General features: G+C 64.4%; 99 protein-coding genes and 5 tRNA genes (2 of these 104 only partly in view). 55 read left to right on the plus strand and 49 right to left on the minus strand.

Features of this window, described 5'->3' with window-relative positions; genetic code table 11:
• Positions 1-428 carry the start of a helix-turn-helix domain-containing protein gene (locus tag LR961_RS07625; protein ID WP_232147796.1) on the minus strand. Its footprint begins 631 nt before the window's first position, so 428 of the gene's 1,059 nt are visible here — the first part of the coding sequence; its start codon is at positions 426-428; its stop codon lies off the left edge, out of view.
• On the opposite strand from LR961_RS07625, the gene LR961_RS07630 reads away from it, so the two are divergent.
• Positions 382-1,218: an MBL fold metallo-hydrolase gene (locus LR961_RS07630; RefSeq protein ID WP_232147798.1), complete on the plus strand. Its 837-nt coding sequence runs from the start codon at positions 382-384 to the stop codon at positions 1,216-1,218. The two genes, LR961_RS07625 and LR961_RS07630, sit on opposite strands and share 47 nt — an antisense overlap.
• A 13-nt stretch (positions 1,219-1,231) precedes the next feature.
• Here LR961_RS07630 and LR961_RS07635 read toward each other — a convergent pair whose 3' ends face one another.
• Positions 1,232-2,125: a LysR substrate-binding domain-containing protein gene (locus tag LR961_RS07635; protein WP_232147800.1), complete on the minus strand. Its 894-nt coding sequence runs from the start codon at positions 2,123-2,125 to the stop codon at positions 1,232-1,234.
• A 71-nt stretch (positions 2,126-2,196) separates the two neighbouring features.
• Here LR961_RS07635 and LR961_RS07640 point away from each other — a divergent pair, with 71 nt between their 5' ends.
• On the plus strand, positions 2,197-2,616 hold the full coding sequence (locus LR961_RS07640; RefSeq protein WP_232147802.1) for a CidA/LrgA family protein: 420 nt from the start codon (positions 2,197-2,199) through the stop codon (positions 2,614-2,616).
• On the plus strand, positions 2,606-3,319 hold the full coding sequence (locus LR961_RS07645; protein WP_232147804.1) for an LrgB family protein: 714 nt from the start codon (positions 2,606-2,608) through the stop codon (positions 3,317-3,319). Before LR961_RS07640 ends, LR961_RS07645 begins: the two co-directional genes overlap by 11 nt.
• Positions 3,320-3,322: 3 nt before the next feature.
• On the opposite strand, the gene LR961_RS07650 is transcribed toward LR961_RS07645, so the two are convergent.
• The 6 genes from LR961_RS07650 to LR961_RS07675 form a co-directional block, all read right to left on the minus strand.
• Positions 3,323-4,252, minus strand: coding sequence for a DMT family transporter (locus LR961_RS07650; protein WP_232147806.1), 930 nt, complete (start codon positions 4,250-4,252; stop codon positions 3,323-3,325).
• Positions 4,246-5,292 carry a UDP-N-acetylmuramate dehydrogenase gene (gene murB, locus LR961_RS07655; protein WP_232147814.1) on the minus strand — a complete coding sequence of 349 codons (1,047 nt, stop codon included), beginning with the start codon at positions 5,290-5,292 and terminating at the stop codon, positions 4,246-4,248. The genes LR961_RS07650 and murB overlap by 7 nt, the downstream gene beginning before the upstream one ends.
• Positions 5,289-6,344: a quinone-dependent dihydroorotate dehydrogenase gene (locus tag LR961_RS07660; RefSeq protein WP_232147816.1), complete on the minus strand. Its 1,056-nt coding sequence runs from the start codon at positions 6,342-6,344 to the stop codon at positions 5,289-5,291. The genes murB and LR961_RS07660 overlap by 4 nt, the downstream gene beginning before the upstream one ends.
• A 4-nt stretch (positions 6,345-6,348) precedes the next feature.
• Positions 6,349-7,119 carry a class I SAM-dependent methyltransferase gene (locus LR961_RS07665; RefSeq protein ID WP_232147817.1) on the minus strand — a complete coding sequence of 257 codons (771 nt, stop codon included), beginning with the start codon at positions 7,117-7,119 and terminating at the stop codon, positions 6,349-6,351.
• A gap of 7 nt (positions 7,120-7,126) precedes the next feature.
• Complete coding sequence (locus tag LR961_RS07670) at positions 7,127-7,423, minus strand: DUF4190 domain-containing protein (RefSeq protein WP_232147819.1); 297 nt, start codon at positions 7,421-7,423, stop codon at positions 7,127-7,129.
• Positions 7,424-7,518: 95 nt separating this feature from the next.
• Complete coding sequence (locus tag LR961_RS07675; protein ID WP_232147821.1) at positions 7,519-9,051, minus strand: aldehyde dehydrogenase family protein; 1,533 nt, start codon at positions 9,049-9,051, stop codon at positions 7,519-7,521.
• 391 nt (positions 9,052-9,442) lie between these two features.
• Here LR961_RS07675 and LR961_RS07680 point away from each other — a divergent pair, with 391 nt between their 5' ends.
• The 9 genes from LR961_RS07680 (at position 9,443) to LR961_RS07720 (ending at position 19,512) form a co-directional block, all read left to right on the plus strand.
• The gene (locus LR961_RS07680; protein WP_232147823.1) at positions 9,443-9,592 is read left to right on the plus strand and encodes a hypothetical protein; all 150 of its coding nucleotides are present in this window, start codon (positions 9,443-9,445) and stop codon (positions 9,590-9,592) included.
• A 356-nt stretch (positions 9,593-9,948) separates the two neighbouring features.
• On the plus strand, positions 9,949-11,400 hold the full coding sequence (locus LR961_RS07685) for an undecaprenyl-phosphate glucose phosphotransferase (RefSeq protein WP_232147825.1): 1,452 nt from the start codon (positions 9,949-9,951) through the stop codon (positions 11,398-11,400).
• A gap of 228 nt (positions 11,401-11,628) precedes the next feature.
• Complete coding sequence (locus tag LR961_RS07690; protein ID WP_232149272.1) at positions 11,629-12,000, plus strand: low molecular weight phosphotyrosine protein phosphatase; 372 nt, start codon at positions 11,629-11,631, stop codon at positions 11,998-12,000.
• A 112-nt stretch (positions 12,001-12,112) separates the two neighbouring features.
• A complete protein-coding gene (locus LR961_RS07695) occupies positions 12,113-14,311 on the plus strand; it encodes a polysaccharide biosynthesis tyrosine autokinase (protein WP_232147834.1) in 2,199 nt (732 codons plus the stop codon).
• Positions 14,312-14,396: 85 nt separating this feature from the next.
• Positions 14,397-14,879 carry an adenylyltransferase/cytidyltransferase family protein gene (locus tag LR961_RS07700; RefSeq protein WP_332311020.1) on the plus strand — a complete coding sequence of 161 codons (483 nt, stop codon included), beginning with the start codon at positions 14,397-14,399 and terminating at the stop codon, positions 14,877-14,879.
• Between the two features lie 119 nt (positions 14,880-14,998).
• Positions 14,999-16,096, plus strand: a complete 1,098-nt coding sequence (locus tag LR961_RS07705; protein WP_232147837.1) for a hypothetical protein — start codon at positions 14,999-15,001, stop codon at positions 16,094-16,096.
• 1 nt (position 16,097) lies between these two features.
• Complete coding sequence (locus LR961_RS07710; protein ID WP_232147838.1) at positions 16,098-17,321, plus strand: CDP-glycerol glycerophosphotransferase family protein; 1,224 nt, start codon at positions 16,098-16,100, stop codon at positions 17,319-17,321.
• Positions 17,321-18,439, plus strand: coding sequence for a glycosyltransferase (locus LR961_RS07715; protein ID WP_232147840.1), 1,119 nt, complete (start codon positions 17,321-17,323; stop codon positions 18,437-18,439). Before LR961_RS07710 ends, LR961_RS07715 begins: the two co-directional genes overlap by 1 nt.
• Positions 18,436-19,512 carry a hypothetical protein gene (locus tag LR961_RS07720; protein ID WP_232147842.1) on the plus strand — a complete coding sequence of 359 codons (1,077 nt, stop codon included), beginning with the start codon at positions 18,436-18,438 and terminating at the stop codon, positions 19,510-19,512. The genes LR961_RS07715 and LR961_RS07720 overlap by 4 nt, the downstream gene beginning before the upstream one ends.
• Positions 19,513-19,575: 63 nt before the next feature.
• Here the strand turns inward: LR961_RS07720 and LR961_RS07725 are convergent, their stop codons facing one another.
• The 5 genes from LR961_RS07725 to LR961_RS07745 form a co-directional block, all read right to left on the minus strand.
• The gene (locus LR961_RS07725; protein ID WP_232147844.1) at positions 19,576-21,693 is read right to left on the minus strand and encodes a YjbH domain-containing protein; all 2,118 of its coding nucleotides are present in this window, start codon (positions 21,691-21,693) and stop codon (positions 19,576-19,578) included.
• Between the two features lie 20 nt (positions 21,694-21,713).
• A complete protein-coding gene (locus LR961_RS07730; protein ID WP_232147846.1) occupies positions 21,714-22,463 on the minus strand; it encodes a capsule biosynthesis GfcC family protein in 750 nt (249 codons plus the stop codon).
• A 23-nt stretch (positions 22,464-22,486) separates the two neighbouring features.
• Entirely contained in the window at positions 22,487-23,080 is a 594-nt protein-coding gene (locus LR961_RS07735) for a YjbF family lipoprotein (protein WP_232147847.1), read from the minus strand.
• Positions 23,081-23,187: 107 nt separating this feature from the next.
• Positions 23,188-24,222 carry a polysaccharide biosynthesis/export family protein gene (locus tag LR961_RS07740; protein WP_232147849.1) on the minus strand — a complete coding sequence of 345 codons (1,035 nt, stop codon included), beginning with the start codon at positions 24,220-24,222 and terminating at the stop codon, positions 23,188-23,190.
• 166 nt (positions 24,223-24,388) lie between these two features.
• On the minus strand, positions 24,389-24,895 hold the full coding sequence (locus LR961_RS07745) for a hypothetical protein (RefSeq protein WP_232147851.1): 507 nt from the start codon (positions 24,893-24,895) through the stop codon (positions 24,389-24,391).
• Between the two features lie 260 nt (positions 24,896-25,155).
• Between LR961_RS07745 and LR961_RS07750 the strand changes: the two genes are divergently transcribed.
• The 7 genes from LR961_RS07750 to thrC all read left to right on the plus strand — a co-directional run bounded on the left by LR961_RS07750 (position 25,156) and on the right by thrC (position 32,505).
• Positions 25,156-25,232: transfer RNA gene (locus LR961_RS07750), tRNA-Arg, on the plus strand.
• Between the two features lie 141 nt (positions 25,233-25,373).
• Complete coding sequence (locus LR961_RS07755; protein WP_232147853.1) at positions 25,374-26,105, plus strand: AraC family transcriptional regulator; 732 nt, start codon at positions 25,374-25,376, stop codon at positions 26,103-26,105.
• A 32-nt stretch (positions 26,106-26,137) separates the two neighbouring features.
• Positions 26,138-27,082: a DMT family transporter gene (locus LR961_RS07760; RefSeq protein WP_232147854.1), complete on the plus strand. Its 945-nt coding sequence runs from the start codon at positions 26,138-26,140 to the stop codon at positions 27,080-27,082.
• Between the two features lie 249 nt (positions 27,083-27,331).
• On the plus strand, positions 27,332-27,472 hold the full coding sequence (locus LR961_RS07765) for a hypothetical protein (RefSeq protein ID WP_232147856.1): 141 nt from the start codon (positions 27,332-27,334) through the stop codon (positions 27,470-27,472).
• Positions 27,473-27,561: 89 nt separating this feature from the next.
• Positions 27,562-30,066, plus strand: a complete 2,505-nt coding sequence (gene thrA / locus LR961_RS07770; RefSeq protein ID WP_232147858.1) for a bifunctional aspartate kinase/homoserine dehydrogenase I — start codon at positions 27,562-27,564, stop codon at positions 30,064-30,066.
• Positions 30,066-31,016: a homoserine kinase gene (locus LR961_RS07775; RefSeq protein WP_232147860.1), complete on the plus strand. Its 951-nt coding sequence runs from the start codon at positions 30,066-30,068 to the stop codon at positions 31,014-31,016. The genes thrA and LR961_RS07775 overlap by 1 nt, the downstream gene beginning before the upstream one ends.
• 187 nt (positions 31,017-31,203) lie before the next feature.
• The gene (gene thrC / locus LR961_RS07780; protein WP_232147862.1) at positions 31,204-32,505 is read left to right on the plus strand and encodes a threonine synthase; all 1,302 of its coding nucleotides are present in this window, start codon (positions 31,204-31,206) and stop codon (positions 32,503-32,505) included.
• A gap of 354 nt (positions 32,506-32,859) precedes the next feature.
• Here the strand turns inward: thrC and LR961_RS07785 are convergent, their stop codons facing one another.
• Positions 32,860-33,618, minus strand: coding sequence for a helix-turn-helix domain-containing protein (locus tag LR961_RS07785; RefSeq protein WP_232147863.1), 759 nt, complete (start codon positions 33,616-33,618; stop codon positions 32,860-32,862).
• A gap of 111 nt (positions 33,619-33,729) precedes the next feature.
• Here LR961_RS07785 and hisS point away from each other — a divergent pair, with 111 nt between their 5' ends.
• The 12 genes from hisS to LR961_RS07845 all read left to right on the plus strand — a co-directional run bounded on the left by hisS (position 33,730) and on the right by LR961_RS07845 (position 45,455).
• Positions 33,730-35,136, plus strand: coding sequence for a histidine--tRNA ligase (hisS, locus tag LR961_RS07790; protein ID WP_232147865.1), 1,407 nt, complete (start codon positions 33,730-33,732; stop codon positions 35,134-35,136).
• A gap of 276 nt (positions 35,137-35,412) precedes the next feature.
• Entirely contained in the window at positions 35,413-35,739 is a 327-nt protein-coding gene (locus tag LR961_RS07795; protein ID WP_232147867.1) for a YerC/YecD family TrpR-related protein, read from the plus strand.
• A gap of 9 nt (positions 35,740-35,748) precedes the next feature.
• Positions 35,749-36,663, plus strand: a complete 915-nt coding sequence (gene hisG / locus LR961_RS07800; protein WP_232147876.1) for an ATP phosphoribosyltransferase — start codon at positions 35,749-35,751, stop codon at positions 36,661-36,663.
• Complete coding sequence (hisD, locus tag LR961_RS07805; protein ID WP_232147879.1) at positions 36,660-37,955, plus strand: histidinol dehydrogenase; 1,296 nt, start codon at positions 36,660-36,662, stop codon at positions 37,953-37,955. Before hisG ends, hisD begins: the two co-directional genes overlap by 4 nt.
• On the plus strand, positions 37,952-39,034 hold the full coding sequence (gene hisC, locus LR961_RS07810) for a histidinol-phosphate transaminase (protein WP_232147881.1): 1,083 nt from the start codon (positions 37,952-37,954) through the stop codon (positions 39,032-39,034). Before hisD ends, hisC begins: the two co-directional genes overlap by 4 nt.
• Positions 39,031-40,104 carry a bifunctional histidinol-phosphatase/imidazoleglycerol-phosphate dehydratase HisB gene (gene hisB, locus LR961_RS07815; protein ID WP_232147883.1) on the plus strand — a complete coding sequence of 358 codons (1,074 nt, stop codon included), beginning with the start codon at positions 39,031-39,033 and terminating at the stop codon, positions 40,102-40,104. Before hisC ends, hisB begins: the two co-directional genes overlap by 4 nt.
• Positions 40,101-40,703 (plus strand): imidazole glycerol phosphate synthase subunit HisH, encoded by a 603-nt coding sequence (gene hisH, locus LR961_RS07820; protein ID WP_232147885.1) that lies wholly within the window; start codon positions 40,101-40,103, stop codon positions 40,701-40,703. Before hisB ends, hisH begins: the two co-directional genes overlap by 4 nt.
• Positions 40,700-41,434, plus strand: coding sequence for a 1-(5-phosphoribosyl)-5-[(5-phosphoribosylamino)methylideneamino]imidazole-4-carboxamide isomerase (gene hisA / locus LR961_RS07825; protein ID WP_232147887.1), 735 nt, complete (start codon positions 40,700-40,702; stop codon positions 41,432-41,434). Before hisH ends, hisA begins: the two co-directional genes overlap by 4 nt.
• Complete coding sequence (hisF, locus tag LR961_RS07830) at positions 41,428-42,204, plus strand: imidazole glycerol phosphate synthase subunit HisF (protein WP_232147889.1); 777 nt, start codon at positions 41,428-41,430, stop codon at positions 42,202-42,204. The genes hisA and hisF overlap by 7 nt, the downstream gene beginning before the upstream one ends.
• Positions 42,194-42,832: a bifunctional phosphoribosyl-AMP cyclohydrolase/phosphoribosyl-ATP diphosphatase HisIE gene (gene hisIE, locus LR961_RS07835; protein WP_232147891.1), complete on the plus strand. Its 639-nt coding sequence runs from the start codon at positions 42,194-42,196 to the stop codon at positions 42,830-42,832. Before hisF ends, hisIE begins: the two co-directional genes overlap by 11 nt.
• Before the next feature lie 329 nt (positions 42,833-43,161).
• A complete protein-coding gene (locus LR961_RS07840; protein WP_232147893.1) occupies positions 43,162-44,688 on the plus strand; it encodes a calcineurin-like phosphoesterase C-terminal domain-containing protein in 1,527 nt (508 codons plus the stop codon).
• A 113-nt stretch (positions 44,689-44,801) separates the two neighbouring features.
• Complete coding sequence (locus LR961_RS07845) at positions 44,802-45,455, plus strand: hypothetical protein (protein WP_232147895.1); 654 nt, start codon at positions 44,802-44,804, stop codon at positions 45,453-45,455.
• Between the two features lie 160 nt (positions 45,456-45,615).
• Here the strand turns inward: LR961_RS07845 and LR961_RS07850 are convergent, their stop codons facing one another.
• Positions 45,616-46,608, minus strand: coding sequence for a C13 family peptidase (locus tag LR961_RS07850; RefSeq protein ID WP_232147896.1), 993 nt, complete (start codon positions 46,606-46,608; stop codon positions 45,616-45,618).
• A 707-nt stretch (positions 46,609-47,315) separates the two neighbouring features.
• Here LR961_RS07850 and LR961_RS07855 point away from each other — a divergent pair.
• The 4 genes from LR961_RS07855 (at position 47,316) to LR961_RS07870 (ending at position 47,858) form a co-directional block, all read left to right on the plus strand.
• A tRNA-Ala gene (locus tag LR961_RS07855) sits at positions 47,316-47,391 on the plus strand.
• 54 nt (positions 47,392-47,445) lie between these two features.
• A tRNA-Glu gene (locus tag LR961_RS07860) sits at positions 47,446-47,521 on the plus strand.
• Positions 47,522-47,652: 131 nt separating this feature from the next.
• A tRNA-Ala gene (locus LR961_RS07865) sits at positions 47,653-47,728 on the plus strand.
• Positions 47,729-47,782: 54 nt separating this feature from the next.
• Positions 47,783-47,858: transfer RNA gene (locus LR961_RS07870), tRNA-Glu, on the plus strand.
• A gap of 418 nt (positions 47,859-48,276) precedes the next feature.
• Here the strand turns inward: LR961_RS07870 and smpB are convergent.
• Positions 48,277-48,780 carry an SsrA-binding protein SmpB gene (gene smpB / locus LR961_RS07875; RefSeq protein ID WP_232147899.1) on the minus strand — a complete coding sequence of 168 codons (504 nt, stop codon included), beginning with the start codon at positions 48,778-48,780 and terminating at the stop codon, positions 48,277-48,279.
• A gap of 51 nt (positions 48,781-48,831) precedes the next feature.
• Here smpB and LR961_RS07880 point away from each other — a divergent pair, with 51 nt between their 5' ends.
• Together LR961_RS07880 and LR961_RS07885 are read left to right on the plus strand one after the other, a co-directional pair.
• Complete coding sequence (locus LR961_RS07880) at positions 48,832-49,260, plus strand: type II toxin-antitoxin system RatA family toxin (RefSeq protein ID WP_232147900.1); 429 nt, start codon at positions 48,832-48,834, stop codon at positions 49,258-49,260.
• Positions 49,261-49,263: 3 nt separating this feature from the next.
• Positions 49,264-49,521, plus strand: a complete 258-nt coding sequence (locus tag LR961_RS07885) for an RnfH family protein (RefSeq protein ID WP_232147910.1) — start codon at positions 49,264-49,266, stop codon at positions 49,519-49,521.
• 19 nt (positions 49,522-49,540) lie between these two features.
• On the opposite strand, the gene bamE is transcribed toward LR961_RS07885, so the two are convergent.
• Positions 49,541-49,936, minus strand: a complete 396-nt coding sequence (bamE, locus tag LR961_RS07890; RefSeq protein ID WP_232147912.1) for an outer membrane protein assembly factor BamE — start codon at positions 49,934-49,936, stop codon at positions 49,541-49,543.
• 104 nt (positions 49,937-50,040) lie between these two features.
• Here bamE and fur point away from each other — a divergent pair, with 104 nt between their 5' ends.
• Positions 50,041-50,448, plus strand: a complete 408-nt coding sequence (fur, locus tag LR961_RS07895; protein ID WP_232149276.1) for a ferric iron uptake transcriptional regulator — start codon at positions 50,041-50,043, stop codon at positions 50,446-50,448.
• 287 nt (positions 50,449-50,735) lie between these two features.
• Here fur and recN read toward each other — a convergent pair whose 3' ends face one another.
• Positions 50,736-52,403: a DNA repair protein RecN gene (recN, locus tag LR961_RS07900; RefSeq protein ID WP_232147914.1), complete on the minus strand. Its 1,668-nt coding sequence runs from the start codon at positions 52,401-52,403 to the stop codon at positions 50,736-50,738.
• Positions 52,404-52,586: 183 nt separating this feature from the next.
• Between recN and grpE the strand changes: the two genes are divergently transcribed.
• The 5 genes from grpE (at position 52,587) to LR961_RS07925 (ending at position 58,664) form a co-directional block, all read left to right on the plus strand.
• Positions 52,587-53,102 (plus strand): nucleotide exchange factor GrpE, encoded by a 516-nt coding sequence (grpE, locus tag LR961_RS07905; protein ID WP_232147916.1) that lies wholly within the window; start codon positions 52,587-52,589, stop codon positions 53,100-53,102.
• Between the two features lie 141 nt (positions 53,103-53,243).
• Positions 53,244-55,160 carry a molecular chaperone DnaK gene (gene dnaK, locus LR961_RS07910; RefSeq protein ID WP_232147917.1) on the plus strand — a complete coding sequence of 639 codons (1,917 nt, stop codon included), beginning with the start codon at positions 53,244-53,246 and terminating at the stop codon, positions 55,158-55,160.
• A 128-nt stretch (positions 55,161-55,288) separates the two neighbouring features.
• On the plus strand, positions 55,289-56,413 hold the full coding sequence (gene dnaJ / locus LR961_RS07915) for a molecular chaperone DnaJ (RefSeq protein WP_232147919.1): 1,125 nt from the start codon (positions 55,289-55,291) through the stop codon (positions 56,411-56,413).
• A 230-nt stretch (positions 56,414-56,643) separates the two neighbouring features.
• Positions 56,644-57,552, plus strand: a complete 909-nt coding sequence (gene pdxY / locus LR961_RS07920) for a pyridoxal kinase (protein ID WP_232147921.1) — start codon at positions 56,644-56,646, stop codon at positions 57,550-57,552.
• Complete coding sequence (locus tag LR961_RS07925) at positions 57,549-58,664, plus strand: prephenate dehydrogenase (protein ID WP_232147923.1); 1,116 nt, start codon at positions 57,549-57,551, stop codon at positions 58,662-58,664. The genes pdxY and LR961_RS07925 overlap by 4 nt, the downstream gene beginning before the upstream one ends.
• Positions 58,665-59,063: 399 nt before the next feature.
• Here LR961_RS07925 and LR961_RS07930 read toward each other — a convergent pair whose 3' ends face one another.
• The 5 genes from LR961_RS07930 to LR961_RS07950 all read right to left on the minus strand — a co-directional run bounded on the left by LR961_RS07930 (position 59,064) and on the right by LR961_RS07950 (position 63,313).
• A complete protein-coding gene (locus tag LR961_RS07930) occupies positions 59,064-59,264 on the minus strand; it encodes a hypothetical protein (RefSeq protein ID WP_232147932.1) in 201 nt (66 codons plus the stop codon).
• A gap of 89 nt (positions 59,265-59,353) precedes the next feature.
• Entirely contained in the window at positions 59,354-61,129 is a 1,776-nt protein-coding gene (locus LR961_RS07935; RefSeq protein ID WP_232147934.1) for an ABC transporter transmembrane domain-containing protein, read from the minus strand.
• The gene (locus LR961_RS07940) at positions 61,122-61,718 is read right to left on the minus strand and encodes a YigZ family protein (RefSeq protein WP_232147937.1); all 597 of its coding nucleotides are present in this window, start codon (positions 61,716-61,718) and stop codon (positions 61,122-61,124) included. Before LR961_RS07940 ends, LR961_RS07935 begins: the two co-directional genes overlap by 8 nt.
• Positions 61,719-61,763: 45 nt before the next feature.
• Complete coding sequence (locus LR961_RS07945) at positions 61,764-62,759, minus strand: hypothetical protein (RefSeq protein WP_232147939.1); 996 nt, start codon at positions 62,757-62,759, stop codon at positions 61,764-61,766.
• Positions 62,756-63,313, minus strand: a complete 558-nt coding sequence (locus LR961_RS07950; RefSeq protein WP_232147941.1) for an RNA polymerase sigma factor — start codon at positions 63,311-63,313, stop codon at positions 62,756-62,758. Before LR961_RS07950 ends, LR961_RS07945 begins: the two co-directional genes overlap by 4 nt.
• A gap of 183 nt (positions 63,314-63,496) precedes the next feature.
• On the opposite strand from LR961_RS07950, the gene LR961_RS07955 reads away from it, so the two are divergent.
• On the plus strand, positions 63,497-66,400 hold the full coding sequence (locus LR961_RS07955; protein WP_232147943.1) for an EAL domain-containing protein: 2,904 nt from the start codon (positions 63,497-63,499) through the stop codon (positions 66,398-66,400).
• A gap of 534 nt (positions 66,401-66,934) precedes the next feature.
• Here LR961_RS07955 and LR961_RS07960 read toward each other — a convergent pair.
• The 7 genes from LR961_RS07960 to purB form a co-directional block, all read right to left on the minus strand.
• Positions 66,935-67,528 carry a TIGR00730 family Rossman fold protein gene (locus LR961_RS07960; protein WP_232147945.1) on the minus strand — a complete coding sequence of 198 codons (594 nt, stop codon included), beginning with the start codon at positions 67,526-67,528 and terminating at the stop codon, positions 66,935-66,937.
• 123 nt (positions 67,529-67,651) lie between these two features.
• Positions 67,652-69,085 (minus strand): dihydrolipoyl dehydrogenase, encoded by a 1,434-nt coding sequence (gene lpdA, locus LR961_RS07965; RefSeq protein ID WP_232147947.1) that lies wholly within the window; start codon positions 69,083-69,085, stop codon positions 67,652-67,654.
• A gap of 127 nt (positions 69,086-69,212) precedes the next feature.
• Positions 69,213-70,418 (minus strand): dihydrolipoyllysine-residue succinyltransferase, encoded by a 1,206-nt coding sequence (gene sucB, locus LR961_RS07970; protein WP_232147949.1) that lies wholly within the window; start codon positions 70,416-70,418, stop codon positions 69,213-69,215.
• Positions 70,419-70,460: 42 nt separating this feature from the next.
• Positions 70,461-73,286 carry a 2-oxoglutarate dehydrogenase E1 component gene (locus LR961_RS07975; protein WP_232147951.1) on the minus strand — a complete coding sequence of 942 codons (2,826 nt, stop codon included), beginning with the start codon at positions 73,284-73,286 and terminating at the stop codon, positions 70,461-70,463.
• Positions 73,287-73,466: 180 nt separating this feature from the next.
• Positions 73,467-74,372, minus strand: coding sequence for a GNAT family N-acetyltransferase (locus tag LR961_RS07980; RefSeq protein WP_232147953.1), 906 nt, complete (start codon positions 74,370-74,372; stop codon positions 73,467-73,469).
• Positions 74,369-75,826, minus strand: a complete 1,458-nt coding sequence (locus tag LR961_RS07985) for a cupin domain-containing protein (protein ID WP_232147955.1) — start codon at positions 75,824-75,826, stop codon at positions 74,369-74,371. Before LR961_RS07985 ends, LR961_RS07980 begins: the two co-directional genes overlap by 4 nt.
• Before the next feature lie 482 nt (positions 75,827-76,308).
• Positions 76,309-77,691, minus strand: coding sequence for an adenylosuccinate lyase (purB, locus tag LR961_RS07990; protein WP_232147957.1), 1,383 nt, complete (start codon positions 77,689-77,691; stop codon positions 76,309-76,311).
• A gap of 205 nt (positions 77,692-77,896) precedes the next feature.
• Between purB and LR961_RS07995 the strand changes: the two genes are divergently transcribed.
• Entirely contained in the window at positions 77,897-79,309 is a 1,413-nt protein-coding gene (locus LR961_RS07995) for a class II fumarate hydratase (protein WP_232147959.1), read from the plus strand.
• A 317-nt stretch (positions 79,310-79,626) separates the two neighbouring features.
• Here LR961_RS07995 and LR961_RS08000 read toward each other — a convergent pair whose 3' ends face one another.
• From LR961_RS08000 to LR961_RS08035, 8 genes are all read right to left on the minus strand, one after another.
• The gene (locus LR961_RS08000) at positions 79,627-80,067 is read right to left on the minus strand and encodes a hypothetical protein (protein ID WP_232147961.1); all 441 of its coding nucleotides are present in this window, start codon (positions 80,065-80,067) and stop codon (positions 79,627-79,629) included.
• Between the two features lie 71 nt (positions 80,068-80,138).
• On the minus strand, positions 80,139-80,726 hold the full coding sequence (locus LR961_RS08005; RefSeq protein WP_232147963.1) for a DUF2884 family protein: 588 nt from the start codon (positions 80,724-80,726) through the stop codon (positions 80,139-80,141).
• A 29-nt stretch (positions 80,727-80,755) separates the two neighbouring features.
• On the minus strand, positions 80,756-81,412 hold the full coding sequence (locus LR961_RS08010; protein ID WP_232147965.1) for a hypothetical protein: 657 nt from the start codon (positions 81,410-81,412) through the stop codon (positions 80,756-80,758).
• A 36-nt stretch (positions 81,413-81,448) separates the two neighbouring features.
• A complete protein-coding gene (locus LR961_RS08015) occupies positions 81,449-82,279 on the minus strand; it encodes a DUF4097 family beta strand repeat-containing protein (RefSeq protein WP_232147967.1) in 831 nt (276 codons plus the stop codon).
• A gap of 29 nt (positions 82,280-82,308) precedes the next feature.
• Complete coding sequence (locus LR961_RS08020) at positions 82,309-83,316, minus strand: hypothetical protein (RefSeq protein WP_232147969.1); 1,008 nt, start codon at positions 83,314-83,316, stop codon at positions 82,309-82,311.
• Entirely contained in the window at positions 83,313-84,185 is an 873-nt protein-coding gene (locus tag LR961_RS08025) for an ABC transporter ATP-binding protein (protein WP_232147985.1), read from the minus strand. The genes LR961_RS08020 and LR961_RS08025 overlap by 4 nt, the downstream gene beginning before the upstream one ends.
• A complete protein-coding gene (locus tag LR961_RS08030; RefSeq protein WP_232147995.1) occupies positions 84,182-84,544 on the minus strand; it encodes a GntR family transcriptional regulator in 363 nt (120 codons plus the stop codon). The genes LR961_RS08025 and LR961_RS08030 overlap by 4 nt, the downstream gene beginning before the upstream one ends.
• Positions 84,545-84,549: 5 nt before the next feature.
• The gene (locus tag LR961_RS08035; protein WP_232147997.1) at positions 84,550-84,795 is read right to left on the minus strand and encodes a hypothetical protein; all 246 of its coding nucleotides are present in this window, start codon (positions 84,793-84,795) and stop codon (positions 84,550-84,552) included.
• A gap of 131 nt (positions 84,796-84,926) precedes the next feature.
• Here LR961_RS08035 and LR961_RS08040 point away from each other — a divergent pair, with 131 nt between their 5' ends.
• The 5 genes from LR961_RS08040 (at position 84,927) to LR961_RS08060 (ending at position 88,926) form a co-directional block, all read left to right on the plus strand.
• Positions 84,927-85,493, plus strand: a complete 567-nt coding sequence (locus tag LR961_RS08040; protein WP_232149278.1) for a glutathione peroxidase — start codon at positions 84,927-84,929, stop codon at positions 85,491-85,493.
• 171 nt (positions 85,494-85,664) lie between these two features.
• Positions 85,665-86,645, plus strand: a complete 981-nt coding sequence (locus tag LR961_RS08045; protein ID WP_232147999.1) for an FKBP-type peptidyl-prolyl cis-trans isomerase — start codon at positions 85,665-85,667, stop codon at positions 86,643-86,645.
• Positions 86,646-86,661: 16 nt separating this feature from the next.
• The gene (locus LR961_RS08050) at positions 86,662-88,011 is read left to right on the plus strand and encodes a UDP-glucose/GDP-mannose dehydrogenase family protein (protein WP_232148001.1); all 1,350 of its coding nucleotides are present in this window, start codon (positions 86,662-86,664) and stop codon (positions 88,009-88,011) included.
• Positions 88,004-88,243: a SlyX family protein gene (locus tag LR961_RS08055; RefSeq protein ID WP_232148002.1), complete on the plus strand. Its 240-nt coding sequence runs from the start codon at positions 88,004-88,006 to the stop codon at positions 88,241-88,243. Before LR961_RS08050 ends, LR961_RS08055 begins: the two co-directional genes overlap by 8 nt.
• Before the next feature lie 17 nt (positions 88,244-88,260).
• Positions 88,261-88,926 carry a DUF2058 family protein gene (locus tag LR961_RS08060; protein WP_232148004.1) on the plus strand — a complete coding sequence of 222 codons (666 nt, stop codon included), beginning with the start codon at positions 88,261-88,263 and terminating at the stop codon, positions 88,924-88,926.
• A 74-nt stretch (positions 88,927-89,000) separates the two neighbouring features.
• Here the strand turns inward: LR961_RS08060 and LR961_RS08065 are convergent, their stop codons facing one another.
• From LR961_RS08065 to LR961_RS08095, 7 genes are all read right to left on the minus strand, one after another.
• A complete protein-coding gene (locus LR961_RS08065; RefSeq protein WP_232148006.1) occupies positions 89,001-89,537 on the minus strand; it encodes a hypothetical protein in 537 nt (178 codons plus the stop codon).
• Between the two features lie 64 nt (positions 89,538-89,601).
• Positions 89,602-90,786, minus strand: a complete 1,185-nt coding sequence (locus LR961_RS08070) for an MFS transporter (RefSeq protein ID WP_232148009.1) — start codon at positions 90,784-90,786, stop codon at positions 89,602-89,604.
• A 4-nt stretch (positions 90,787-90,790) separates the two neighbouring features.
• On the minus strand, positions 90,791-91,474 hold the full coding sequence (locus LR961_RS08075) for a hypothetical protein (protein ID WP_232148011.1): 684 nt from the start codon (positions 91,472-91,474) through the stop codon (positions 90,791-90,793).
• A gap of 6 nt (positions 91,475-91,480) precedes the next feature.
• Positions 91,481-94,279 carry a methionine synthase gene (metH, locus tag LR961_RS08080; protein ID WP_232148013.1) on the minus strand — a complete coding sequence of 933 codons (2,799 nt, stop codon included), beginning with the start codon at positions 94,277-94,279 and terminating at the stop codon, positions 91,481-91,483.
• A complete protein-coding gene (locus LR961_RS08085) occupies positions 94,279-94,884 on the minus strand; it encodes a short chain dehydrogenase (RefSeq protein ID WP_232148015.1) in 606 nt (201 codons plus the stop codon). The genes metH and LR961_RS08085 overlap by 1 nt, the downstream gene beginning before the upstream one ends.
• A gap of 9 nt (positions 94,885-94,893) precedes the next feature.
• Positions 94,894-95,970: a homocysteine S-methyltransferase family protein gene (locus LR961_RS08090; protein WP_232148017.1), complete on the minus strand. Its 1,077-nt coding sequence runs from the start codon at positions 95,968-95,970 to the stop codon at positions 94,894-94,896.
• A 22-nt stretch (positions 95,971-95,992) separates the two neighbouring features.
• Positions 95,993-96,922, minus strand: coding sequence for an ArsR family transcriptional regulator (locus LR961_RS08095; RefSeq protein WP_232148019.1), 930 nt, complete (start codon positions 96,920-96,922; stop codon positions 95,993-95,995).
• A 126-nt stretch (positions 96,923-97,048) separates the two neighbouring features.
• Between LR961_RS08095 and LR961_RS08100 the strand changes: the two genes are divergently transcribed.
• Positions 97,049-98,197: an acyl-CoA dehydrogenase family protein gene (locus tag LR961_RS08100; protein WP_232148021.1), complete on the plus strand. Its 1,149-nt coding sequence runs from the start codon at positions 97,049-97,051 to the stop codon at positions 98,195-98,197.
• 247 nt (positions 98,198-98,444) lie between these two features.
• Here LR961_RS08100 and LR961_RS08105 read toward each other — a convergent pair whose 3' ends face one another.
• From LR961_RS08105 to LR961_RS08115, 3 genes are read right to left on the minus strand one after another with little or no spacing between them, the layout of a single operon-like run.
• Positions 98,445-101,609 (minus strand): efflux RND transporter permease subunit, encoded by a 3,165-nt coding sequence (locus tag LR961_RS08105; RefSeq protein WP_232148023.1) that lies wholly within the window; start codon positions 101,607-101,609, stop codon positions 98,445-98,447.
• 12 nt (positions 101,610-101,621) lie between these two features.
• A complete protein-coding gene (locus LR961_RS08110) occupies positions 101,622-102,800 on the minus strand; it encodes an efflux RND transporter periplasmic adaptor subunit (protein WP_232148025.1) in 1,179 nt (392 codons plus the stop codon).
• Positions 102,801-102,833: 33 nt separating this feature from the next.
• Positions 102,834-103,421 (minus strand): TetR/AcrR family transcriptional regulator C-terminal domain-containing protein, encoded by a 588-nt coding sequence (locus tag LR961_RS08115; protein ID WP_332311021.1) that lies wholly within the window; start codon positions 103,419-103,421, stop codon positions 102,834-102,836.
• Positions 103,422-103,708: 287 nt separating this feature from the next.
• On the opposite strand from LR961_RS08115, the gene LR961_RS08120 reads away from it, so the two are divergent.
• The 4 genes from LR961_RS08120 (at position 103,709) to LR961_RS08135 (ending at position 113,081) form a co-directional block, all read left to right on the plus strand.
• Entirely contained in the window at positions 103,709-108,691 is a 4,983-nt protein-coding gene (locus LR961_RS08120; protein ID WP_232148034.1) for an NAD-glutamate dehydrogenase domain-containing protein, read from the plus strand.
• Between the two features lie 501 nt (positions 108,692-109,192).
• Positions 109,193-109,957 carry an NAD kinase gene (locus LR961_RS08125; protein WP_232148036.1) on the plus strand — a complete coding sequence of 255 codons (765 nt, stop codon included), beginning with the start codon at positions 109,193-109,195 and terminating at the stop codon, positions 109,955-109,957.
• Between the two features lie 162 nt (positions 109,958-110,119).
• On the plus strand, positions 110,120-111,064 hold the full coding sequence (locus LR961_RS08130) for a 5'-nucleotidase (RefSeq protein ID WP_232148038.1): 945 nt from the start codon (positions 110,120-110,122) through the stop codon (positions 111,062-111,064).
• A gap of 625 nt (positions 111,065-111,689) precedes the next feature.
• The gene (locus LR961_RS08135; protein WP_232148040.1) at positions 111,690-113,081 is read left to right on the plus strand and encodes an NAD(P)/FAD-dependent oxidoreductase; all 1,392 of its coding nucleotides are present in this window, start codon (positions 111,690-111,692) and stop codon (positions 113,079-113,081) included.
• Between the two features lie 315 nt (positions 113,082-113,396).
• Here LR961_RS08135 and LR961_RS08140 read toward each other — a convergent pair whose 3' ends face one another.
• Positions 113,397-113,398, minus strand: partial view of a DUF2939 domain-containing protein gene (locus LR961_RS08140; RefSeq protein WP_232148049.1) — a 2-nt sliver only. It continues 550 nt past the right edge of the window; a 2-nt sliver of its 552-nt coding sequence is all that appears in the window; its start codon lies off the right edge, out of view — the gene reads right to left on this strand; its stop codon straddles the right edge of the window (only 2 of its three bases are visible, at positions 113,397-113,398).

Here is a 113,398-nt window from a genome sequence, read left to right on the forward strand (position 1 = left end):
CAGTAACTCCAGATGCGGCAACGTGCCGGCAGCCGGGAGAGCGCGGCAACAAGCGTCGCGTTGGATTGCAGGGTGGTTTCCACGTCGTGTGTCGACTCCGCCCAGAAACCCGGAACCAGGATGGCGTCGAGCGCGAGCGCATTGACGGCGTGGCTGGCCTGCATCACAAGGCCCTGGTTGCACGTGACCGCTCCGGCCTGCACGCCGACGAAGTGGGTCTGGAACAGCGTTTTGCCGGTGCGCCGGTTGGCGGCATGCAGCAGGTCGGCGAAACCCAGAAGGCCGGCGGGCATGCAGTCGGGGAAGAGCAGCAGGCCGATCTGGAGGGGGCGGGGCATGGCGTGAATTGAATGGTTTGTGTCGGTTGTCGCCATTATGGCAATGGCCGCGCATGGCCACCATGGAGCGCATCTTCCCGAGGGCTTCATGATGAAAATCCAGCAGATCCGCAACGCCACGCTCATTGTTGAATTGGCCGGCTATCGCATCCTGGTCGACCCGATGCTGGCGGCAAAGGGCGCGCTACCGCCGCTGCGGGTGCTGTCGGGGCTGCGTCGCAATCCGCTGGTCGCGTTGCCTGACGACGTCGAGCAGGCGCTGCAAACCGTTACCCATTGCCTGATCACCCATTGCCAGAAGGGCCATTTCGATCATCTGGACCGGGCCGGCAAGCGCTGGCTGCGGGAGCGGCGTATCCCGGTGATCTGCACACCGCACGACGCCGCGTATCTGCACGCGCGCGGTTTGAACGTGCATTCGCTGCCCGAATCGCATGGCACGCCCAGTCCGTTCCTGGGTGGCAGCATTCGCACCGTGCCGTGCGTGCATGGGCAAGGCGTGGTTGGGCGCTTCATGGAGCACGGCGTCGGTTACCTGATCGAGGTACCGGGCGAACCTAGCCTGTATCTGGCGGGCGATACCGTGCTGACGGATGTCGTCCGCAATTTCGTCAGTACCCATCAACCCGACGTCTGCGTGATTCCGGCCGGGGGCGCGCGCTTCGATATCGGTGGCGAAATCATCATGGGGCTTGAAGAAGCAGTGGCCTTTACCCGGATCAGCAGCGGAATCGTGATTGCCAATCATCTGGAGGCGCTGAGCCATTGCCCGGTGCGCCGCAGCGGTTTGGCGGCAGCGGCGGTGCACGCAGGTGTTGCGGGCAGATTGCGGATTCCCGCAGATGGCGAGGTGCTGGAGTTTGCCGCGTTGTCGCGCTGAATTGCGCCGGGTTTCAGCTGCCCGCGTTATCCGCCTGCTGCTCGGCCACCAGTCGCAGCCAGGCTTGTGCGGCGCTGGACAGGTAGCCGCCACGGCGCCAGGCCAGCACCATTTTCCAGTCCAGTTCCGGCTCGTGCAGCGGCACGATGGCTACGTCCGTGCGTTGCCGCGCGTGGGCGATCATGTGCGGCAGCAGCGCCACGCCGATGCCGGCCGCGACCAAGGCGACGATGAAATCCGGTTGCGCGCTGCGCGCTACTTCGCGTGGGCTGAAGCCGCGTGTCAGGCAGGCCTGCACGATGCGGCGGTTGAGCATGAAGCCTTTCTCGAACAGCACGAACGGCACGTCGGCCAGGTCGTCCAGTTGCAGCCCGGCGCGCTCGGCCAACCGATGATTGCGGGGGAGCAGGGCGACCAGCGGTTCAATCCGCACCGGCTGCCATTGCAGGTCATCGGCCACCGGCAGCAGGCTGGCGGCCAGTTCGATCTCGCCTGCGCGCAGGCTTTCCTCCAACGCCTCGCTGCCGCGTTCGAGGACATGCAGTTCGATCTGCGGGTGCAGTTGGCGGAAGTGCGCGAATACCGGCGCGAACAGGACGTCGCTGCCCAGCGAGGCCAGCCCCAGGTGCAGTTCGCCACGTTGCAGTCCACGCAGTTCCTGCAGCTCGCGGAGCATGTCCTCACCTTCGCCCAGAAGCGCCAGGGCGCGGCGATGGACGATCTGCCCGGCGGGCGTCAGCCGCACGCCGTGGCGGGAGCGTTCCAGCAGGACCTCGCCCAACTCGTCCTCCAACTGGCGGATGGCCTTGCTGACGGTCGGCTGGCTGGCGAACACGGCTTCGGCAGCGGCGGAGAAGCCGTTGTGGCGGACTACTTCCACCAGCAGCTTGAGTTGCCTGATATCCATTCCAGAATGGAATTCATTGGATGCAATGAATTCATTTTATTTATGGAATGGTCGGGCGTACACAGGAAGCCATGAACACATTCATGCTTTCCCTGCGCCGGCTTCGGCTTGGCCTGCGACGTGCTTTCAGGCGCAGCAGCGGTGTGCAGATCGCCGCGCTGATTGGCGTGTGGCTGGCGGCCGAGTGGCTGACGCGGCAGTTCGGCCTGCCGGTGCCGGCCGGCATCATCGGCCTGTTCGCATTGCTGCTGCTGTTCGGGCTGCGCTGGTTGTCGCCGCATTCCTTCGCGCGCGGTGCGCGCTGGCTGCTGGCCGAGATGCTGTTGTTCTTCGTCCCGGCGGCGATGATCCTGCTCGACAACCGCCAGATGTTCGGTTGGCTGGGCATCAAGCTGCTGCTGGTGGTGATCGGCGGCACCTTGCTGGTGATGACCAGCACCGCAGTGACGGTGGAGCTGCTGTACCGCAGGAGCCTGCGCCATGAACGTTGATGCCTTGATCCACCATCCGGCGCAGTTGTTGTGGCCACTGTTCTGGGCGGTGGTGACGGTGACGGCGTATGTGCTGGCGAAGGCGTTCTACCAGCGGGTGCGCAGCCCATGGGCGACGCCATTGATCACCGCGCCGTTGACGTTGCTGGGCCTGGCCTTGCTGCTGCACGCGAACTACCACGACTACCTGCGCGGCACCCATTGGTTGATGGCGATGCTGGGGCCGGCAACGGTGGCCTTCGCGGTGCCGATCCATCAACAGCGCCAACTGATCGCGCGGCACTGGAAGGTGCTGGGCGCCGGGGTGCTGGTGGGCAGTGGTACGGCCATCATCGCGGCCTGGCTGATGGCCACTGCGTTGCACCTTTCGCCGGAGTTGCGCTTGAGCCTGGCACCGCGTTCGTTGACGACACCGTTCGCGATGGATGTGTCCGGTCGCATCGGTGGTGTTCCGGGGCTGACGGCGGTGTTCGTCATCATCACCGGCATCTGCGGTTCGCTGTTCGGGCAGATCCTGCTGAAGCTGCTGCCAGTGCGCAGTGCGATGGCTCGCGGTGCATTGTTCGGCATGGGCGCGCACGGCATGGGCGTGGCCAAGGCGCGCGAGCTGGGCGAAAGCGAAGGTGCGATCGCCGGCCTGGTGATGGTGATGGCGGGGCTGTTGAACGTGGCAGCAGCGCCGTTGCTGGCGCTGCTGCTGTAACGCCTACTCGGTGGGCTTGGCGGTTGCGCTGGGTGAAAGCGTGGCGGCCTTGCGCGCCAGCACCGCTTCGCGATGGGCGATGTAGGCGTTGGAACCGAGGATGATCAGTGCGCCGAGCACCGTCCAGCCGTCCAGCACTTCGCCAAACAGCAACCAGCCCAGGGTCACCACCAGCGGCAACTGGGTGAAGCTGATCGGGGTCAGTGCCGAGACTTCGCCCAGCTTCAGGGCGCGGGTCCAGAACAACTGGCCGATGGTGCCCAGCACGCCGGTGGCCACCAGCCACAGCCAGCCGATGGGCGAAGGCCACACCCACACGAACAGTGCCGGAACCAGCGACAGCGGCACCCAGAACACGTAGGTGTAAAACACCACCGTGTCCGGGCCGTCGACGCGGGTGAGCTGTTTGATCTGGATGGCGACCAGGGCGCTGAGCAGTGCTGCTGCCACCGCGATCAGGCTGCCGGCCTGGAAGCCTTCCACGCCCGGGCGCACGATCACCAGCACGCCGATGAAACCGGCAATCACTGCCGCCCAGCGACGGATGCGTACCTTCTCGCCCAGCCACAACACCGCCGCGATGGTCACGAACAGCGGCGTGGAATACGACAGCGAGATGGCCTGCGACAACGGCAGATGGCCGATGGCCCAGAAGCCGCACAACATCGAGGCCAGGCCGATCGCACTGCGCAGGAAGTAACGCGGCAACTGCTGCGTGCGCAGTGAGCCGTGGCCGGGGCGCAGCAGGAACGGCAGCAGCGCCAGCAGGCCGAACGCATTGCGGAAGAACGCCACTTCCTGGGTTGGCACATGGCCGGTGGCGTAGCGGATGGCGATGGCCATCAGGCCGAACGCCATCGCACTGGCGAACATCAGCAGCGCGGCGCGCAACGACGCCGGCGTGCGGGTGGTTGCGAGGGCGGTGTTCACCATTGCGCGCCGATCAGCCGTGGCTCCGGCTCGATGGGCACGCCGAAGGTTTCCAGCACCGAGGCCGAGACACGACGTGCAAACGCCAGCAGTTCAGCGCCGCTGGCCGAGCCGTGATTGACCAGCACCAGCGCGTGGTTGGGAGAAATGCCGGCGTCGCCGTCACGTTGCCCCTTCCAGCCGCAGGCTTCGATCATCCAAGCTGCGGAGATCTTGCGGTTGCTCTCGTCGTTGCCGGGGAACACCGGCAGCGCCGGATAGTGCTGCAACAGCACGTCCACCTGTTCGACCGGCAGCACCGGGTTCTTGAAGAAGCTGCCGGCGTTGCCCAGCACATCCGGGTCGGGCAGCTTGCGACGGCGGATGGCGATGACCGCGTTGGCGACGTCGGTGGCGACGGGCAGTTCGATGCCCATGGCCTTGAGTTCATCGCTGATGCCGGCGTAACCCAGGCGCAATTCGTGCAGCAGCGGCAGGCGGAACTCGACGGCGGTGATCAGGTAACGATCGGGCTCCTGCTTGAACACACTGTCGCGGTAAGCAAACTGGCAGGCCTCCTGGTCCAGCCGGACCCAGAGCTGCTCGCGGGTGTCCCAGGCTTCGACGGCCTGGATGAAATCGCCGACCTGCGCGCCATAGGCGCCGATGTTCTGGATCGGCGCCGCACCGACCGTGCCGGGAATCAGCGCCAGGTTCTCCAGCCCGGACAAGCCTTCGGCCAGTGACCACATCACCAGCCCATGCCAGTTCGCACCGGCACCGGCGCGGACGATGGCGTGGTCGGCGCGGTGCTCGAGGATGCGGACATCGTTGTTGTCGAAGGTCAGTACGGTGCCTTCCGGGTCACCGGCGAGCAGCACATTGCTGCCGCTGCCGAGCACCAGCAGCGGGCCACTGCCGACGATGGTGGCCAGCACTTCGGGCAGCGCGGCTACGTCGGTTACGCGCAGCAGGCGCGCGGCGTTGGCGGCGACATGGAAGGTGTTGAGCGAATGCAGCGAAGCGTGTTCGACCAGCGACCACGGAGCAATTACGTCGGTCATAGTGGTGCGACGGCGCCTCCCGAGGGAGATTCGCGACGGCGGCGGATGGCATCGACGCATTCGCCGATCAGCGCCGGGCCACGGAAGATCAGGCCGCTGTAGCACTGCACCAGCGAAGCACCCGCAGCCATCTTGGCGACCGCATCAGCACCGGAGCTGATGCCGCCTACGCCGATCAGCGGGACCGACTCCGGCAGGCGCGCGCGCAAGCGGCGCAGCACCAGCGTGGACTGACCCAGCAGCGGTGCGCCGGACAGACCACCAGCTTCCTTGGCCAGTGGATCACCTTCCACCGCCGGACGACCGATGGTGGTGTTGGTGGCGATGACGCCATCCACGCCCAGCTCGCCCAGCACGCGTGCGGCGGCATCGATGTCACGGTCGTTCAAGTCGGGAGCGACCTTGACCAGCATCGGCACGCGGCGGCCGTGCTGCGTGGCCAACCGTTCCTGCGCATCGCGCAGCCCGGTCACCAGGCGTCGCAGCGCCTGTTCTTCCTGCAGCTCACGCAGGCCGGCGGTGTTGGGCGAGGAGATGTTGACGGTGATGTAGTCGGCCAGCGGATAGACCTTTTCCATGCAGATCAGGTAATCGGACAGCGCCTCTTCGTTGGGCGTGTCCTTGTTCTTGCCGATGTTGATGCCCAGCGGACCGGGCCGGTTGCGCACGCGTTCGACGTTGTTCACCAGCACATCCACGCCGAGGTTGTTGAAGCCCATGCGGTTGATGATGGCGCCGTGCTGCGGCAGGCGGAACAGGCGCGGCTTGGGATTGCCGGCCTGCGGTTTCGGAGTGATGGTGCCGATTTCAACGAAACCGAAGCCCAGTGCGAACAGGGCTTCGATGTGCTCGCCATTCTTGTCCAGGCCGGCAGCGAGCCCGACCGGGTTGGGGAAATTCAGGCCGAACGCGCTGGTTGGCAGCGGTTTGGCACGGCTGGCAACCAGCGGGCTGGTGCCGGTGCGCCATGCAAGGTCCAGCGCGGACAGCGCAAGACCGTGGGCGCGCTCGGCATCGAGGGTGAACAGGAACGGGCGGGTGATCGAATACATAAGCTCAATTCAACGTGCCGACAAAGGCGCGGGTCTGGTACTCAAAAGCGACGTGACCGTCGACGGCGTGGGTTGCAAACAGGTGTTCCAGCGCCTGCAGCATGGCTGCGTGGCGGGGGTGGCCAGCCTGCGGCGCATAGGAAGAGGACAGCAGCCGGCCGCGCAGGCCGTCGTAATCCAGGTGCTGCACATTGGGGAAACCGGCGATGCCGCGCAGGCCGGTGCCGAACCACTCGCGCATCTGCTCGTCGGTCTGGTAGCGCTCGGCCACCTGCGTGTAATCGGTGCCGAACTCCAGCAGCAATTGCTCGTAGCCGGTCAGGAACGGCGAGGTGTCGAGCAGGCGCGAGTTCCAGAACACCAGCGCAAGGCCGCCGGGCTGCAGGATGCGTTTCCATTCGTGGCGCACCGCTTCGGTATCAAACCAATGGAAGGCCTGCGCCGCAGCAACTACGCCGACACTCCCATCGGCCAGCGTGGTGGCCTCGGCCGTGCCATCGACAACCTGCAGTTGCGGGTAGTCCGGGGCCAGCCATTGCTCGGCCGCCTGGCGCATGGCGGCATTGGGTTCGACCGCGATCACCGGGTGACCGGCGGCCAGGAACAACCGGGTGGAAATGCCCGTGCCGGCACCGATATCGGCGATGCGCGTTTGCGCTGCGACACCGATGTCGGCATGCAGCCAGTCCAGCAGCGCCGGCGGGTAGCCCGGGCGATAGCGCACGTAGTCGGCTACGCGGCTGCTGAAACGTTCGGTTGCGTCGCTGCGGCTCATGGGCACCTCACGAATGCAGGGCGGAGAACCAGGCCAGTCCACCGAAGAACAGGATGAAAACCAGTATCGCGATGACGGACAGGATGGCCAGCGCCACGCTGATCCAGCCCAGTATTAATCCGGCTACGGCCAGTCCATCGCCGTCCAGCTGACCATCGCTGCGGCGGATTTCAGCACGGGCCAGGTGGCCGAAGATGATCGCGCCGATGCTGCCGAGGAACGGCAGCAGGGTCCAACCGAGAATGCCTGCAATCAGACTGATGACCGCGTAGGTGCTGGTCTGTCGGGGTGCGGGGATGTTCATGGGCAGAACCTCCGTTTCGGGTGGCAAGCCCCTCTCCCATTCGTGGGAGAGGGGTTGGGATGAGGGCAGCTCCCGCCATGAGCGGGAGCTGATGCTCACAGGTCGAACTTGATGCCTTGGGCCAGCGGCAGCGAATCGGAGTAGTTGATGGTGTTGGTCTGGCGGCGCATGTAGACCTTCCATGCATCCGAACCGGACTCACGGCCACCGCCGGTGTCCTTCTCGCCACCGAACGCGCCACCGATCTCGGCGCCGGAGGTGCCGATGTTGATGTTGGCGATACCGCAGTCGCTGCCGGCAGCGGACAGGAACTTCTCGGCGGTCTTCAGGTTGGTGGTGAAGATGGACGAGGACAGGCCTTGCGGCACGCCGTTCTGCATGTCGATGGCTTCGTCCAGGGTGCTGTACTTCATCACGTACAGAATCGGGGCGAAGGTCTCGTGCTGGACGATTTCGTCGCTGTTCTTCAGGCCGGTAACAATCGCCGGCAGCACGAAGTTGCCCGCGCGGTCGATCGCGGTGCCGCCGGTTTCAACAGTGCCGCCGGCAGCCTTGGCCTTCTCGATCGAGGCCAGGAACTGCTGCACGGCTTCCGGGCTGTTCAGCGGGCCCATCAGGTTGGCGGCGTCGGTCGGGTCGCCGATCTTGCCTTCGACCTGCTTGTACGCCTTGACCAGCGTGGCCAGCACGTTGTCGTAGATGGATTCATGCACGATCAGGCGGCGCGTGGTGGTGCAGCGCTGGCCGGCAGTGCCGACGGCGCCGAACACGATGCCCGGCACGGCCAGCTTCTGGTCGGCGGTCTCGTCCATGATGATGGCGTTGTTGCCGCCCAGTTCCAGCAGGCAGCGGCCCAGGCGCTGGGCGACCTTCTGGTTGACGGTGCGGCCGACCTGGGTGGAGCCGGTGAAGGAGATCAGCGGCACGCGACGGTCGTCGACCATCTTTTCCGACAGCGCGGTGCCGGCGTCGTTGATCAGGAAGAAGATGTCCGGGAAGCCGCCGGCCTTGAGCGCGTCATTGCAGATCTTCATCGTGGCAATGGCGGTCAGCGGAGTCTTGTTGGACGGCTTCCAGATGCACACGTCGCCGCAGATGGCAGCCAGGAACGCGTTCCAGCTCCACACCGCGACCGGGAAGTTGAAGGCCGAGATGATGCCGACCAGGCCCAGCGGGTGGTACTGCTCGTACATGCGGTGGCCGGGGCGCTCGGAGTGCATGGTGTAGCCGTACAGCATGCGGCTCTGGCCCAATGCGAAGTCGGCGATGTCGATCATCTCCTGCACTTCGCCGTCGCCTTCCGGCTTGGACTTGCCCATTTCCAGCGCGACCAGTGAACCCAGCGCGTCCTTGTGGGCGCGCAGCGCCTCACCGCACAGGCGCACAGCCTCGCCACGGCGCGGGGCCGGGGTGGTGCGCCACACCTTGTAGGACTCCTGGGCACGGGCGATCACGGTTTCGTAATCGGCCTCGGTGGTGGCCTGGACTTCTGCGATCACCTCACCGGTGGTCGGATTCTGCGGCTTGAGAACGCCTGCGCCGGTGGCGCTGGACCACTCCCCGTTACCCAGATAGGTGCCAGCGTTGGTGGCATCCAGTGCCAAGGCCTTGAGCAGCTTGGAAGACATGCAAACTCCTGTTTCGTTACGAATTTTGGCCCGCCGCGGGCGTGGGGGGAGCAGGGGCGGAGCCGTAAATGGTAACAGAGGGCAGGGTGCGGCCTTGGCCCAGGGAATGGGGGTTGGTCCAAGCCGGTCTGTCGGCGCCCTGATTGGCGGCCCGGGCCGCCAATCAGGGCGCCGAGGCCTGTTCAGCGTCCCGGGAGGCCGGACTACTCCGCCGCCGACCAATCCGGCTGGTTCCGATGCCAATCCCATGCGCTTTGAATGATCGGCGCAAGTTCAGTCCAGCGCGGTTGCCAACCGGTTCGCAGGCCAGCGGCCGACACGGAAATGCGTCGTGGCATCGAACTTTCGTCCACGGACATGTTTTCGACGAACCGGGGACCGGTGGTTGGACATGGATGAACCACTCCAGCGCGGCCTGGTGATGTCCGGTGAGCGGACTGTCCAGTACCTGCAGGCGATGACCAGGTTCGGCACGCCATTGCACCAGATGGATGCCGATGCAGTCGCCAGCAGCGGAAGGGACGTTTCTGCGAAGTGCTGAAGGTACGCGTGAGTGCCGCTGATGCGGGTTGGAAAGCGCCGAAAAAAGGGCTGGCGCGGAACCGAATACTGGCGGCGATGGCCACGTTCGTTCGTGTATTTAGGACGTGACCTATGCGGATGCATCGGCCCTGCCTGAAATTGGTGCCCGAATACTGGTATGCACTGAAAGTAGTTGTTTGAATGCTGCCCGGTTGCGCAGCGGAACTTCTTTCTGCGCTTTGATTTTCCCTGCTCGCGCTGTCAATGGATGTGCCCAGGATTGATGCGCGATGGCGTCAGCACGGTTGGACATGGCTCCGGTCGGGAAGTGGCGGTTTCTGTGGCATCGCCGCAGTTCTGAAGGAGAGGTTGCAAATGCTGCAGGATGCGATGGGCAACGTTCCCGTCAGGCGGAAAGATACGCGCGTTCGCATTGAAAGGCGTGTCGCGCTGGACCTCTGGCTTCGTATCGCCGATTCGGTCGCCGTGCCTTTGGTTGCGGTCGCAGTGCATCTTTTCCTGAATGGAGTACAGCTGCCCAGTCCGCTGGTGCGGATGGCTTTCGGTGCCCTGTTGTTGAGCGTGGTCGTATGTTTCACCGTCGTTCCCGTGTATCGGTGCTGGTGGCTTCGTGGCGCCATTGCCGATCTTGGCTGTCTGCTGCTGGCGTGGACCGCCGCCTTCGGTGCCTTTGCGATGTTTCTGCTGCTGGCGCACATGCGCGACTCCCTGGCGGGCGCGTGGTTGCTCGGTTGGTATGTGATGGGTCTGCTGGTGATGCTCGCTGTCAGGCTGCTCGTTCGGATACAGCTGCATCGGCTGCGATCACGAGGTTTGTACTGCGAACGAGTGCTGTTGATCGGCCTGCGTGCACCAGCCTTGAAACTGCATCGCCTGCTGGGCGGAAGGCCGGAGATCGGCAAGCGCGTGGTGGGCTACTTCGCCGCTGGAGAAGACATCGTCGTGCGTGAAGGTGCCGCTCCGATCCGACTCGGCACGTTGCTTGATCTGTCGTCATATCTGCAGGAGCACCAAGGCGAGTTCGACCAGGTGTGGGTGTCCCTGCCGTTGGGTGAAGGTGTCGCGATCAAGGATGTGCTGAAGGACATCGAGGGCTTCCCGGTACCGGTGCGGGTGATTCCCGACACCAGTGGCCTGGGCATGCTCAACCCCGGGGTGTACCTGACAGGCAATGTGCCGATGATAGGTATACGACAGGGGCTGGCCCAGCCGGACTATCGGCTGATAAAGCGCGCGCTGGACCTGCTGGTCGCGAGCATCGCGCTGTTGGGCCTGGCTCCGGTTCTGGTCATGCTGGCGTTGGGAGTGAAACTCAGTTCGCCTGGACCGGTCCTGTTCCGGCAGCGCCGACATGGGCTGGGTGGACGGGAATTCTGGATGCTCAAGTTCCGCTCCATGCGTGTGCACCAAGAGGCATTGGGCACGTTGACGCAGGCCAGCCTGCACGATCCACGCATCACCCGTTTCGGCGCTTTCATGCGACGGACCAGCCTGGATGAACTACCGCAGTTTCTGAACGTTCTCGTCGGCAACATGTCCGTGGTCGGCCCCAGGCCCCACGCGGTTCAGCACAACAATCATTTTCAGCGGTTGATACAACGCTATATGCATCGTCACTACGTGAAACCCGGCATCACCGGCTGGGCACAGGTCCATGGATTGAGGGGGGAGACCCCGGATCTCCGTTCAATGCGTAAGCGGGTGCAGTACGACATCGATTACATCCGCAGGTGGAGCCCGATCCTCGATCTTCGGATCATCGCTTTGACTGCAGTAAAAGTGCTGGGTCAGAGGATGGCGTACTGATGCGCGGCTACAGAATCGCCGAGGAGAGGGACTCCTTTGTCCAGACGAAAATTGCGTGGCGCGTTGCCGTTGAGAGGGGCGCAGGTGCAAGCCGATGCTGGGTTGGTGCCTGGTTGAAGCACAGCACATGCCCAGCAGCATGAAATCTGCGGCGCGGAGATGACCTTGTTCCGGAACGTGCTGGTTGTCTGTGCCGGAAACATCTGTCGCAGTCCTGCTGCCGCAGCGATGTTTCGTCATGCACTGCATGGGAAGCACGTGCAGGTTGCCTCAGCCGGCCTTGCGGCAGTCGTGGGGCGAAGCATGGACACGAATGCCCAGTCGCTGTTGTCCAAATCCGGGCTTGACGGCAGCGATCATCGAGCACGTCAGCTCGACGCGAGGATGCTGCACGGTGCAGAACTGGTGCTGGTGATGGAGCGAGTCCACCTGCATCACCTGGCTCGGGTTGCGCCGCAGGCGTCTGGCAAGGCGTTCCTGCTGGGGAAGTGGCAAGGCGATAGAGAAATCCCTGACCCGCATCGGCAGCCCCCGCATGTATTTGAAGACGTGCATCGAATGATGTGTGAAGGGGTGCAGGGGTGGTTGAGTCATTTGTAAATCCCACGGCGTCACCGGTGCTCTTGGTGGGCGCTACAACACGCCTCGGATCGGATGCGCCCACGGATGTTCGAGGCGCCGTTCCCCAACAGACACCCGGCAATTCAAGCTCATGACAACGACAGCGTCTGCGACGATCAACGGGAACAAGGACGGAATCGGTCTGCGCGAGCTCCTGGGCGCGATCATCGACGATAGATGGCGGGTCCTGATCATCACGCTGGCCTTTGTGGGCGCATCCCTGCTTTACGTGGCGTTGGCTACGCCCGTGTATCGGGCGGAGGCGGTCGTCCAGGTGGAAACAAAAGTGCCCGCATTGCCAGGCTTGGCCGAGGTCAGCGGTGCGTTGGGCTTGGGGCCGCGTTCGACCGAAGCCACAACCGAGATTGCATTGATCACCTCGCGAAAAGTAGTGGGAAGTGCGGTGGATGCGCTGCGGCTGGACATCGAGGTGGTGCCTGACTACCTGCCGGTGGCGGGGCGGTTCATCGCCCGGCGAGCCGAATTGCCCGGTTCGGCTGGACTGGGGCGCGTCCGCTTCGGCCTGGCACGTTTCGGTTGGGGCGGGGAATGGCTCCGCGTGCGCACGCTCGAGGTTCCAGAGCGATTGCTTGGCAAGCGACTGGTGCTGGTCGCGCGTGGACATGGCCGCTACGCGTTGCACGATGATTCCGGAAGCGTACTGCTTGAAGGCGTTGCCGGGCAGGTCGCACGCAGGGACGACTTCGTGCTGGATGTGACAAATCTGCGGGCGCATTCCGGCATGCGTTTCGGCCTGCGACTGCAGCCGCGACTGAGTGTGGTGAACGAGGTGAGAGGGGCGGTCGGGGTGTCGGAGGCTGGTAAGGGTTCTGGCATTCTCAAGCTGTCTTACCAGGATCCGGATCCGGCGCGGGCCGCGCAGGTACTGCAGCAGCTGATGAACGCCTACGTGGAGCAGAACGTGGAGCGTAGCGCAGCTGAGGCATCGACACGGCTGCATTTCGTGAGAGCACAGATGCCCTCTATCCGTGATCAGCTGGATAGGGCGCAGCGGGCGCTGAGCGACTATCAGACGCGCGTGGACTCGGTGGATATGGTTCTTCAGACCAAGGGTCTACTCGAACAACAGGTCGCTGTGGAGACCGGAATCCAGCAGCTGCGGCTGCAGCAGGCGGAGATTGATCGCAGATTCACCCGTGACCACCCGGCCTACCAAGCGTTGATGCGGCAGTTGGGGGAGCTGGAAACGCGCAAGAACGCTTTCCAGGGCAGGGTGCGGCAACTCCCGGAGTCGCAGCAGGAGTTGCTGCGACTGACGCGTGACCTGCAGGTCAGCAATGAGATGTACACGGCCATGCTCCACCAGGCACAACAACTGGATGTGGCCAGGGCAGGAACGATTGGCAACGTTCGGATCGTGGATGCCGCAGAGGTGGACGGCCTTGATCCGGTAGCCCCGCGGAGGGCATTGCTGGTTCTGGCTGGACTGGCGTGCGGGCTGTTCAGCTCGGTCGGTTGGATACTGCTGAGCAAGCTCTTCAATCGCGGCGTCGAGGACCCGTCCCAGCTTGAGGAGATGGGGCTCCCGGTGTATGCCGCAGTACCCACAGACAGTCCCCCCGGCAGGCGGCTGCTTCAGGTCAGGCGTCGCGCTGGCGACGAGGGTCTGCTGGCGGTGCTCGATCCGGCTGCTCTGGCGGTTGAGGCGTTGCGCAGCCTGCGCACCAGCCTTCATTTCGCGAAGCTTGAGGCCAGGAACAACATCGTTCTGATCTCGGGGGCGAGCCCTGGCGCGGGCAAGACCTTCGTCACGACCAATCTGGCTGCGGTACTTGCACAGGCGGGGCAGCGGGTATTGCTCATCGATGCGGACATGCGCAAGGGCACGGTGCACAAGGTGCTGGGCGTGTCGCAGGCTCCCGGGTTGTCGGATGTGCTGGCTGGACACTGTGGCGTCGCGGACGCGATCACCCAGTATCCGGCATTGAATGGTCTCCACTTCATTGCTCGTGGCACCGCTCCGCCGAATCCATCGGAACTGCTGCTGCGTGAGGCATTGGAACAGCTTCTTGATGCTGTACAGGGCATGTTCGATGTCGTGCTGATCGATACACCACCGATTCTTGCGGTGACTGACGCGTCGGTGATCGCACGGCATGCCGGTACCAGTCTGCTGGTTGCCCGCTTTGGAAAGAACCAGCCACGCGAGCTGGAGGTTGCGAGACGTCGCTTCGAGCAGAACGGCGTCAAGTTGCGGGGAGTCATCCTCAATGCCGTGGAGCAGCGGGTTATGGGCTTCTCCAGTTACGGGTACTACGAATACAGGTGATGGGCCGAGTACGCATGTGGGAGGTGCGGTAGGTACCTCCTTTCGTTTCTACCGGCGTTGTTGAAGGTTGACGGAAGATGTTGAAGTGATTGCTTTGGTCCAATGTAAAACGCGTACCGTGATTACCTACGGGACGTTTGATCTGTTCCATGTTGGCCATCTGAATCTCCTGCGCCGGATGCGCGCACTGGGAGATCGGCTGGTCGTGGGTGTGTCAACGGACGAATTCAACGCCAAGAAGGGAAAGCGCACGGTTGTTCCGTTCAAGGATCGGGTCGCTATTGTCCAGGCCGTCCGCTATGTCGACCAGGTGATCGCTGAGCATGATTGGTCGCAGAAGATCGGGGACATCGAAACCCTGGGAGTCGACGTGCTGGGCATGGGCGATGACTGGGAAGGACAGTTCGACCACCTGAATGATGCGTGCGAAGTGGTGTATCTGCCCCGTACCAAGAACATCTCCAGTACCGAGATCAAGCGTGCCCTTAGTGCTCTGGATGCAGCGCAGATAGCTGAGCTGAAGGTTGCCTTGGACCTGGCATCGACCATCGTGCGGCGTTTCGAATGAAGGGGGCAAGCCTCCGATTGGGATTAGGCAGGCGCTCGCCGATCCTTGCAATTGGCGATCAGTTGGCAGTTGTCCTCGGCAACGCACTGCTTGGCGTCATGGTCGCCAGGAGTTCCAGCATGGAGGAGTTCGCCCGATTCGCACTGTTCCAATCGCTGCTTGTTCTTCTGGGGTTTCTCCACGTGCCGTTGATGAATGACCCGCTTGTTCTGGGCAGGGGCGGAAGGGGGACGGCGTTGATGGACTCATTGGTGTTCACCGTGCGCGTCTTTGCGCCGTTGTCGGTCAGTGGCTCTCTTGTGCTGTCGATGATGGGTGTTGCTGGCCCCGTGGAGTCGATCCTGCTGCTGGCTCCCAGCGTCATGCTCGCGTGCCTGTGCTGGTCGGCCAGAAGTGCATTGCACGGGGATGGGAATCACCGCGCGGCCTGCCTGGTCAGCACGACGGGTATGTTGACGTCGTTGCTGGTGTTCGCAGGACTACTGTTTGCTGGCATCCAGCCTGTTCGTGCCGCGTTCATGGCCATCGCCGGCTCCAGTCTGCTGGCGTTGCTCGTAGCCACGCGTTTCGATATCGAAAATTCGATCAGGCGAGGTTCCGTTGATGAGGGCGCCGACGCAGCCTTGCCGGGGCTGGCCGCCGCCGGTCTGGTTTGGGTTTCGGGGAACGTGACTGTCCTGTTCCTTGCATGGTTGGGACGGCTTGAGGATATCGCGGGGCTTCGCGCTGTGTTGACGCTGTTACTTCCGCTGAATCAGTTGCTGATTGGTCTTTCTGCGTTCCTGATGCCGCGCTTTGCCTATCTCCATGGTTCGGGACAATTCTCCTTGATACAGCGGTTTCTGCTTCGGCTGTCCTTGGGTTGTTCGGGGATGGCGCTGTTGTTTGTTCTCTGTGTGTATCCGCTGGCTGGTCAGCTGCTCGGCCGTATCTATGGGACTGGCTATGTGGCCTACGAAGGGCCGATGCGTCTGGGGGCGACAGTACTGCCGCTGTGTTGGGGTCTTATCACGCTTCGCAGGACGCTGCTGCGCAGCAGTGGACGGCTGCCTGACCTGCTGCGGATCAATGCTGCTGGTCTGCTGGTTGGAATTCCGCTCTCACTGGTGGTTCTGTTGTCTTCGAATGAGAACGCAGTCATGGGGTCGTTTGTCGTGGTCCAGATTGCGATGCTTTGCGCGTACCTGCTGCTTGGGCGCGAGCGAAAGGTGATTTGACGTGGCGGGCGACAATTTCTCATTTTTGCGCGACAGCCTGCTGAAGGCATTCAAACTGCCATGGTTCGCCGTTCTCTCGATTCTGGCCAGGTTTGCTGTGCGCGACAGAAATCTCTGGTTGTTCAGTCGTCGCAGCGGTGTCGGCGATGGGCCGCTTGCGATGGCCCTGCATTTTCGAGAGATCAACCCCGCTTTGCGGCTGGTATGGCTGACCCGTGACGATGCCGACGATCGGTTGGCCGAGTTCCATCAGCTTGAGTTCCACAGGCGCGATTCTTTGCACGGACTGCTGCTTTGCCTGAAGGCGGGTGGTGGGTTCATGACCAATGGCTTCAGCGATCTGCGTGGCCCGGCAATCTGGGGCGCGCAGGTCATCCAGTTGTGGCACGGTGCCCCCTTGAAGCGGATCGGTAGGGATCGTCGCGATCACTCTGGCAGGCAGAACGTCCTGCTACGGCGTCTGATAGACCGGCTCGAGGCATATTGGAATAGTCATTGCACCTACGTGATCTCCGCTTCGCCGTTGGCAGCCGAACGTCTGTGTTCGGCGATGGCGCTGCCCGCGAGCAGAGTTGTGGTGACCGGTGATCCGCGCATGGACCTGGTCGGGCGCGATAACGGAGCGGCGCGCAGGACGCTGGAGGCGCTGGCGGTTACGCATGGGCTTGGCGGGAGGCGGTTGTTTGCCATCGTCGCGCCTACCTGGCGCGAGGATGGCGCGGTGGTCGATGGCTTGGATGCCCATGCGTGTTCGATTGTCGCTGCGCGAAGTGATCTTGTGGTGTTCGTCAGGGCACATCCACACTCGGCGGAAATCGATGCCTTTGACGGTGTGCCCAATGTGATCGCCCTGTCCCCATTGGACTACCGGGACGTCACCGCGCTGCTGGCTGGATTCGACGTCCTGCTCACCGACTATTCCAGTATCGCGATGGACTTCTCCGTGCTGTCCAGGCCTATCGTGCTGGTTGCGCCTGACTTGCTCGGATATGCAGCCGCGCCCGGCCTGTACGAGGACTACTGCCGGTTCAGCGAGGGGCGGAGTTACGGCTCCTGGTCCGACGGCATCGTTGAGTTGGTGTCGCTGTGCGAAGGGGATCACGCGCTGGCTCAGAGCTATAGCGATCGGAGTCGCGCCATGGCGGCGCGCTACCACCCTTTCGGTACGGAAGGGAATGCAGAGCGCGTGGCGTCGCTGCTGGCTTCCGGAAAGGAGTGCCGTTGATGCGGATCATGCATGTGACCCAGTGTCTGGGAGGCGTTGAGACATACCTGCGTTCGTTTCACGCGCACGGCGCGTTCGACGGCTTTGAGTGTCGTGTACTCGTTGTCCCCTCAGAATGCCTGTTGGCTGAGGAATGGCGGGCGGCAGGCGGCGTGGTTGAGGTTGTCGAAATGCGACGCGACGTCGGGGTCTTCTCCGATATCCAGTCGCTCGGCCGGATCCTGCGTCTGATGCGACTGCATCGGCCGGATGTCGTGCACCTGCACAGCTCCAAAGCGGGGGCGCTCGGTCGGATCGCCGCGCTTGCCAGCAGGTTGTCCGGGCATCGTGCTGCAGTGGTCTATACGCCGCATGCCTACTATTACCTTGCCCAGTCCGGTTGGAGGCGGCGTGTTTTCCAATGGATAGAGCGCCTGCTTTCGTGTTCCACGGATCTGCTCATGGCGACGTCGGCCAGCGAGCGGGAGCGAAGCCTGGTCGAAGTCGGTTATCGCACACGCAAGATATGCACCATCTCCAATGGGGTGTCGCTGTGCGATCCCCGTGCCCGGGGGCCTGACAACGGCGGCGTGATCGACGTGATCTTTGTTGGACGGATCTGCCACCAGAAGAACATCGAGTTGCTTGCCAGGGTCATTGCACGCTTCAGCGCGGGTGAGGGTGTGCGCTTCAGGATCGTTGGTGCCGGACATTACAGGCAGGATCGCTTTCTGCTTGATGCGCTGTTGCACGACGCAGGCGTGGATCAGGGGTTGGTGGAGATTGTTCCCTGGCTCACGCATGCGGAGGTGCAAGCGTTGTTTGCTGTTTCCGACATCAGCGTGGTGACATCGCGATATGAGAGTTTTGGCTATGTGGCCGCTGAGGCGGGTGCGGCAGGGCTGCCGGTGGTGGCTGCGAACGTGGACGGGCTGAAGGATGTCGTCGAGGCTGGTGTCAGCGGATTTCTTGTGGAACCGGAAGATTGCGAGGGCTTCGTCGCGCGGATCCGCCAACTTTCCGGGGACGCGGGCCTGAGGACACGCATGGGGGATGCAGGGCGCTGCCGGGTAGCTCTGCATTTCAACGTTGGCAGGAACGCAGTGGCGATGCGCGATGTTTACGCGGAGCTGCGATGAGCAGGGCGAATGCCGGTATCGGCTGGTACTTCGTGGCCATGTTTTCCGTCGCCGGCGTATTCCTGGTCCACGAGATGCCGCAACTCTGGCATTCGAAGTTCTATCTCGATGGGCAGACGCTGCTTGCCGCCACGCCGGCAATGGAGCTGTTTGCAGGGTCGTACAGGGCGAGCGCGTGGTTGTTCTGGCCGGTGTTTCAGCTTGCCGGATACTTGGGGCTGGACCTGAGCCTGTATTCAAGTCGCTTTGATCGGGCATGGTTCGTGATGAACCTGCTGTGGGCGCTCCCGTTTCTGGCCATGATCTGGGAGGTGGTGAGGCGGATGGGTGCGCGTGCTGCTCCGAGCGACATCTTCGTTCTCTTCTGTGCGCTGGTGTTGTACGCCCCGTTCTACGGCAGCATCAACAAGGACATCGTCCCAGCGTTGATGATGTTTGCCGTGACCGCCGCTTTGGCGGCTGGCCGGCTCGGCACGGCGCTGACCGTCTTTGTGGTGCTGGTGCTGGCCTATGGACTTGTGGTGCGTGTCTATTTCCTGCTCTTCGGCACTGTATTCGTGCTTGCTTACTTCCTGGTCGATAGCCGCACGAAGATGATGGTCGCGCTGTTTGCTGGAACGATGGTTGTTGTCCTTTCCTTTCCGTACATTCCGCGGGCGCTTATCGACATCGGGCGCGCTGAGTACCTCGAGGATGTGGCGAGCACACGGATCAACTATTCCTTCGACGACTACACGGCGGGCGGCTTTGCGCTCAATCGCATCGTTGCGGTGGTCAGGGTGGCGTTTCCTGTCGAGCTGCTGCTGAAATCACCCGTGTATGCGCCATTCGTTCTCTTCCGTTGCTACGTCACGCTGCTGATGCTGAAAGCGATTGATCAGGTGGGGGGCATGCGGATGGCAGCGTGCGTCATTCTGGCATTCACCGTCACGCAGGCGGTGTTCGAGCCGGATTTTGGCTCGGCGTTCCGCCACTTCATGATGGCAATTCCACTGGTGATCTATCTGCAATCAGCATTTGGTCGCCCGGCTGGCCATCGCTGGGGTGCCCTCGCCAGGCCGCGATCCTGCTGATTGGCCAGTGTGTTCCGACCTTTCAACGCGGAGCGGAGCCGGCGGGGTGGGGTACCGATAGTGTCACGGGTTGAGCCAGCCCGGCTGCGTTTGCCACCGCAGGAGATCACGCTCGTCAGTCTCTTGGTACAGGCCCCGCGGCCGCGCCAAACGCGCACCACCATCGCGGTACAGCGGGTTCCATGCCAGGTTGGCGTGGGCACGGGTGGAGCGGGGCAGCATCAGATCGAACGGCATTCTTATGAAGATGCCCTTGTCAAAGCTCCCTTCGCCGAAATCCTCGGACGAGACATCGGTCTTGGTGGCATATGCGCCCATGCTGACGCCGTTGTTGAACGCACGTGCCATTGAAAGCGTGGCGCCCCAGTCGCCCGCAAGGTAGCGGCCGGCATGGAGGCTGCTGGCTATCCTGCGCTGGCTTCCCCACAGGTAATGGAAGCCGATATGGCCAGTGCCGGTGCTGTAGCCGCGGAAATGGAACTTCTGCCCGAAGTCGCGCTGTCTGACCCAGTTCAGGTCGGCGCCAACCGCCCAGCGTTCGCCCAAGGGGCGATACAGCACTTCGCCGCCAACACCGCCGTACATGGATTCGAGCATGCCGGCGTAGGCCATTGCGTACAGCGTATTGCCGAGCTTTCCGGTGGCGGTGAACTGCAGGTTGGGAACCGTGAAGTCGGAAGTAGTCAGGTACTGTCTGACGTGGGTACGCACGCGCGGCAGGTTGCTTGGGGCGTCGTAGTGGAACTTGTCGTAGTTGTTGTAAGCGTTGTAGCTGATAGTTCCGCTGAGCTGGAGATTGGGTGTGAGCTGCAGTGCGCCCTGGTACGCGCCTGACAGCTGGAACAGGATGAAGCCATCCGGCCCGCCAACGGTCTGTTGGTAGCCTAGCTTGAAGGCGCTGTCGAACTGGCGCGTCGACGGCGCATACAAGGTGGTTGCAGGCCTTGCTGTTGGCGCGGTGACATGCAATTGCGTGGCGAGCTGGGCAGGGGAAATGCGGTTGTCCAGGTAGTTGTGGAGCACGCTCAGTTCGATGCCTGTTTCCAGCAAGGGCATGCCCATGCGGGTGTTCCGTACGGTCAGCCAGTTGACGTCTGCCGGTGCATCGCTGGCAAGAATGCGAGCGCTGCGCTCGAAGCCACGTGCGGGTTGTATGTAGCGGCGTTGCTCGCCGCTGACGATGATCTCCGTTCCGCGCCGGGAGATGCGTTGCACGCGCAGGCCGGCGTTGCTCTCCAGCTGCGCGGCGATCGCGGCCCAGTCGGTTTGCGTTTCGGGCCCGACCGGTTGCGCCAAGGTGGCGGCGTTGTAGGGAACTGGCGGTGGGTCCAGTGGTTTGGCGCTCGAACTGGCCAGGGCAGGATTGGAGCGCAGGGTCAGTCCAAGCATGGCGGTGGTGCCGCGCTCCCACCCCAGATGCAACTGCACGTTGCGGTTGGGCATGTAGACCGCGCCAATGTTGAACGGTGTGCGCTGGCGCTGATGATTGTGCTGTGGCTCGTTGCGATAGTCGTTGCCGTCGTACTCCAGCTCGAGCTGCAGGGGCTTCCAGGCTGTCTGATAGGCCAGTCCGCCAAATACGCCTACTGGGCCACGGAACATCGCGCTGGTGCCCAGCTGCCCGGCTGCATGGTTGGTGGTGTTGCTGTCGGGGCGGTGCGCATAGCGGTCATCGATGTGTCGCAATGGGTTGCCGAAGTCGCCACGGTTTCCGATGTATCCCGTTGCCACGCCGATGCTGGCATCCAGCGGTCCGATCCGCTTGTTGGCAACCAGGTACTCGCTGGAGAAAAGCCCGGTGCCGCCGACGTCGCGTATGCCGAACGCCACTTCTGGTGTCCACCTGCGCTCACGAAGCAGGCGCAGCTTCAGGTCGATGGATTTGTCCTTGTAGCTCTGGTCGCCGCTGAGTGCGTGACTGCCATAGCGGCGGTTGGCAACGGAGACGTAGCGGAAGCTTCCTTCCAGCCACGGCATGGGCTGCATGACGACCGTATAGCGGCTGTAGGGGGATGTGTGGCTGGCGGTGAGGCTCAGACTGCCTTCCCCATCCATGCGGCTGCTGGGCGTCTGCAGCAGGCCTGTGCCGCCCCAGTCGCTGGCGTTAGGCGTGGGGCCTTGCTGCGCGTGCAATGCGCTGCAGACGCCCAAACCCAGCAGCGCCAGGCTTCCACGGGACAAGCTCCGCTTGCGTTGCCGCCTCACGGTTGCACTCCGGAGGCGCCCAGCACCTGTGTGGCCAGGAACTTCGCCGCCGCGTCATTGACGTTGGGGGCGACTGTCGGCGACAGGGAATCATCCAGTGGCACATAGATCAGTGCGCCGGGTGCGAGAGTGGAGCGCGGACTGCGGTTCCACAATGCGATTCCCAGGCGTTCAATGCTGCCGTCCGGCTGTATGACGTGCAGGTAGTCTCTGCTTGCCGCGCGCAGCAATGGGCATTGTTGTCGATATGCCGCTGGCGTCTGGAGCGGGACGTGCGGCAGCTTGCAGGCATTGCGGACGGCGCCGGTCACGGTGACGGTCGTCGGCCGTGACGGATAGAACAGGTGATCACCCGTCGACGCCGGGTAATCCTGCGTGCGGTTGGCTTCCAGCGTGCGGGGTTCGAGCAACTGCATGACGCGTCCGGTTACGGGCATGGGAGAAAGGATCTCAATCAGCTGGTCGGCGGCTTCGGCAAGGGCAGGCATGTCGCTGCCTCCTGTGGACAACAGTCCCAGGTCAAACATCAGGCCCGCCTTGTGGCGTGCCTGTTCTGGCAGCTCACGGTGGCGCAGCAATGCAGCACCCAGGTGGTAGGCATCAGTGGTAGGTCGGGCGGTATCGGCTGCAGCGCTGAGGCGCGCCCGTGCCGGCAGGACGTGGAGGCCGGGGGCGTGCACGCTGCCGGAAGCCTCGATGGTGATATGGGTTTGTGCCTGTACCTGCGCGCACGTCAGCAACCACATTGCAATTGCAGTCACGCATCTGATCATTGCCGTCGCAGGTCCACGGCATAGGGCTTGAGCTGGATGATCTGCAGCTGGGTATCCGGTGCGATGGCCTGCACGCTTTTCCAGATGAAGCCGTTATCGGGATCAATCCAGTAGTGGTTACTGCTGCGCCAGTGGTCGCTTTGCAGTTGTTCGCGTATGTGAAGCAGCGATCGGGTATGCCCCAGTATCGTTACTTCTTCCTGGCCCACCGGCTGTAGCGTTCCCTGTACCTGCATGCCATAGCGATAGCCCGGCATCACGTCATAACGTCGCCGAACGCGGGTGCCGGGCTCGACCATGTGCAATGCGCCGAACGGGTTGTTTCCCTCTATCACCATGTCCCGCAGTTCGGGAGTGCCACCGTGCGTGGCCACCACCAGCCCGCGTTCCATGAAGACGATGCTGCGCTCGCTGCTGTACCAGGCCTGGCGGCCGTGCCTGACATGGCCAAGGACGAGAATCGCTCCGCCGGCCGGTCCGTTTACCTTCATCTGCGGAAATCGATTGGCGGCGACGGCTACGGGATCGGGCCGTATGTCGGGCTTGCCCTGAAGAGCCAGCTGTACGGTCTGCAGGGTGGTGCGTCCCATGCTGCCGCACCCGGCAAGTGCCAGGGCCAGCAGTGCGAACGTGCAGCTACGGGTGAAGCGCGTTGTTGGTGTGGCAGCCAAAGGCTTGAGACATGTCATTGCTGCGATCAGTTGCTGTCCAGATCGTTGCGTGTACTGGCAGCGTTGCTGACGATGGTCGTGAACGGCAGCAACTGGTTCACGAAGCGGCTCCAGCGTGTGACCCCCGCCGCGCCGACAAACACCACGTCACCGGGCTTCAGTTCGAACTGGCTGGCCAGCGCGAATGCGGCCGGCGACCTGGCTTCAAGTTGAAACACCTGCGAAGGGGCCTGTTGCAGGTCGCGGGAGCCGCGGATGACGTAGACCGAATTTGCATTGACGGTGGATTGCAGCAGTCCGCGAGCGCGACCCAATGCCTGGCTCAACGAGATGCCACCGGTCCGGAAGCTCAGTGCGCCAGGTTGATTCACCTCGCCGACGACAAAGACTTCCTTCTGGTCCAGATACGGGACGTGGACGTGATCGCCGGCCTTCAGGAACAGGTGGCCTTCGCCGCTTCCGTCCCCGCTCATGCGGCCAAGGTCAAGCACGTGGGTGACTCCGTCGCGGGTAAGGCGAATGCCAGACAGATCTGCCTGGGTCGGATCCAGCCCGGATTGGCTGATGGCTTCAGCCAACGTCAATGGCGTGACCGTCAGCACGAGGATAGCCGCTTGGCGCGAGGCACCGGTTACCCATACTCGCTGGCTGGCGTAGGTGAGTACCGAGACATCCACCTGCGGCGCTTCCACGTATCGGGCAAGCCGCATGGTGATCTCCTGTCGCAGTTCCGTCGGCGTCTTGCCAGAGGCGATGACAGTGCCGATGTAGGGATAGAACAACGTGCCGTCGGATTGCACCAAGCGCCCAGCGGCATTGAGCTGTTGCTGAGGTCCTGCCGGGACGGTCAGTTCAGGGTGATCCCAGACGGTGATGTAGAGAACATCACCGGGGCCAAGCACGTAGGGACCGGGGCGATAGTTGGTGAGGGAAGCCGCGAGTGAAGGGGCTTTCCGCGCGGCTTCGTCCATCGCGATCAGCTTTGCGGTGATGGGGACCAGTTCGACCTGATCCGGAGCAATGGGTCTGTCACTGGCTGCCGCCAAGCCGCTGCTGCGCATGTGTTGGCCAGGGGCCCAGAGGCACGCGGACAGGAGCAGGGCCAAAGCGGCGGCAATGGCTGGGCGTTTGCTGTCCATCTTGGTGTGTATTCCTGGCCGGCGAGGGCAGACAAAAAGCCCCTCCGGTGATTTTCCGGAGGGGCGGTAGGTCGAGCTTGAGGATGGTTTATCGGGTGCCCGTGGGGCCGCGTGATCCGGAGGAGTCGTCATCACCACCGGAGATGGCGCCATAGAGCACGGCCGAGGCGGCAACGCCGATACCGACGAGTGCACCGGTGCTCAATGCGCCAGTGGCGGCGGCGGAAGCCTGTTGAGCGCCGGCGACTTCGTAACTGCCAATGCCGTCGGCCGTGGCGCCTTCGGCGACGGCTTCCTGGGTCAACAGGTTGCTCTGGTCGGCCACTTCTGCGAGGTCGCCTGCCGAGGCCTGTTGAGCGAGATTGTCAGCAGAGGGCGCCTCCGGGACGTTGGCCTCCTGATGCGCGGCCGGATCCTGGGCGGGGTCGCTGGACGGCTCGGATTCGGGCTGCTGTGGAACTTCCTGCGCAACGGCCTGGGTCGTCGGCACCTGCTCGGTCCAATTGCCTGAAGCAGCGGCAGCCGTGGCCGTAGCCGGGATTGTTTGTGCAAGCGCGCAGAACGGAAACCCCAGCAGCGTCAGGGTGGCGAGCATTTTTTTCATTTGGGGGTTCCTATTCCGTCAGATGGAAAACGCCGGTCATATTTCTTTTGCTCACCAAATGTGTCAATCAGTCTCGTCCTAGCTTGGCGAGGCTGTGCTGCTTCAAGGGCGCCGCGCCAGGCACAAAGGTGGGGTTGCAGTTGGGAGCTGCGTGTTGGCAGGGACATCGTGTTGGTTGTGTTGAGGCCTGGTGCCGGGGTGTTTTGCTGGCCGGAGCCGGCGCTTGCCTGTACTCTTGTCGCCCTCAAATTGGCCCCGTAGCTCAGCTGGATAGAGCGGTCCCCTCCTAAGGGACAGGTCGCACGTTCGAATCGTGTCGGGGCCACCAATTCAGCATCCTGTCCTGCCGCGTCGAGGCGGTTTATGGCGGCCCGGCGGTGCAGCCGGTGCAATGCGATCTCCGGCTTGTGGTCATTTCCCATTTATCGAAGCGTTGCGGCCATGTCCACAGCGCGGGCAGACTGCCGCCATGCCGTCCACCTTCCGCCACCTGCGTCGCTACCCGGCCCCGACCGGCCTGGAGCGCCATGACTACGCCCAGTGGGTGCTGCCGGTGCGGGGTGATCTTCAGTTCGAAGTCGGCGGTCGTGGCGGGCGCCTGGATCTGCTGCAGGGGGCCTTTGTCGCGCCAGGTGAAAGCCATGACCTGGAAGGCCAGGGCGAGAACTGCTGCCTGATCATCGACTGCCATCCGGGCGCACTGGATGACGACACGCTCGAACACCTGCGTCAGCAGCGCTGGTTGGCGTTGCCGAAGCACATCCGGCAGCAGTTGCAGCACATCCATGCGCAGGACGCCGAGGCTGATCCGCTGCCGCAACTGCTGCGTTACTTCGCCCCCGCAGGCAGCGGTGCGCGTTTGCAGGCGTTGTGTGCGGCGATCAGGCAATGTCCCGGCGCGGATTGGTCGGTGGCGCGGATGGCGGCCCAAGTGGGTGTCAGTGGCAGTCGCCTGCATGCCTTGTTTGCCCATGAATTCGACGTATCGCCGCAGGCCTGGTTGGGTGCGGCACGGCTGCGCTGGGCCAAGCAGGAACTATTGCGTGGCGACGCCAGCATCAGCGATATCGCGTTGCGGGCAGGCTATTCCGAGCACAGCGCACTGACCCGTGCGCTGCGTCGGGAAAGCGGTCTGAGCCCGAGCCAATGGCGCCGGCAGGGCAGTAGCCTCGGTCAAGACACATCGGTGACCCCGGCCTAAACTGCGCGGCCCGATCTGATGTGTGGCAGGCAATGAATCGTTCAATGGGCGTGGGTATCGCCAATGGCGTGGCTTCCGGCGCGCTGTGGGGCCTGGTGTTCCTGGCCCCGGCGGTGCTGTCGGGTTTCTCGCCGCTGCAACTGGCTGCCGCCCGTTATCTTGTCTACGGTCTGGTCGCGGTGATCCTGCTGGTGCCGCGCTGGCCCTCACTGCGCGCAACCATTGGCAAGGTCGAATGGACCGGGCTGACGTGGTTGAGCCTGCTGGGCAACATCATCTACTTCGTGCTGCTGTCGATCTGCGTGCAATGGAGTGGCGGCGCATCGGCCGCCTTGATCGTCGGCATGGTTCCGGTGCTGGTGGCGCTGGTGGGGGCGCGCGAACCTGGCGCGGTGCCGTTGTCGCGCCTGGCACCGGCCTTGGTGCTGTGCGTGGCCGGCGTGGTGTTGATGGGGTACGAGGCGATGGGTTCGGCGCATGTGCAGACCAGCGCCACACAACGATTGATCGGGCTGTTGTGTGGCGTCGGCGCGCTGGTGTCGTGGACGGCCTATTCGGTGGCCAATACGCGCTGGCTGGCGCGGGTGCCGAATGTATCCGGCCATGACTGGTCGCTGCTGACCGGCGTGGCCACTGGTGGCTTGGCCTTGTTGCTGGCACCGGTGGCGTTTCTGGGCGACAGCAAGGTGCATTCGGGCAGCGAATGGGCTGGATTCTGGGCGATGGCGGCGGCAGTGGCGGTGTTTGCGTCGATCCTGGGCAACGCCTGTTGGAACCGGGCCAGCCGGGCGCTGCCGCTGACCTTGGGCGGGCAGATGATCGTATTTGAAACCCTGTTCGGGTTGGTCTACGGCTTCCTCTGGCAGCAGCGCTGGCCGGTGGCGGCCGAAGTGCTGGCGGCGGTGTGCCTGGTCGCCGGCGTGGTCTGGAGCGCGGCAGCGCATCGGCCGGCACCGGCGGCGGCTGAATCGGCCTGAGCTTTCCGCGCGGTGGGCAGCGAAAGCACCGCTGAAAGGTTGCTTTCGTTTGCAACCAGCCACGCGTGGAGAGAAATCTATATTCAGTGACTCGGCAGCCTGTTTCAGGCTGCTTCAACGTAGATGGCCGACGTTCGCCGTTGGTGGCATTTGCAACTTTTAACAGCGGCTTCGCCGACGTTGCCTGCAATCGACGTTTTGCGGTGCAGCACTTGACAGTCCGTCGCCGGCTGTAGTCCTCTTGTCCGCATGAGCGCCATCCAGTCCCTCGCCACGCAGCAGTCGCCGATGACCGGCGGTCGTGCCCGTGCGTGGGCGCAGGGCAGCTCCATTACCACCGCCACTATTACCGTCACCATTAACCCGGTGCGGCCCGTCGTCTTCGCGTAATTTCCGAAAACCACGGCCCCGCAACCGGATCAGGATGCGGGGGAACTCCATCCAGATGCGTGTCGGGGCCTCCAGCCGAGGTTCATCCGATGTCGTCAGTTGCCGTTTCACTCGTCGATCCCGCTGCGGCCGTCGCCGCCCGCACCGTCGTCCATAAATTTGGTGGCACTTCCGTCGCCGACGCCGATCGCTATCGGCATGTGGCGCAACTGCTGCTGGCGCGTGACGAGACCACCCAGGTGACGGTGGTGTCGGCGATGAAAGGGGTGACCGATGCGCTGATCGAGCTGGCGCGTTTGTCGGCAGCCGGCGATGGCCTGTGGGATGACCGCTGGCACGAACTGCGTGCGCGGCACCGTGCCGCCGCGGTATCGCTTCTGGGCGAACACGCCGGGCTGACCATCGAATGGTTGGACGCCCGCTTCGAGCGATTGCATGAAGTGTTGGCTGCGCTGGCCGTGATCGGCGAGCTGCCGCAGGAAGTGCTGGACCGTGTGCAGGGCCTGGGCGAAGTGTTCTCCGCGCATCTGCTGGGTCATCACCTGCAGGCACTGGGCCAGCAGTGCGAGGTGCTCGATGCGCGGGACGTTCTGGTGGTCAACCATGGCGAACTGGGTGTGGACGTGGACTGGAAGTCCAGCGCCGCCAAGCTCGACCAGTGGCGACAATCGCATCCGGCGCAGCGGTTGGTGGTGACCGGCTTCGTGGCACGTGACCGCAAGGGCAACATCACCACGCTCGGTCGCAATGGCAGTGATTTCTCCGGTGCGATCTTTGCCGCACTGTTTGATGCGGACGAACTGCATATCTGGACCGACGTGGATGGCGTGCTGTCGGCCGACCCGCGCGTGGTGCCGGAGGCGGTGCAGTTGGAGGCGCTCAGCTATGACGAAGCCTGCGAGCTGGCCTATTTCGGTGCGAAAGTGGTGCATCCGCAGACCATGTCGCCGGCCATTGAACGTGGCCTGCCGATCATCATCCGCAACACGTTCCAACCCGATCATCCGGGCACCCGCATCACCGGCAGCAGTTCCAGCAATGGCCCGATCAAGGGGCTGACGCTGAGCCCGGATCTGGCGGTGCTCAACCTGGAAGGAACCGGGCTGATCGGGGTGCCGGGCACCGCCGAGCGCGTGTTCGCAGCGTTGCGCAATGCGCATGTATCGGTGGTGATGATCTCGCAGGGTTCCTCCGAGCATTCGATCTGCTGCGTGGTGAAACAGGCCGAAGCCGAGCGCGCGCGCGATGCGTTGTTGCATGGGTTCTCGCATGAGCTGGCGGCTGGGCAGGTGCAGCGGGTGCAGCTGACCGAAGGCGTGAGCGTGTTGGCAGCGGTGGGCGATGGCATGGCCGGGCAGCCGGGTGTTGCCGCGCGTCTGTTCGAATCACTGGGGCGCGCGCAGGTCAATATCCTGGCCATCGCGCAGGGCTCCTCGGAGCGCAACATCTCCGTGGCCATCGATGCACAGGACGCGACCAAGGCATTGCGCGCGGCGCATGCGGGGTTCTGGCTGTCGCCGCAGACGTTCTCGGTTGGCGTGATCGGCCCCGGCAATGTCGGCGCCGCGCTGCTGGACCAGCTCAATGCCGCCCAGCCGCAGTTGCTGGCCAAGGCCAAGCTCGACCTGCGCCTGCGTGCGATCACCTCGCGCAGCCACATGCTGCTGGATCAGCGTGGCCTGCATGGCGACTGGCAGCGGGCATTTGCCGCTTCCTCGCAGGCGGCCGACCTGGACCAGTTCACCGAACATCTGCTGTCGGCAAGGTTGCCGCATACGTTGATCGTCGATTGCAGCGGCAGCCCGGATGTGGCCGAGCGTTACGCCGGCTGGCTGGCCGCGGGCATCCACGTGGTGACGCCGAACAAGCAGGCCGGTGCCGGCCCGCTGCCGCGTTACCACGCCATCCGCGCCGCGGCCGAAGCCAGCGGCGCGCGCTTCCGTTACGAGGCCACGGTGGGTGCGGGTTTGCCGGTGATCACCACCTTGCGCGACCTGGTCGATACCGGCGACGAAGTCACCGCCATTGCCGGCATCTTCTCCGGCACGCTGGCCTGGCTGTTCAACAAGTACGACGGCAGCGTGCCGTTCTCCGAACTGGTCACGCAGGCGCGTGGCATGGGCTATACCGAGCCGGACCCGCGCGATGACCTGTCCGGCATGGACGTGGCGCGCAAGCTGGTGATCCTGGCACGCGAAGCAGGCTACGACCTGAGCCTGGAAGATGTGGCGGTGGAAAGCCTGGTGCCGGCGAGCCTGCAGGGCGCGAGCGTGGATGACTTCATGGCGCGGCTGTCGGAGGTGGATGCGGTGTTCGCACAGCGTCTGTCCGATGCCAAGGGCAAGGGCAACGTGTTGCGTTACGTGGCGCAGTTCAAACCCGGCCAGCCGCCGAGCGTGGGCCTGGTTGAGCTGCCGGCCGACCATGCATTCGCCAACCTGCGCCTCACCGACAACGTTGTCCAGTTCACCACGGGCCGCTACTGCGACAACCCGCTGGTGGTGCAGGGCCCGGGCGCCGGGCCGGAGGTCACCGCTGCCGGCGTGTTTGCCGACGTGCTGCGGGTCGCCGCAGGCGAGGGGGCGCGGCTGTGATGGAAGGTGCGAGCGCCGCAGCGGGCAAGGATCTGCGCGAGGTGCGCGCATTCGCACCGGCCTCGGTGGCGAATGTGGCGGTGGGTTTTGACCTGCTCGGTTATGCGGTGCAGGGCGTCGGCGACACGGTCACCGTGCGTCGCATCGACGCACCACAGGTGCGCATCGTCGCCATTCGCGGAGCGGCGGTGGACCTGCCGATGGATGCGGCCAGCAATACCGCCGGTGCGGCGTTGATCGCATTGCGGCAGGCACTGGCGTTGCCGTTCGGTTTCGAGATCGAAATCGACAAGGGCATTCCCCTGAGTTCGGGCATGGGTGGCTCCGCAGCTTCGTGCGTGGCAGCGCTGGTCGCGGCCAATGCACTGCTGGACGTTCCGCTGAGCCGGGAGCAGTTGTACCTGTACTCGCTGGAAGGCGAGGCGGTGGCCAGCGGCAGTCGCCATGGCGACAACCTGGGGCCAATGTTCCTCGGTGGGCTGGTGCTGTCCACGCTCGATCGGCTGGTGCCGGTGCCGGTGCCGGCCGCTTGGCACAGCCTGTTGGTGCATCCGGACGCCCAGCTGGAAACGCGCCGTGCGCGGGCCGCATTGCAGGGCGCTTATGAGCTCAGGGAATTCGTCGCGCAAAGCACCAATCTGGCGCTGGTGCTGGCCGGCTGTCATGCCGGTGACGCCGGCATGGTGCGGGCGGGGCTGGCCGATGTGCTGGTCGAGCCGCGTCGCGCGCCATTGATTGGAGGGTTTGATGCTGCCAAGCAGGCGGCACTGGGGGCGGGCGCGATGGGCGCGAGTATTTCAGGTGCCGGCCCCAGTGTCTTTGCCTGGTACGAAAACCGTGATGCTGCGCTGGCCGCTGCGCCCAAAGTGCAGGTGGCGTTCGCGGCGGCAGGTTTCGAGAGCCAGAGCTGGGTAACGCCATTGAACAGCCCGGGGGCATCGCTGCTCTAGCCTTCCACGACTCCCTTTCATCGGCGGCTGCAACCTGCCTGAAGCCTCTCCCGCAAGCGGGTGCACGTGTCTCAAAAGCCAACTCACGCAAGCGGATGCATGCGTTTTGAAGCACCTCTCCCGCAAGCGGGAGAGGGGTTGGGGTGAGGGCAGCACCGCTCAGTCGAACAACTTTCCGGAAACCGCAATGAACTTCATTTCCACCCGTAACGCTTCCCCGGCCGTCTCCCTAAGCCAGGCCATCGCAGCAGGCCTGGCACCCGATGGCGGTTTGTACGTTCCACAGCAGATGCCGGCCGCGCGCACGTTGGCAGCCGGAGCCTCGCTGGCAGCGACGGCGACCACATTGCTGCAACCGTTCTTTGCCGGCGACGCCCTGGAGCCCGAGCTGGCGGGCATCTGCGAGCAGGCATTTGATTTCCCGGCGCCACTACAGTCGCTGGCCACACGCAATGATCATGTGCTCGAGCTTTTCCACGGCCCCACCGCAGCGTTCAAGGACTTCGGTGCGCGTTTCCTGGCTGCCAGCCTGTCGCGTCTGCGTGCGGGGCAGGAGCGCCCGCTGACCATCATCGTGGCCACCTCGGGCGACACCGGCGCCGCGGTGGCTGCCGCATTTCACAACCAGCCCAATCTGGAAGTGGTGGTGTTGTACCCGGATGGGCGCGTGTCGCCGCGTCAGGCGCATCAGTTGGGCTGCCTGGGCGGCAACATCCGCGCGCTGCGCGTGGCCGGTTCGTTCGACGATTGCCAGGCCATGGCCAAGCAGGCGCTCAATGATGCTGATCTGCAGGCGCAGGTGCCGTTGAGTTCGGCCAACAGCATCAGCCTCGGGCGCCTGCTGCCGCAGATGAGTTACTACGCCCATGCCGCGCTGGAGCATCGTGCCAGGCACGAGGCGCCGCTGAACGTCGTCATTCCCACCGGCAACCTGGGCAATGCGATGGCTGCGGTCATGGCTCGCGCGCTGGGGGTGTCGTTGGGCCGCATCTTGCTGGCGACCAATGCCAATCGCGTGTTGCCCGATTACTTCGGAGGCGGTCAGTACGCACCCAAGCCCAGCGTGGCGACGCTTGCCAATGCGATGGACGTCGGCGCGCCCAGCAATTTCGAGCGGCTGCGCTGGTTATACAAGGGCGACGATGCGGCGTTGCGCACGGAATTCTTCGCGCGCGCGGTGGATGACGCCACCATTCGCGAAACCATTGCCTGTCGTTACAGTGCGTACGGTGAAGTGTTCTGCCCGCATACGGCCACGGCGGTGAACGTGCTGGAGCAACTGCGCGCCAGTGGTGAAGCTGCCGCAGGCGAGCATTGGGCAGTTGCCGCGACCGCGCACCCGGCCAAGTTCGAGTCGGTGGTCGAGCCGCTGATCGGCCGTGAAGTGCCGGTACCGGCAGCGCTCGCAGAACTGCTCAAGCGCCCGGCACATGCCGAACCCTGCCCGCCGGAGTACGCAGCGCTGCGTGAGCGGCTGCTCAATAGCTGATCGCAGCTGCCGCAGGAGCGGCTTCAGCCGCGAAGCCGCTGCCGCATCAGGTTGCCGAAAAGCTCGTCCCTCCCATGGCTCTGCCAAAGGAGGGGGGGGGCGGGGCAGCGTTGCGGCGATATGCCCGTCGCGCAAGTCCATCGTTCCGCTGGTCGGCCGTTCCGCTGTTGTAGGAGCGGCGTGAGCCGCGAAGCTCACGCCGCATCAGGCTGGAGAGAAGCTCACTTCTCCCGTCCCCGCGCCTGTACTTCATCAAAGGGAGAGGCACGAAAGCGCCGCCTGGCCTGGTGGGCGCAGCGATGGCAATGGGGTTTGCGACAGGCGAGAAGCTCCTCCCGAAGGGGAGTCAATCCGTCAAAGCTGGTCGTTGGCGAGCTGCTGCAGGCCCGCGAAGTCGAGGATCTCCACCACGTTCAGATGCGGCAGGGCAATCAACCCCTGCTGACGCAGCTTGGTGAAGGTGCGGCTCACTGTTTCCATGGTCAGGCCGAGATGGTCGGCGATGTCGCCACGCCCCATCGGCAGCGAGACCCGGTTGCCCTGGCGCCCCAGCAGGGTGGCTTCGCGGGCGGCCAGGCGCAGCAGGAAATCGGCCAGTCGCTCCGGAGGCTGCAGGCGCGCCAGTGCCAATGCGTTGTCCTGGGCGGCGTCCAGTTCCTGGCACGCGCGCTGCAACAGCTTGCGTTCCAGATGCGGGTAGCGTTGGCGCAGGTCGCGCATCTGCGAGGTGGGTACCCGGCAGACGCGGCTCTCGGCGATGGCTTCGATGTCGTAGCGGTGGTGGTCGCTGCCGCTCAGGCCCAGGTAATCGCCGGGCAGGACAAAGCCGTTCACCTGGCGGCGGCCATCGGCCAGGGTGCGTACCAGCCGCAACGCGCCTTCGGTCACCGTAAAGACGTGCGCACGTGGCTCGCCGCTACGTGCCAGCGTGGCCCCCATCGGGACCGGCATGGAGGTGGTAATCCGCTCCAGCGCCTGCACCTCGTCGCAGGACAGGGCCGAGCACACCGACAGGTGCCGTATCGAGCAGTGCAGGCACTCACCCACGCCGTTGCCTTCCGCAGGAACGGACGTGGTGCTGGATTGCTCGGGGCCTGAGGCGGGCCGGGACATGGCTTCGATACGGGGCAGGGGAGCCGTAAATGATACTTCATGCGGCCAGCGGGGCGGGCTGGCGCTAGAATTGGAGGTCGTCCACCCCACTGAGTTGCAGGAGTTTCGCCCGTGATCAAGCCCCGTACCCCGCCCGGCATCATGGAATTGCTGCCGCGCGAGCAGATCGCGTTCCAGCGCATGCTGGACGTCATCCGCCGCAACTACGAGCGCTTCGGGTTCCTGCCGGTGGAGACGCCGGTGTTCGAGCTGTCGGACGTACTCCTGACCAAATCCGGTGGCGAAACCGAGCGTCAGGTGTATTTCGTGCAGTCCACGGGCGCGCTGGCCAATGCGGCCGAGTCCGGCAATACCGGCCTGCCGGAAATGGCATTGCGCTTCGATCTGACCGTGCCGCTGGCCCGCTACGTGGCTGAACACGAACATGAACTGACTTTCCCGTTCCGTCGCTACCAGATGCAGCGCGTCTATCGCGGCGAACGCGCCCAGCGCGGCCGTTTCCGCGAGTTCTACCAGTGCGACGTGGACGTGATCGGCAAGGACACGCTGAGCATTCGTTACGACGCCGAAGTGCTGGCGGTGATTCACGCGGTGTTCTCCGAGCTGCGAATCGGCAACTTCGCGATCCAGCTGAACAACCGCAAGCTGATGCGCGGCTTCTTCGAGGCGCAGGGCGTCAGCGATCCGCAGCAGCAGGCATTGGTGCTGCGCGAGGTCGACAAGCTCGACAAGCGCGGCACCGATTACGTGCGCGAAACTCTTGTCGGCCCGGATTTCGGACTGCCGGTTGAAGCGGTGGAGCGGATCCTTGCGTTCGTCGAAGTGCGTTCGGCCTCGCATACCGATGCGCTGGCCAAGCTGGACGCGGTGTTGGCAGAGGCCGGGGAGGGCGCCGGCGAATCGCTGCGCGTCGGTGCGGCTGAACTGCGTGAGGTGCTGGAGCTGGTGAAGGCGCTGGGCGTGCCGGAAACGGCGTACTGCCTCAACTTCTCCATTGCCCGTGGCCTGGATTACTACACCGGCACCGTGTACGAGACCACGCTCAGCGATCACCCGCAGATCGGCTCGATCTGCTCGGGCGGCCGCTACGAAGATCTGGCCAGCCATTACACCAAGTCCAGGCTGCCGGGCGTGGGTATCTCGATCGGCCTGACCCGCCTGTTCTGGCAACTGCGCGAGGCCAACCTGATCGACGGTATCGCCGAGAGCAGCGTTCAGGCCATGGTCGCGTTGATGGACGAGGCGGCCATGCCGCAGTCGCTGGACATCGCCCGTCGCCTGCGTGCCGGTGGCATCAATACCGAAGTGCAGATGGAGCCGAAGAAGATCGGCAAGCAGTTCCAGTACGCGGCCAAGGCGGGTATCCGCTTCGTGGTGTTGGCCGGCGAGGATGAGCTTGCGCGGGGCGTGGTGGCGGTCAAGGACCTGCTGCGCGAGCAGCAGTTCGAAGTGGCCCGTGACGAACTGGCGTCCACCTTGCTGGTGGAGCTGGAGCAGACCCGCGCCATGGCGCGCTGAGCAATCCGTCCGCTGTACCCGGAAGGCCCCGCATTGCGGGGCCTTCCGCGTTTTGGCCCAGCAACATTGGCGGCCTTTTCGCAGGAACGGCCTTGGCCGCGAAACCGATGGTGTAACAGCCATCAACCTGGCTGCCTTGCGGGCTTTTCAGGCGACCGCTGGTCGCAGCACCCGCATGGCGGCCAGGGCCGCTCCTGCGCGGATTCTTGAACGGCCCGGATTTGACGCGGCTGGAAGCTTGTACTAACGTGCTAGCACGCTAATACATTGGCACATATGAAAACCCGCCCTGATTCCGAACGTGAGAAGGCCTCCGATGCGCCGTTGAAGGCGTTGGCCCGTGCGCTGGCCGCGCTGGATAAGCCGCAGGACGTGCAGGCGTTCCTGCGCGATCTGTGCACGCCCGCCGAGCTGGAGGCCATGGCCGACCGCTGGCGCGTGGTGCCGCTGCTGCGCAAGGGCGTTCCCTACCGCGAGATCTACGACCTGACCGGGGTGAGCGTCACCACCATCGGTCGGGTTGCGCGTTCGCTCGAACATGGCGCTGGCGGCTACACCGCCGCCATCGAGCGCCTGGCCGCGCGCAGAACCGAATCCAACTGAGACATGACCATGAGTGCTTCAACCAGCGCGCCAACGCGTGACCGGCTGCGTATTGCCATCCAGAAGAGCGGCCGCCTGGCCGACCCGGCGCGCAGCCTGCTGGCCGCCTGCGGGCTGAGCTGGCGGCAAAGCCGCGACAAGCTGTTCTGCTTCGGCGAATCCCTGCCGGTGGACCTGCTGCTGGTGCGCGACGACGACATTCCCGGCCTGATTGCCGATGGTGTCTGCGACCTGGGCGTGGTCGGCCTGAACGAGCTGGATGAACAGGCCAAGGCGCGCCGCCAGCTGGGGCTTGCCGATGCCTACCAGCCGCTGCGCGGCCTGGGCTTCGGCCAATGCCGGCTGATGATCGCCGTGCCGGAAGAATGGGATTGGCAGGGCGTGCAGATGCTGCAGGGCAGGCGCATCGCCACCAGCTACCCGGCCATCCTTGCCGCGTGGCTGAAGGAAAAGGGCGTGGATGCGCAGGTGGTCGAGCTGTCCGGTTCGGTGGAAATCGCGCCGAAGCTGGGCACGGCCGAACTGATCTGCGACCTGGTTTCCAGCGGCGCGACGTTGGCCGCCAACCAGCTCAAGCCGGTGGAAACGCTGCTCGAAAGCGAAGCGGTGCTGGCGGGGCCGGCCCGCGAACTGGACGACGCCCGTGGTGGCTTGATGGCCATGCTGCTACGGCGCATGGATGGGCTGAGCAAGGTCCAGGACCGGAAGCTACTGATGTTCAGTGCGGCCGAAGAAAGCGTGGATGCACTGTCCCGCCTGTTGCCCGATGCCGAGCCGTTGCTGCGCCTGCCCGGGCAGGACGGAGCCGGGGTGCGTTTGCAGACCATGTGCAATGGCGCACTGAGTTGGCAACGGTTGGAGGAACTGGAGCGCGCGGGTGCACAGGACCTGATGGTGCTGGCGGTGGAGAAATCACTGGTATGAACATCCTGGATTGGAATGCCCTGGATGAAGGCGCACAAGCCCGTGCCTTGATGCGCCCTGTGCAGGCGGTTGCGGCGCAGACCCGCGAAACGGTGGCTGCGCTGATCGCGCAGGTACGCGAGGATGGCGACGCGGCACTGCGCCAGATCAGCGCCCGCTTCGACGGCGTCGCCCCGGAGGATTTCGAGGTAGGCGAGGCCGAATTCGCGGCGGCGGAACTCACGGTGCCGGCCGAGCTGCGCATCGCCATGCAGCAGGCAGCCGACCGCATCGATGTCTATCACCGCGCCGGCATGGCTCAACCCTATGCGGTGGAGACCGCGCCCGGTGTGGTCTGCGAGAAAGTCATCCGGCCGATTGGACGGGTGGGGTTGTATGTTCCCGCCGGCAGCGCGCCGTTGCCGTCCACGGCGTTGATGCTGGGCGTGCCGGCGCGTCTGGCCGGTTGCCGTGAAGTGGTGTTGTGCACCCCGCCACGCAAGGACGGCAGCGCCGATCCGGCGGTGTTGGTGGCTGCACGTCTGACCGGCGTGCACCGCGTGTTCAAGATCGGCGGTGCCCAGGCCATCGCGGCGATGGCGTATGGAACGGCAACGCTGCCTTCGTGCGACAAGCTGTTCGGGCCGGGCAACAGCTATGTGACCGAAGCCAAGCAGCAGGTGGCGCAATCCGGCGCGGCGGCCATCGACATGCCGGCCGGGCCGTCGGAAGTGCTGGTGATCGCCGATGCCGGCGCCAATCCCGCCTTCGTTGCCGCCGACCTGCTGTCGCAGGCCGAGCATGGCCCGGATTCGCAGGTGCTGCTGCTCAGCGACAGCGCTGCGCTGATTGACGCGGTCGAGCAGCAGGTGGAGGTGCAGGTCGCGCGGCTGCAGCGCGAGGACATCGCCCGCCAGGCACTGCAGGCATCGCTGCTGGTCAAGGTGGATTCGATTGAACAAGCCTTCGCCATCTCCAATCGTTACGCCCCCGAGCACCTGATCCTGGCGCTGCGCGAACCGCGTCGCTGGTTGACGCGGGTGGAAGCGGCTGGCTCGGTGTTTCTGGGCGACTACACGCCCGAAGCGGTCGGCGACTACTGCTCCGGCACCAATCACGTGTTGCCTACCGCAGGCGCCGCGCGGGCCTATAGCGGTGTCAGCGTTGCCAGTTTCCAGAACCAGATCAGCGTGCAGGCGGTGAGCCGCCAAGGCATTGCCAACATCGGCCCGTGTGCGCTGACCCTGGCGCGTGCCGAGGGCCTGGGCGCGCACGCCAATGCGGTCGCGCTGCGTATGGGAGTTGCGCCGTGAGCAGCGTGCTTGATCTGGTGCGTGACGATCTGCGTGGCTTTGCCGGTTATTCCTCGGCGCGCAGCGCCAAGCTGGATGGTGAAATCTGGCTCAATGCCAATGAGTCGGCCTGGGCAAATCCCGGTGATGCGCAGGCAAGCTGCCGGCGCTATCCGGACCCGCAGCCGCAGGCGCTGCGGGCGCGGTTGGCGGGGCTGTACGGCTGCACGCCGGAACAGCTGCTGATCGGCCGTGGCAGCGATGAGGCGATCGATCTGCTGGTGCGCGCGTTGTGCGTGCCGGGTCGTGACGCGGTGCTGTACACGCCGCCTGTGTTCGGCATGTACGCGGTGAGTGCGCGTCTGCAGAATGCACCCGCACTGGAAGTGCCGCTGCTCGATAACGAAGCTGGTTTCGTGCCGGATATCGAGGCCATCATCGCCGCCGCAAGGCAGGGCAAGGCCAAGCTGGTATTCCTGTGCTCGCCGTCCAATCCGGCCGGTTTGAGCATTTCGTTGCAGCAGGTCGAGCGGGTTGCTTCGGCACTGCGCGGGCAGGCGCTGGTGGTTGTCGATGAGGCTTATGCCGAATTCGCCGACGAAGCATCGGCGGTGGCGCTGCTGGGGCGTTACGACAACATCGCGGTGCTGCGCACCTTGTCCAAGGCGCACGCATTGGCCGCCGCACGCATCGGCAGCGTCATTGCCGATGCTGAACTGATCGCGGTGCTGCGCCGCTGCCAGGCACCGTATCCGATCCCCGCGCCGTGCTCAGCGCTGGCTCTGGACGGTCTGAGCGATGCGGCGCTGGCACTGACCACAGCGCGCGTGGCCATCGTGTGCAGCGAACGTGAGCGGCTGCGCGCGGCGCTGTCGGCGCAGCGCTGTGTACGCCACGTCTACGCCTCGGATGCGAATTTCCTGTTGGTGCGCTTCTTCGATGCTGAAGCTGCGTTCCAGGCGCTGCTGGATGTCGGTGTGGTGGTGCGCGACCAGCGCGCAGCGCCGCAGCTGCACGACGCCCTGCGCATCACCCTGGGTACCCCTGAACAGAACGATCGCGTCCTCGACGCCCTTCACGCGCTGGAGCTTGCTGCATGAACCCCATCCTGTTCGTCGATCGTGACGGCACCCTGATCGAAGAGCCGGCCGATTTCCAGATCGACGCCTACGAAAAGCTACGCCTGGTGAAGAACGTCATTCCCGCCATGCTCAAGCTGCGCGATGCCGGCTACCAGTTCGTCATCGTCTCCAACCAGGACGGGCTGGGCAGCGAAGGCTATCCGCAGGAAAGCTTCGATGGGCCGAACAACCTGATGCTGCAGATCTTCGCCAGCCAGGGCATCGTCTTCCGCGACGTGCTGGTCGATCCAAGCTGGCCGCACGACAACAGCCCCAATCGCAAGCCGGGCATCGGCCTGATGTTGCCGTACCTGCAGGACCGCAGTATCGACTGGGCGCGTTCGGGCATGGTCGGTGACCGCCCCACCGATATCCAGTTCGCCGACAACATGAAGATCCGTGGCTTCCAGCTGCGGACCGAGCAGTTCGGTGGCGAGTGGGATTGGGACGGCATCGCGCACGAGCTGGCCGACGCACCGCGTCGCGCCACGGTGCAGCGTGACACCAAGGAAACCCGGATCCGGGTGTTGGTTGACCTGGACAAGGTGGCCGGCGCAAAGATCGACACCGGCCTGCCGTTCTTCGACCACATGCTCGACCAGATCGGTCGCCACGGCGGTTTTGCGCTGGAAGTGGAGGCCAAAGGCGACCTGCACATCGACGAGCACCACACCATCGAGGACACCGGCTTGGCGCTCGGCCAGGCACTGCGCGAAGCCTTGGGCGACAAGCGCGGCATCGGCCGTTACGGCTTCACCCTGCCGATGGACGAAACCCTGGCCAGTGCCGCGCTGGATTTCAGTGGGCGCCCGTACTTCGTGTTCGATGGTGAGTTCAAGCGCGAGCGGGTAGGCGACATGCCCACCGAACTGGTGCCGCACTTCTTCCGTTCGCTGTGCGATGCAGCGGGGCTGAACCTGAACCTGAAAGTGGAAGGCGACAACGACCACCACAAAGTCGAAGCCTGCTTCAAGGCGCTGGCGCGTGCGTTGCGCCAGGCCATTCGTCGCGAAGGCACTGAACTGCCCACGACCAAGGGCGCGCTGTGAGCAGCGTCGGGCTGATCGATGCCGGTGGTGCCAACCTCGGCTCGGTGCGGTATGCGCTGGAGCGGCTCGATGTCGACGTGCGTATGGTGCGTGAAGCAGCCGATCTGCAGGGTCTTCCGCGGGTGATCCTGCCCGGCGTCGGTGCCGCGGCAGAAGGCATGCGTCGCCTGCACGTACAAGGCCTGGTCGAGCCACTGCGCAACCTGCAGGTGCCGTTGATGGGCATCTGCCTGGGCATGCAGTTGCTGTTCGAAAGTTCGGAAGAAGGCGATGTCGAATGCCTCGGGTTGCTGCCCGGCGTCGTCCGTCGCCTGCATCCCGGCGTCGGCGTGCGGGTGCCGCACATGGGCTGGAACAAGCTGCTGGCATTGCGCGAGTCGCCACTGCTCGATGGCGTGCCGGTGGGCTCCAGCGCTTACTTCGTACACAGCTACGCCGCGCCGGTCACTTCCGACACGGTGGCGGCCTGCCACCACGGCGGCTTGTTCACTGCTGTCGTGCAGCGGGATCGACTGTGCGGTGCACAGTTCCATCCTGAACGTTCCGCTGGCCCCGGCGCACGCATTCTGCGCAACTTCCTTGAGATCGACTTTCAATGAGTTTCACCGTCTATCCCGCGCTGGACATCCGCGAAGGCCGCGTCGTGCGCCTGCTGCAGGGTGATTACGCCAAGCAGACCACCTACGGCGACGATCCGTTGCCGCGTGCGCAGGCATTTGCTGCCATCGGCGCCGGCTGGATGCATCTGGTCGACCTGGACGCGGCCAAGGCCGGCGGGTACACGCTGGCGCCGCTGCTGGCGCAGATCGCATCGAGCACGTCGTTGAAGGTGCAGACCGGTGGCGGCGTGCGTGGTCGCGACGATGTGGCACGCATCCTTGATGCGGGCGCCAGCCGCGTGGTGATCGGTTCGCTGGCGGTGCGCGAGCCGGACAACGTGTCGGCGTGGTTGTCCGAGTTCGGTGCCGAGCAGCTGACCATCGCGCTCGACACACGCCAGGGCGAAGACGGCGTCTGGCGCCTGCCGGTACACGGCTGGACCGAAACCGCCAATGTCACCCTGGACGAGCTGGCACAGCGCTACGCGCAGGCCGGCATGAAGCACTTGCTGTGCACGGACATCTCCCGCGACGGCATGCTGTCCGGCCCCAACATCGATCTGTACGCGCATCTGGTGCAGTTGTTACCCGGCGTGGCGGTGCAGGCCTCCGGGGGCGTGCGTGATGTGGCCGATGTCCGCGCCGCCAAGGCCGCAGGCTGCGGCGGCGCGGTGCTGGGCAAGGCGCTGCTGGAAGGCCATCTGCAACTCGACGAGGCACTGGCATGTTGAGCCGCCGGATCATTCCCTGTCTGGACGTGCGCGAAGGTCGCGTGGTCAAGGGCGTCAAGTTCCGCGACCACGTCGACATGGGCGACATCACCGAGTTGGCCCTGCGATATCGCGACGCCGGTGCCGACGAACTGGTGTTCTATGACATCTCCGCCAGCCCGGAAGGGCGGTCGGTGGACCGCGCATGGATCGAGCGGGTTGCCCGCCTGATCGATATCCCGTTCTGCGTGGCCGGCGGCATCCGTGACGTGGAAACCGCACGCGCGGTGCTCAACTGCGGCGCCGACAAGATCTCGATCAACACCCCGGCGCTGGAACGGCCGCTGTTGATCGAGGAGCTGGCCGAGGCCTTCGGCCAACAGTGCGTGGTGGTCGGTATCGACTCCATTGGCGAGCCCGACGGGCAGTGGCGGGTGCGCTCCTACACCGGCGATCCGGCCAAGACGCGCGCCGAAGCGCGGCTGACGCTGGACTGGGTGCGTGAAGTCCAGCAGCGCGGCGCAGGTGAAATCGTGCTGAATTGCATGGACAGCGATGGCGTCCGCAAGGGGTACGATATTACCCAGTTGCGCCAGGCCAGGGCATTGAGCACGGTTCCGCTGATCGCCTCCGGCGGCGCGGGGACACCGCAGCATTTTGCCGATGTGTTCGAACAGGCTGACGTTGACGGGGCTTTGGCGGCCAGCGTGTTCCACTCCGGTGCCATCGCCATTCCGGAACTGAAGCAGTTCCTGCGCGAACAACAGATCGAGGTTAGGGATGTCTACTGAATTCAAGCCGCTTGACCCCGCCGCATTGGACTGGGGCAAGGTGGACGGGCTGATGCCGGCCATCGTCCAGGACGCCGCCACGCTGCGCGTGCTGATGCTGGGCTACATGGACCGTGAAGCACTGGAGAAGACGCGCGAATGCGGCAAGGTCACATTCTTCAGCCGCACCAGGAAGCGCCTGTGGACCAAGGGTGAAACATCGGGCAATCAGCTGGAGCTGGTCGATATCCGCGTTGATTGCGACGCCGACACGCTGCTGATCAACGCCCGGCCGCACGGCCCGACCTGCCACACCGGCAACGCCAGTTGTTTCGATGCAGCGCCGGGCAACTTCCTGGGTGCATTGGACGCTTTGATCAAGCAGCGTGAGCACGATCGACCCCTCAACAGCTACACCACACGGTTGTTCGAGAAGGGCGCGCGGCATATCGCGCAGAAGGTTGGCGAGGAAGGCGTGGAAACCGCACTGGCCGGCGTTGTGCAGCGTGACGAAGACCTGCTTGGTGAATCAGCCGATCTGCTGTTCCACCTGATCGTGCTGCTGCGCTCGCGCGGCCTGTCGTTGGACGACGCGGTAGCTGTACTCGAAGACCGCCACGCCAAGGCCGTCGAGAAGGCAGCAAGCTGAGGCTGGCCGGAGGAGCGCTCCGTAGTTGCCGCTCACACAGCAAAAGCGCTCGCGTCCCTTCTCCCCTCGCGGGAGAAGGTGCCCGAAGGGCGGAAGAGGGAAAGCCCCTGTAGGAGCGTCTTAAGGCGCGAAGCCCATACCGGCCAAGATTTCAGACATCTCGAATGCTCACGCCGCAACGCGCAACGCGCAACGCGGCCAAGGCGCCTCTCGCAGCAAATCCACTTCAACGCAGCCATCGGCATCGGGCAACAAACCTGCATCGGCAACGCAACCGCCACGAGGCGGAGCGATAATCGGCGTCCAACCATCCGTCCGCCGAGGATTTCATGCGCCACTCCCTGCTGACCGGCCTGTTGCTGGCCTGTGCCCCATTCGTGGCGGCGGCTTCCTGTTTCGAAGGTGGCGTGTTCAACGACGCCAACGGGAACGGCAGGCAGGACGCAGGTGAAGGCGCGCTGGCAGGCATCAAGGTCTCCGATGGCGAGCACATCGTCGTGACCGACAAGCAGGGCCGCTACCGGCTTCCGGATTCGGCACAACCCAACATCTTCATCATCAAGCCCGCCGGCTACAGCGCGGCCATCCGTGCCGATGGGTTGCCGGACATCTGGCGCCCCCGCAGCGGCGAAGCCGGTACTGCGCAGTGTCGGCCGTTCGCCCTGGTACCGCAGGTCAGCGCCCCGACCAGCCTGCAAGCGCTGGTAATGGCTGACAGTCAGACCAGCAATGCGTTGGACGTGGACTACTTCGAGCGCGACGTCATCGCCCCGTTGCGTGGCAAGCATCAGGCGAAGCTGGGCATGACCCTGGGCGACATCACCAATGATGATCCGTCGTTGTATCCGGCCCTGACGAAGGCGGTGACTTCGCTCGGTGTGCCGTGGCTGCACGTTCCGGGCAACCACGACATGGACGTGGGCGCGGACAGTGATGCCTCTTCACTGGCCAGTTACCACCGCCATCTCGGCCCGGACACGTATGCCTGGGAAGAGCCGTCGATGGTGTTCATCGGCATGGATGACATCATTGCCCAGCCAGGACAGAAGCCGGCCTACGTCGGCGGCCTGCGTGAAGACCAGTTCGCCTTTCTCGAGCGCTACCTGCCGACCATCGCCAAGGACAAGCTGGTGGTGCTTGGTTTCCACATCCCGCTGTTCGATCACGTCTATCGTGCCGAAGACCGGGCCCGCCTGTTCGCCCTGCTGGAAAAGGTGCAGCACCCGCTGATCCTGAGCGGCCACACCCACAACCAGAGCCAGGTGTTCTGGTCGGCGGCTCAGGGTTGGAAGGGCGCGCGTCCGCTGCACGAGTACAACGTGGGCGCGGCTTGTGGCGCGTTCTGGTCCGGGGTGAAGGATGCACAGGGCATCCCCGATACGACCATGGCCGATGGCACGCCCAACGGCTACGGCCTGCTCAATGTGCAGCCGCAGGGGCAGTACAGCGTCGAATACCGCGTCGCGCGCGCGCCGGCCGATCAGCAGATCGCGCTGCACGCACCCAAGGTGCTGCGCCAAGGGGCGTATCCGGCGTGGGGCGTGTACGCCAATGTATTCATGGGCTACGACGGATTGCCGGTGGAGTTCCGGGTGGATGGTGGTGAATGGCAGCCGATGAAGCAGGTCAAGCAGCCGGATCCGCGTCTGCTGGTCGAGAATATCGCCGACGACCTGGCCGACAACCTGCGTGGCTACGATCGCTCGCCTGAAGCCGTGCCGTCCGCGCACCTGTGGCGTGCCGCGTTGCCGACCCGGCTGGCAGAAGGCGAACACACCGTCGAAGTGCGCACCCGCCTGAACGGCAAGCAGTACACCAGCAGCACGCGCTACCGTCTGCAGACCGCCAGCCCATAACGGGGCTGGCCGTCGTCGCTGCGGTGGCCCGGTGCCGCAGCGGACCAATGCGCGTCACTGCATTACTGCATTCGCTAAACTCCCGCCCCATCACGACCAAGGGAGGGGGCGGTATGGGTAACAGGCAAGGAAAGTGGCTGGGCGTGGCGGCGCTGGCGCTGATGACCAGCAGTTGTGGCTTTCCGTTGCCCGGTGCACAGGACGCAGTGGAACCCCTCGATCCGGCACGCAAGCTGATCGCGGTGGTACAGGGGGAGGGTGCATCCAGTGCGTTGCTGGGCGAAGAGGTTCTCATCGAAGGCGTGGTCGTTCGCAATCTGATGGGCGACAGCGACGATCTTGGCCAGGAGCTCAAGGAAACACTGGGCGAAGCGGATGCCGCCGCTCCGACCGTGGGCTGGTTCATCCAGGACGAAGGTGACGGTAACCCGGTCACTTCCGATGGGCTGTTCGTGCTCGACCAGGGCTACGACACGTCGATCAACATGCCTGCAGAAACCGAGTACACGATGCGCATGGGGTCGAGGGTGCGTACCGGTGATCGCGTCACCGTACGTGGGACCGTGGTCGAGCTGGAGCAGGCGCGGGTTGCCGATCAGCCGCGCAGCACCGGTCATCGGGTATCACATGGTGCGCCGGACGGAACCGTCACCGCCATCGCGGCCATGTCGGTGACCCTGGTTGCGCCTGACGAGCGGGCCACCGCCATCGTTGCGTCGCCGGCAGTTGCGGGGCAGGGCGAATCCAACGAAGGCATGCGTTTGTAGGAGCGACGCGCGGCGCAACCGGGATTGATCGGCGCGACCTTTGTGATGCCGCGCTGTCCGGGCCACTCTGGTCATGACCGGTGCTTGTTGCGGTGGCCGGATCGTTAGGGAGGCCTTCACTGGCGCATGGCCAGCGATCTCGGTGTGCCGCATCAAGGGCCTAGAGCCCTTTCTTGTTCGCTTGCGTATCTCCGGCAGCCTTCGCGCGAACGGGTGTGCCGGCAGGTGGCTGGTAGACAAACGGGTAGGGCACCGGCCCGGCTTCGGGCAGGCCTTGCCGCCACTTCGCCAGTACGTCGGCAATCATCGTTCCTGCCTGGAACTGCGGTTCGGAAGGAACCTCGCCCTCCTGCTTCTCGCGCTGGCGCACGGTCAGCTTGGTCTGCGAGTAGGCGGCGCTGAAGTCATTCGTGGTATTCAGTGCCTCCACCAGAAAGGCGCGGCCAAACCACGTTGCACTGTCGGTATTGCCACAGCCGAAAGAAGGGCGGTCCTTGCGTGCGGCGGTGATGATCATCCGATTCGGCGCTTTCAGCGCGGGAATGAAGCCGCCGGAGTAGCAGGCCGAAACCACGACGACCGCGTTGCCGATCCCGGCTTGCTCCAGCAGTTGCGCCAGCGTTTCCGGCGCCAGGTAGTCTTCCTGATCCGGTCCGGTATGCAGGTAGAAGCTGTTGTCATCCAGCCCATGGCTGCTCAGGTAGACGAACAGAACGTCTTCTTCGGGATCGAGGGTCCGGCCCAGTGCATCGAGTGCACGGGCCAGGCTCTGGCGGGTTGCCAGTGGCGTTGCATCGCCGTCTGCGTTTGCCTGCGGGTGATTGATGAGGTTGACCATCCGTCCTTCGGCGTCCCAGCGCCGCGACGCCATCTGCCGCAGGTACACGACTTCGTTGTGGAACACGTCCTCGTCGCTGTCGCCGGCAACGCCCAGCACGTACATGTCGGTAACACCCGGGCGCTGGGCTGGCAGCTGTGCCAGCGCCGTGTCGAGGAGCGTCTGCTGTGGCCCTGTGAGCTCCGGCGTTGTGGGTTTCCAGTTTCCAGTCGTCGGCGTGCGTGCCACGGCTGGCCAGATGCCGGTTACCAATACGGCAGCAAGACCGAGTGCGCGCAAGGCAGTGGGCAGAAGGCGGGAGGGGCGTTCGAGCATGTCGGAGCACGCATGGGGGAGTCGCTGGATTCTATCGGCTGGACTGCCCTGTTCGTCGTCACGCCTGCGGCTGGGGTCATTCCGTCGGTTGGCTGACGGCTAGCGGCAGGCATCGTGAACGCGGTTGTCCCAATGGCTGGAAAGCTTGAAGTCGCGCTTCAGTCCAGCCTTTTCGTAGGCAGCGGCGCGTCCGTGTCTGGCGCGCTCGCAGGCTGAAACGGTGGGCGCTTGTCGACGACGGTCAGCGCGGCGCTGTACTGCGGGCCGTCGGGCCGGACGCAGTTCACTGCGCAACGATTCTATGTGCGCCTGTATCGCTGGATCGATCACATCTGGCACTGCATCCCAACTGCGCAGCGTGGCTCCTTCGCAGGGCTGCGATTGATAGACAACGCTGTCGCGGTCCTCGCACTTGAACACCTGCTGCGCGCATGCGGATGCTGCAGCAAGGCATGTCAGAACGCTTGATATCCACAGAACGGTTGCACGTTGCATCGCCACTTCCTTGAGCGATCGGAGAGTGGCAAACGTTGCTGTGCTATCTGTTTACAGGCAGCCAGTGTTGTGCTGACTTGCAGGTCAGGTTCCGACGTTCAGTGCCTGCCGCATTGCGATGGCAGGGCGGCGAGTGCGATGTGAAGAAAAAATTTCACAAATTGCTTGCGAGGCAAAAAAAGCCCAGCTATTATTTCTTTCTCGACGACGTCGGGGCCATAGCTCAGCTGGGAGAGCGCCTGCATGGCATGCAGGAGGTCAGCGGTTCGATCCCGCTTGGCTCCACCAAATCCGGACATTAGGCCGTCTGGATTGTCGAATAAAATTTGATGAAGTTTACGCGTCCCCATCGTCTAGAGGCCTAGGACATCACCCTTTCACGGTGGCGACCGGGGTTCGAATCCCCGTGGGGACGCCATTCATCGATGTTGTAAAGCGTTTCGGGGTTTCCCCGGGTTTTGTTTGAAAAGCGCCGCCCAGGCGTTCAGGAAGAAAAAGCTTCCATTTCAAACGAAACTTCGCCATAATGGCGGGCTCGCAGTAACACGTGGGGCCATAGCTCAGCTGGGAGAGCGCCTGCATGGCATGCAGGAGGTCAGCGGTTCGATCCCGCTTGGCTCCACCAAATCCGGACATTAGGCCGTCTGGATTGTCGAATAAAATTTGATGAAGTTTACGCGTCCCCATCGTCTAGAGGCCTAGGACATCACCCTTTCACGGTGGCGACCGGGGTTCGAATCCCCGTGGGGACGCCATTTCTAAAAAGCTCCGGGAAACCGGGGCTTTTTTCTTGCCTGCTATTTACTGCTGCCAAGTGCTGACGCCCTGGTTTTGCTGGACCGGTGAGTTGGGTTCTCGCGCTCTATTGCCGGCGGGTCGGAGGTGGTGCTCCCTGAGTGCGCGGCATTGCGGTTCCCGCTGAGAGGGCGCATCGATGCCTTTCGTGCTTGGCTGCAGGCCCGGGTTGGTTGATGTCGAGCTTGGCCTGGGCCTGTCCAAGTAAGGGGCGCGAGTGTTGCGCCCGCGGCTGTCTTCTTTAACTGGTTGCGTGGCTTGCCTTGCGCGCCGGGCTTTTGGTGATCGGCTGAGGCTTGGAGGGGCAGTTGGCGTGTTGCGCCGCATGCCCCTCATTGTTGTCCGCGCCTCTGGCTTGCTGCGTTGCGCAGCAGGGCGTCAGGCGTTGCGGTTGTGGGCGCGCATGGTGCGCTGTTTTTCGCGAGCCCAGTCGCGGTCCTTGGCGGCATCGCGCTTGTCGTGGGCCTGCTTGCCCTTGGCCAGTGCGATCTCGAGCTTGATCTTGTTCTTGCTCCAGTACAGCGCAGTGGGGACCAGTGTGTAGCCTTCGCGCTCGACGCGGCCGATCAGCTTGTCGATTTCGCTCCGATGCAGCAGCAGTTTGCGCTCACGGCGGTCTTCGGGAACGGTATGCGAGGAGGCCTGGATCAAGGGCGTGATCTGCGCGCCGATCAGGAAGATCTCCCCATTCTTCACGTACGCATAGGCGTCGGTCATGTTGCCGCGACCAGCGCGGATGGCCTTGACCTCCCAGCCCTGCAACGCCAGGCCGGCCTCGAAGCGTTCTTCCAGGTGGTACTCGTGACGGGCACGCTTGTTCAACGCGATGGTTTTGTCGGCCTTCGCGTTCTTTGCTTTATCCTTGCCGGAGTTCTTGCTCATTTACGTATTGTCTCCGATCCGGGGGCATTCCGGATATCCATAGTATTTGCCATGCCAACCATCCGCCGCAGCGCACTGGTCGAACATTCCTCTGAGCGCATGTTCGATCTGGTCAATGATGTTTCCGCCTATCCGCGCCGGTTCCGCTGGTGCGACAAGGCCGAGATCCTCGAGCAGGGTCCTGAGCGGTTGGTGGCCCGGCTGGATCTGGGCCTGGGTTCGTTCCGCACCTGGTTCATGACCGAGAACACCCTGCAGCGTCCGCGCAGCATCGACATGCAGTTGCGTGACGGGCCGTTCAAGCGCCTGCATGGCCGCTGGGACTTCCAGCCGCTGGCCGACAACGCCTGCAAGGTGACCCTGGAGCTGGAATTCGAACCGACCTCGCGTCTGCTGGGCCCGGCGTTGGCGTTGGGTTTTCAGGGGCTGGCTGACCGGATGGTCAACGATTTCGTGCGCGTGGCCGACCAGGAGGTTTGAGTCATGCGCGTGGAAGTGCTGTTGGCTTGGCCGGATCGTTATCTGCGACGGGAACTGGAGTTGCCGGAAGGCTGCACTGTTGCCGATGCGGTGGACGAGGCTGCGCTGGATGTGGATGGCGTCGCTGTAGCGGTCGCTGTACACGGGGTGTTGGCCCGCCCAGGGCAGCTGCTGCACGCCGGCGACCGCATCGAGTTGCTGCGTCCGCTGCTGGCCGATCCCAAAGAAAATCGCCGCCGGCGGGCGCGCGGCGGCGATTGAACTGCGGTGGCGCTGGCGATCAGCGGCCGCCGCGCTTCTTCTTGTCCTTGGCCAGGTTGCGACCGAATTGACGGACGCTCTTGCGCGCCAGTTCAGCATCCTGGGTCGGGAAGTAGTCGCCTTCCCAGCGGCTGACCTGGTCGTTTTCGAAGAACACCGTGAAGTTCTTGACCTCGGTATTGCCCAGACGGTCCACCCGCTGGCTGGCGGTGTAGTCCCAGCGCTGGGCGTGGAACGGGTCGGCAATGGACGGGGTGCCGAGCAGCGCGTTGACCTGCTGCTTGCTCTGGCCGGCCTGAAGCTGCGACACGGCCTGCTCGCGGATCAGGTTGCCCTGGTAGATGGGCTGCTTGTAGATGATGCCGCAGCCAGTGGTGGACAGGGCGACAACGGCGATCAACAGGAGCTTGCGCATTAGAAAGGGCGATTGAGGAAATCAGGGCGATGATACACTCCCCGGCACCCAGCGCGATCTGACCGGAGGCAACTGGCGCTAAACCGCCAATGAACACGATGGCCATGGAATCCAATGACCTGCGCAAAGTCGGCCTGAAGGTGACGCATCCGCGGATGCGCATCCTCGCCCTGCTTGAGCAGAACACCCCCCAACACCACCTCACCGCCGAAGATATCTATCGGCAGCTGCTCGATTGCGGCGACGAAATCGGTTTGGCCACGGTTTACCGTGTGCTGACCCAGTTCGAAGCGGCCGGGCTGGTGCTCAAGCACAACTTCGAAGGCGGCCAGGCGGTCTATGAGCTGGACCGCGGTGCCCACCACGACCATATGGTGGACATGGACACCGGCAAGATCATCGAGTTCGAAAGCCATGAGATCGAACAGCTGCAGCGCAAGATCGCAGCGGATCATGGTTACGACCTGGAAGAGCATTCGCTGGTGCTTTACGTGCGCAAGAAGCGGCGTTGAGCCTGCGGCAGCGCTTCGGCACTGCTTTCAATGTGAAAAACACCGGCCTTGTGCCGGTGTTCTTGTTTGAGGTGCCTTTAGCGCAATGGGTGCTTGCGGTTGGTCCCGGGCATGCTGCGTGGGCCCGCGGCACATAGTCAGGAGCGACCTTCAGGCAGCTTCTCCCGCGGGCGGGAGAAGAGAATCAGCTGTGTGCCCGGCTTCGGTGGGGCAAGACAGGAGCGGCCCTCATCCACCCCGTTGGGGCACCTTCTCCCTTGAGTGGGAGAAGGGAGTCAATTGCGCGCTCAGGCTTCGGTGAGAAGCTTGCGGGCGGCGGCGCGGGCTTCCTTGCTGACTTCGGCGCCGCCGAGCATGCGCGCCAGCTCTTCTTCGCGGCCCTTGGCGTCGAGCAGTTCCACCGCGCTCGGGGTCATGCCTTCCACCGGTGCCTTGCTGACCCGGTAATGCGAGTGACCCTTCGAGGCGACCTGCGGCAGGTGGGTTACGCACAGCACCTGGCGGCGCTCGCCCAATGCACGCAGCTTCTTGCCGACGATGTCGGCCACGGCGCCGCCGATGCCCGAGTCCACTTCGTCGAAGACCATGGTCGGCACCGCATCCAGCCCGAGGGCGGCCACTTCGATGGCCAGCGAGATGCGTGACAGCTCACCGCCGGAGGCGACCTTGCGCAGGGCGCGTGGCGGCTGGCCGGCGTTGGCGGCGACCAGGAATTCGACCCGCTCGGCGCCGTTGGGGTCAGGGCGAGGTTGCGGCTGGGGCTCCAGCGCGATCAGGAACTGGCCTCCGCCCATGCCCAGTTCACCGATCAGGGTGCTGGTGGTTTCCGACAGTGCCTTGGCTGCGATCTGGCGGCTGCCGGTGAGGGCCGCTGCTTGGGCCTGCCAGTGGGCGCTGGCCTTGTCGATCTCGCCGGCCAGCTTGGCCAGGCGCTCGTCGGTGCCGCGCAGTTGTTCGAGTTCGGCTTCGAGGCGGTCGCGGGTGGCGATCAGCTCTTCCATCGGGACCCGGTGCTTGCGCGCCAGGTCGTGCAAGCGGCCGAGCCGGCGTTCGATGTCCTCGAACGCGTCCGGGTCGCTGTCCAGGTCGTCCTGGACCCGGTCCAACTGGGCAAGGGCTTCGTGCAACTGGATGCCGGCGGCGTCGAGCATGCCGTCAACGTCGGCCAGGCGGGGTTCGTGCTGGCTGACCCGTGTCAGTTCGCTGCGCACCTGCTGCAGCAGGGTGAGCAGGGACGGGGCGTCGTCGTCACCGTTGAGGATGCCGCCGGCGCGCTGGCAGGCTTCGATCAGGGCGGTGGAATGGGCTTGGCGGCGGTGGCTGCTGGTCAGCGCGTTGACGGCGGCCGGTTCCAGATCCTCGCGTTGCAGCTCACCCAGCTGGTGTTCCAGGAAGCCGATGCGATCGGAGACATCGCCCTGCTGGGACAGCGCGTCGCGTTCGTCCAGCAGTGCCTGCCAGGCGGCGGTGGCAGCGCGTACTGCCGCGCGCTCGCTGTCGTTGCGGGCGTAGGCGTCGAGCAGGGCCAGCTGGCTGGGGCGCGAGAGCAGCGCCTGCTGGTCGTGCTGGCCGTGGATTTCGACCAGAAAACCCGCCAGTTCGGACAGCTGCGACACCGGTACCGGGCGGCCGTTGATGAAGGCCCGCGAGCCGCCATCGGCGCGGATCACGCGGCGCAGCTGGCACTGTTCTTCGTCGTCCAGATCGTTGTCGAGCAGCCATTGGTGGGCCGGGTTGCCGTCGACGAGGTTGAATTCGGCCGAAAGCTCGGCGCGGCTGGCGCCATGGCGGACCACGCCTGAATCGGCGCGCAGCCCGGACAGGAAGCCCAGGGCGTCCACCATCAGCGACTTGCCGGCACCGGTTTCACCGGAAACCACGGTCATGCCGGGGCCGAATTCCAGTTCGGTGGCGCGGACAACGGCAAAATCCTTGATCGAGAGATGTCTGAGCATGGTGGGCAGGTTCCGAGGCCGGGCAAAGCTAGCATGTGCGCCGGACAGGTCAATGTGGCAGTCGCGGGCCCGCGCAGATTAGAGGGCATCAATCTCACCGATTGAGCCTGGAACCTTGAAACCGTCGGTACAGCCCACATACGGGGCGAGGTAGGCGGCAGAAGATCCGCCAGGGAACCGGAAATGAACCAAGAGCACACTGAATTCGACCCCGATAACGCCGCCGCAGGTGGCGCCGACGCCCAGCAGGAGCAGATCCAGGCGCTGCATGCGGAACTGGAGCAGGTCAAGGCCGAATCGCTGCGCGAGCGTGCCGACCTGGAAAACCAGCGCAAGCGCGTGGCCCGTGATATCGAGCAGGCCCGCAAGTTCGCCAACGAGAAGCTGCTCGGCGAACTGCTGCCGGTGTTCGACAGCCTGGATGCCGGTCTCACTGCTGCCGGCACCGATCCAAGCCCGCTGCGTGAGGGCCTGGAGCTGACCTACAAGCAGTTGCTGAAGGTGGCGGCCGACAACGGCCTGACCCTGCTCAACCCGGTCGGTGAGGCGTTCAACCCGGAGCACCACCAGGCCATCAGCCAGGTGGAAGCGCCGGCCGGCGTGACGCCGGGTGCGGTGGTGACGGTGTTCCAGAAGGGTTACCTGCTCAACGAGCGCCTGCTGCGGCCGGCGCTGGTGGTGGTCGCCCGGGTCGACTGACCCCCGCTGGCTGGCCGTCGCTTAAACGAGGCCAGCCAACAGCAAACAGTGTTCCGGGGATGGCTTGAATGTCATCGCGCCGCCCCCCACATCCCATTCATCCCCGGCGGCTGCCGGCAAACGAATCTTCAGGAGTCCCCCATGGGCAAGATCATTGGTATCGACCTCGGCACCACCAACTCGTGCGTGGCGATCATGGACGGCGGCAAGGCCCGCGTCATCGAAAACTCGGAAGGCGACCGCACCACGCCCTCCATCGTTGCCTACACCAAGGACGGCGAAGTGCTGGTGGGTGCCTCGGCCAAGCGCCAGGCTGTCACCAACCCGAAGAACACCTTCTACGCGGTGAAGCGCCTGATCGGCCGCAAGTTCACCGACGCCGAAGTGCAGAAGGACATCGCCCACGTTCCGTACGGCATCCTGGCCCATGACAATGGCGATGCTTGGGTGCAGACCAGCGATGCCAAGAAGATGGCGCCGCAGGAAATCTCCGCGCGCGTGCTGGAAAAGATGAAGAAGACCGCCGAGGACTTCCTCGGTGAGAAGGTCACCGAAGCGGTCATCACCGTGCCGGCCTACTTCAACGACAGCCAGCGCCAGGCGACCAAGGACGCCGGCCGCATCGCCGGCCTGGACGTCAAGCGCATCATCAACGAGCCGACCGCGGCCGCGCTGGCCTATGGCCTGGACAAGGGCGACAACAAGGATCGCAAGATCGTTGTGTACGACCTGGGCGGCGGCACCTTCGACGTGTCGATCATCGAGATCGCCAACGTCGACGGCGAGAAGCAGTTCGAAGTGCTGGCGACCAACGGCGACACCTTCCTGGGCGGCGAAGACTTCGACAACCGCGTCATCGAGTACCTGGTTGACGAGTTCAACAAGGACCAGGGCATCGACCTGCGCAAGGACCCGTTGGCCCTGCAGCGCCTGAAGGACGCTGCCGAGCGCGCCAAGATCGAGCTGTCCACCGCGCAGCAGACCGAAGTGAACCTGCCGTACGTCACCGCTGATGCGTCGGGCCCGAAGCACCTGAACATCAAGCTGACCCGCGCCAAGCTGGAAGCCCTGGTCGAAGACCTGGTCAAGAAGTCGATCGAACCGTGCCGTGTTGCGTTGAACGACGCCGGCCTGCGTTCGAGCGACATCAGCGAAGTGATCCTGGTCGGTGGCCAGACCCGCATGCCGAAGGTGCAGCAGGCGGTGACCGAGTTCTTTGGCAAGGAGCCGCGCAAGGACGTCAACCCGGACGAAGCCGTGGCACTGGGTGCCGCGATCCAGGGCGGCGTGCTGGGCGGTGACGTCAAGGACGTGCTGCTGCTGGACGTGACCCCGCTGTCGCTGGGTATCGAAACCATGGGCGGTGTGTTCACCAAGATCATCGAAAAGAACACCACGATCCCGACCAAGGCATCGCAGACGTTCTCGACCGCTGAAGACAACCAGTCGGCCGTGACCGTGCACGTGCTGCAGGGTGAGCGCGAGCAGGCCCGTTACAACAAGTCGCTGGCCAAGTTCGACCTGTCCGGCATCGAGCCGGCACCGCGCGGCATGCCTCAGGTGGAAGTGTCCTTCGACATCGACGCCAACGGCATCCTGCACGTGTCGGCCAAGGACAAGAAGACCAACAAGGAACAGAAGGTCGAGATCAAGGCCGGTTCGGGTCTGTCGGAAGAAGAAATCAACCGCATGGTTGCCGACGCCGAAGCCAACCGCGAGGAAGACAAGAAGTTCCAGGAGCTGGTGCAGACCCGCAACCAGGCTGACGGCCTGATCCACGCCACCCGCACCGCCATCAACGAGCATGGCAGCAAGGTCGGCGGCGATGTGATCGGCAAGGTCGAAGCCGCGCTGGCCGACCTGGAAACGGCAATGAAGGGCGACGACAAGGCGCAGATCGAAGCCAAGTCCAAGGCCCTGGAAGAAGCCGGCCAGTCGCTGTACGCCGCTGCTTCGGCCGGTGAGCAGGGCGGTGCCGCGCCGCAGGGTGGTGCTGGGCAGGCCGCCGATGACGTGGTGGACGCCGAGTTCACCGAGGTCAAGGACGACAAGAAGTAAGGCCGGACGCTGGTAATGGGGATTCGGGATTCAGAACCATGGTTCTGGCTCCCGGATCCCTTTCCGGTATCTGAAAGCCCGATGGCTCCGGCCATCCCCAATTCCGAATATCCAATGCCTGTGTGCCGATGAAACGCGATTATTACGAAGTACTGGGCGTGGCCCGCACCGCCAGCGACGAAGAGCTGAAGAAGTCCTATCGTCGTTGCGCGATGAAGTTCCACCCGGACCGTAACCCTGGTGACGCGGCTGCCGAAGCCTCCTTCAAGGAGTGCAAGGAAGCCTACGAAACCCTGTCCGATGGCAACAAGCGGCGCATGTACGACGCCCATGGCCATGCCGCGTTCGAACACGGCATGGGCGGTGGCGGCGGCCCCGGCGGCCCGGACATGAACGACATCTTCGGCGACATCTTCGGCAACATCTTTGGCGGCGGCGGTGGCCCGCGCCAGCCACGTCGCGGTGCCGATATCGGCTATGTGATGGAGCTGGATCTGGAAGAAGCGGTGGCCGGCGTCGAGCGCCGTATCGAGATTCCGACGCTGGCCGAATGCGGCGATTGTGATGGCAGCGGCTCGGAAGACGGCAAGGTGGAAACCTGCAACGTCTGCGGCGGTCGTGGCCAGGTACGCGTGCAGCGCGGCATCTTTGCCATGCAGCAGGCCTGCCACAACTGCGACGGCCGCGGTCAGATCATCGCCAAGCCGTGCGCGACCTGTCATGGCAATGGTCGGGTGGAGGAAGACAAGGTGTTGTCGGTGAAGGTGCCTGCCGGCGTCGATACCGGTGACCGCATCCGCCTGCAGGGCGAAGGCGAAGCCGGCCCGCCGGGCACGCAGCCGGGCGACCTGTACGTGGAAGTGCGCGTGCGTGACCACGCCATCTTCACCCGCGATGGCGATGACCTGCACTGCGAGGTGCCGATCCGTATTTCGCAGGCGGCGTTGGGCGACATCGTGCGTGTGGCCACGCTGGGCGGCGAGGCGGAAATCCGCATCCCGTCCGAAACCCAGACCGGCAAGTTGTTCCGCCTTCGCGGCAAGGGCGTCAAGTCGGTGCGCAGCCGCACCGAAGGCGACCTGTACTGCCGCATCGTGGTGGAGACGCCGGTCAACCTGACCGCCGAGCAGCGCAAGTTGCTGGAGCAGTTTGAGTCGACGTTCAGCGGTGAGGACGCACGCAAGCATTCGCCCAAGTCGGCAACCTTCATCGATGGCGTGAAGGGCTTCTGGGACCGCATGACCTCGCCTTGAGTGGGGTTTGATCTCTGCGTTTTTGTTCGCATGCCGTCATTGCTGCCCCTTCGCGGGGATGACGACCTGAGTGATGGCTAGAGGTTGTAGCCACGACAGCGGTAGCCACCCAGCCCGTTTCATCATGACGCCGCAGCTCCCGCTGCGGCGTTGTTGTTTCCGGGTCAAGTGATGGTTGCGCGCGCAATCGTCCACAGCCGCTTGACCATGCGCGGACGTAGAATGCAGCGATGAACGAAGTCGACCACAGCCATCTCGTGCACGGTCGCCGACAACGCCCCGATGGGCCGTCGCCGGTGGACGTGATTTCAGTCCAATCACAACTGGTTTATGGATATGCGGGCAACAGTGCCGCAGTGCCGCCGCTGCGCGCGCTGGGCCTGCGCGTGGCGGAGATTCCCACCACGCTGCTGAGCAACGCGCCGTTCTATTCGACCCTGCGCGGTCGTGTGCTGCCGGCGGACTGGTTCGCCGACCTGTTGCTGGGCACGCATGAACGCGGCCTGCCGCAGCGGGCCAGGATGCTCGTTTCCGGCTACTTCGGCAGCGTCGGCAACGGCACGGCATTCGCCGATTGGCTCGATGACGTGCTGCCGCAATCGCCGGGCCTGCGCTACTGCCTGGACCCGGTGATCGGCGACACCCACACTGGCCCTTACGTCGAGCCCGGCTTGGAGCGGGTCTTCGCCGAGCGCCTGTTGCCCCATGCGTGGCTGGTGACGCCCAACGCGTTCGAGCTGGGCCGCCTGACTGGCATGCCGGCGCTGGAGCAGGACGACGCCATCGCCGCGTCACGCACCCTGCTTGAGCGTGGCCCGGAATGGGTGATCGCGCATTCGGTGTCCGGCGATCCGGGCGAACTGGTGACGCTGGCCATTGGCCACAACGAAGTGTGGCGCTGGACCTCGCCGCATCTGCCGGTGGACGTGGCAGGCACCGGCGACGTGCTGATGTCGCTGATCGTTGCCTTCCTGCTCAAGGGCCACACGTTCGAAGATGCAGTGGGCCGCGCAATTGCCGGCGTGCACGCAGCCTTGGAATCGACCTTGATCCACGGCGTTGAAGAATTCGACGTGCTGGCGGCCGCGCCGGCGGCGCTGGGTACACCACACCGCTTCCGCGCCGAGCGCCTGGCGTGAGCCTGCGTCCGACCATTGGCATCGTCGGTAGCGGCGGTGCCTACGGCCGTTGGCTGCGCGATTTCTTTCAGACGCGGATGGGGCTGGAGGTCATCGGCCATGATCCGGTCGATCCGGATTCACAGACGCCCGAGCAACTGTTGGAACGCGCAGAGGTGCTGCTGTTCTCGGCGCCGATCCGCTACACGCCCGGCCTGATCCGCGAGTACGTGCGGCAATCGGCGGGTCGCGAGCGCGGTCGGCTGTGGCTGGATGTCACCTCGATCAAGGCCGAGCCGGTGGCTGCGATGCTGGAATCGCAGGCATCGGTGGCCGGACTGCATCCAATGACCGCACCGCCCAAGGCGCCGACGCTGAAGGGCAGGGTGATGGTGGTGTGCGAGGCGCGCCTGGATGCGCGCTGGCAGGCCTGGCTGGACGAGCTGTGCATCGCCCTGCAGGCCGAATGTGTGCGTGGCAGCGCCGAGCACCATGACCGGGTAATGGCGCTGGTGCAGGCGATGGTGCATGCCACGCATTTGGCCCAGGCCGGTGTGCTGCGCGAATACGCGCCGATGCTGGGTTCGCTGCAGGAGCTGATGCCGTACCGCTCGGCCGCGTTCGAACTGGATGCGACGATCATTTCGCGCATCCTGTCGTTGAACCCGGCCATCTACGAAGACATCCAGTTCGGCAACCCGCATGCGGGCGAGGTGCTGGACCATCTGCTGGAGCAGTTGCAGCGCCTGCGCGGCTTGCTGGCCGAGGGCAATGATGCGGCGCGCGCGGCGTTCCGGCAGCAGTTCCTGGCGAACAACCGCGAGGCGGTGGGCGAGCAGACGCTGCGCGATGGCAATTACAGCTTCGAGCGATTGGGTTATCTGTTGGCCGACCTGACCGACCAGCGGGCGATGAGCGTGCACCTGCCGGAGGACCGCGCCGGCTCGTTGCGCGAGTTGCTGCACGTGTTCGAGCGGCACGGCATCAACCTGGCCTCGATTCATTCCTCGCGAACGCCGGCAGGCGAAGTGCACTTCCGCATGGGCTTCGTGCAGGCCTACGCGGCGGAAGTACTGGCGGCGGCAGCCGAAGAGATCGACCGCAGCGGGATTGGGCGGGTGTTGGGGCGTTGAGGTTCGGCTGGGGTTTTGTTGGAGAGCTTCAAAGGCTTACCCCTCCCCAGCCCTCCCCTTGGCTGCGCCAAAGGGAGGGGGGCAAAAGCGGCTTTCGCGGCAATCTGGCAGCACATGCAAAACCGCCCCCTCCCTTTGGCGCAGCCAAGGGGAGGGCTGGGGAGGGGGGAGTTTTTCAGCGGCCCCAAGCAACGCCAGCTTCGGAGTCGCCCTTACGGGAAGCCCAGCTTCCACTGCGTCTCAACGGCTGAGACGGCGCTGTACTAATCCACAGGGGGTGTGGATGAAATGTTCACAACCATGTGGATAAGCGCTGGCAGCCCTTGGGGCAGTAGGCTGTCAAGACACTTGCTCAAATATTGACCAGCTTAGGGCCATATTCGCAAAGCGCATTCAGCATCAGGCCCGATAGGGCTGGGTCAGCGACAGGTTGATCTCGCCATCGGAGGTGGAAAGACGGCTGCCTTCGCGCACCAGCGCTCGCCCATCGGACAACTCGTAGCGGGTGGAATGCGCCGCGCCACCGGTTTCATCCCTGAATTCAATCACGATCCAGCTTTCGCCGTCATCGCTGGTTGCGGGGAACTGTCGGAACGCCATGGCTTGCCTCCTGATCGGGAAGCGGTGCGGCATGCACCGGGCGTCGAGCTTGCGCCGGTGGGCGTTATCCCACCGTTACCGGGGCGTTCTCAATCGATGAACTGCAGCCGCGCCAGTTCGGCATACAGGCCGTCCTGTGCCAGCAGCTCGGCGTGCGTGCCCTGGGCGACGATGCGGCCGTGGTCCATCACCACGATGCGGTCGGCCTTGAGCACGGTGGCAAGGCGGTGGGCGATGACGAGCGTGGTGCGGCCAGCCATCAGCCGCTCCAGCGCCTGCTGCACCGCGCGCTCGCTTTGGGCATCCAGTGCGCTGGTGGCTTCATCCAGCAGCAGCACCGGTGCGTCCTTGAGCAGGGCGCGGGCGATCGCCACGCGCTGCTGCTGGCCGCCGGACAGGCGCGTGCCGCGTTCGCCCAGGTCACTGGCGTAGCCTTCGGGCAGCTGCATCAGGAATTCATCCGCCTCGGCCGAGCGCGCCGCCGCGCGGACTTCCTCGTCGCTGGCTTCCAACCGCCCATAGCGGATGTTGTCTGCGGCGCTCGCCGCAAACAGGGCCGGCTGCTGTGGCACCAATGCGATGCTCTGGCGCAGCTGCGCTGGGTCAAGCTGACGCAGGTCCACGCCGTCGATGAGCACGCTGCCTTCGTCCGGGTCGTGGAAGCGCAGCAGCAGCGACAGCACGGTGCTCTTGCCGGCGCCGGAAGGGCCGACCAGCGCCACGGTTTCGCCGGGCGCCACGGTCAGGCTGAACTCGTTGAGCGCCGGCCGGTCGGGGCGCTGCGGGTAATGGAAGGACACCTGCTCGAAGCGGATTTCGCCACGCAGCGGCGTCGGCAACCGCTGCGGGTGCGCGGGCGCGGTGATCTGCGGGGTTTCATTCAACAGTTCGGAGATGCGTCCCATGCCGCCGGCCGCACGTTGCAGCTCGTTCCAGACCTCGGCAAGGGCACCCACAGAGCCGCCGCCGATCAGCGCGTACAGCAGGAACTGGCCCAGCGTGCCTGCGCTCATGCGGCCGTCGACCACCTCATGGGCGCCGGACCACAGCACCGCGACGATCGCGCCGAACACCAGCACCATCGCGATCGCGGTGACCAGTGACTGAGTACCGATGCGGCGGCGCGCGGTAGCGATGGTGACGCGCAGCGCATCCTGGAAGCGACCGCGCTCATAGGGTTCGCGCGCATGCGCCTGCACGGTGCGCACCGCCCCCAGGGTCTCGGCCGCCAGTGCGTTGGCGTCGGCGACACGGTCCTGGCTGGCGCGGGAGATTTTCTCCAGCCTGCGTGCGCCCAGCACGATGGGCAGCACCGCCAACGGAATGCCGATCAGCGAGTACAGCGCAAGACGCGGGCTGGTGACGAACAGCATGGCCATGCTGCCGATCACGGTGACGGTGCTGCGCAGGGCAACGGACATGGTCGATCCGATCACGCTGCGCAGCAGTTCGCTGTCGGCGGACAGGCGTGAGACCAGCTCACCACTGCGGTTGCGGTCGTGGAAGCCGGCGTCCAGGCCGATCAGGTGTGCATACAGTTGGTCGCGCAGGTCGGCGACGACCTTCTCGCCGAGTAGCGACACGAAGAAGAACCGCACTGCGGTCGCCAGTGCCAGAACCAGCGCGACCACGAACATCAGCATGAAGGCCTGGTTGATCTGGCCACCGCCGCCAGAGAAACCGTTGTCGATCATCTGCTTGACCGCGATTGGCAGGCTCAGCGTGGCTGTGGAGGACACCGCCAACGCCAGCAGCCAGCCCACGAACAGCCCGGCATGGCGCCGCACGAAGGGCCACAGCGTGCCAAGACTGCCGAGCTTCTTCAGGCGGCGGGGCGAAGGAGTGTCTTGCTTGGCGTCAGTCATTGCTGGTGGGCTCGCTCAGGCGCAGGCGGTCACGGGTGGCGTCGCGCAGACGGATGGCCAGCGCGTCGATGCGGTCGGCCGGAAGGCGCACATGCAGGCGCATGCCTTCGGCCAGGAATTGTTCGTCCAGTTTTTCCGCGCCAGCGTTGGCCAGCAGCGTGTGGACGATGCCCATGTCCTCGAAGCCGCAGGACAGGATGCGTTCGGTCATCGGCACCAGCGGGCTGCGCTGGGCCAGGCGCAGGCATTCGGCAGCGCTGCCGCCGTAGGCGCGGACCAGCCCACCGGCACCGAGTTTGATGCCGCCGTACCAGCGCGTCACCACCACCGCGACACGGTCATAACCCTGGCCGTCAATGGCGGCAAGGATCGGCCGCCCGGCGGTACCGGCGGGCTCGCCATCGTCACTGGAGCGGTACTCGTTGCCGTGCCGATAGGCCCAGCAGTTGTGCGTGGCGTCGGCTATCGACACCGAATCGATGAACGACAGCGCGTCGGCCGCATTGCTGATCGGCGCGGCCGAGGCGAGAAAGCGACTGTGCTTGATCTCCAGCTCATGGCTGGCAGGTGCGGCAAGGGTGTCGAGCATCTGCGCCATTCTAGTGGCTGGAACCACCCTGTGCCCGCGCCTGGCTCAGTCCTTGAGCAGCGGGCGCAGGTCGCGCGGAATGCGTGCTTCGGGGTAGTCCTGCACGAAGCGTTCAAGGCTGGCGCGGGCGCCTAGCAGATCGCCATCATCGCGGCGCTGGCGGATCTTCTGCAGCCAGAGACGACGCGGCAGGCCTATGTCGGCAGAGATGTCCACGGACGCAGGCGCCAAGCGGAAGGTGGCCGGTGCGGCTTCGCTGTCCGTGGTCTCGGCCTGCATGGCCGGCACCGGTGCGGAAAACACCTGCTCACGCGCCCCCGCGGCGCGTTGACGTGCGCTGGTTTCAGCCCGAGCCGCTGCTGGCGGCGCGGTGCTCGCGGCGGGAGCGGCATCCTGCTGCATCGCGACGGCCGGTGCAGGCGGGGCAGGTGGTGCCGGCGGTGCGAACACCGGTGCTGCCTGGTAGCCGTCAGCGACAGGTTCCGGTGCCGGAGCAGCAGCCACTGGAGCCGGCACCGGAGCAGGCTGTGCAGCGGCGACAGGGGCAGGGCGCGGCTCCTGGGTCTTCTTTGCCGGAGCCGGTTCGGGGAGGACGTTCTTCTCCGCAGGTGCCGGCGCTGCTTCCTGCGCGGTAGCAGCTACTGCGGTGTCGGTGGTTTGGTCGCGGGCCGTATCAGCCGATGCAGGTGCGGCTGGCGCAGTGCTGCGGGCGGGTGCCGGCACCGGATCGGTTTCGGTACTGACCTGCGGCAGTTCCTGCGGCGGCGGCAAGGGGCGCAGTTGCCATGCCAGGCCAACCACCAGTACCAAGGAGGCCGCTGCTGCCAGCGAGGAGAACACACGGCGTCGACGCCCCCAGCCGCTGCGTTGGGCACGCGCGGGCGCGGCGGTCGTCGGTGATGCCTCGGCCGGCCGGGGCGCGCGGGCCAGCGCCATGATCTGGGCGTCGACACCGGCGCTGGGGCCTGCGGCGGCATCGGGCCTGCCGAGCAGTCGGGCCAGTTCGCTTTCTTCAGGCGTCAGCTTGTCGTGGGTGTTCATTCGCTCAACCTCGCACGCAGCTTGTCCATCGCATAACGCAGCCGCGACTTGACGGTTTCCCGGCCAACGCCGGTGATCTGCCCGATCTCCTCCAGGCTCAGTTCCTGTTCTAGGCGCAGGATCACCACTTCCTGTTGTTCCGGTGGCAACTCGGCCAGCGCCTGGCGCAGTTGCAGGCGTTGGGCCTGTTCGTCGGCCAGCAGTTCCGGGGTGTGGTTGTCGGCCAGCCGTGCGGTGCGCTCGTCGGCGTCTTCCGGAGCGGCCGGGCGATGCCGGGCGGCGCGCCAATGATCGTTGAGCCGATTGTGGGCAATGCGGAACAGCCAGGTGGCGAAGGCCGCCTCCGGCTTCCAGCCGGCGCGGGCGTGGATCATCTTCTGCCAGACATCCTGGAACAGCTCTTCGGCCAACGAGCGGTCCCGCAGTTGTCCCAGCAGGAAATGGAACAAGCGCGCGCGGTGACGGGCGTACAGCTGGGCGAACGCGTCGCTGTCGCCGTCCGCGTAGGCCAGCATCAGGGTTTCGTCGGTCGGGGCTTGCACGGCGGTATCCACGTGGCGAAGCCTAAGTGCTCGGCAGATTTCTGCCTAGCGGGGATCGGATGCGCCCTCGCGGCCATTCAGAAATGTGAAGCAAAAATAAAACCCGCGGGTGCCGGCGTGGATCGGCCGGGGGACGTTATGCTGCGGCACATAGGGGGGCGCCGCGGATCGCCGTGGCCCAAAGAGAACGGATACATGTCGTATAGCGAGCTTGAAGCGCGTACCGAAACGCCGCGTGTCGACACCCATTCACCTGCCGCAAGCGTGGTGGCCACGCTGCAGGGGCTGCTCCCCGACGGAAGCGCGGTGGCGCTGGCATGGCGTGATATCACGCTGGGCGAGGGCAGTTGTTGTTTCCCGCACGGGGCCGAGGCATTGCGCAGGCACGCGCGCGAGGTGCTGCGCGGTGGACAGGCCGTGGAAAACGTCCGGCTGGCCTGCACACTGCAATGGGAACACGAGACCGGCGCGCATCTGGTGGCGCTGGTGGATGCACCGCAGGCGTTGACCCCGGCCCAGCGCGAAGCGTGGCAGGGGACCGCGCGGGTGCTGATCGGCTGTGCTCTGGAAACGATGAGCCAGCGTCTTCAGATCGAAGAACTGCAACGTTCCAAGCAGCTGCAGAAGGCCCTGTTCGAGATCGCCGACCTGGCCGGCGCCGACCTGGCCATGCCGGAGATGCTGTCCTACTTCCACCGCATCCTGTCCTCGCTGATGTATGCCGACAACTGCTACATCATCGAGTGCGATGACCAGCAGAGCAGTCTGCGTTTCCTGTATTTCGTCGACACCCAGGACAGCTTCGCGCCGGAGCCGGGACGCCGCTATTACTACGAGGAAATGCCCGGCAGCCTGACCTTCGCGGTGCTGCGCAAGGGGCGGGTGATGAGCGGCTCCTCGCGCGAGCTGCTGCAGTTTCTTGATGACCCCAACGAAGCCATGGAAGGCGCGGAAAGCGCCGATTGGCTGGGCGTGCCGATGTGGCGCGACAACCGCGTCTGCGGCGCGATCGTTGTGCAGAGCTACGTGGCCGAGGGTTGCTATGGCGTGGAAGAGCGCGCGCTGCTCAATTTCGTGGCCAAGCACATTCTTACCGCGATGGACCGGCACCAGGCGCACCTTCAGCTGGAACAGCGGGTGTGGCAACGGACCCACGACCTGGAGCGCATCAACGACCACCTGCAGGAGGAGATCATCGAACGCCGCCGCGCCGAACAGCTGCAGGCGGCGTTGTTCAATATCTCCGAGCTGGCCATCAGCGGCCACAGCCAGGCCCAGTTCCACGCGCAGGTACACGGGATCATCGGCGGTCTACTCGATGCCAGCAATTTCTATGTGGCGATGGTGACCCCGGCCGGCGACGGCATCGAGTTCGTCTATTCGGTGGACCGCTTCAACCGGGAGCGCGCGCCGCGCCCCTTCAGTGACGGCCTGACCGAGTACACGCTGCGCACCCGGCAACCGGTGCTGGCGATGCGCGCGGACATCGACCTGCTGATCAAGAGTGGTGCCGTGCAGGAGTTTGGCGCGCGGTCGCATTGCTGGTTGGGCGTGCCGTTGTTCAGTGATGACGAAGTGGCCGGCGTGATCGCGGTGCAGAGCTACAGCCCGGATGTGGTGTTCACCGCCGACGACCAGCGCCTGCTGGTGTTCGTGGCGCGCACCATCGGCAACAGCCTGGCCCGTCAGCGCGATCGGCAGCGCTTGGTGCAGGCCCATGCCGATCTGGAACAGCGCGTCAGCGAGCGCACCCACGAGTTGGGTGAAGTGAATCAGCAGCTGCTGGCGCAGATCGGCGAGCGCCTGCGCGCCGAACAACGTTTGACCCACCTGGCCATGCACGACGTGCTGACCGGCCTGCCCAATCGCCTGCATCTGCAGGACCGCCTGGAGCGCGCCATCGAAAGCGCCGAGCAGGGCGTGGCCCCGCATTTCGCGCTGCTGTTCCTGGATCTGGATCGCTTCAAATGGGTCAACGACAGTATTGGTCACGCTGCCGGTGACCGGATGCTGGTGGAAGTGGCGCGCAGGCTGGTGGGCCTTGTGCGGCAGGATGATGTGGTCGCGCGTCTGGGCGGCGACGAGTTCGCGCTGCTGGTGGATTGCGAGCTGGGCGCCGAAGCGGCAATGGAGCTTGGCCGGCGCCTGCTCAAGGCGCTGGAAGCACCGATGTGGGTGGACGGCCGCGAGCTGTTTCCGTCCGGCAGCATTGGCATCGCCTTGTGGAATCCGCGCTATGTTTCCGGCGCCGATCTGCTGCGTGACGCCGATGCGGCCATGTATCGGGCCAAGATCAAGGGCCAGGATCGCTGCGTCATGTTCGACGGCGTGATGCATGAAGAAGCAATGCGCAGCCTTGAGCTGGAAGCGGATCTGCGGCGTGCGATCAAGAAGCAGGACTTCGTCCCGTTCTACCAGCCCATCGTGTCACTGCACGATGGCCAGGTGATCGGCCACGAAGCCTTGCTGCGTTGGCGGCATGAGCGACGTGGCCTGCTGCTGCCCGGCGACTTCCTGGCGCTGGGCGAGGAAAGCGGCCTGATCGAACAGGTGGACTGGCTGATCTACGAACAGGTGATGGCCGACCTTGCCAGCTCGCAGCTTGGCTATGTGTCGGTGAATGTATCGCCGCGCCATTTCCGTTCGGCGGAGTTTTCCACGCGACTGCTTGGGTTGCTGGATGATGCTGGTGCCGATCCGAACCGGTTGCGCGTGGAGATTACCGAGATGGCGTTGCTCGAGGATGCACCACGCACCCTGCGCACCCTGCACCAGCTGCGCGAGCGCGGCATCGTGGTGCAGTTGGATGACTTCGGTACCGGCTACTCGGCGCTGTCGTACCTGCACCGGTTCCCGATCAGTGCGTTGAAGGTGGACCGCAGTTTCGTTGCCGGCCTGCATGCAGAGGGCGGCAAGAACACCCTGGCGCTGGTCGAAGGCGTGTTGTCGCTGGCGCGGACCCTGGGCATCGAGACGATAGGCGAGGGTGTTGAGACCGAGCAGCAGATGCGGACGCTGATGGATCTGGGGTGCAGCTTTGGCCAAGGTTATCTGCTGGGCTACCCGTCACCGCGCGAACAGACGCTGCTGCGCGATTGATTTGTTGCATCATCGCGTCATGTAGGAGCGGCTTCTGCCACGAAGCTGACGACGGATCCGACGATGGGGCGCCGGCAGTTGCAGCTATATCCATGGCGGTCGCAAGCAGGCGCCGCTGCGGTGAGCCGTTGCCTCGTGTAGGAGCGGCGTCAGCCGCGAAGCTGGCAATGCTGTCCGCTGACGAGATGCTGGCGATCAGGCGCCGCTACGGCAGGTAGTCGCTACGCGTTTGGTCGGCGTCAACCGCGAGACTGGCAATGCAGCCGTTGTCGACATGGCTGCAGTTGCAGGTGTTCCATCGTCGGATCCGTCGTCAGCTTCGCGGCTGACGCCGCTCCTACAGGGCAATGACGCGCAACGCGCTGCGCTTCTTCTCGTCGAACCGCGCCTCAGGGATCCCAAGGCGCCGTGGTGGTTGGCGCGTCGCCACGCGCCGATGTCTTACCGCAATGCGCTGCGCTTCTTCTCGTCAAACCGCGCCTCAGGGGATCCCAAGGCGCCGTGGTGGTTGGCGCGTCGCCACGCGCCGATGTCTTACCGCAGTGCGCTGCGCTTCTTCTCGTCGAACCACTTGTCCGCCTGCGCCGGCGAATAAGCCCGCATCCACTCCAGCATCTGCGTTGAATCCTCGCCGTACCACAGGTCCTCGCGCTGTTCCGGGTGCAGGAATCGCTCGCTGACCATCGTATCGATCATGCTGATCATCGGCTGATAGAAGCCGTCGATATCCAGGAACGCGCAGGGCTTCTTGCCGATGCCGAGCTGGCGCCAGGTCAGCATCTCGAAGATTTCCTCGGCCGTGCCGAAGCCGCCGGGCAGCGCGACGAAGGCGTCGGACAGATCGAACATGCGCGATTTGCGTTCGTGCATCGAGCCGACGATCTCCAGCGTGGTCACGCCCTTGTGCGCCACTTCCATGTCCACCAGGTGCTGCGGGATCACGCCGGTGACTTCGCCGCCTGCGGCCAGCACGCCATCAGCCACCGCGCCCATCAAGCCGGTGCGGCCGCCGCCGTACACCAGGCGCAGGCCTTCATTGGCGATGCGCTTGCCCAGTTCGGTGGCGCGTTCGACATAGATGGGCTTGGCGCCGGGGTTGGAACCGCAGTAGACGCAGATGGACTTCATTTGGATTTCCTGATGGATGGGAAAGGTGTCCGGATTCCGCGCATGAACAGGCGCGGTTTCGGTGGAATGCAAAAGCAAGAAGGCTCCGCCGGAGCGGAGCCTTCAGGTCACAGGCCGTGGAGCTTAGTTGGCCTTGTGGATGGCGCGCTTGCCAACCGCCATTGCCGCGTCGTGAATTGCTTCGGACAGCGACGGATGAGCGTGGCAGATGCGGGCCAGATCGTCAGCCGAACCGCTGAACTCCATGGTCAGCACGCCTTCGTGCACCAGCTCGGACACGTTGGCGCCCACCAGGTGCATGCCCAGCACGCGATCGGTTTCAGCGTGTGCCAGCACCTTGACGAAGCCAGCCGGCTCGATCATCGCAACGGCACGGCCGTTGGCGGCGAACGGGAAGCTGCCAGCCTTGTACGGAATGCCTTCGGCCTTGAGCTGGGCTTCGGTCTTGCCGACCCATGCCAGTTCCGGCTCGGTGTAGATGACCCACGGAATGGTGTCGAAGTTGACGTGGCCCGGCAGGCCAGCGATCAGTTCGGCAACCGCGATGCCTTCCTCGAAGCCCTTGTGTGCCAGCATCGGGCCGCGCACGCAGTCGCCGACCGCCCAGACGCCATCGACGCCGGTGTGGCAATGCTCGTCCACTTCGATCTGGCCACGCTCGTTGACCTTGACGCCGGTGCCTTCGGCCAGCAGGCCCTTGGTGGCGGCGCGACGGCCAACGGCCACCAGCAGCTTGTCCACGGTCAGGGTCTTTTCGCCTTCACCGTCGGTGTAGGTGACAACCACTTCCTTGGTCTTCTTGCCGGTGATTTCGGTCTTGGAGACCTTGGCGCCGAGCTTGATGTCCAGGCCCTGCTTCTTGAATTCGCGAGCAGCAACCTTGGCCACTTCGGCGTCGGCGGCGGCCAGGAACTCCGGCAGTGCTTCAAGGATGACGACTTCCGAACCCAGGCGCTTCCACACGCTGCCCAGTTCCAGGCCGATCACGCCGGCGCCGATGACGGCCAGGCGCTTGGGCACTTCGGTGAAGTCCAGTGCGCCGACGTTGTCGACGATGGCGTCGCCGTCGAACTTGGCGAACGGCAGTTCGATCGAATCCGAGCCGGCGGCGATGATGACGTTGGTGCCCTTCAGCTCGACTTCGCTGCCGTCATGCTGCTTGACGGTGACGATGTTGCCGGCCTTGAGCTGGCCGAAGCCGTAGTAGGCGGTGACCTTGTTGGCCTTGAACAGCTGACCGATGCCGCCGGTGAACTGCTTGACGATGGCATCCTTGCGGGAAACCATCTTTTCCACGTCCATCTTGGCATTGGAGAAGCTGATGCCGTGCTGGTCGAAGATGTGGCCCATGTTCCAGTACTGGCGCGAGGAGTCCAGCAGCGCCTTGGACGGAATGCAGCCCACGCGCAGGCAGGTGCCGCCCAGAGCCGGCTTGCCGTCCTTGCCCAGCGCTGCGTCGATGCAGGCGGTCTTCAGGCCCAGCTGTGCGGCACGGATGGCAGCGTGGTAGCCGGCCGGACCGGCACCGATGACGACGACGTCGAATTGTTCAGCCATTTGAGATTCCTTGTTTCCTATCCCTTCTCCCGTCGGGAGAAGGTGGCGCGAAGCGCCGGATGAGGGTGCGGGTGAGGCTTGCCCTCACCCCAACCCCTCTCCCGGAGGGAGAGGGGCTGCAGGCCTATTACAGACCGAACAGCATGCGGCCCGGGTTTTCCAGCTGGTTCTTGATGTCCACCAGGAACTGCACCGAATCCTTGCCGTCGATGATGCGGTGGTCATAGGACATGGCCAGGTACATCATCGGCGCGATCACGACCTGGCCGTTCTCGGCGATCGGACGGTCCTTGATCGCGTGCATGCCCAGGATGGCGCTCTGCGGCGGGTTGACGATCGGGGTCGACATCAGCGAGCCGAAGGTGCCGCCGTTGGTCACGGTGAAGGTGCCGCCCTGCAGTTCTTCCAGCGACAGCTTGCCGTCACGGGCCTTCTTGGCGTAGTCGGCGATGGCCTTCTCGATGTCGGCGAAGGACATGCGCTCGACGTTGCGCAGCACCGGGGTCACCAGACCCTTTTCGGTGGACACGGCGATCGAGATGTCCGAGTAGCCGTGATAGATGATGTCGTCACCATCGATCGAGGCATTGACCAGCGGGAAGCGCTGCAGTGCGTTGGCGGCGGCCTTCACGAAGAAGCTCATGAAGCCCAGCTTGATGCCGTGGGCCTTGACGAACTCTTCCTGCAGTTCCTTGCGCGCGGCCGACACCTTGGACAGGTTGACCTCGTTGAAGGTGGTCAGCATGGCGGTCGAGTTCTTCGACTGCATCAGGCGCTCGGCGATGCGCTTGCGCATGCGGGTCATCGGCACGCGTTCTTCCGGACGTGCGCCACCGGCCTTGCCGACACCACCGTTGCGGGCGAAGTTGACGATGTCTTCCTTGGTCACCGCGCCGTGACGGCCGGTGCCGGCCACGTCAGCCGGGTTCACGCCTTCGGTGATGGCCGAGAAACGGGCGCCCGGGGGCAGGCTGTCGGAGCCGGACTTGGCTGCCGGTGCCGGAGCAGCAGCGGCAACCGGAGCGGCGGCAGCGGCAGCCGGAGCTGCAGCCTTCGGTGCCTCGGTAGCGGCCGGAGCCGGTGCGGCGGCAACCGCGCCTTCCTCGATGATGGCCAGGATCTGGTTGGAAGTAACGGTGTCGCCTTCCTGGAACTTGATTTCCTTCAGCACGCCATCAACCGGTGCCGGTACTTCCAGCACGACCTTGTCGGTTTCCAGGTCGAGCAGGTTCTCGTCACGCTTGACGGCTTCGCCAGCCTTCTTGTGCCAGGAGGCGATGGTGGCGTCGGAGACGGATTCGGGCAGTACCGGTACTTTGACTTCGGTGGCCATGTGTTGAATTCCTGGTTGCAGATTCTTGGGTAAAGGGAGGGCTTATTCGGCGTAGTTGTCGTCGATGCTGTTGACCAGCGCATCGGCGAGCAGCTGCTGCAGTTCGCGCAGGTGGTCGGCCATGTGGCCCACCGCCGGCGACGGAGAACGCGGACGACCAGCGTAATGCAGGTTCTGGGCGGTACCCAGGCAGGCCTGCAGGTGGTGGCGGATCTGATACCACGCACCCTGGTTCATCGGTTCTTCCTGGCACCACACCACGTCGGTGGCCTTGCCGTACTTCTTCAGTTCGGCGGCCAGTGCCGGACGCGGGAACGGATACAGCTGTTCCACACGCACGATGGCGACGTCGTCCTGGCCGCGCTTGGTCTGGTCTTCCAGCAGGTCGTAGTAGACCTTGCCCGAGCACAGCACCACGCGCTTGACCTTCTTGGCATCGGCATTGGCATCGCCGATCAGGTGCTGGAACTCACCGTTGGCCAGTTCGTCCATGGTCGATACGGCCAGCTTGTGGCGCAGCAGCGACTTGGGCGACATGACGACCAGCGGCTTGCGGGTGTCCATGCGCATCTGGCGACGCAGCATGTGGAACGCCTGCGCCGGGGTGGACGGCACGCAGACCAGCATGTTCTCCAGCGCGCACAGCTGCAGGAAGCGCTCCAGGCGCGCCGAGCTGTGTTCCGGACCCTGACCTTCATAACCGTGCGGCAGCAGCAGGGTCAGGCCGGAGATGCGGCCCCACTTTGCTTCGCCGGAGGCGATGAACTGATCGATCACCACCTGGGCGCCGTTGGCGAAGTCGCCGAACTGGCCTTCCCAGATGCACAGGGTGTTGGGATCGGTGGTCGAGAAGCCGTACTCGAAGGCCATCACGGCTTCTTCGCTGAGCAGCGAATCGATGATGGTGGCCTGCTCCGGCGACTGCACCAGCTGGCGCAGCGGCAGGTAGTAGTTGTCGGTCTTCTGGTCGTGCAGGATCGCGTGGCGATGGGTGAAGGTGCCGCGACCAACGTCCTGGCCGACCAGACGCAGGCCATTGCCTTCGTCCAGCAGGGTGGCGTAGGCCAGATTCTCGGCAAAGCCCCAGTCGCCGCCGATTTCACCGGCAGCCATCTTGCGGCGGTCTTCATAGACCTTGGCCACACGCGAGTGCACTTCCACGCCTTCCGGAATGGTGTTGATCAGCGTGGCCAGCTGCGTCAGCTTGCCCATCTCGACCTTGGTGCTGACCGGGTCGGACAGCTTGCCGGACAGGTACTTCGGCCAATCCACGTACATCTTGCTGGTAGCCGGGGTCTTCTCGACGACGGCCAGCTCGGTGGTGACTTCGCCCGAATCCAGCTTGTTGCGGTAGGCGTCGACCATTTCCTTGCCGGCGCCGGCGGCGATCACGCCAGCGGCTTCCAGCTGCTCTGCGTAGAGCTCGCGGGTGGTCTTGTGCTTGCGGATCACCTGGTACATCAGCGGCTGGGTGATGGCCGGTTCGTCGGCCTCGTTGTGACCCCAGCGGCGGTAGCAGATCAGGTCGATCACGACGTCCTTGTGGAACTGCTGGCGGAAGTCATAGGCCAGCTTGGCCGCAAACACCACCGCTTCCGGGTCGTCGCCGTTCACGTGCAGGACCGGGGCAGCGACCATCTTGGCGATGTCGGTGCAGTACAGGGTCGAGCGCGAGTCGTCGCGGTTGGAGGTGGTGAAGCCCACCTGGTTGTTGATGACGATGTGCACGGTGCCGCCGACGGTGAAACCGCGGGCCTGCGACATCTGGAACAGCTCCATCACCACGCCCTGACCGGCAAATGCCGCATCGCCGTGGATCAGGATCGGCATGACCTGCTTGCGATCGGTGTCGTTGCGGCGTTCCTGGCGCGAACGCACCGAGCCGGCAACCACCGGGTCGGCGATTTCCAGGTGCGACGGGTTGAACGCCAGGGCCAGGTGCACCGGGCCGCCATCGCTGGCGACGTCGGCCGAGAAGCCCATGTGGTACTTCACGTCACCGGCAACGGCGCGGTCGTCGTGCTCGAACTTGCCTTCGAACTCGTCGAACAGCTTGCGCGGGTTCTTGCCCAGGGTGTTGACCAGCACGTTCAGACGGCCGCGGTGGGCCATGCCGATCACCACGTCCTTGACGCCTTCGGCGCCAGCGCCGCGGATGATGGTGTCCATCATCGGGATCAGCGAGTCGCCGCCTTCCAGCGAGAAGCGCTTCTGGCCGACGTACTTGGTGTGCAGGTAACGCTCAAGGCCTTCGGCAGCGGTCAGGCGTTCCAGCGTACGGCGCTTGGTGTCAGCGTCGAGGTTGTAGTTGCCGCCTGCCTGCTCCAGTCGCTTGTACAGCCACTGGCGCTGCTCGACTTCGGCGATGTACATGAATTCTGCGCCGATCGAGCCGGTATAAGTCGCCTTCAGGCGAGCCAGCAGGTCGCGCAGCTTCATCCGCGGCTGACCGCCCACGCCGCCGGTGCTGAACTCATCGTTGAGGTCGGCATCGGTCAGTTGATGGAAGGGCAGGCCCAGGTCCGGCGGATTGATGGGCGGGGTCAGGCCCAGCGGATCGAGATTGGCGCCGAGGTGACCGCGCGAACGGTAGGCAGTGATCAGACGGCCGACGTTGCGCTCGCGCTCGTCGCCAGTGCCGCCGCCTACGTTGCCTGCGTTTTTTGCAGCCTCGGTGATATGGGCGATGGCGGCCGAATGCGGGACGTCGCCAGCCTCGCGGCCCTTGAAACCGTCAAAGTAGGACTTCCACTTGGGGTCCACACTGTCCGGAGAGACGAGGTACTGCTCGTACAGGTCCTCGACATAGGAGGCGTTGCCGCCGGCGAGTTGCGAAGTCTGCGCAAACTGCTTCAGTAGATTGTCCACGATGGAGGGTCGGATTCGCTTGTGGGGTATGGCTTTGGGAACCGGCGGAGCCTGAGTCGCAGGACGCCGCGCGGGCGTGATCTAACTGCCGAATTATACCCCTCACGGGACAGGAAGGGGCGTGCACACTGTCCCTAGTATTAATGTATGTCCGGTAGTTGTCCGATTGTGCAGATAACGTCAAATACCCAGCGCACGGAGTGCATTGCAATGGCGTGAACGTTGCCAGATGCGCTGGAAAAGCTGCTCCTGTCGCTGTGCCTGCGCGGCAGGGTGCAATGCCAGTTCGCCTTCGATGCGAGCGCCTATTGGACGAAAGTAGCAGTCGCCCTGGTCGTTGCCGATCGCGGCCGAGGTCACCTGGCAATCTTCCGGGTCCACCGGCTCACGCAGTTGGAACACACTGGGCAGGCGCTGGATCAATGCCTGCAGTGGCGCGGGCAGGGCGGGGAGGTCGGCTTCGTGCAGCAGTATCTGCACCTGCTTGTCGTGGCGGGCAGTGGCGAAACGGCGTAAAGCCTCCAGAACCTGTGGTTGTGCGAACAACACGCTGTCACCGCGCAGCTGCAGTTGCAGCAGGCGCCGCGCGCGGTGGATCACGGCAGCCGTGGCCGCACAGGCCTGGTCCCGGTCCTGCACACGCATCGGGCCGTCCAGACGCTGGCGCATGGTCTGGTGGGCAATGCCGGCCTCCTCGAATTCAACGCCTTCGGGCAGGAAACCATTGCGCGCGTAGAAGTCGCGTGCATGCAGTTGGGCGTGCAGGCTGACTTCGCCATAGCCCATTCGCCCAGCCTGTTCGAGCAGCGCCTGCAGCAGGACTTCGCCCACACCGCGCCCGCGCCAGCTCGCCAGCACGGCCATGCGGCCGATGCGTTTGTCCGGTGTGAGCCGGCCGGCGCCGATCGGGTTGCCGGTGGCGTCCAGTGCCAGTGCGTGTTGGCTGAGGGGATCGAGTTCGTCGATCTCCAGTTCGGCCGGCACCTTCTGCTCGTCCACGAACACGGCGTTGCGCACGCGGTGCAGCAGCAGGTGCTGCACCGCGTAATCGACGATCAGGACGTTGAAGTCCGATGCCTGGCTCATGCGGACGGGGTTTCCGCCTCGTCGCTTTCGTCTTCGCAGATCACCACCACCTCGACGCCTTCATCACTCACCTTCACGGTGTCGATGTTGGCGCTGGACGGTTCGCCTTCGCCAGCCTGGGCGTATTCGAACACTTCGATTTCCAGTTCCGGTGCATCACCATCCTCGTCGATGGCCTCATCGTTGAAGTCTTCGCCGTCGAAGTCCTCGTCTTCGAATGCAGCGGCCCGGGCTTCGGCCAGGGTTTCCACATCCAGCAGCTGGAAATGGCCACCGGCCAGCAGTTCCAGCAGCGCGGCGCGGCCCTTGGCCGACAGCTTGTGGAAGGTGGCCGCTTCAATATGCTCGGCACCTGCCAGGCGCTGGGCGTCCTTGACCGGCAGGGTGAAGACCAGCCCGGAGCAGTACAGGCTGGCGCCCTTGCTGGCGCGACGCCAGGCCAGGCGCGCCCACGGGTGGCGCTCGAGCAGGCCGCCGCGTGCCAGTTCGGCTTCCACTTCTTCCGGTGCCGGCGGTTGCTGCGAAGGCATGATGTCGCCGGCCGCACGGTAGGTGGTGATGAAACGGCCAAACCAGTTGCCCAGTTGGTCCGGGTCGTTCATGCGCAGGGCGTTGAGCGCCTGGACCACACGGCCCATCGCGGCTTCGTCGATCTCGTTGGGGTCTTCCGGCAGCTTCAGGTCCGGGTCCTTGTAGCGGACGTCCTCACTGGCGCAGGCCACCAGGTCGTCCAGGTAGTCGCTGATCAGTTCGGCCGAGGACGGCGCACGCATGCCAAAGGAGAAGGTCAGGCACGGATCTTCGGCCACGCCGTTGTGCGGCACGTTCGGTGGCAGGTACAGCATGTCGCCCGGGCCCAGCACCCAGTCATGGCTCGGCTTGAACTTCTTGAGCAGCTTGAGTTCAACGTCGGGGCGGAAATCCAGCGGCGGGCGCTTGCCCTTGGTGGATTCGCTGGCGTCGATCTGCCAGCGGCGGTGGCCGTAGGCCTGCAGCAGGAACACGTCGTACTGATCAACGTGAGCGCCAACCGAGCCGCCGGTGGCCGCAAAGCTGATCATCACGTCGTCCATGCGCCAGCGCGGCAGGAAGCTGAAGTAGGAGGTCAGTGCGCGAACGTCCGGGTCCCACTTGTCCACGTCCTGCACCAGCAGGGTCCAGTCGTGGTCGGGCATGCCGGGGAAATCTTCTTCCTGGAACGGGCCGGTACGCAGGGTCCAGCCGTCGGTGGCGCGGTCGTGGCTGACGATGCGGGCCAGTGCGCCTTCCTCGCAGGCCAGGCCGGCGAGGTCTTCCGGCATCACCGGGGTTTCGAAGTTGGGGAATGCGGCGCGGATCAGAAGCGGGCGCTTCTGCCAGTAGTCGCGCAGGAAGGTGGCCGGGGCCATGCCCAGCGGCAGGCCGGGCTTGGCCTGGACTTCGATCGGATAGGTCTTTTGCTTGCGTGCGGCCATGGGGGAGTCCTTGCAACGGAGACGGAAAGCTGGCGCCGGGGCGCGTATCGCCGGCTATTGTCCCCTTGTTCGGTGAAAACCGCACGGCGGATGGATGATCTGGATCAATTGGTGGGCGGCTGGGGGCGCAAAGCTTCCCCTCACCCCAACCCTCTCCCGTAAACGAGAGAGGGGCCCGGATTGCGTGGGCTATCAGTGCATCAGCCCCGCCCGCCGCCGGAAGAGGGGCTGGGGTGAGGGCTGCCTTTCAAATGCAGAAAAGCCGGCAATACCGGCTCTTCTGGGTGCTGCATTGAAGCGGAACGTAGATGGCCTTGGTCAGCCCCGCCGCCACGTCTAAGCAACCGCCCAGGGAATGCGCGGGCTTCTCATGCTTTAGCCCCTCTCCCGCCTGCGGGAGAGGGGTTGGGGTGAGGGCAGCCTTTCAAAAGCAGAAGAGCCGGCAATGCCGGCTCTTCTGGGGTGCTGCAATGAGGCCGAGCTCAGATGGCCTTGGCCAATCCTGCCGCCAGACCAACATAACCACCCGGGGTCAGTTCACGCAGGCGCTGCTTGGCATCGGCCGGCAGCTCCAGCGTTTCAATGAACTCGCGCATCGAATCGGCGGTGATGCCGTGGCCGCGGGTCAGTGCCTTGAGCTGCTCGTACGGATTCGGCAGGCCGTGACGGCGCATCACCGTCTGCACGGCTTCGGCCAGCACTTCCCAGGCTGCATCCAGGTCGGCGTTGAGACGCTCCGGGTTAACGGTCAGCTTGCCCAGGCCCTTGGCCAGCGATTCCAGGCCGACCTGGCTGTGACCGAAGGCGGTGCCCACGGCGCGCAGCACGGTGGAGTCGGTGAGGTCGCGCTGCCAGCGGCTGATCGGCAACTTGGCGCTGAAATGCTCGAACAGGGCGTTGGCGATGCCGAAGTTGCCTTCGGCATTTTCGAAATCGATCGGATTGACCTTGTGCGGCATGGTCGAGGAGCCGACTTCGCCTTCCTTGAGCTTCTGCTTGAAGTAGCCCAGCGAGATGTAGCCCCAGATGTCACGGGCCAGGTCGACCAGGATGGTGTTGGCGCGACGGGCGGCATCGCCGATCTCGGCGACGTTGTCGTGCGGCTCGATCTGCGTGGTGTACGGGTTGAATACCAGGCCCAGCGAGGTCACGAAACGCTCGGCGAAGGCAGGCCAGTCCACTGCCGGATAGGACACGACGTGGGCGTTGTAGTTGCCGACGGCGCCGTTGATCTTGCCGGTCAGCTCGACCGCGCCGATCTGGCGGATCTGGCGTTCCAGGCGGGCCACCACGTTGGCCAGTTCCTTGCCCAGGGTGGTCGGCGAAGCGGTCTGGCCGTGGGTGCGCGAGAGCATCGGCTGTTCGGCCTGCTCATGGGCCAGCTTGCGCAGCGAAGCGGCAATGCCGGCGTAGGTCGGCAGCAGCACCTGGCTGCGCGCTTCAGCCAGCATCAGGCCGTAGGACAGGTTGTTGATGTCCTCGCTGGTGCAGGCGAAATGCACGAACTCCAGCGCCGGGGCCAGCTCGGCATCGTCCTTGAGCTGCTCCTTGATGAAGTACTCCACGGCCTTGACGTCGTGGTTGGTGGTGCGCTCGATTTCCTTGACGCGGGCGGCGTTGCCGACCGAGAAACCTTCGGCCAGTGCGCGCAGCTTGGCCTTGCCTGCGGGGCTGAAGTCGGCCAGTTCGGCAATGCCCGGCTCGGCGGCCAGTGCCAGCAGCCATTCGATTTCCACCTTCACGCGGGCCTTGATCAGGCCGTACTCGGAGAAGATCGGGCGCAGCGCGTCAACCTTGCTGGCATAGCGGCCATCAAGCGGGGACAGGGCGAGCAGGGCGGCTTCTGTGCGGGAGGTATCCGTCATGTCGGCGGGCAATGGGGCAGTGGCGGGGGCGCACATTCTACGCTGCCCGGCAACGCTCGGCCCGTGCACCGGTGAATCCCGGTCGGCGCTGATGCCTTCCCATGGCCCTCGGGGTATCTTGTGGGCAGCCGCCAGCCAGGGAAGCCTGCCCAATGCCAGCCGCAGCTTCCCTTTCCCCAACGAAACGAAGTGCGGAGTCGAGCAGATGAGCAAGGGTTCCAACAACAAAGCGTTCCGGACCGAACACGACAGCATGGGCGAGTTGCAGGTGCCCGCCGAGGCCCTGTGGGGCGCGCAGACCCAGCGCGCGGTCGAGAACTTCCCGGTGTCCGGGCAGCGCATGCCACGCGAGTTCATCCGTGCGCTGGGGCTGATCAAGGGTGCCGCCGCCGAGGTCAATGCCGGCCTGGGCCTGCTGCCCAAGGGCGTGGGCAAAGCCATCCAGGCTGCCGCGGGCGAGGTGGCCAGCGGGGCGCACGACGCCCATTTCCCGATCGACGTCTACCAGACCGGTTCGGGCACCTCGTCCAACATGAATGCCAACGAGGTCATCGCGACCTTGGCCAACCAGGGCGGCAAGGCCGGCAAGACGGCGGTTCACCCTAACGATCACGTCAATCTGGGGCAGAGCTCCAATGATGTGATTCCCACCGCCATCCGTGTTTCGGCACAGCTGGCCACGGTGGAAGCGCTGCTGCCGGCGCTCAAGCACCTGCGCAAGACCATCGACAAGCGCGCACGCACGCTGGGCAAAGTGGTCAAGACCGGGCGCACCCACCTGATGGACGCGATGCCGCTGACCTTCGCCCAGGAGTTCGGTGCGTGGTCGGCACAGCTGGAATCGGCGCAGGCCCGTATCGAGGATGCGCTCAAGCGTCTGCGCCGGCTGCCGCTGGGTGGCACCGCGATCGGCACCGGCATCAACGCCGACCCGCGCTTCGGCGGCAAGGTGGCCAAGGTGCTGTCGGCTTCGACGGGCGTGAAGTTCGACAGTGCCGAGAACAAGTTCGAAGGTCTGGCCGCACAGGATGATGCGGTGGAGTTGTCAGGCCAGCTCAATGCGTTGGCGGTGGCGTTGATCAAGATCGCCAACGACCTGCGCTGGATGAACTCCGGGCCGCTGGCCGGGTTGGGCGAGGTGGAGCTGCCGGCGTTGCAGCCGGGCAGTTCGATCATGCCGGGCAAGGTCAATCCGGTGATCCCGGAAGCGACCGTGATGGCCGCCGCGCAGGTGATCGGGCATCACGTCGCGATCACCGTGGCCGGGCAGACCGGCAACTTCCAGTTGAACGTGACCTTGCCGCTGATCGCTGCCAACCTGCTGGATTCGATCCAGCTGCTGTCCAGCGTGATGAACCTGCTGGCCGACAAGGTGTTCGTCGGTTTGGTGGTCAAGCAGGACCGCGTGCGTGAGGCGCTGGCCCGCAACCCGATCCTGGTGACCGCACTGAACCCGATCATCGGTTACGAGAAGGCCGCAGCGATCGCCAAGCGTGCCTACAAGGAACAGCGCCCAGTGCTGGAAGTGGCGCTGGAAGACAGTGGTTTGTCGGAGGTGGAACTGAAGCGCCTGCTGGACCCGGCGGCGCTGACGCTGGGTGGCATCCACGATCATTGATCGGGTGACGGAGCAGGCCGGCTGGGCGCTGCTCCTGTCTCTTGCTGCGGGATGGCGGAAGGCGAAGTGCCGGCGGCGATTCGCTCCTCGCGTTCGCCTTCTCCCGTCTGCGGGAGTTCGCTCTTCGCGTTTCCCTTCTCCCGTCTGCGGGAGAAGGGGGCGCAGCACCGGGGGAGAGCGTTCCTGCGCTTTGTGCCTTGCTGAAAGCACCGCGCCAATTCAAAGCCCCCATCCGCCCTTCGGGCACCTTCCCCCGCAAGCGGGGAAAGGACAGGCACCAGCGGGCCCCGTTGCACCACCCCAAATTCAAATCCCGATCAGCGCAACGCGCGCGGATTGGCCAACGCTTCGTTGTATTCCTTGAACTCGGGAATGCGCTCGGCAAGGTCGGCCGGGAACACTTGCTGGCCGGCCGGAACCTTGATCGGCACCGTGCGTTCGCGGGTGCCGGTGGCCGGCGCGGCGCTGGCCGCATCGGTCAGGGTGTTCTGGCGCAGGATCTGCAGTTTGACGAAGCTGGTCTGCAACATCGCGCGCTGGGTTTCGTCCAGCGGAATCTCGATGTCGTCCACGCGCAGGCGGCCATCGGGGAGGATGTCCAGGTTCGGATAGGGCGCGCGGCGGATGGCAACGCGGTCGGTACCGACTTCCATCTTCGGCTTGCTGCGTTCAACCCTATGAGAAGCGTACTTCTCTCGATCGCAACCAGCAGCCAGCATCGCGAAGGCGACCATAACGAGCAGCAGCAGTTTCTTCATGACGGCATACGCACATAAAACGACGGAGGCGGCATTCTACCGCCCCCGCCAGGCAACCCCGCTGCACCCGATCAGGGGAGTTTCATGTTGCCGTTGTCACGACAATCATCGATGTCGCTCTGGTCCATCGTCGCGTAAGGCTTGAACTCGGGGACGGCCGCAGCCAGCTGTTGCTGGGTAGCCAGCATCGCCGGCAGCTGGTCGCAGAGCTTGGCCGCGCTGGCCTTGATCTGCTCGGCTTCGGCGTTGACCCGGTCTTCGATCTTGTCGGTATTGCCGGAGAGGATGCCCTTGATCGCCTCACCTGCCGCACGTGCGCCGAGGTTGGCGCCCTGCACCCCAATCTCGATGCCGGCTTCGGCCACCGCCACCACCTGACCGCGGTACTGCATTAGCAATGCGCGCTGCTTGTCGTCCAGTGTGACCGCTACGTCGTTGATCAGCAGGTCACCCTTGGGCGAAATCTCCACCTTGGCGCCGCTGTCGCTGGACACGCTGATGTTGCCTTCGGCCAGTTGCTTGCGTGCTTCGTTGGTGGCTTCGCGGACCTTCTGGCCCAGCGTGGTTTCGCCGGCCGGAGCATCGGCCGAGGGACGGTCGCCGCAGGCGATCAACGGCAGGCAGAGCAGGGCGGTCAGCAGCGGTGTACGCAGGTTCATTGCGGGGACTCCTTTCATTGAATGTGGGCTCAGCGCAGTGCGATGTCGTGGCGGAGCTCGCTGTCGCAGCTTTCCACGTCATCCTGCTCAAGGTCGGCATAAGGCCGGAACTGCGGAAGGCTGGCAGCCAGCGCCTGCTGCGACGCCAGTACTTCGGGCAAGCGCTGGCAGATCTGCGTCACCATCGGCTCGATATGCTGCTTGACCGTCTTCTCGATACGACGCTCAAGGCCGCCAGTGAGGCCGCCGACGACCAGGCTGAACAACGACACGTCGGTGGCCTCCAGTGCAGCCATCGCCGCCTTCTCGCCGGCATCGATGCCGGCCTTGGCCAGGCCGAGCACCTTGCCCCGGTAGTCCAGCAGCATGCGCCGCTGCTGGGCCGTGACCGCGACCGTCTCGCCATCGATGATCAAGTCGCCGGCCGGAGTGATCTGCGCGGCGGGCAGTGTGCGGTCGGCATGCCCATTGCGTGAGCGCTTGCCGAACGAAAGTCCATTGCCCAGCGACAGGTCCTCGCGTTCCAGTTCGGTGCGGGCCTTGGCCATCTCCGCGCTTACCTCGGCACGGCTGCTGGCCATCTCCCGCTTGATCTCCGCGCTGACGTCCTCCGATTGGACGCTGGCCTGGGCGGCCAGAGGCAGGCACAGCAGCAGTGCGATGAGCGGGTTCTTGATCTTGTTCATGGCAGTTTCCCTTGCAGATCAGTCAAGAATGGCGCGTCAGCGTTTTTCGGGCAGGGCGACCGCGCCGGTGATACCGGAATGCTTGACCGCGCCGCTGCCAACGCGCTGCACGGTGAGGCTGGCAGCATTGCGTACATCCAGATCGCCCGAGCCGATGCTGCCCAGCGTGACCGCACCGCGCACATCGCGCAGGTCCACGTCGCCGGAACCGATGCTTTCCAGGCTCACCGCGCCCTGCACGTCATGCAGTTCCAGGTCGCCGGAGCCCACCCTGCCGACCCGTGCCTGCCCGCGCACACCGTTGGCCTGGACATCGCCGGAGCCCAGCGACAGCAGGTACAGCGAGCCGACGTCACGCAGTTTCAGGTCGCCGGAGTTGACCGCCGCAGTGACCAGCCCCTTGATGTTCTCGGCGCTTACGTCGCCGGAACCAACATCGGCACTCATTGATTGGGCGCCGCTCAGGCTTGCATCACCGGAGCCGACTTTCAGCTGCACCAGGATGTTGTCCGGCAACGTGCCGGTCAGGTCGAGGTAGGCGTAGTTGTCGCCGCCGAAGTTGATGTTCATGACCTGGTTCTTGCGTTCGAGCGTGACCACCAGCTTGTCGGCGACCTTCTGCTGGGAAACAGACACTTGGCTCAGCAGGTCCTGGCTGGAAGCGCAGGCGCGCCCGCCAAGGGCGGCCTTGGCGCCAGGGCTGGCCTGCAGGCGCAGGTCATGGCTGTTCACTTCGAACACGACGGCCTTGGCGCCGGCAAGGTTCAACTCCAGCGACTGCGGCTGACTGAACTTGCAATGTTCTTCGGCGGCGAATGCAGCGCCCGGCAGCAGCGTGAGGGCAATCAGGAGAGGCTTGAGGTTCATCTTGTTTCCTTGCGATTGCGGAAGAAGATTCAGATGTCGTCGCGACGCTGGCGCAGCCAGATCGCCACGGCGATGAAGCCTACGCCGACCGCTGCGCCGATCCACAGGCTGGGCATCGACAGTGCGTGGAACTGGGTGGCCGGGGAGAAGCCTTCGATCATGGAGCGCGCGACTTCCTTGCCGGTGGTCGAACCATAGGGCAGATGCATGCCCGGGAAGGTGCCCAACAGCAGGCGCCCGACGATGTTGCCCCAGAACCAGCCCACGTCCGCGTTGATCAGGCGCATCATCGAGAACCAGCCGACGATCACCCCGGCGAACACCGGCAGCATCACCGCCCACAGGAACGGCTTGCTCCTGGCCCAGGCCGAGCACATCAGCAGCCAGCCGGCGGTCGGCAGTGCCCACAGCACGTAAACGGGGATCCAGCACAGCAGGCCGGCGGCGATGGTGAGCGGGTTGGCGGCGGCCCAGATCAGGCTGACCGGGCCGCCATGGGCCAGCATCACCAGGCTGATGACCACCATGAAGCAGAACATGATCACGATAGCGGCCAGCACCGCCAGCAGCGGAGCCACGATCAAGGCGCTGACCAGCTTGGAGAGCACGGTCTGCGAGTCCGACAGCGGCATGGACTTCCAGAACAGCACGCTGCGGTCGCGGCGGTCGTCGTACAGGGCGCCCAGGCAGTAGAAGAACACCACGAAGGCCAGCACGATGAAGGGCCAGGCAGAGCTGATCAACAGCGTGGCGTTGAGCGTCTCACTCAACTGCGCGATGTCGTGGCCGGAGAGCTGGCTGGTCAGCAGCTTCAGGTCCAGGCCGTTGACGTTGACGCCATTGATATGAAGGTCGCCGTTGGCGGCGGCGCGGCTGGCTGCCCACAGGCCAGCGATGATCGCCGCCGAGGCCAGCACCAACGAGACAACACCGGCGATGATCGGTGCCCACAGGAAGCCACCGCGGTTTTCCCAGAACTCACGTTTGAGCAGCCACTTGAACTTGCCGAGCGGGGTGATGTGGTGAACGGCGTTCATGCGTAGGTTCCCTTCATGGTGGCCACGAACAGGTCGGCCAGGCCGGGGTTGCGGATTTCGCCCAGTGCAGCGATGCGGCTGCGCTCCACGCCGTCGTAAAGCAGGACGGTCTTGCCGAAGGGCAGGCTGCGCTCGTCGATCGGGCCAAGCGCGCGCGCTGCTTCCAGCGTGTCGGCCGAGGCCAGCAGTTCGGTGTAGCGATCGGCCAGGGTTTCCATGTCGGTGGACAGCACGATCTTTCCATCGCGGATGAACAGCACGTCGGTGAGGATGTGCTCGATCTCTTCCACCTGGTGGGTGGTGACGATGATGGTCTTCTGCTCGTCGAAGTAGTCTTCCAGCAGGCGCTGGTAGAACTCCTTGCGGTAAAGGATGTCCAGGCCCAGGGTCGGCTCGTCCAGCACCAGTACCTTGGCGTCGATGGCCATCACCAGCGCCAGGTGCAGCTGCACCACCATGCCCTTGGACAGTTCACGCACGCGGGCCTTGGGGTTGAGCTTGGTGTTGGCCAGGAAGCGCTCGCAGCGGGCGCGGTCGAAACGCGGATGCACGCCGGCCACGAAGTTGATGGCTTCCTTCACCTTGATCCAGCGCGGCAGTACCGCCACGTCGGCAATGAAGCACACGTCATTCATCAGTGCGTTGCGCTGGGTGCGCGGGTCCATGCCCAGCACGCGCAGGCCGCCTTCGAACGTGGTCAGCCCGAGCAGGGCCTTCAAAGCGGTGGTCTTGCCGGCGCCGTTGGGGCCGATCAGGCCGACGATACGGCCCGGTTCAATGGTGAAGCTGGCGTTGTCCAGCGCCGGCTTCTGCTTGTAGACCTTGCGCAGGCCTTTGGCGGAAACAACGGCTTCGACGGCGGCGTTCATAGAGTGGTCCCCGGTGGCAGCAGATCTTTCATGGTCAGGCCAAGGCGCTGGATGCGTTCCAGTACGCTGGGCCATTCATCGTTGAGAAAACGTTCGCGTTCATTGCCACGCAGCTTCTGCGCGGCTTCTTCGGTCATGAACATGCCAAGACCGCGCCGTTTCTCGACCAGGTTCTCGTCTGCCAACTCCTGGTAGGCACGCGAGACGGTGATCGGATTCAGCTGGTACTCGGCCGCCACCTGGCGCACCGAGGGCAGGGCATCGCCCGGCTTGAGAATGCCATCCAACATCATCGCGATCACGCGATCCTTCAGTTGGCGGTAGATGGGAGCGCCATCGCTCCACTGGATTTCACTCATGAGTGTCAGCTCCGCGGATTCAGCGACTGTGCGAAGGAAAAGTAGGGCATTGAAAGACTGGTCCGCATCCGCCGGGCCGGCCGCTTCGCTTTGGGGAGGTCGTTGGCATCCTGCTCGCCACCAGCCAGCTCGGGCGCATAATCCCGGGTGTCTGCACGCCCGGTCTGTAGCGATGCCGAGCAACCCAGCAACAACAAAGCGCCGGTAGCCGTCAGTGCCTGTAGAACATGTCTGCTGCGCTTGCGGTTCATCTCGGCTCCCTGTGTAGGGTGGCTGGTGTTGTATACAACTATAACACCGACACGGCGACATGCAAGCGTTGTTGTCACCAACTGATGGCATATGCCTGTTTAAACTGGAAAAGCCGCCCCGGAGATTGATGATGAATGCTCGCAACTTTTTGATTGGTTTGGTTTTTGTGGTTTTTCTTGGCGCTGCCTCGGGGGCTTCTGCGGGCCCGCTGCTGGATCGCGAATTCCGTCCGCTGGCCGGCAAAGACGCGGTCAACCTGAATCGGGCCTTTGGCGGCAAGGTGCTTTTGATCGTCAATACGGCCTCCAAATGCGGGTTCACGCCGCAGTACGAGGGGCTGGAAGCGTTGCAGCAGGAGCTGTCCGGGCGTGGCTTCGCCGTGCTGGGCTTTCCATCCAATGACTTCAAGGGCCAGGAGCCGGGCAGCGAGGAGCAGATTCAGGAGTTCTGCACGCTTACTTACGGGGTCAAGTTCCCGATGTTCCAGAAGGTGCACGTGGTAGGCCCGGAAACCACGCCGCTGTATCAGGATCTGACCCGCGCCACCGGCGTGGCGCCGGGCTGGAACTTCCACAAGTACCTGATCGGCCGCAATGGTCAGGTGGTGGCGCAGTTCCCGAGCCGGGTGCGCCCGGATGATGCCCAGCTGCGTGCGGCGATCGAGCGCGAACTGGCTGCGCCGGTTCCTGGTCGCTGACCCGGCCTGCAGGCGTATCACGATCCGGCAACGTTGCCCTGATTATTGTGTCCAGGTGCAACGGAGACAGGGCTTGCAGGTCTCCGGGCGCCTCGACATATGCAGCGTGCGTGCGACAATGTCGCCCCCCGCGCCGTCGGTGGCGTTTGTTCACTTCCAGGAATGCAGCGAATGAAGATGGGAAAGCGTGGCGCAGTTGCGTCGCTTCTGATTCTGGCGATGGCGGCCCCTGTGGTCGCGTTGTCGCAACAACCAGCCGCCCCTGCGGCCAGCAAGGAGAAGTCTGTTTTGACCTCGGAACGTGAAAAGATCGGTTACGCCATCGGCGTCGATGTTGCCAGCTCATTCGAGCCCATCGCCTCGGAAGTGGACGTGGCTGCCATGCGCCGCGGCGTCGAGAACGCTTTTGCCGGCGGCCAGCCGCTGCTGTCGCAGGAAGAAGCGCAGAAGACCGACCAGGCGCTGCGTACCGTGATGATGGCCCGTTCCGGCCAGCAGGTGCCGGGCATGGCGCCGGGCAGCCAGCCGCCGGCAGTTGATCGCCAGAAGGTCGGCCTGATGCTGGGCAGCTTTGCCGTTGGTCCGTCGCTGGCCCCGATCCAGAAGGACATCGACCTGGACTCCGTGTTCCAGGCCATCACCACAGTGTTCGCCAAGGGCACCCCGCTGATGAACCGCGAGCAGTCGCAGGCCGTGTTGCAGGCGTTCACCGCCAGCAAGCAGGCTGAAATGCAGGCCGAGCAGGGCAAGGCCGCGCAGACCAACCGCGAAGCCGGCAACGCCTTCTTGGCCAAGAACAAGACCCAGCCGGGCGTGGTGACCACCGCTTCGGGCCTGCAGTACCAGGTGCTGCGCGCCGGTGCCGGCGAGCGCCCGACCGCGACCAGCCAGGTGCGTGTGAATTACGAAGGCAAGCTGCTCGACGGCACCGTGTTCGACAGCAGCTACCAGCGCGGTGAGCCGGTCAGCTTCGGCCTGGGCCAGGTGATCAAGGGTTGGACCGAAGGCGTCGCGCTGATGCCGGTTGGTTCCAAGTACCGCTTCTGGATTCCGGGCGAGCTGGCTTACGGCGAGAGCGGTACGCCGGGCGGTCCGATCGGTCCGAATGCCACGTTGACCTTCGACGTTGAGCTGCTGGGCGTCCAGCCGTAACGGAGTTGTCGCAGTCATGCGCGTAGCCATTTTCGGTACCGGTTATGTGGGTCTCGTCACCGGGACCTGTCTTGCCGAAGTTGGCCACGACGTGGTCTGCGTGGATGTTGATCAAACCAAGGTCGAGGGATTGGAGCAGGGCATCGTCCCTATCTACGAACCCGGCCTGGAATCGATGGTGAAGGCCAATCACGCCGCAGGGCGGTTGGCTTTCACCACCGATGCCACCCCTGCCATTGACCATGGCCAGGTGGTGTTCATTGCCGTAGGCACGCCGCCGGATGAAGACGGCAGTGCCGACCTGCAGTACGTGCTGGCCGTGGCCCGCACCATTGGCCGCCACCTGACCCATCCGACGGTGGTGGTGAACAAGTCCACCGTGCCGGTGGGTACCGCTGACCAGGTGCGCGCGGCCATTGCGCAGGAGCTGGCCGCGCGTGGCGTGGAAATCGCCTTCGACGTGGTTTCCAACCCCGAATTTCTCAAGGAAGGCGATGCGGTGGCCGACTGCATGCGTCCGGATCGCATCGTCATCGGTGCCTCCAATCCGGAAGCTGTCGCGTTGCTGCGCCGCCTGTACGCGCCGTTCAACCGCAACCGCGACCGCGTGGTTGAAATGGACGTGCGCTCGGCCGAGCTGACCAAGTACGCGGCCAATGCGATGCTGGCCACCAAGATCAGTTTCATGAACGAGATCGCCAACATCGCCGAGCGCGTGGGGGCTGATATCGAACAGGTGCGCCAGGGCATCGGCTCGGACCCGCGCATCGGCTGGCACTTCATCTATCCCGGCGTCGGTTACGGCGGTTCCTGCTTCCCGAAGGATGTGCAGGCACTGGCTCGTATCGCGGCCGGGCATGGTCTCCAACCGCAGCTGTTGAATGCGGTGGAAGCGGTCAACGCAGCACAGAAAGGCCATCTGTACACGCTCATCCAGCGTCATTACGACTGCGGTGAAGACGAGGGTGTGCGCGGCAAGACCTTCGCGATGTGGGGCCTGGCGTTCAAGCCCAACACCGATGACATGCGCGAAGCGCCCAGCCGTCGTGTACTGGAACAGCTGTGGGAAGGTGGCGCCAAGGTCCGTGTGTATGACCCGGAAGCCATGAACGAAGCGCGCCGCATCTTTGGTGAGCGCGAGGATCTGGTGTTCTGCCAATCGGCAACCGAAGCGTTGGAAGGCGCCGACGCGCTGGTGGTGGTCACCGAGTGGAAGCAGTTCCGCAGCCCCGACTTCGCGCGCATGCGCAAGGCGTTGGGCGATGCGGTCGTTTTTGATGGCCGTAATCTGTACGACCCCGCGGAAGTGGAAGCGGCAGGTCTGGCGTATTACGGCATTGGCCGGGGGCGTTCCCTGCATGAATGAGTCACATCCCGACCCGCGCGAACAAGCGCTGGAAGACCGCCTGGTGGAACTGGAAATGCGAGTCTCCTTCCAGGAACAAGCCCTGGCGGAAATGAGCGAAGCACTTGCCGAGGCCCGCATGCAGGGCTCGCGCAACGCTGACCTGTTGCGCCACCTGCTCGACGACCTGGGCAAGGTGCGCACGGCGTTGTACGCCGATGCCGCCGACGAACCGCCGCCCCCGCACTACTGACAGAAGCACCGCAAGCCATGAGTGACACTCTTCGCGATCAGCTCCTTGGGCTGGGTTTCAAACCCGCGCCCAAGCCGGAGCGCAAGCCGGAAAACAAATCCAATACCCGCCGCGACAACCGCCCGCAGGGCAGGCACGCCCAGCCCGGCAATACGTCGGGGCAGGCTGCTGCCAAGCCCGGCAACAGGCCGCAGCACGCAGGCAAACCCGCGCACACCGGCAAGCCGTCGCACGGCCCACGCAAGCCGCGCTCGCAGGAAGACATCGACCTGGCCAAGGCCTATGCGATCCGCGCGCAGAAGGAAAAGGACGAGCGTCTTGAAGCGGAGCGGCTGAAGCAGGAAGAAGCGCGACTGCGTCGCGAGGCCCGCGCCAAGCTCGATGAGCTGGTGAAGGACAAGGGGTTGAATGACCCCAACGCCGACATTGCCCGCCACTTCGAGTACGGCGGCAAGATCAAGCGCATCTACGTGACCGCCGAGCAGCTCAAGGGCCTCAATGCTGGTGAGCTGGGCGTGCTGCAGCAGAACGGCCGCTATCTGTTGGTGACGGCGGCATTGCTGGCCGAGGCCGAGGCGGTGTTCGCCCCGAGCGTGGCGTTGAAGGTCGACCCGAACGCGCCGGTTGAAGCCGACCCGTACGCCGATCCGCAGTTCCAGGTGCCGGACGACCTGGTCTGGTAACCCGGCCGGTCAAGGCGGTTGGATACGAAAAGACAGGCCATTGGCCTGTCTTTTTTGTTTCCCGCAGCGCCTGGTCAGGGCTCGTCGTCTGGGATGCGGCCGACACTGACGATGGCGCGCACGTGCGCACCGGCAGCTTTGTTGAGGGCCATGCGCATGTAGATATCGGTGGGGTTGTCGGGGTCGAATAGGGTGTAGGCGTGCTCATCCCATCCGTCTTCGGTGGTGACCGGCTCCCATTCGACCTTGTAGCTGTCTTCGGCGGTTTTGCCGAACAGGACGAAGTCACTGACGATGGCCTTCGGGTCGCCGCTGATTGCGGTCATCGTGCAGATGCCCTGGTCGAGCAGGGCAAAGCCGTACACCTTGTCCTCGTGCGTCATCAGCCAGGCCTTGCCTGTCCGTCCGGTGAGAAAGTTCTGGGCGGACTTGCCATCCAGACGCTGCGCAACGTTGTCCAGCTTGGCGGTGAGTTCCTCGGGCTTGTCCACGTACTGGAAGCAGGAGGCGACGAATGCCGAGATCGTCTGGTCGTCCTCCGCCTGAGCGAGGCCGGACGTGGCGAGCAGCAGCATGGCCAATGGGATGGACCGCCAGTGGTGCAGTTTCATGACAACTCCCCCTGTGTCGTGAGTGCTGCGCCGTTATAGCAGGCCTGGGCCCGGCCGGATGTGCTCAGGCTGCGCGTCGGGCCTGTCGTGACGGTGGCAGCCAATACCAGGCGATGAGTGCGCCGAGCAGGGCGAAGAAGCCGCCGACGATGAAGGCCACCTTGCCGTCGCCAAACTGCCACAACTGGCCGGCGATCAGCGCCCCCAGTACGCCGCCGAGCCCGGAGGAGAAGCCGTAGAACAAGCCCTGTCCGTGACCGTTGAGGTTGCCGGGGAAGTAGCGCGCCAGCAGCTGCATGGCCGAGGCGAAAAACGCGGCAAACCCGAGGCAATGGGTGGTCTGCGCGACCAGCATCACCGGGATGTTCTCCGGCCACAGCGCGGTGGCCCACCAGCGCAGCGCGGCGCTGGCCATGGAAATGATCAGTAGCCAACTGGCGTCCCAACGGCGGAAGAAGCGCGCAATGAAGAAGAACACCGCCACTTCGAAGATGACCCCCACGGTCCACATCAGGCCCAGCAGCGAGGTGCTGTAGCCGTGGTGGTCCATGTAGAGCGAGAAGAACGTGTAGTACGGGCCGAACGACAGTTGTTCAAGGAACGCAGCGATGAAGAACGCCAGTACCGGCTTCTGTCGCACGATGGCCCAGAAACCACCGGTAGCGTGGTTGTGGCTGCCGATGTTGCGTGCATAGCGGTTGAAGAAGGCCGAGCCGGTCAACAGCACGAACAGCGGCAGCATCAGCCACGGCAGGATGCCCGCGCCGTTGTGTTCGATCAGCCAGCCGAACAGCGTGACCACGAGGATGAAACCCAGCGAGCCCCACACGCGGATCATGCCGTAGCGGTGGCTGTCACTTCCCAGATGGGTAAGGGTGATCGATTCGAACTGCGGCATCACCGCGTTGTAGAAGAAGCAGAACGCGATCATCACCGCGTACAGCGTCCACGGGGGTGCCGGTACCAGGAAGCAGGCGAAGCTGAGGATGGTCAGCACGCAGCCGATGCGCAGCCAGCGAATGGGCTTGGGCGATACCGCCGCCAGTGACGTCCACGTACTGGGCGCGACCACGCGGGTGGCGTACCACAGGCTCATCATCACGCTGATCGCGGTGACGGTCATGCCGCGCGATTGCAGGTACAGGCTCCAGTACGGAGTGAACGCACCCAGTGCCGCGTAATAGAAGAAGTAAAAGCTGGACAACCGTGCGGTGGGCACGGTGACGGAGTGCTGGGTGGGGGTACTCATGGAATCAGAACAGATCTTCGATCGGCGTGTTGAGCAGTTCGATCGTGCCGTGCGTGAGCTGGCGCAGGCTGGAAATGCCGAGATCGCGGATGATGGAGTGGGTGGTGTGAGACAGGTCCGAATCGTACAGGTCCTGCGGAGCGACGTTCTTGCCATGCACGCCGGGCATCAGGTCGATGCCGGCGGCGGTGTAGCAATGCTGGACCATGGCCGAGCAGTACAGCGCGCCTTCCTTGGACAGCAGGTTGCTGCGCCGGCGCAGGCGGGTGCTGTGCATGGCAAACAAGGTGCCGACCAGTTCGCTCAGCGAATAGCTGGACAGCCCGGCCAGCAGGTCGAGCGCGGCGATCTGAACCTTGCGGGTCTGCTCGGCATCCAGGCCGAAGTCGAGGATGGCCAGGTTGGGGAAGGCCTCATCGTCGAAGTAGCGATCGGCACGGTTCTCCTGCGCACCCAGCCGAAGCTGGCGATTGCGCAGATCCAGGTCCGATTCCAGCACCCACCAATGGCCGTCCAGGCGCTGCTCGCTGAACAGGAATGCGTGGGACCACAGGCTGCGATGGCCATCTTCGGTCAGCGGGGCCTGCGCCTTGCGGATGGCCTTGCCGATCCAGTCGGAGGTGCCGCACAGGCCGATGCAACCGGGTGCGGCATATCTGCGGATCAGTTCGGCATTGCGACTTTCCATGTCGGCTTACTCGGGGTCGTAATCCAGGTTGGAAGCCAGCCAGCGCTCCACCTGCGCACGGTCCACGCCCTTGCGCCTGGCGTAGTCGTTGACCTGCTCGCGCGATACCCGGCCGACCACGAAGTACTGGCTCTGCGGATGGCTGAAGTAATAGCCCGAGACCGCGGCGGTCGGCAGCATGGCGAAGCTTTCGGTCAGCGACATGCCGATGTCCTCGGCGCCGAGCATGGCGAACAGTGCCTGCTTCTCGCTGTGCTCCGGGCACGCCGGGTAGCCGGGGGCAGGGCGGATGCCGCTGTACTTCTCGGCGATCAGCGCTTCGTTGTCGAGCTGTTCGTCCTTGGCATAACCCCAGAACTCGGTGCGCACGCGCTGGTGCAGTCGTTCGGCCATGGCTTCGGCCAAGCGGTCGGCCAGCGCTTTGAGCAGGATGGCGTTGTAGTCGTCGTGGTCGGCTTCAAAACGGGCCACGTGCGGCTCGATACCGATGCCGGCGGTGACGGCGAAGGCGCCGATCCAGTCCTGCTTGCCGCTGTCCGCCGGGGCGATGAAATCGGCCAGGCAGAAGTCCGGGCGCTCGGCCGGCTTGTCGACCTGCTGGCGCAGGAAGTGCAGGGTCTGCTTGCGCCCCTCTCCCGCCTGCGGGAGAGGGGTTGGGGTGAGGGTGCGAGGCACAAGCGATGATGCTGAAGGGATGCCCTCATCCGCCCTACGGGCACCTTCTCCCGGAGGGGGAAGGGAAACGACGACATCGTCGCCCTTGCCATTCGCCGGCCAGATTCCAAACACTGCCCTTGCTGTCAGCCACTTCTCGTCAACGATGCGCTTCAGCATTGCCTGCGCATCCTTGAACAGATCGCTGGCCTGCGGGCCGACGATCTCATCGGTCAGGATCGCCGGGTACTTGCCCGCCAATTCCCACGCCTGGAAGAACGGGGTCCAGTCGATGACCGGGATCAGGTCGTCCAGCGGATAGTTGTCGAACACGTGCAGGCCCGGCGAGGCCGGCGTCGGCGGCGTGTACTGGCTCCAGTCGCAGGTGAAGCGCTGGCCGCGCGCATGTTCCAGTGACACCAGTCGCTTGGCGTCGCCACGGTTCCTGTGGCGGTTGCGGATGTCGGCGTAGTCGGCGTCATTGGCCGCGACAAACGCGGCGCGCAGCTCACGTGAGATCAACGATTGCGCCACGCCCACCGCGCGCGAGGCGTCCTTCACCCACACCGTGGGTGCGTTGTAGAACGGGTCGATCTTCAATGCGGTGTGCGCGCGCGAGGTGGTCGCCCCGCCAATCATCAGCGGCATCTCGAAGCCCTGCCGCTGCATTTCCCGCGCGACGTGGCTCATTTCTTCCAGCGACGGTGTGATCAGCCCGGACAGGCCGATGATGTCGGCGTTCTCGGCGCGCGCGGCATCGAGGATCTTCTGCGCCGGCACCATCACGCCCAGGTCGACCACTTCGAAGTTGTTGCAGGCCAGGACCACACCGACGATGTTCTTGCCGATGTCGTGCACGTCGCCCTTGACCGTGGCCATGATGATCTTGCCGTTGGACTTGCCGACGTCGCCGGTACGCGCCTTTTCTTCTTCGATGAAGGGCAGCAGGTAGGCCACCGCCTTCTTCATCACGCGTGCGGATTTGACCACCTGCGGCAGGAACATCTTGCCGGCACCGAACAGGTCGCCGACCACGTTCATGCCGTCCATCAACGGGCCCTCGATCACATCCAGCGGACGCTTGGCCTGCTGGCGGGCTTCCTCGGTATCTTCTTCTACCCAGGCATCCAGGCCCTGCACCAGCGCATGTGCCAGGCGCTCGCGCACCGGACGCGTGCGCCATTCCAGGTCCTCTACCTTCTTCTCGCCCTTCTTGCCCTTGTAGCGCTCGGCGATTTCCAGCAGGCGCTCGGTGCCGTCGCGGCGGCGGTTGAGGATCACATCCTCGACCGCTTCGCGCAGTTCCGGGTCGAGCTGGTCGTAGATCGGCATCGCGCCGGCATTGACGATGCCCATGTCCATGCCGGCCTGGATGGCGTGGTACAGGAACACCGAGTGGATCGCCTGACGCACGGTCTCGTTGCCACGGAACGAGAACGACACGTTCGACACGCCGCCGGACACGTGACAGCCGGGCAGCGTGCGCTTGATGATGCGGGTGGCCTCGATGAAGTCCACCGCGTAGTTGTCGTGCTCCTCGATGCCGGTGGCCACGGCAAAGATGTTCGGGTCGAAGATGATGTCTTCCGGCGGGAAGCCGACCTGCTCGGTGAGGATGCGGTAGGCGCGGGTGCAGATTTCCACCTTGCGCTCGCAGGTATCGGCCTGGCCCACTTCGTCGAAGGCCATCACCACCGCAGCGGCGCCGTAACGGCGCACCAGCCGCGCGTGTTCCAGGAAAGCTGCTTCGCCTTCCTTGAGCGAGATCGAATTGACCACGCTCTTGCCCTGCAGGCACTTCAGGCCGGCCTCGATCACGCTCCACTTGGAGGAATCGACCATCACCGGGATGCGCGCGATATCCGGCTCGGACATGATCAGGTTGAGGAAGCGCACCATCGCCTTCTCGGAATCGATCAGGCCCTCGTCCATGTTCACGTCGAGGATCTGCGCGCCGCTGGCCACCTGCTGGCGGGCCACGTCGACCGCTTCCTCGTAGCGTTCTTCCTTGACCAGTTTGCGGAACTGGGCACTGCCGGTGACGTTGGTGCGCTCACCAACGTTGATGAACAACAGGTCCGGGGTGATGACCAGCGGCTCCAGGCCGGACAGGCGGGTGAAGCGTGCTTCGTTGTTGGATGCGTTGCTCATTACCAGACCTTGAAAACCTGTCCATTGGCGATGCCGTCGACGCTGCGCTGATACGCAAGCGCGGCGCGTGCGGCGCTTACCGCCTCAAAGCCGGGGAAGAAATCGGCGTAGGCATCCCAGGCTTCCTGCAGCACGCTGGGGCTGACCACGTTGATGCGCAGGCCACGCGGAAGTTCCAGTGCGGCTGCGCGGACAAAGCCTTCGATGCCGGCATTGACCGCCGTGGCATTGGCTCCTTGCGCGATGGGCTGTTCGGTGAGGATGCCGGTGGTCAGCGTGATCGAGCCGCCATCATTGAGATGGTGCTGGCCCAGCAGCGCAAGGCGCACCTGGCCGAGCAGCTTGTCCTGCAGGCCCTGTTGGAACTGCGTGGTGCTCATCCGCGTCAGCGGACCGAAATGCACGTTGCCGGTGGTGGCGATGATGGCGTCGACCGGCCCGATCGCGCGCAGCAGCGCGTTGACGCTGTTGTCGCTGCCAAGATCGACTGGATGCTGCGCATCCGAGCGGGAGGCGGTGATGACTTCATGCTGCTGGCGCAACTGCGTGGCGACGGCCTTGCCGAGGGTGCCGCTTGCACCGACGAGCAGAATTCTCTTCTTCATCGGATTTCCTCAGGCAGCCTTGGTGGCAAGGTGTAGGGCGCGTGGCGGCAGCCCGGCGACCGCTTCGGCGATGGCGCGGATGTGGTCAGGCGAGGTACCGCAGCAGCCGCCGACGAGGTTGAGCAGGCCGGACTCGGCAAACTCCTTCAACGTGGTGGCCATTTCCTCCGGTGTTTCGTCGTACTCACCAAACGCGTTTGGCAGGCCGGCATTCGGGTGCGCACTGACATAGCCGGTTGAGATCTGGGCCAGCGTTTCCACGTGCGGGCGCATGTCGGTGGCGCCGAGCGCACAGTTGAAGCCGACCGACAGCGGCTGGCCGTGCGCGACCGAGGCATAGAACGCTTCGGCGGTCTGCCCGGACAGGGTGCGGCCGGACGCATCGGTGATGGTGCCGGAGATCATGATCGGCAGGCGCCCGCCGCGTACGTCGAACACTTCTTCGATCGCGAACAGCGCGGCCTTGGCGTTGAGCGTGTCGAAAATGGTTTCCACCATCAGCGTGTCGGCGCCGCCGTCGATCAGGCCCTCGATGGCTTCGCGGTAGGTGGCGCGCAGTTCGTCGAAGCTGGTATTGCGGAAGCCGGGGTCATTGACGTCCGGGCTGATCGAAGCGGTACGGCTGGTCGGGCCGAGCACGCCGATGACGAAGCGCGGCTTGTCCGGGGTTTTGGCTTCCACCGCGTCACAGCATTGCCGCGCGACCTGCGCACCGGCCTTGTTGAGCTCGTAGACCAGATGCTCAAGGTGGTAGTCGGCCTGGCTCACCGACGTGGCATTGAAGGTGTTGGTTTCGACCAGGTCCGCACCGGCTTCCAGGTAGGCGGTGTGGATTTCGGCGATCACGTCCGGGCGGGTCAGCAACAGCAGGTCGTTGTTGCCCTTCAGGTCATGCCCGCAGTTCGGTCCATGCACATGCTGGCTGTCGAAGCCCCCGACGAAGCGTTCGCCCCGGTAATCGTCTTCTTCCAGGCGATGACGCTGGATCATCGTGCCCATGGCGCCGTCGATGATCAGAATGCGGTGCTCAAGTGCGTGCAGCAGCTTGGCGACGCGTTCGGGGTGGAGCCAGGGGAGGGCTTGCATAGGGCGGGCCGGGTCAGATGTTTCAGGGGCGGTGGGCGATCAGCGAGATCACTTCGAAATGCGGCGGGCGCTTCTCGCGGGTCACGGTTTCCAGGCTGGAGACTTCCAGCCCGGCCTTCTCGACGAACTTGCGCAGTTCCTTGCCGCTGAAGCCGAGGTTGACGTGGCCGTAGGCTTCGACCGCGACCTTGTGTTCGTGGCGGGCCAGGCTGCACAGCATCAGCCGGCCGCCCGGGCGCAGCACGCGCGCGCATTCGGCAACGGCCTTGGCCGGGTGGCTGGAGTAGGTGAGGGCATGCATCAGCACGACCAGGTCAAAGCTGCCGTCGGCGAACGGCAGCTTGTGCATGTCGCCTTCCAGCACTTCGACGTTGGGCAGCTTGCGCAGACGCTCGCTGGCGGCGGCCACGACGCGGGCACTGGTGTCGATGCAGACATAGCGCTGGGCATGCGGGGCCAGCAGTTCGGCCAGCACGCCGTCGCCAGAGGCGATGTCCAGCACGTCACCGGTTTCCAGCAGCGGCAGCGCGCTGCGCGCCATTGCCTCCCAGGTGCGGCCGGGTGAGTAATGGCGTTCCATGTCACCGGCAACGCTGTCGGCCCAGTTCTGGTCGGCGGCGCGCATGGCCAGAACCGCAGGCACGCGTTCAGCATCCTGGCGCAGCAGCGGATCATCGCTGCCACTGCTCAGCGCATGCCACAATGCGCGCTGTGCCGGGTCCAGTGACGCTTCGTCGAAGCGGTAATACGCGGAAACGCCGGCGCGGCGGTCACGCACCAATCCGGCTTCCTTCAGGCGGGCCAGATGGGTGGACACGCGCGGCTGGGCCAGCGTGGTGATGGCCGACAGTTCGGCCACGGTCAGTTCTTCCTGTTCCAACAGCGTCAGCAGGCGAACCCGCGTTGCATCAGCGAACACTTTCAGACGGGTTGACCAGTCTTCCAGATCCATAAATATCTACCTATCGCGATATAGAGATATTGTCCCCGTGCCGCCACGCCGGGTCAAGGCGAGGCATAGGCTGAATCGGGCTGCGATGGTTACAATCGCAACTTGATGAACCCTGGGAGGGGTGTTGTGGATTTCAGTTTTTCCGACGAGCAGCTGATGTTGCAGGACGTTGCTGCGCGTATCGCCAAAGAGAAGATCGCCCCGAGCGCCGAGCATTTCGACGCCACCGGTGAGTACCCGCTGGAGAACATCCGCCTGCTGGGCGAAAACGGCCTGATGGGCATCGAGGTGCCGGTGGAATACGGCGGCTCGGGCATGGATCCGGTCTCCAGCGTGCTGGCCATCATCGAGGTTTCCGCTGCCGATGCCGCGCATGCGACCATCATGTCGGTCAACAATTCGCTGTTCTGCAACGCGCTGCTGAGCTACGGCACGGAAGAGCAGAAGCAGACCTATGTGCGCGCCATTGCCGAGGGTCGCGAGATCGGCGCGTTCGCGCTGACCGAATCCCAGTCCGGCTCCGACGCCACTGCAATGCGCTGCCGCGCGGTGAAGCAGGCCGATGGTTCGTTCGTGATCAACGGGCAGAAGAGCTGGATCACCTCCGGTCCGGTGGCGCGCTACATCGTGCTGTTCGCGATGACCGACCCGGAGAAGGGCGCGCGTGGCATCACAGCGTTCATGATCGACGCCAACAAGCCGGGCTTTGGCCGCGGCAAGACCGAGCCCAAGCTGGGCGTGCGCGCCTCGGCCACCTGCGAGATCGAGTTCCAGGATTACGTGGCCAGCGCCGAAGACGTGATCGGCAAGGAAGGCGAGGGCTTCAAGATCGCGATGAGCCTGCTGGACTCCGGCCGCATCGGCATTGCCTCGCAGGCGGTGGGCATTGCCCGCGCCGCGTATGAAGCGTCGCTGGCTTATGTGAAGGACCGCAAGTCCTTCGGTGCGCCGATCGGCACGTTCCAGATGATCCAGGCCAAGATCGCCGACATGAAGTGCAAGTTGGACGCGGCGATGCTGCTGACCTTGCGCGCGGCATGGCTGAAGTCGCAGGGCAAAAAGTTCTCCACCGAGGCGGCGGTCGCCAAACTGACCGCGTCGGAAGCGGCGATGTGGATTGCCCACCAGGCCGTGCAGATTCATGGCGGCATGGGTTACTCGAAGGAAATGCCGCTGGAGCGTTACTTCCGTGATGCCAAGATCACCGAGATCTATGAAGGCACCTCGGAAATCCAGCGCATGGTGATTGCGCGTAACGAGACCGGATTGCGCTGAGTTAGGTCACGCCAACGCAGTCCCTGAGAATCCGATGCCGGGTAACTGGCATCGGATTTTTCATGGGTGGCGGGACGGAAGGTTCAGTGGCCTCACTCGGGATGTCGAAAGTCGTCGTTCCCGCCTGCGCGGGAATGACGGCGCGAGGGCCAAGGTCGGCCAGAGCCAAAGTCCAGGCAAAAAAAGCCCCGGCATTGCCGGGGCTTTTTGTCCTTCTGGCAGCAGGCCAATCAGCCTGGCAACAGGATCAGCGATCCTGTTGCGCGGAACGCACCTGATGCTGTGCCAGATACTCCTTCGACGGCTCATCCAGCTTGTCGCCCAGCACGCGGCGGACGCAGACGAAGAACAGAGGGATCAGCAGCACGCCGATGATCGTGGCGAACAACATGCCACCGATCACGCCGGTGCCCAGCGAGTGGCGGGCATTGGCGCCGGCACCGGTGGAGATCGCCATCGGCAGCACGCCGAGGATGAAGGCGAAGGAGGTCATCAGGATCGGACGGAAACGCAGATGCGCCGCTTCGATGGTGGCATCACGCAGGGTCTTGCCCAGCGCACGCTGCTCCACGGCAAACTCCACGATCAGGATCGCGTTCTTCGCCGCCAGACCAATCACCGTCACCATGCCGATCTTGAAGTACAGATCGTTCGGCAGGCCACGCATCAGCGAGAACACCACCGCGCCGAGGATGCCGATCGGCACCACCAGCAGCACCGCGACCGGGATCGACCAGCTTTCATACAGAGCGGCCAGACACAGGAACACCACCACGATCGACAGCACCATCAGCAAGGTGGCTGCGTTGCCGGCGAGGATTTCCTGATAGGACATGCCGCTCCAGTCATAGCCGAAGCCGACCGGAAGGTCGTCATGCACCAGTCGCTCCATCGTCGACATCGCCAGGCCCGAGCTGCTGCCCGGCGCCGGCGAACCGACGATGTTGACCGCCGAGTAGCCGTTGTAGCGGTTCAGTGCGGGCGGTGCGTAGATCCACTCGGACTTGACCACGGTGCTGAGCGGGATCATCGCCGACTGACCGTCGGCATCCTTGCTCAACGCGCTGGGCACGTAGTAGCTGCGCAGCGATTCCGGGCCGGTGCGGTAGGCTGCGTCGGCCTGCATGTTCACGCGCTTGATGCGGCCGCCGTAGAAGAAGTCGTTGACGTACACCGGCGCCAGCATCATCTGGATGGCGGTATAGACATCATTGACCGACACGCCCATCGTCTGCGCCTGCACGCGGTCAACGTGCAACTGCAGCTGCGGTGAGTTCTCCAGCGTGTTGGGGCGCACCGCGGTCAGCGACTTGTCCTGCGAGGCGGCACCCAGCAGCGTGTTGCGTGCGTCCATCAGGGCGTCCTGGCCGGCGCCTGCACGGTCCTGCAGCCACATGTCGAAACCGCCGAACTGGCCCAGGCCCTGCACGGTCGGCAGGTTGACGAAGAAGATCTGCGCGTCCTTGATGCCGTAGGCCTTCTGGTTCATTTTCTGGATGAACTCAGGCGCGGTCTCCTTGCGCTCGTCCCAGTCCTTGAGGCGGACGAAGGCCATGCCGACGTTCTCGCCCGAACCGATGAAGCTGAAGCCGGTGATCTGCATCAGGCCTTCAAAGGCTTCTTCGTTCTCCAGCGTACCCAGCAACTGGTCGAACACGGCGCTGGTGCGGGTCTTGGTGGCACCCGGCGGCAACTGCACGATGGCCAGTGCGTAGCCCTGGTCTTCCTCGGGCAGGAAGCTGCCCGGCAGGCGGGTGAACAGGAAACCGCACAACACCACCAGCAGGGCGAACACCATCAACCAGCGCGGGCTGTGCTTGATGACGTTGCCAACGGTGCCGACGTAGCTCTTCTCCAGCTTGCCGTAGTACTTGTTGAAGGTGCGGTACACCCAGTTCGGGTTGTCGTTGTGGGTCGGCTTGAGGAAGGCCGCGCACAGCGCCGGGGTGAAGGTCAGTGCCAGCAGCGCTGAGAACGCCATCGACATGGCGATGGTGAGCGCGAACTGCTTGTAGATCTCACCCGACGCGCCCGGTTGCAGCGCGCTGGGGATGAACACCGCCGCCAGCACCACGGTAATGGCAACCACCGCGCCGGTGATCTGGCCCATGGCCTTCTGCGTGGCTGGCTTGGGGTCGAGCTTCTCCTCGCTCATGATGCGTTCGACGTTCTCGATGACGACGATGGCGTCATCGACCACGATGCCGATTGCCAGCACCATCGCGAACAGGGTCAGTTGGTTGATGGTGAAGCCGATCGCCAGCATGCCCATGAAGGTGCCGAGCAACGCCACCGGGATGACCAGGGTGGGGATGATCGTCGCGCGGAAGTTCTGCAGGAAGATCAACATCACCAGGAACACCAGCACGATCGCCTCGATCAGCGTGTGGATCACTTCCTTGATCGAGATGGTGACGAAGGTGGTGCTGTCATACGGGGTGAACCAGCTCACGCCCTGCGGGAAGCTGGGGGCCAGCTCGTCCATCTTGGCGCGCACGGCCTCGGACACGTCCAGGGCGTTGGCGCCGGGCAGCAGCTGGATGGCAAACACCGCCACCGGCTTGCCGTTGTACTTGGTGTCGAAGCCATAGTTGGTGGCGCCGAATTCAACGCGGGCCACGTCCTTGAGCTTGACCACGCTGCCGTCGGCATTGGCCCGCAGGATGGTGTTCTCGAACTCTTCCGGCGAGCTGTAACGGCCTTCGGCTGCAACAGTGGCGGTGAAGCCCTGGCCATCCGGGGCCGGATCGCCGCCCACCGAGCCGGCTGCGAACTGCAGGTTCTGGGTGCCGATGGCGTTGTAAACGTCGGTGGCCGAGAGGTGGAAGCCCTGCAGCTTTTCCGGGTTCAACCACACACGCATGGCGTATTCGGAACCGAACTGCTGGGTGCTGCCGACGCCGGGGACGCGTGAGATCTGCTCCAGCACGCGGGCGCCGACGATGTCGTTCAGCGCATCACGGTCGACGGTGCCGTCATCCGAACGCACGCCGATGGCCATCAGGAAGCCGGCGTTGGCCTTGGCCACGACTACGCCCTGCTTGGTTACTTCCGAGGGCAGGCGCGGTGTCGCCAGCGACACCTTGTTCTGTACCTGCACCTGGGCGATATCGGCATCGGTGCCGCTATCGAAGGTGAGGGTGATGGTGGCGCGGCCGTTGGAGGCGGACGACGAGCTGAAGTACATCAGGTTGTCGATGCCGGTCAGCTGCTGCTCGATCACCTGGGTGACCGATTTTTCGGTGGTGGAGGCGCTGGCGCCCGGGTAGGTGGCGGTGACCGTCACCTGGGGTGGGGCCACGCTGGGGTAGGACTCCACGCCCAGGTTGAGGATCGAGATCACGCCACCCAGCGAGATCAGGATGGCCACCACCCAGGCGAAGACCGGATGGTCGATGAAAAATTTAGGCATGGCTGCGTCCCGTTATTGCTTCTTTTCCGGCGCCGGTGCGGCAGCACCGGGCTGGGCGGCGGCCTTGGGCTGCCACGGCATCGGCTTGGCGGGGGCGCCTTCCTTGACCTTCTGCACGCCCGACACGATCACCTGGTCGCCAGCGTCCAGGCCGGAAGACACCAGCCAGTTGCCACCTTGCTGGCTGTCCAGCACCACGTTCTTGCGGACCACCTTGGTGTCCTTGCCGACCACCATCACGTAACCGCCCTGGGTATCGCGCTGTATGGCCTGCTGCGGCAGCAGGAAGGCGTTGTTGCGCTGGCCCAGGTTGGCCTTGAAGCTGACGAACGAACCCGGCAGCAGGGTGTGGTCGGGGTTGGGCAACTGCGCGCGCAGCGACACCGCGCCGGTAGCCGGGTCGACCGTGGGAGCGGAGAAGTCCAGCGTGCCTTCGTGGGCATACGGGGTGCCGTCGGGCAGGTTGACCTGCACGGTGGTCTTGCTTTCACCGGCCAGTGCCACCGCGCCCTTGTCCTGGGCCGCGCGCAGCGAGCTCAGTTCGTCGGCGGTCATGGAGAAGTTCACGTACAGGGGGTCGATCTGGTCGACCGTGGTCAGCAGGGTGGCGTCACCCTGGCCGACCAGCGCGCCCTCGGTGACCTGGGCCTTGCCGGCCAGGCCGGTGATCGGCGAGGTGACGCGGGCATAGCCCAGGTTGATGCGTGCGGTGGTCACTGCTGCTTCGGCCTGCTGCACGGCGGCGGCGGCGGAACGCTCGCTGGCCTCGGCGTTGTCCAGGTCAGACTTGGAAACGTAGCTCTGCGGGGCCAGCGAACGGGCGCGGTTGGCAGTGGCGCGGGCGTTGGTGTAGCTGGCGCGGGCCGATGCCAGGGCGGCCTCGGCCGAGGCCAACGAGGCGCGCAGCGGCGCCGGGTCGATCAGGAACAACTCCTGGCCTTCCTTGACGTTGCTGCCCTCGGTATAGACGCGCTTCTGCACTACGCCGGCGACGCGGGCGCGGACATCGGCCGAGCGGAAGGGGGACAGGCGGCCGACCAGCTCGCGCTGCAGCGGCAGCGTCTGCGGCTTGGCATCGACCACGCCAACTTCCGGCGGAGGCGGAGCGGTCTGTTCCTGGGCCTTCTTACAGCCGGCCAGTGAAAGTGTCGCTACGCAGGCAAGAGCGAGGAGACGGAGCGGGGCGGTCATCGGGGAAAACTCCGGAGGTTTGGACTTGTTTGTTTAACGGAGACCAGGAATGCCGCTCGGCGGTACCGGGAAGGCGCGCAGAAAGGCATCGATGGCGAATTCGGCCCATCGGCGGCGCTTTTCGGGCGTGTCGCGATGGGGAACATGAAAGCGTTGGCGTTCAAAGTCCTGGCCGGCAAGCATGCTGATTAACAGTTCGGCCATGAAATGCGGGTCGTCATGGATCAGGCGACCCCGGGCCATCTCGGTTTGTAACCATTCAGCTATCTGACTACGGACGGCTTCGCCGCTGAGGTTGTAAAGGGTACGCGCCTCTTCGTGAAACTGATTTGCACCGGCGGCGAACAACTGCGCGGTCTGGCGTATGCGCGGCTGGTTGCGGTGTTCCAGGTACTGGATGGCGAACTCAAGCAGGATCTGCCGCAGTGGGCGGCTGTCGCCCTTGGTCAACTGGGCGGTGGTGGTGGCGACGTGTTGTTGCATCACCAGCCGCAACAGATCGTTCTTGCAACCGTAGCGGCTGTACAGGGTCTGCTTGGAGCAACCTACGTGCGCGGCTACGGCATCCATGCTCAGGTGCATGCCATGGACGGCCAGCAGTTCGCCCACGGCATCGAACACGCGCTGATCACGTGCCTTGCCGCGCGGGGAGGTGGGAGTCGTCCTGTCCAAGAAATGGACTATACCGTCCAGTTCAAAATTAGTACAGCAGCGGAAAAACGCCCCGGCCCGGCACGATTGAGAACTTTCCGGTGTGCTTTCGTTCAACTCTGAAAGTGCTTGAAAACAGGGGTTTCGTGCATGTCATTGGATTTTTTGATGCGTTGAATGTGGCCATGCAGCAAAGCTATTTTTGTTGCCGGGGATACAATCGCCGACTCCTCAACGAGCCCCACCGACGCTCCGTCATGAAATCGCAAAAGTCTGCTGCCAAGTCCGTAAAGCCGAAGTCCAAGCCGGCCGCCAAGCACGTTTCTGCCGAGACCGGGCTGTCGCTCGAGCCGGTTTACGCTGCCCTGCGCAAGCGTTACCCCGCTGCCGCCGCACAGGCGCAGGCGGTTGCATTTGCCTCGGCGTTCTACAAGCGCATGGAAGGCGACGAGTTCAAGCTGCACTCGGCCGATGATTGGGCGGTGCTGGCTGCCGGGATGCTCGAGTTCGCACGTACCCGCAAGGCCGGCAAGGCCAACGTGCGCGTATTCAATCCGACCCTGAAGGCCGATGGCTGGGAGTCCGTCCACACGGTGCTGCAGATCGTCAATGACGACATGCCGTTCCTGGTGGACACGGTGACGCTGGCGTTGGCCGAGCAGGGCATTGGCGTGCACGTGCTGGGTCACCCGGTGATCGCCATTGCCCGTGACAAGGCCGGCAAGCTGTCCGGTGTCGGCGAGGGCACGCTGGAATCGGTGATGCTGCTGGAAATCGATCGCCAGCCGGCCGCTGATCTGGACGCAGTGTCCAAGCGCGTTGCCGACGCACTGGAAGACGTGCGCGCCATCGTCAAGGACTGGCAGCCGATGACCGACAAGGCATTGGCGCTGGCCGAAGACCTGGGCAAGCGGGTGTTGCCGGTCAGCAAGGCCTCGCGCGCCGAGGCGCAGGAGTTCCTGCGCTGGGCCGCTGATAACCACTTCACTTTCTTCGGCTACCGCGAATACAAGGTGGAGAAGAAGGGCAAGGAAGAAGTGCTGGTCGCCCAGAACGGCACCGGCCTGGGCCTGATGCGTGGCAAGGACACCATGGTCGCGCGCCCGGTCAAGGGCCTGGCCGCGGAAGGCCTGAATGCCACCAGCAGCCTGCATGACGCGCTGATCCTGACCAAGACCAATGCCCGTTCGCGTATCCACCGCGGTGGGTACATGGATTACATCGGCGTGCTGGAGTTCGACGCCAAGGGCAAGATCATCGGCGAGCAGCGCTTCCTGGGCCTGTTCACCTCCAGCGCCTACAACCGCCGCCCGTGGGAAATCCCGCTGGTGCGCCAGCGCTATGAGAACGTGATGCAGCGTTCGGGCCTGAGCCTGTCCAGCCACAGCGGCAAGGCACTGCGCCACATCCTGGAGTCGCTGCCGCGCGAGGAGCTGTTCCAGTCCAGCGAGGACGAGCTGTTCCGTACCGCCATGGGCGTGCTGGGCCTGCAGGAGCGCGTGCGCAGCCGTCTGTTCCTGCGCCGCGACAAGTTCAGCCGCTTCATTTCCGCGCTGGTGTTCCTGCCGCGCGAACGGTTCAACACCGATGTGCGCCTGCGCGTGGAAGCCATGCTCAAGGATGCGCTGCAGGGCGAATACGTCGACTCCAGCGTGGTGCTGGGCGACTCGCCGCTGGCCCAGGTGCACCTGATCGTGCGCCCGAAGGCCGGGCAGAGCCTGGAGCTGGACATCGAAGGCCTGGAGAAGCGCCTGGCCCATGTGCTGCGCAACTGGCAGGACGACCTGCGCGAAGCGTTGGTGGCCAGCCACGGTGAAACCGAAGGCCTGCGTATTGCCTCGCGTATCGGCAAGGCACTGCCGGCCGGTTACATCGAAGATTCCAGCGCCGAGATCGCTGCCGCCGACGTGGCCCAGCTGGATGCGCTGACCGGCCCGGACGACCTGCGCCTGAGCCTGCAGACCACCCACCGTGACGGTGTCGATGGCCTGCGCCTGAAGCTGTACCGCCAGCTCGACGACATTCCGCTGTCGGATGTGCTGCCGATGATGGAGAACATGGGCTTGCGTGTGGTCGCCGAGCGCCCGTACCGCCTGATGGTCGATGACGCACCGGTCTATGTGCAGGACTTCGAGGTTGAATCCGCCATTGGTGCGATCGACCCGGCCAGCGCCAACGCCGGTTTCAGCGAAGCGTTTGCCCACATCTGGCACGGCGATGCCGAGAACGACGGTTTCAACCGTCTGGTGCTTGGCGCCGGCCTGGACTGGCGCCAGGTGTCGATGCTGCGTGGCTACTGCAAGTACCTGCTGCAGATCGGCGTGCCGTTCTCGCAGGCCTATGTGGAAGGCACCTTCAACCGTTATCCGCTGCTGGCCCGCCTGATCGTCGAGCTGTTCGAAGCCCGTTTCGAGCCGACCCCGTCGGCCGACAAGGCGGTGCTGGATGCGCAGCTGGCGCAGTTCAAGCAGCTGGTTGGCGACGACGCGGCCACCCTCAAGGTGCTCGACGCTGTGGTCAAGGCGCGCAAGAGCGCGCGTGACGCCCGCATGGCGGTGGTCCACGAGGCGCTGGTCAAGCTGTTGGACCGCGTTTCCAGCCTGGACGAAGACCGCATCCTGCGCAGCTTCATCGGCGTGATTGAAGCCACCCTGCGTACCAGCTACTACATGCAGCGCAAGGACGGCCTGCGCGCCGATGGCGGCCCGGCCGACTACATCAGCTTCAAGTTCGACGCCGCCAAGGTGCCGGACCTGCCCAAGCCGCGTCCGTACCGCGAAATCTTCGTGTGCGGCCCGCGCGTGGAAGGTACCCACCTGCGCTTCGGCCCGGTGGCGCGTGGTGGCCTGCGCTGGTCGGACCGTCGCGAAGACTTCCGCACCGAAGTGCTGGGCCTGGTCAAGGCACAGATGGTGAAGAACACCGTGATCGTGCCGGTCGGCTCGAAGGGCGGCTTCTTCGCCAAGCAGCTGCCGGACCCGGCGGTGGATCGCGATGCGTGGTTCGCCGAGGGCGTGGCCTGCTACAAGCGCTTCATCAACGGCCTGCTGGACATCACCGACAACATCGTCAACAACAAGATCGTGCCGCCGGTGGGCGTGGTGCGCCATGACCAGGACGATCCGTACCTGGTGGTGGCTGCCGACAAGGGCACCGCGACGTTCTCCGACACCGCCAACGGCATCGCCCGCGCGCACGGTTTCTGGCTGGATGACGCGTTCGCCTCGGGCGGCTCGGTTGGTTACGACCACAAGGGCATGGGCATCACCGCGCGTGGTGCGTGGGAGTCGGTCAAGCGCCACTTCCGTGCGCTGGGCCGCGACTGCCAGAAGCAGGACTTCACCGCGGTTGGCGTCGGCGACATGTCCGGCGACGTGTTCGGCAACGGCATGCTGCTGTCCGAGCACATTCGTCTGGTCTGCGCGTTCGACCACCGCCACATCTTCCTGGACCCGAACCCGGTTGCAGCGAGCTCATTCAAGGAACGCGCGCGCATGTTCAAGGTGCCGCGTTCGAGCTGGGCGGACTACGACAGCAAGCTGATCAGCAAGGGCGGCGGTATCTATGCCCGTTCGCTGAAGTCGATCGAGATCACCCCGGAAGTGCGTGAAGCCCTGGGCATCGACGCCAGCATCAAGGCGATGACCCCGACCGACCTGATCAACGCCGCGCTGAAGGCACCGGTGGACCTGCTGTGGAACGGCGGCATCGGTACGTATGTGAAGTCCTCCACCGAGACCAACGCTGACGTCGGCGACCGCGCCAACAACGCGCTGCGCGTCAACGGTGGCGAGCTGCGCTGCAAGATCGTGGGCGAGGGCGGCAACCTGGGCATGACCCAGCTGGGCCGCATCGAGGCCGCGCAGGTTGGTGTACTGCTCAACACCGACTTCATCGACAACTCGGCCGGTGTGGACACCTCCGACCACGAAGTCAACATCAAGATCCTGCTCAACGACGTGGTGCGCGCCAAGAAGCTCACCGTCGAGCAGCGCAACAAGCTGCTTGCCTCGATGACCGAGGAAGTGGGCGGTCTGGTGCTGATGGACAACTACCGTCAGAACCAGGCGCTGAGCCTGATGGAGCGCATGAGTGCGACCCGTCTGGGTTCCAAGCAGCACTTCATCCGCACGCTGGAAAAGCAGGGCCTGCTGGATCGCCAGATCGAGTTCCTGCCCTCCGATGCGGAGCTGTCGGCACGCAAGCTGCGTGGTCTGGGCCTGACCCGTCCGGAGCTGGCGGTGCTGCTGTCGTACTCCAAGATCGTCGCGTTCCAGCAGCTGCTGGAATCGGACATCCCGGAAGACCCGTACCTGTCCAAGGAGCTGCTGCGTTACTTCCCGCAGCCGCTGCAGAAGAAGTACGCCGATGCGATGGACCGTCACCGCCTGAAGCGCGAGATCATCGCCACGGCGGTGACCAACCAGACCATCAACCGCATGGGCGCCACCTTCCTGATGCGCATGCAGGAGGACACCGGCCGCACCGTGGCCGAGGTCGCCAAGGCCTACACCATCAGCCGCGAAACGCTGGATGCGCGCGCGCTGTGGACGCAGATCGACGCACTGGACGGCACCCTGCCGGAGGCGGTGCAGGTGGATGCGCTGGAAGTGATCTGGAAGCTGCAGCGTTCGTTCGTGCGCTGGCTGTTGAACCGTCCGGGCGCGATGCCGGGCATCACGGCTGCTGTCGAGCGTTACGAAGGTCCGTTCAACGACATCCGTGTCGCTTCGGGCGTGCTGCCGGATTCGCAGCGCCCGGCCTACGAGGCCAGCGTCAAGGCATGGAAGGAGAAGGGCCTGCCGGCGGCACTGGCGCAGCAGTTGTCCGAGCTGCACTTCCTGGAGCCGGCGTTCGACATCATCGAACTGGCCCGCACCCGCAAGCTCAAGCCGGTGGATGTGTCCAAGGTCCACTTCCGTCTGGGCGAGGCGCTGCAGATGCCGTGGCTGTTCGAGCAGATCGACGCGCTGGAGGTCAACGGTCGTTGGCATGCGGTGGCCCGTGGCGTGCTGCGCGACGAGCTGGCCGCGCACCAGCGCAACCTGGCCGGTCAGGTGCTGTCGATGAAGGGCGCCACCGCCGAGGCCAAGGTGGCCGCGTGGCTGGGCCGTGACGACAGCGGCCTGCGCTTCACCCTGGCAATGCTGGCCGAGCTGGCCGAGCAGAAGACTCTGGACTACCCGACCGTGTCGGTGGCGGTGCAGCGTCTTGGCCAGCTGGCTGCGCACGGCGTCTAAGCAAGCGGTTTGAGTTTGAGGAGCCGGGCCTGCGTTCTGCAGGCCCGGCTTTTTTTGTTTCTGGTGTGACGAAGCTGCCCTCACCCCAACCCCCGCTCCGCGCCCCGGTCCTTGCGCCAGCGCAAGGCCGTTCATGGGCGGCGAACCGGTGGTTCGCAAGCACTGCCCGTCTCACCCCGCAGGCGGGAGAGGGGCTCTGGCCTGCGCATTGCTCGAAGCCTCTCGCAGACTGAGGCCTGCATGTGCTGCTCGAAGTCTCTCAGGCTCAGGCTTGCACGTGCTGCTCGAAGCCCCTCTCAGGCTCAGGCCTGATGTGCCGCTCCAAACCCTTCTCGGGTCCAAGCCTTCATGTGCTGATCGAAGTCGCTCTCGGGTTCAGGCCTGCATGTGCCGCCCTAAGCCCCTCTCCCACTTGCGGGAGAGGGGTTGGGGTGAGGGCAATGCTGTTGCTTTCGCAGTGGCGGGTTATCCTCGCCCCCTGAGCCGAACTCGAAGACGCCCGTGTCCCCCCGAATCGCATTCCTTGCCAGTACTGTCGACGCCGCGCAGCAGGCGCGCGTGACGCTTGCTGCCCGCTACGGTGATCACGACCCGGAAGAGGCTGACGTCATCTGCCCGCTGGGCGGTGACGGTTTCATGCTGCAGACGCTGCATCGTCATGGCAACAAGGGCAAGCCGGTGTTCGGCATGAAGCTGGGCACGGTGGGCTTCCTGATGAACCACCATCGTGACGAGGATCTGATCGAGCGCCTGGCCTTGGCCGAACCGGCGCACCTGCGTCCGCTGGAGATGATCGCGTTGACCGAATCGGGCACCAGCACCGGTTCGCTGGCCTACAACGATGTGTCGATGCTGCGGCAGACGCGGCAGGCGGCGCATATCGGCATTGATCTCAATGGACAGCAGCGCGTCGAGGAATTGATCTGCGATGGCGTGCTGGTTTCCACGCCGGCGGGCAGCACCGCGTACAACTACTCCGCACACGGCCCGATCCTGCCGCTGGGTTCCAACACCATCGCGCTGACACCGTTGGCACCGTACCGGCCGCGCCGCTGGCGTGGCGCGATCCTGAAGGCCGAGACCGAAGTGCGCTTTCGCGTGCTCGATCCCTACAAGCGGCCAGTCAGTGTCACCGCTGATTCGCACGAAACACGCGATGTGGTGGAAGTGACCATCCGCGAATCGCGCGAGCGCCAGGTGACCTTGTTGTTCGACCCCGAGCACAACCTGGAAGAGCGCATCCTCAGCGAACAGTTCATGGTCTGATCGCAGAGAATCGAGGGGCCGAACGGGAAGGGCTGAGCCCTCGGCTCCCGGAGACTGCGATGAAGTTCAAGCATCTGCGCAGACGACCGAACCCCGGCTCCGAATCCTCAGTCCAGTTCCAACTCCAACGCTTTCGACCCCCATTCCACGCTCCCGAGAAAAATGGCTGACAACTCCCCCAGGCTTTTGACCGTCGCGGTTACTTCGCGCGCCCTGTTCGATCTCGAGGAGGGGCATGCGTTGTTCGAGCGCGAAGGGCTGGAGGCCTATGCGGCCTACCAGCGTGCGCACGAAGACGATGTGCTGAAGCCAGGTGTGGCGTTCCCGGTGGTGCGCAAGCTGCTCGCGCTCAACGAAGGCGCGCCGGCCGATACCCCGCGCGTGGAAGTGATTCTGCTGTCGCGTAATTCGGCGGATACCGGCCTGCGCATCTTCAATTCGATCCAGCATTACGGGCTAGACATCGTCCGTGCCACGTTCACCGCAGGCGAGCCGACCTGGCCGTACGTGAAACCGTTCGGCACGGATCTGTTCCTGTCGGCAAACCCGGAGTCGGTGCGTCGCGCCCTGGTGCACGGCATCGCCGCGGCGACCATCCTGCCGCACACCGCTGCCGATGTGTCGGCGGCCAACGCCGCCGCTACCGTGACCGGTCGCCCGGTGTCGCAGCTGCGCATTGCCTTCGACGGCGATGCGGTGATCTTTGGTGATGAAGGCGAGCGCATCTCGCGCGAACAGGGCGTGGAGGCTTTTGGCCGGCATGAGCGCGAGCGGGCACATGAGCCGCTCAGTGGTGGGCCGTTCCGCAACTTCCTTTCGGCATTGCATGCGTTGCAGGCCGCGTTCCCGGCTGGCGAAGCCGCGCCGATTCGTACCGCTTTGGTTACCGCGCGTTCTGCGCCGGCCCACGAGCGGGTGATTCGTACGCTGCGTGAATGGGGGGTGCGCCTGGATGAAGCCTTGTTCCTTGGCGGTCGTCACAAGGGGCCCTTCCTGGAAGCGTTTGGTGCGGACATCTTCTTTGATGATTCGCAGCACAACATCGACAGTGCACGCCAGCATGTCGCCGCGGGCCATGTGCCGCATGGCGTGGCAAACCCGGACTGAAGCAAACTGCAGTTGTAGGAGCGGCTTCAGTCGCGAAGCTGTGGGTGTGACGGCTTTGCGGGATTTTCTGTAGCCGCAGTTTTCGCTTGTGCTACAGCTTGGTCAGCTTCGCGGTTGAAGCTGCTCCTGCGGAGCGACGCGACAATCGAAAGATGCAGCGTGGCTTTGGTCGCGAAGCTGCAAATACATGTGCGCTGGATGGGCATTTGATTGCAGGTCTCCGCCGGCATTGCTGCCTGGTCAGTTTCGCGGCCTATGCCGCTCCTCCAAGATGAAGCAGCGTCTGGCTTGCAGTCGATCAGCGTTCGCATGTTAGGATGAAACCGCTTTCGCGGGCTGATTCACTCCCAGCGGCAATCCTGCCACGCCCTTGATCTGCACGAACGCGGCAGATCCTTCTTTCCCGCACAGCACCCACCCGATGATGAAGGGGCGGGGCCTGTTCCCCGGTCGGTGGCGTTGTTGCCTGCCTTTCCCTTGTTGTGCTGCCCTGCGGCGGCTGTCGGGTGTTTCGCGCGCCGCGCGGGACTGGACGCATTGTCTCTCCTGCACGGTGCATCACGCGCCCTTGCGCAGTGCTGTCGTGTTCATTCGCGATGGCAGCTACACAGGAGAAACAACCCGTATGACCATGCGTATCGCCATTCTTGGTGCCGGCCCCAGTGGCCTGGCGCAACTTCGTGCATTTGAATCGGCCCGTCGCGGCGGGGCACAAGTGCCGGAGATCGTCTGTTACGAGAAGCAGTCCGATCTCGGTGGAATGTGGAACTACACATGGCGCACCGGGCTGGATGCATACGGTGAACCCGTACACGGCAGCATGTACCGCTATCTCTGGTCCAATGGCCCGAAGGAAGCGCTGGAGTTTGCCGATTACAGTTTCGAAGAGCATTTCGGTCGCCCGATCGCCTCCTATCCGCCACGCGCCGTGCTGCGTGACTACATCATGGGTCGCATCGAAAAGAGCGGTGTACGCGATCAGATCCGCTTCAACATGGCCGTGCAGTGGGTGGACTACTCGGAAGAAAGCGGACGGTTCACGGTCACCGTGCGTGACCTGAAGAAGGACGAGCTGGTCACCGAGGAATTCGATCGGGTGATCGTGGCCACCGGCCATTTTTCCACGCCGAATGCGCCGTTCTTCGATGGACTGGAGCGCTTCCCGGGGCGCGTACTGCATGCCCATGACTTCCGCGATGCCTGCGAGTTCACCGGCAAGGACCTGTTGTTGGTGGGTAGCAGCTATTCGGCCGAAGACATCGGCACGCAGTGCCACAAATATGGCGCCAAGTCGGTGACCTTCAGCTTCCGCAGTGCGCCGATGGGCTACGACTGGCCGGCTGCATTCGACGAGAAGCCGCTGCTGCTGCGGGTGGAAGGCAATACGGCGCACTTCGTCGATGGCAGCAGCAAGGATGTCGATGCAATCGTGTTGTGCACGGGCTACCAGCATCACTTTCCGTTCCTGTGCGACAGCCTCACCCTGCGTACCCGCAATCGCCTGTACCCCGGTGACCTCTACAAGGGCGTGTTCTGGATCGACAATCCGAAGCTGATGTACCTGGGAATGCAGGACCAGTACTACACGTTCAACATGTTCGACGCGCAGGCTTGGTATGCGCGCGATGTGATCCTTGGCCGCATCGCCTTGCCCGAGGTTGCCGGCATGCGTGCTGACAGCGAAGCTTGGGTGGTGCGCGAGGAAGCCACGCAATCCGTGGAGCAGGACATCGACTTCCAGACCGCGTATATGCGTGAACTGCTTGATGCCACCGACTATCCTGATTTCAACGTGGAAGCGGTGGCCGACCTGTTCAAGCAATGGAAGCATGACAAGAAGGACGACATCCTCGGCTATCGCAACTGCAGCTACCGCTCGGTACTGACCGGAACGATGGCGCCGCCGCACCACACGCCGTGGATGGAGGCGATGGATGATTCGCTGGAAGCATTTCTGGCCGACAGCTATATCGATGACGACGTTCAAGTCGAAGTCGACATGCGGCGTATTGCCTGAGCACGGCAGGTGGCTGATGGTGCTCCTGCAATAAGCGGAAATCGCGCATTTGCAGGAGCGGCATCAGCCGCCACGCTGGTGAAGCATCCGAACCCGCAGCAACTGCAGTTGCAGGAATCGTGTCGCCGGAGTGTACGCCAGCTTCGCGCCTGAAGGTGCTCCTACGATAAGCAGATGCCGCACTTTTGTAGGAGCGGTGTGAGCCGCGAAGCTGATGAAGCCTCCCGGCCCGCAACAATTGCAATTGCAGGAATCTCATCACAGGAGCGCTCACTGGCTTCGTGCCTCAAGACGCTCCGCAGCGTTAGCCGTGCGCT

It is taken from the genome of Stenotrophomonas sp. SY1, from assembly GCF_021202945.1.
Lineage (GTDB): Bacteria > Pseudomonadota > Gammaproteobacteria > Xanthomonadales > Xanthomonadaceae > Stenotrophomonas.

Excerpts from the sequence above, each read along its gene's own strand:
- LR961_RS07630 (WP_232147798.1), top strand. The coding sequence starts at position 382 with ATGGCCGCGCATGGCCACCATGGAGCGCATCTTCCCGAGGGCTTCATG.
- LR961_RS07635 (WP_232147800.1), bottom strand. The coding sequence starts at position 2,125 with ATGGATATCAGGCAACTCAAGCTGCTGGTGGAAGTAGTCCGCCACAAC.
- LR961_RS07640 (WP_232147802.1), top strand. The coding sequence starts at position 2,197 with ATGAACACATTCATGCTTTCCCTGCGCCGGCTTCGGCTTGGCCTGCGA.
- LR961_RS07645 (WP_232147804.1), top strand. The coding sequence starts at position 2,606 with ATGAACGTTGATGCCTTGATCCACCATCCGGCGCAGTTGTTGTGGCCA.
- LR961_RS07650 (WP_232147806.1), bottom strand. The coding sequence starts at position 4,252 with ATGGTGAACACCGCCCTCGCAACCACCCGCACGCCGGCGTCGTTGCGC.
- murB (WP_232147814.1), bottom strand. The coding sequence starts at position 5,292 with ATGACCGACGTAATTGCTCCGTGGTCGCTGGTCGAACACGCTTCGCTG.
- LR961_RS07660 (WP_232147816.1), bottom strand. The coding sequence starts at position 6,344 with ATGTATTCGATCACCCGCCCGTTCCTGTTCACCCTCGATGCCGAGCGC.
- LR961_RS07665 (WP_232147817.1), bottom strand. The coding sequence starts at position 7,119 with ATGAGCCGCAGCGACGCAACCGAACGTTTCAGCAGCCGCGTAGCCGAC.
- LR961_RS07670 (WP_232147819.1), bottom strand. The coding sequence starts at position 7,423 with ATGAACATCCCCGCACCCCGACAGACCAGCACCTACGCGGTCATCAGT.
- LR961_RS07675 (WP_232147821.1), bottom strand. The coding sequence starts at position 9,051 with ATGTCTTCCAAGCTGCTCAAGGCCTTGGCACTGGATGCCACCAACGCT.
- LR961_RS07680 (WP_232147823.1), top strand. The coding sequence starts at position 9,443 with ATGGATGAACCACTCCAGCGCGGCCTGGTGATGTCCGGTGAGCGGACT.
- LR961_RS07685 (WP_232147825.1), top strand. The coding sequence starts at position 9,949 with ATGCTGCAGGATGCGATGGGCAACGTTCCCGTCAGGCGGAAAGATACG.
- LR961_RS07690 (WP_232149272.1), top strand. The coding sequence starts at position 11,629 with ATGTTTCGTCATGCACTGCATGGGAAGCACGTGCAGGTTGCCTCAGCC.
- LR961_RS07695 (WP_232147834.1), top strand. The coding sequence starts at position 12,113 with ATGACAACGACAGCGTCTGCGACGATCAACGGGAACAAGGACGGAATC.
- LR961_RS07705 (WP_232147837.1), top strand. The coding sequence starts at position 14,999 with ATGGAGGAGTTCGCCCGATTCGCACTGTTCCAATCGCTGCTTGTTCTT.
- LR961_RS07715 (WP_232147840.1), top strand. The coding sequence starts at position 17,321 with ATGCGGATCATGCATGTGACCCAGTGTCTGGGAGGCGTTGAGACATAC.
- LR961_RS07720 (WP_232147842.1), top strand. The coding sequence starts at position 18,436 with ATGAGCAGGGCGAATGCCGGTATCGGCTGGTACTTCGTGGCCATGTTT.
- LR961_RS07730 (WP_232147846.1), bottom strand. The coding sequence starts at position 22,463 with ATGTGGTTGCTGACGTGCGCGCAGGTACAGGCACAAACCCATATCACC.
- LR961_RS07735 (WP_232147847.1), bottom strand. The coding sequence starts at position 23,080 with ATGGGACGCACCACCCTGCAGACCGTACAGCTGGCTCTTCAGGGCAAG.
- LR961_RS07740 (WP_232147849.1), bottom strand. The coding sequence starts at position 24,222 with ATGCGCAGCAGCGGCTTGGCGGCAGCCAGTGACAGACCCATTGCTCCG.
- LR961_RS07745 (WP_232147851.1), bottom strand. The coding sequence starts at position 24,895 with ATGCTCGCCACCCTGACGCTGCTGGGGTTTCCGTTCTGCGCGCTTGCA.
- LR961_RS07755 (WP_232147853.1), top strand. The coding sequence starts at position 25,374 with ATGCCGTCCACCTTCCGCCACCTGCGTCGCTACCCGGCCCCGACCGGC.
- LR961_RS07760 (WP_232147854.1), top strand. The coding sequence starts at position 26,138 with ATGAATCGTTCAATGGGCGTGGGTATCGCCAATGGCGTGGCTTCCGGC.
- LR961_RS07765 (WP_232147856.1), top strand. The coding sequence starts at position 27,332 with ATGAGCGCCATCCAGTCCCTCGCCACGCAGCAGTCGCCGATGACCGGC.
- thrA (WP_232147858.1), top strand. The coding sequence starts at position 27,562 with ATGTCGTCAGTTGCCGTTTCACTCGTCGATCCCGCTGCGGCCGTCGCC.
- LR961_RS07775 (WP_232147860.1), top strand. The coding sequence starts at position 30,066 with ATGGAAGGTGCGAGCGCCGCAGCGGGCAAGGATCTGCGCGAGGTGCGC.
- thrC (WP_232147862.1), top strand. The coding sequence starts at position 31,204 with ATGAACTTCATTTCCACCCGTAACGCTTCCCCGGCCGTCTCCCTAAGC.
- LR961_RS07785 (WP_232147863.1), bottom strand. The coding sequence starts at position 33,618 with ATGTCCCGGCCCGCCTCAGGCCCCGAGCAATCCAGCACCACGTCCGTT.
- LR961_RS07795 (WP_232147867.1), top strand. The coding sequence starts at position 35,413 with ATGAAAACCCGCCCTGATTCCGAACGTGAGAAGGCCTCCGATGCGCCG.
- hisG (WP_232147876.1), top strand. The coding sequence starts at position 35,749 with ATGAGTGCTTCAACCAGCGCGCCAACGCGTGACCGGCTGCGTATTGCC.
- hisD (WP_232147879.1), top strand. The coding sequence starts at position 36,660 with ATGAACATCCTGGATTGGAATGCCCTGGATGAAGGCGCACAAGCCCGT.
- hisB (WP_232147883.1), top strand. The coding sequence starts at position 39,031 with ATGAACCCCATCCTGTTCGTCGATCGTGACGGCACCCTGATCGAAGAG.
- hisA (WP_232147887.1), top strand. The coding sequence starts at position 40,700 with ATGAGTTTCACCGTCTATCCCGCGCTGGACATCCGCGAAGGCCGCGTC.
- hisF (WP_232147889.1), top strand. The coding sequence starts at position 41,428 with ATGTTGAGCCGCCGGATCATTCCCTGTCTGGACGTGCGCGAAGGTCGC.
- hisIE (WP_232147891.1), top strand. The coding sequence starts at position 42,194 with ATGTCTACTGAATTCAAGCCGCTTGACCCCGCCGCATTGGACTGGGGC.
- LR961_RS07840 (WP_232147893.1), top strand. The coding sequence starts at position 43,162 with ATGCGCCACTCCCTGCTGACCGGCCTGTTGCTGGCCTGTGCCCCATTC.
- LR961_RS07845 (WP_232147895.1), top strand. The coding sequence starts at position 44,802 with ATGGGTAACAGGCAAGGAAAGTGGCTGGGCGTGGCGGCGCTGGCGCTG.
- LR961_RS07850 (WP_232147896.1), bottom strand. The coding sequence starts at position 46,608 with ATGCTCGAACGCCCCTCCCGCCTTCTGCCCACTGCCTTGCGCGCACTC.
- smpB (WP_232147899.1), bottom strand. The coding sequence starts at position 48,780 with ATGAGCAAGAACTCCGGCAAGGATAAAGCAAAGAACGCGAAGGCCGAC.
- LR961_RS07880 (WP_232147900.1), top strand. The coding sequence starts at position 48,832 with ATGCCAACCATCCGCCGCAGCGCACTGGTCGAACATTCCTCTGAGCGC.
- LR961_RS07885 (WP_232147910.1), top strand. The coding sequence starts at position 49,264 with ATGCGCGTGGAAGTGCTGTTGGCTTGGCCGGATCGTTATCTGCGACGG.
- bamE (WP_232147912.1), bottom strand. The coding sequence starts at position 49,936 with ATGCGCAAGCTCCTGTTGATCGCCGTTGTCGCCCTGTCCACCACTGGC.
- fur (WP_232149276.1), top strand. The coding sequence starts at position 50,041 with ATGGAATCCAATGACCTGCGCAAAGTCGGCCTGAAGGTGACGCATCCG.
- recN (WP_232147914.1), bottom strand. The coding sequence starts at position 52,403 with ATGCTCAGACATCTCTCGATCAAGGATTTTGCCGTTGTCCGCGCCACC.
- grpE (WP_232147916.1), top strand. The coding sequence starts at position 52,587 with ATGAACCAAGAGCACACTGAATTCGACCCCGATAACGCCGCCGCAGGT.
- dnaK (WP_232147917.1), top strand. The coding sequence starts at position 53,244 with ATGGGCAAGATCATTGGTATCGACCTCGGCACCACCAACTCGTGCGTG.
- dnaJ (WP_232147919.1), top strand. The coding sequence starts at position 55,289 with ATGAAACGCGATTATTACGAAGTACTGGGCGTGGCCCGCACCGCCAGC.
- pdxY (WP_232147921.1), top strand. The coding sequence starts at position 56,644 with ATGAACGAAGTCGACCACAGCCATCTCGTGCACGGTCGCCGACAACGC.
- LR961_RS07930 (WP_232147932.1), bottom strand. The coding sequence starts at position 59,264 with ATGGCGTTCCGACAGTTCCCCGCAACCAGCGATGACGGCGAAAGCTGG.
- LR961_RS07935 (WP_232147934.1), bottom strand. The coding sequence starts at position 61,129 with ATGACTGACGCCAAGCAAGACACTCCTTCGCCCCGCCGCCTGAAGAAG.
- LR961_RS07940 (WP_232147937.1), bottom strand. The coding sequence starts at position 61,718 with ATGCTCGACACCCTTGCCGCACCTGCCAGCCATGAGCTGGAGATCAAG.
- LR961_RS07945 (WP_232147939.1), bottom strand. The coding sequence starts at position 62,759 with ATGAACACCCACGACAAGCTGACGCCTGAAGAAAGCGAACTGGCCCGA.
- LR961_RS07955 (WP_232147943.1), top strand. The coding sequence starts at position 63,497 with ATGTCGTATAGCGAGCTTGAAGCGCGTACCGAAACGCCGCGTGTCGAC.
- LR961_RS07960 (WP_232147945.1), bottom strand. The coding sequence starts at position 67,528 with ATGAAGTCCATCTGCGTCTACTGCGGTTCCAACCCCGGCGCCAAGCCC.
- lpdA (WP_232147947.1), bottom strand. The coding sequence starts at position 69,085 with ATGGCTGAACAATTCGACGTCGTCGTCATCGGTGCCGGTCCGGCCGGC.
- sucB (WP_232147949.1), bottom strand. The coding sequence starts at position 70,418 with ATGGCCACCGAAGTCAAAGTACCGGTACTGCCCGAATCCGTCTCCGAC.
- LR961_RS07980 (WP_232147953.1), bottom strand. The coding sequence starts at position 74,372 with ATGAGCCAGGCATCGGACTTCAACGTCCTGATCGTCGATTACGCGGTG.
- LR961_RS07985 (WP_232147955.1), bottom strand. The coding sequence starts at position 75,826 with ATGGCCGCACGCAAGCAAAAGACCTATCCGATCGAAGTCCAGGCCAAG.
- purB (WP_232147957.1), bottom strand. The coding sequence starts at position 77,691 with ATGACGGATACCTCCCGCACAGAAGCCGCCCTGCTCGCCCTGTCCCCG.
- LR961_RS07995 (WP_232147959.1), top strand. The coding sequence starts at position 77,897 with ATGAGCAAGGGTTCCAACAACAAAGCGTTCCGGACCGAACACGACAGC.
- LR961_RS08000 (WP_232147961.1), bottom strand. The coding sequence starts at position 80,067 with ATGAAGAAACTGCTGCTGCTCGTTATGGTCGCCTTCGCGATGCTGGCT.
- LR961_RS08005 (WP_232147963.1), bottom strand. The coding sequence starts at position 80,726 with ATGAACCTGCGTACACCGCTGCTGACCGCCCTGCTCTGCCTGCCGTTG.
- LR961_RS08010 (WP_232147965.1), bottom strand. The coding sequence starts at position 81,412 with ATGAACAAGATCAAGAACCCGCTCATCGCACTGCTGCTGTGCCTGCCT.
- LR961_RS08015 (WP_232147967.1), bottom strand. The coding sequence starts at position 82,279 with ATGAACCTCAAGCCTCTCCTGATTGCCCTCACGCTGCTGCCGGGCGCT.
- LR961_RS08020 (WP_232147969.1), bottom strand. The coding sequence starts at position 83,316 with ATGAACGCCGTTCACCACATCACCCCGCTCGGCAAGTTCAAGTGGCTG.
- LR961_RS08025 (WP_232147985.1), bottom strand. The coding sequence starts at position 84,185 with ATGAACGCCGCCGTCGAAGCCGTTGTTTCCGCCAAAGGCCTGCGCAAG.
- LR961_RS08030 (WP_232147995.1), bottom strand. The coding sequence starts at position 84,544 with ATGAGTGAAATCCAGTGGAGCGATGGCGCTCCCATCTACCGCCAACTG.
- LR961_RS08035 (WP_232147997.1), bottom strand. The coding sequence starts at position 84,795 with ATGAACCGCAAGCGCAGCAGACATGTTCTACAGGCACTGACGGCTACC.
- LR961_RS08040 (WP_232149278.1), top strand. The coding sequence starts at position 84,927 with ATGAATGCTCGCAACTTTTTGATTGGTTTGGTTTTTGTGGTTTTTCTT.
- LR961_RS08045 (WP_232147999.1), top strand. The coding sequence starts at position 85,665 with ATGAAGATGGGAAAGCGTGGCGCAGTTGCGTCGCTTCTGATTCTGGCG.
- LR961_RS08050 (WP_232148001.1), top strand. The coding sequence starts at position 86,662 with ATGCGCGTAGCCATTTTCGGTACCGGTTATGTGGGTCTCGTCACCGGG.
- LR961_RS08055 (WP_232148002.1), top strand. The coding sequence starts at position 88,004 with ATGAATGAGTCACATCCCGACCCGCGCGAACAAGCGCTGGAAGACCGC.
- LR961_RS08060 (WP_232148004.1), top strand. The coding sequence starts at position 88,261 with ATGAGTGACACTCTTCGCGATCAGCTCCTTGGGCTGGGTTTCAAACCC.
- LR961_RS08065 (WP_232148006.1), bottom strand. The coding sequence starts at position 89,537 with ATGAAACTGCACCACTGGCGGTCCATCCCATTGGCCATGCTGCTGCTC.
- LR961_RS08070 (WP_232148009.1), bottom strand. The coding sequence starts at position 90,786 with ATGAGTACCCCCACCCAGCACTCCGTCACCGTGCCCACCGCACGGTTG.
- LR961_RS08075 (WP_232148011.1), bottom strand. The coding sequence starts at position 91,474 with ATGGAAAGTCGCAATGCCGAACTGATCCGCAGATATGCCGCACCCGGT.
- metH (WP_232148013.1), bottom strand. The coding sequence starts at position 94,279 with ATGAGCAACGCATCCAACAACGAAGCACGCTTCACCCGCCTGTCCGGC.
- LR961_RS08085 (WP_232148015.1), bottom strand. The coding sequence starts at position 94,884 with ATGAAGAAGAGAATTCTGCTCGTCGGTGCAAGCGGCACCCTCGGCAAG.
- LR961_RS08090 (WP_232148017.1), bottom strand. The coding sequence starts at position 95,970 with ATGCAAGCCCTCCCCTGGCTCCACCCCGAACGCGTCGCCAAGCTGCTG.
- LR961_RS08095 (WP_232148019.1), bottom strand. The coding sequence starts at position 96,922 with ATGGATCTGGAAGACTGGTCAACCCGTCTGAAAGTGTTCGCTGATGCA.
- LR961_RS08105 (WP_232148023.1), bottom strand. The coding sequence starts at position 101,609 with ATGCCTAAATTTTTCATCGACCATCCGGTCTTCGCCTGGGTGGTGGCC.
- LR961_RS08110 (WP_232148025.1), bottom strand. The coding sequence starts at position 102,800 with ATGACCGCCCCGCTCCGTCTCCTCGCTCTTGCCTGCGTAGCGACACTT.
- LR961_RS08120 (WP_232148034.1), top strand. The coding sequence starts at position 103,709 with ATGAAATCGCAAAAGTCTGCTGCCAAGTCCGTAAAGCCGAAGTCCAAG.
- LR961_RS08130 (WP_232148038.1), top strand. The coding sequence starts at position 110,120 with ATGGCTGACAACTCCCCCAGGCTTTTGACCGTCGCGGTTACTTCGCGC.
- LR961_RS08135 (WP_232148040.1), top strand. The coding sequence starts at position 111,690 with ATGACCATGCGTATCGCCATTCTTGGTGCCGGCCCCAGTGGCCTGGCG.